Source organism: Tateyamaria sp. GN1-10, from assembly GCF_055693845.1.
Genome location: NZ_JBVFUR010000004.1, coordinates 712,501 through 827,843, shown reverse-complemented (window position 1 = coordinate 827,843; position 115,343 = coordinate 712,501). Strand labels below are relative to the sequence as shown.

Genomic DNA, 115,343 nt, shown 5'->3' with positions numbered 1-115,343 from the left:
TGCGGCGCCCATTAGCGAGACGGTGACGGCGGCGGTTTGGGTGAAAGCGGTGGCGGTTGCGTTGAATTCGAGCCCATCCAACACGTTGCCAAAGCCCACATCGGTGACAATGAGTGTATTCGCTTCTGTGCTGTGGAGCGTTGTCGAGATCGTGTTGGGTTGTGCGCCATCAAAGCGGATGGAGAAGGCGGCCGCGTCGGGCCAGCCGTCGGGACTCGTGACCGCGATGGCATAGAGGTGGGTGGCGTGGTCGTAGGTGACCGCGATGTCAACCGTCGGTTCGGTGTGTGAGAGAGTGCAGATGGGGGTTGGTGTGAACTCCCATGCGAGGGCTGGTGTGGTGAGAAAGATAAGAGGAAAAATAATACGCATGGCATGATGGTAGCGCAGTTTTGGGCCTGGTACACATCTGGACACGTCGGTCAGGCACAATCGAAAATGCTTGTGCTTTGGCTCCGAAGCTGTCAGGGCGGGCGCGCATAGCTATTCTACTCGATGTTCTGTTTTTCCTCACGGCACGCAGTCTCTCGATCATGACGACTACGCCGGACCGCTGCATCCTGTGAGCGGTATCAATTGAAGGAAGATATCACATGGCCACTGGCACAGTGAAATGGTTCAACACCACCAAAGGTTTCGGTTTCATCGCTCCTGATGGCGGCGACAAGGACGTGTTCGTCCACATCTCGTCCGTCGAGCGTTCCGGTCTGACCGGTCTGGCAGACAACCAGAAGGTCACTTTTGACCTGGAATCCGGCCGCGACGGCCGCGAGAGCGCAGTGAACATCGCTCTGGTGTAAGGGGATGGTGGGGTAAAGCCCCACCCTACCCGTTTGAGATTTGGCGCGGCGTCCGAAAGGTGGCCGCGTTTTTTTGTGCGGTGCCAATTTCTGCTATGATGGATGTGTAGGAGGAGACAGATGCTCAAAATTGATCCCGCCGCCAATTGCCAGACCGTCATCACCACGTTCGAATGCTCCCCCGGCACCTGCGCCGACCTGCTGGACAAGCTGCAAGGGGCATACGCTGACTTCATCTCGCACCAGCCGGGGTTCATTGGCGCCGGTTTGCATGTGAACGACGCGCAGACGCGGATCGCCAATTACTCGCAATGGCAGCGGCGCGAGGATTTTCAGGCGATGCTGCGGACGGAGGAGATGCGGGAACGGAACCGGGAGATTGCGGGGCTGTGCACGCGGTTCGAGCCGGTGATGTATGAGGTGGCGGGGGTGTTTTGATTGGTGTGGTTTGGTAAAAACCCAACCAAAGGACAACTGAAAGAAAGCATTGTCTTCAATGACCAGCTCAAGCAATGTTCCCGTTCAACAGGTGGTTTCTGTGTAGTGCTACTTGGTTGCGGTCGCTAAAGTACCAAAGCCGGTACGCGAACAAAAACCTGAGTGAGCGCATCAGCTGTTTGGCGTTGGGTTGATGATAGCAAAATGGCTATTCATCAAATTGAAACATCAAAATAATCTTTCAGCCCATCGAGGACTCTCTTAACTAGCTGACTATTTGTCTTCTTGAGGGTTTGTTGCAGTCTGCTGCGCAGCTCTTCCTTCGTTTTTTGGTTCATATCAGAAAACCTGACTTCATTTATTCCTAAACGTAGGTGTGATGCATCTTCCCAAAGGATGACAACACTAGGATAATCAGTGGTCAGTTTCTTAAGTTCGCGAACCTGGGATGGTCTGATTTCTGACATGGGAATAGTAATTTGCGTGCCAAGATTTTCTGGATCAAAACTAACTTTTCGATCTCTATGAATTTCCTCCTTCAGGTCCTCGCCACCGACTGACAGAGCTTCTTTGAGCCTTTGTGCCGCAGATATTTTTGACATCTCTGTGGCTTCATCAAGCCTAGACTGTGCTTCAATTTCTCTCGCCGATTGTGATATTTGATAAATCCTGCGTTCTTGTGCAACATCATGCTGTAAATTTGAGTGCAGTCGGGCAGGAAATTGGACCAAGAAAGCACCGAAAAAGCGTATCCAAGGAAGGGTTAGTGCTGCAAAAACACCAAGCAACATTGGATACCAAAGCGCAGATGACAGGCTCGTGTTAGCTTCAATAAACAGTATTTTCTCGGGAATTGTCCGCTCAGCAAAAAGCAAATAAAGTACGGGCTTCCAATTGATTACAATCCATGAAATCAAAATAGACCCAATTATTGGTGTTTTTGCTCTTTGGGCCCACGCTTCAAAAAAATCCTTCAGTGTATCAAGCATATCCAATCCACTACAAAACCGAATCAGAACTAGCCGAACTATCGTAACCCGTCTACCGCTTCCGCCGCTTCACATTCCCACCGCGTTGACCAGCCCGCCCCGCCGTTGACCGACCGCTTGCCTTCTGCGCGTCGTCCACGGCCTTCTCCACCGCGTATTGCCGCGCCAAGGGGTCATCCGCAACAACAAGATCGACGGTTTCCAGCCGTTTCACCTCGTCCCGCAGCCGTGCGGCTTCTTCGAACTCCAGGTTCTCTGCCGCTTTGCGCATGTCGGCGCGCAACCCGTCGAGCACGGCTTGCAGGTTGCCGCCTGCCATCTGGTTGTCGATCTTGGCGGTCACGCGGTTCATGTCCGTGTCGCCTTTGTAGAGGCCCGCCAGCACGTCCTCGACGTTTTTCTTCACCGTCTCGGGCGTGATGCCGTGTTCTTTGTTATAGGCTTCCTGCTTGGCGCGGCGGCGGTTGGTTTCGGCCAGTGCGCGCTCCATCGAACCCGTAACCTTATCGGCGTACATGATCACGCGGCCGTCGGCGTTCCTTGCCGCCCGGCCGATGGTTTGGACCAGCGACGTCTCGGACCGCAGGAACCCTTCCTTGTCGGCATCCAAAATCGCGACCAGCCCGCATTCGGGGATATCGAGCCCCTCGCGCAGCAGGTTGATCCCGATCAGCACGTCGAAGGCACCAAGCCGCAGGTCGCGCAGAATTTCGATCCGTTCGAGCGTGTCGATGTCGGAGTGCATGTAGCGGACGCGGATGCCCTGTTCGTGCATGTATTCCGTGAGGTCTTCGGCCATGCGCTTGGTCAGCGTGGTGCAGAGGGTGCGCATGCCTTGCTTGGCGACCTTTTGCACCTCGTCCAGCAGATCGTCGACCTGCATCTCAACCGGGCGAATTTCGACGGGCGGGTCCAGAAGGCCGGTGGGGCGGATGACCTGTTCGGTGAAGACGCCGCCGGTTTGTTCGATTTCCCAAGCAGCGGGGGTGGCCGAGACGAAGACGGATTGGGGGCGCATGGCGTCCCATTCCTCGAACTTGAGGGGGCGGTTGTCCATGCAGGACGGCAGGCGGAAGCCGTGTTCGGCCAGCGTGAACTTGCGCCTGTAGTCGCCTTTGTACATGCCCCCGATCTGGGGGACCGAGACGTGGGATTCATCCGCGAAGACAATGGCGTTGTCGGGGATGAATTCAAAGAGCGTGGGGGGCGGTTCGCCCGGCGCGCGGCCCGTGAGGTAGCGGGAGTAGTTTTCGATGCCGTTGCAGACGCCCGTTGCTTCCAGCATCTCAAGGTCGAAGTTGGTGCGTTGTTCGAGCCGCTGCGCTTCGAGCAGCTTGCCCTCGCCCACCAGTTGATCGAGCCGGACCTTGAGTTCTTTTTTGATGCCGATGATGGCTTGGTTCATCGTTGGTTTGGGCGTGACATAGTGCGAGTTGGCGTAGACCCGGATGTGATCGAGCGTGTCGCATTTTTCGCCAGTGAGCGGGTCGAATTCGGTGATCGATTCCAGTTCTTCGCCGAAGAAGGACAGTTTCCACGCCCGGTCTTCGAGGTGGGCCGGGAAGATTTCGAGGCTGTCGCCCCGCACCCGGAAGCTGCCGCGTTGGAAGGCGTGGTCGTTTCGTTTGTATTGTTGCGCCACCAGATCCGCGATGACCTGTCGCTGGTCGTATTCCTTGCCCACCTTGAGGTCCTGCGTCATCGCCCCGTAGGTCTCAACGCTGCCGATGCCGTAGATGCACGAGACGGACGCCACGATAATCACGTCGTCGCGTTCCAGCAGCGCCCGCGTGGCCGAGTGGCGCATGCGGTCGATCTGTTCGTTGATCTGGGATTCTTTCTCGATATAGGTGTCAGAGCGCGCGACATAGGCTTCGGGCTGGTAGTAGTCGTAGTAGCTGACGAAATATTCGACGGCGTTGTCGGGGAAGAACCCTTTGAACTCGCCATAGAGCTGGGCCGCGAGGGTCTTGTTCGGCGCTAGAATAATGGCCGGGCGCTGCGTTTCCTCGATCACCTTGGCCATGGTGTAGGTTTTACCGGTGCCCGTTGCGCCCAAGAGCACTTGATCGCGGTCGCCGCCCATGACGCCTGCGCTCAATTCCTTGATCGCCGTAGGCTGGTCGCCTGCGGGCTGGAATTCTGTGTTCATCACCAGTTGCTTGCCGCCTTCGAGTTTCAGACGGGTGCGGACATCCTCGGCCGGGTTGGCGAGATAGGTGACGGGTTCGGAGGAATCGGTGTGTGCGTAGGCCATGCACGTTTATCTGTTGTGCACGTGTCCTGATGCAAGGGGCACTGCTGCCAGTTCGTGACAGGAGTGGACACTCGGACCACAATAGTCGGTAGCGGTCAAATTCCGATCGGGGCGTGCAACGCCATCGGAGCGTCCATCCCTTTCAACACTTCGGTGCCGACATGGCGTGTGGCTACCCCGGCGATGCGGGCCACCGGGGCAGAGATCAGCACCGGTTCGTCCAAGCGTCCGCAAAACGCCTCGACCCGGCTGGCGATATTCACCGACTGGCCCAATACAGTAAAATCGATCCGCTCGCGCGCACCCACATTGCCATAAAGCAACGCTCCATAATGGATGCCTGTGCCAAAGGGCACTGGCAAATCGGCAAGTTTGGCGATGCCAAGGGCCGCATGGGCGGCACTGATCGCCTGACGGCAAGCCTTCACCTGCCCCGCGTCAGTACCATCCGAGGGAAAGAGCGCCAGCACACCGTCACCCAGAAATTTCAGAATTTCGCCTTCGTTATTGTCGATGGCATCCGACATGACTTCGAAATAGCGGTTCGCCACGTCGAGGGCGTGCTCGGCTGATTGGGTCGTATTCAGCGCGGTCCACCCGCGAATGTCTGAAAACAGAATGGCCGCTTCATTCTGTTCGATATCACCCCGTGTGATCTGGCCGTCCAGTACGCGCTGCCCCGTCCGGGGGCCGAGGTAGCTTTGGGCAATGGCGGTCGCGAGATGGAAATTGCCGTGCGCCTCGGCAATCGGGGCAATGGCCGTCGCAAGCGTATCAATCAGAACGATATCATCCTCGGTAAACCCCTCCGGGTCTTCGGACACCAGCATCAAGATGCCCCCGGCCCCCTCAACGAAATCAAGCGGAACACCATAATAGTCTGTCCCCCCGCGACGCTGCAATTCGTGCAACACGACGTGATCCTCTGGCCCGAGTGGTTCCCGAAGGCTGCGCCGGAACGGTTTCCGGGTCTGACCGATATATTCCATCGGACTGCCCACATATGATGATCGTGTTTCCAGCCCTTGCGGCGCTGTGAACTGGACGATGGGACCACCACCATGTTCCCAAAGAAAACTGAGCGCAGCAGTCAAAGGATGTGTTGTCCGCATCCCAAGCCGCACGCGCATCAACGCCATCCCTTCATCCCGCAACCGCAGGCCAAGACCGTCAACAAGGACCTGAAGACCTTTCATGCGACCATGGGTCAGGATCCAGTTGAGATGCGGTTCAGCGTTCCAAGCCATTGTGCAAAGGTGGAGCAGTCAATGGATAACGCAAGGTCTGGCGTCATTCGTCACAATTGCCAGCACTGTCACAATTGTGACGGTTCAATCGGTGTCGGCGGTAAGCCAAGTCGGATTCAAATTTGCAGGCTGTCCGCCTTCAACTTCGCCTCCCGACGCTGCAAAATGCCCGTCTGAACTTTGAGCGATCTGTTATCGACCGTCGTATTCGCGAGCGTTTTTTACTTGCGTCCCAGTCGCTTTTCGACGGCAGCGCGGGCAATGTCCGCAGCGGTCTGGGCCGCGCCGCCATTCTATGCAAATGTCACCTCGGACCTGCGTGGTGAGGCGAAATCACACCTTGCCCTGTGGCGTTCGATTGACGATATGTGTGCTGTCGATTGCCGGAGAACCAAAATGCGCGCACGCATCTACCAGCCAGCCAAGACGGCTATGTCGTCTGGTACAGCCAAGACCAAGCACTGGGTGCTGGAATTTGCACCGGCGTCTGCCCGGTCAGTGGATCCGCTGATGGGCTGGACGTCGTCTTCGGACACACAGGCGCAGGTGAGTATGTCATTTGACACGAAAGAGGCTGCACTGGACTACGCCAAGGAACATGGCATCGACGCTCAGGTCCAGGAGCCCAACAAGCGCAAGGCAAATATCCGTCCCGGCGGATATGGTGAAAACTTTGCGACCAACCGGCGCGGGACTTGGACGCACTAGCGTTTGCTCAATAGCATCACGCTCGAACGATCCGAGGCGTGGACTAGAGCAGATACGCCCAAACAAACACCACGGGCAGCGCGCATGTAAACGCGATCATGAACAGCTTTGCCGCGTGACTGACCTTGCCAAACCAGCCGTCGCCAAGCGCACCTTCGCCATAGTTCATCGCGGCCGACATCACGATGTATCCTTGGCGCTCCCGCTCCATCTTGGCCCGATTGATTGACGTCAGTGCCGCATTATATCGGGCGTCCTGACGTGCTTGTTCATCAAGGTTCGGTTGCAGGTTTTCCATATGTGTCATGTGATGCGCGCTCCGTTTGTTGGGTGACGAGATGGAGCACACACTGATCAAGTCCACATTGTGCGACAAAAAAGGCCAACCCGTAGGCTGGCCGTTTTTGTTGCGCGTGAAACCCCGTGTCACTGCAGGATGAATGTCACCTTCAGGTTCACCCGGTATTCAGCGATCTTGCCGTCCTGTACGATGGCTTTCTGGTCCTGAACCCACGCGCCCTCGACATTTTTCAGCGTCTCGCAGGCGCGTTTCACACCCTGCTCTACCGCGTCGTCAAAGCTGGTGTTGGAACTGGCGATGATTTCGGTCACTCGTGCGACTGACATTGTCTTCTCCCTTTTCCTGTGCTGACCCGTTCAGGCTAGCGCACAGGCAGAGCACCGGGATTGACATATCGCATGACGGATCACCGTCAGCGAAACCGGGCCACCCGAGATGGGGTGGCCCGGATACTGTTCTTAGGACCCGCCAAGTGCCTTGTCGGTGATCTGATGCGTCCACGCACCCTCGGGTGCTGCGGAAATCACAGGGTCCGACCCGCCCGACAGAAGCGACTGCACGGTGCGCTCGTAATCTGCTGGCAAAAGCGCACCATTCGAGCCTGCAGTCAGCTTGGCCACTTCACCCATCATACGCTTTTGATGCTTTTCGGTCTGGGCCCCGGTCTCATCATATTCCAACACGATCTCGGCGGCCTCGTCCGGGTTCTCTTCTGCGTATTTCCAGCCTTTCATCGAGGCACGGACGAAACGGACCATCTTGTCTTCAAAAGCGGGGTCAGTGAGGTTCTCCTCAAGCACATAGAGCCCGTCTTCGAGCGTTGCGACGCCATTATCTTCGTATTTGAACACGGTCAGATCGTCGGGCGACAGTCCTGCGTCGATCACCTGCCAATACTCGTTGTAGGTCATGGTGGAGACGCAGGCCGCCTGCCCGTTCAGGATCGGGTCAACGTTAAAGCCCTGTTTCAGCACCTCGACGCCTGCATCCGACCCATCAGTTGGAATCTCAAGTTGGCTCATCCAGGACAGGAACGGGAATTCGTTGCCAAAGAACCAGACACCCAGCGTCTTGCCCGGGAAGTCTTCGGTTGTTTCGACGCCCGCATCCTTGCGGCAGGTCAGCATCATGCCCGATGACTTGAACGGTTGCGCGATGTTGACCATCGGCAGGCCCTTTTCCCGGGCCGCCAGGGCCGCGGGCATCCATTCGACCGTCACATCGGCGCCGCCACCGGCCAGCACCTGCGTGGGCGCGATGTCGGGACCGCCCGGTTTGATGGTGACGTTCAGGTCTTCCTCACCATAGAACCCTTTTTCCAGCGCCACGTAGTAGCCAGCGAACTGGGCTTGGGTGACCCACTTCAGTTGCAGCGTGACGTCATCTGCCGCCATGGCTGCACCGGCGACGAGCGATAGTGCCGCGGCTCCGAATGTTGCTTTGATCTTCATGATACCCTCCAAGGTGATTGAATTTTTTATCCGCGTTGTGACGGGTGCCAAAAGGTCACCCGCTTTTCGATCCAGGCCACGATGCCATAGAATGCCGTCCCCGCCAAAGCGGCCACCGCGATCTCAGCCCAGACAAGGTCGATGCTCAAGCTTCCCACGCCGGTCGAGATGCGGAAACCCATACCGCGTGTAGGGGAGCCGAAATATTCGGCAACTATGGCCCCGATCAGGGCCAGCGTGGTGGCGATTTTCAGACCGTTGAAAACGAACGGCATGGCCGCGGGCAGGCGCAGACGGAACAGCGTTTGCCAGTATCCGGCTGCATATGTCCGCATCAGATCGCGTTGCATGGCCGAGGCTTCGTTCAATCCTTGTACGGTGTTCACAAGGATCGGAAAGAAGACCATGACCACCACAACCGCTGCCTTCGACTGCCAGTCGAAACCAAACCAGTTCACCATGATCGGCGCGATGCCAACAATTGGCAAAGCCGCAACGAAGTTGCCGATAGGCAGCAGGCCCCGCGTCAGAAAAGCAGACCGGTCGATCAGGACTGCCGCGACAAAGGCCGCGATTGCACCGATGGCAAAGCCGCGCAGCGCGCCCTTGACCACGGTTTGCCCAAAATCGATCCACAGAATGTCGGTGGAGGCGGCAAAGGTCTGCGCCACGGTCGAGGGCGCGGGCAGGATCACGGGCGAGATGCCGAAGCCACGCACCAGCGCCTCCCATATGACCAATAGCGTCAAACCAAAAATCACCGGGATGGCTATCCGAACCGCCCGGTTGTCGCCACGATGAGCCAACCAGTTGTTCAACGCCCAGCCGCCTAGCCAGACCAGCAGCGCAAGGATCAGCCAACTCATGTGGCCATCCCCATGCGCTTCAGCGTGACACGCTGTATCGCGTCAAGCAGAGTGACCAAAGCGCCCGCCAGAACAGCCGCCGCAAACAGCGCCGACCAGATAGCCAGAGGCGTGCCGAACTGGTCCCCGATCAGGATGCGTGCGCCAAGACCGCTGATCGCCCCCGTCGGCAACTCGCCCACGATGGTACCAACCAGCGCCGCAGCGATACCGACCTTGAGAGAGGTGAACAAATACGGCACCGAAGCCGGTAGGCGCAGGCGTAGAAAACTCTGTAGGCCACTAGCATTGTAAGTGCGCAGCAGGTCCAGTTGAGACATTTCCGGTGCGCGCAACCCCTTTACCATGCCGACCAGCACCGGGAAGAAACACAGGTAGGCCGAGATGATGGCCTTGGGCACGCCACGCCCCTCAATCCCCACCTGGCTCGACAACACGATGATCATTGGTGCCAGTGCCACGATGGGGATGGTTTGACTGATGATGGCCCAAGGCATCAGACTCAGCTGTGCCGTGCGGGAATAGACAATGGCCACCGCCCCCAAGATGCCCAGAAGCGTCCCAAGGGCAAAACCCCAAAGCGTTGACTGCAAGGTAATCCAGCCATGATAAATCAGCCCACGTTTGGACCATGGTCGGCCTTTGGCAATCATGGCACCCGTAGTCTTCCACAACTCCTGTCCCACCTGCGCAGGCGTTGGAAGGCGTGGACGGTCAAGCACATAGCCCAGCCCGACATGTTCGGAATTGTTCAGCATCAGCTGCCAGACCGACACCTCGCGCCGCGGTACGGACCCCTCAGGCACAACCAACTCGCCTGCCCGCTCGGCCTGATCCAAGGCCACGCGCACATTCATGGGCGCCACGGCCAGATACCAGATGCCTACGATCACGGCCAAAACGGTCAGGACAGGCAGCACGGACCGCATCACACCATCCCCTGCTTCATCTTGCCGGATAAACTTCCCCCGGAGGGTCGTTTTGCCAAGGGTCCCAGATCAGTCATAGGCGTGCCCTGCCCGCAGCCCATCCCGCACACGGTGCGCAATCTCAAGAAACTCCGGCGTTTCGCGGATATCCAAGGGGCGCTCCTTTGGCAGCGTACTCTCGATCACATCCGTGATCCGTCCCGGGCGCGGCGACATCACGACGATCTTGGTCGACAGATACACAGCCTCGGGAATCGAGTGGGTGACAAAAGCGATGGTCTTCTCTGTCCGCGCCCACAGCTGCAACAGCTGCTCATTCAAGTGATCCCGCACAATCTCATCGAGCGCACCAAAGGGTTCGTCCATCAGTAGAATATCCGCATCAAAGGCCAAGGCCCGCGCAATAGACGCCCGTTGCTGCATGCCGCCCGACAGTTGCCACGGGAACTTCTTCTCGAAACCGGAAAGCTCGACCAACTCCAAAGTCCGAGCAACCCGCTCGGCCTGTTCCACCTTCGAGTAGCCCATGATCTCCAGCGGCAGCGAGATATTCCGCGCAATGGTTCGCCACGGATACAGCCCCGCCGCCTGAAAAACGTAACCATAGGCGCGCGCCTTGCGTGCTTCCTCGGGCGTGGTACCATTGACGGTGATGGAGCCACCGGTGGGCTGTTCAAGGTCAGCCATGCAACGCAGGAATGTGGTCTTGCCGCAACCCGACGGGCCGATGAAGGACACGAAATCACCCTTGGCGATATCCAGCGATACGCCCTTGAGCGCATGCACAGGGCCGTCATTGGTTTGAAACGTCAAATCCAGCGATTTGGATTGAATTACGTATTGTGTTGTCACTGTAGGGCCAGTCTTGCCGAAGTCTTGAAGTCAGAAGCGGATCGTTGGGTCAGCGCGACAATATCCTCTGCCGCCCGGTCTGCGTGATATGCAACGATTTGGTACCCGAGGCGATATCCAGCCCAAACCGGGTATTGCCCTGCGCCAAAAAACCAGTCCGCATGATTATAGGCTTGGTTCCATCCGTCGATTACATCTGACGATAGCCCTGCTACCTCATCCAGCGGTTGCTCCCAAGGCTCCGGAGGCGAGGCATACACCTCGCGAACAAAGACACCCGCCAGACCTTCGCTTATCAAAGCAGCGCCCAGTGTCGTACCATATCCCGGGCCACGCCAGCGCAGAACGTGATTGATCTCGTGCGCCAAGGTACGCTCTAGGGGTTCGCCAAGATTGCCTTCGAAGGCTTCGGCTTCTGGATCAAAGGACAGATAGACCAACCAACCATTGGGCGCATATCCCACATGGCCTCGTTCCCGAATGACCCTTGGGCTGTCGTTCACAACAATATCCAGCTGATCGACACGAGCATGCATTGACACCCGCTGATGCGTACGTGCGATGGCCTCTTCGATCGAGCCACGCCAAGGCTGCAACCGTCCGCGTGCATCTGCAACGTGGGTGGTCCAGGATGATGTCATCAAATCCCCGCCGGAATATTCAGTGGATCGCGCTCGATCATCTTGGGTGCGGTCAGCGCCTTCCACTTCGACAGCGCCACTGAAGCGCTCGGGAACGCAGGGCGCGGCACGAATTTACCCCGCCCCGGCGCGGGCTGCGAGTTTTGCCCCCAGGCCCAGATCACCTCACCCCGGCTGAGGGTGTAACGCGCTTGCGCCTTCACCTCGAACCCTTCGAACACATTATAGTCCAGCACCGAATGGTGGTTTGCGGGGCTGATCGTCTTGGTGATCTTGGGATCCCAGACGACAATATCTGCGTCAGCACCTTCTACAATCGCTCCCTTCTTGGGATAGATATTCAGGATTTTCGCCACGTTGGTGGACGTCGTCGCAACAAATTCATTGGGTGTCAGGCGCCCTGTTTCCACCCCTTCGGTCCAGAGAACGGCCAGCCGCTCCTCCAACCCGTTCGAGCCATTGGGGATGATGCGAAAGTCATCGCGCCCGGCCCGTTTCTGTTCCGTATTGAAGGCCGCGTGGTCGGTGGCGACCACCTGCAAGGACCCCGCCTGCAAACCGGCCCATAGAGAGTCCTGATGATCCTTCGACCGGAAGGGCGGCGACATCACTCGCCGCGCGGCGTGGTCCCAATCCTTGTTGAAATACTCGCTCTCATCCAGCGTCAGGAACTGGATCAACGGCTCACCATAGACCCGCATCCCCTTCTGCCGCGCGCGCCGGATCGCCTCATGCGCCTGCTCACAGGACACATGCACAATATAAAGCGGCACACCTGCTGCATCAGCAATAGTGATGGCCCGGTTTGCGGCCTCACCCTCGAATTCGGGCGGGCGGGAATAGGCGTGGCCCTCGGGCCCGGTAATTCCCTGATCGAAATACTTCTGCTGCATCTCGGCCACCAAATCGCCGTTCTCGGCATGAACCATGGGCAGCGCACCCAGTTCGGCGCAGCGCTTAAAGGACGCGAACATCTCGTCATCCTCGATCATCAAGGCGCCTTTGTAGGCCATAAAGTGCTTGAAGGAATTGACGCCCATGTCCACGGCATCCTTCATCTCGTTGAAGATGCTCTCGTCCCAGCCGGTGATGGCCATGTGATAGCCAACATCAGAACAGATCTGCGGCGCGGACTTGCGATGCCACTCGTTGATCGCGTTCTTGATGGACCCGTCGGCGCCAGGCAGGCAAAAATCGACGATCATCGTGGTGCCACCCACGGCGGCGGCCCACGTGCCAGACTCAAAGGTCTCGGCTGCGGTGGTGCCCATAAACGGCATTTCCAGATGGGTGTGCGGGTCTATCCCGCCGGGGATGACATAGGCACCTTCAGCGTCGATATACTCGTCACCCACCAAATCCTCGCCAATCTGCTTGATGGTCTCACCTTCTACCAGCACATCGGCCTTCCAGGTCCGGTCCGCCGTACAGACCATCCCGCCCTTGATCACCTTGGTCATGTCATCTCTCCTCTGTCAGCCGTTTCTTCTGACTGAAAATACCACGGGGTCTGGGGCAGCGCCCCAGTCAAACAGAAGCAAAACACCCCAACGCCGGCCCATGCACCCCAATGTCCAAAGGCCCGAAATCACTCTCCACACACAGCGAAAAGTACCCGGCTCGGGGCAAGTATACCACGCGATAGGCGCCATCGCTGCGCGTCACGGTCCAGCAGCGCTGCGTGATGCCTCCGCTGAAATTCACCGTCGTCTCAAAGGGCTGCACCAAAGCGTCTTCAAAGGCTTGCACAAGCATTCGCTGCGCCTCCGTCCCGCGCGGCGCATCCAGCGATTCCGCGGCCACCAGATCGGCGATGCGGTCGGCAAGGCTGAGGTCCGGGTCTATCACCCGACGATCTCCGCTGTTTCAACAACGGCATGCATCAGAACGTCGGCACCGGCTGAGGCCCACTCCCTGGATATCTCTTCCGCTTCATTGTGGCTGAGGCCATCCACGCAAGGGCACATGACCATGGCAGTGGGCGCAACCTGGTTGATCCAGCACGCATCATGCCCGGCCCCTGAAATGATATTCTGATGACTATAGCCCAACCGTTCCGCCGCTGACCGCACTGCGGTCACACAACCATCGTCAAAGGCCACGGGATCGAAGCCGCCGACCTTCTCAAAACTGATGGTCAATCCCATCTCGTCAACGATCTTCTGACCCTCGACACGCAGTCGTGCCTCCATGTCCTCGATCACACTCAACTCCGGCGACCGGAAGTCGACGGTAAAGACCACCTTGCCCGGGATTACGTTCCGCGAATTCGGATAGACATCGATGTGACCTGCAGCCCCGACTGCATGGGGAGCATGAGACCACGCGATCTCATCCACCTTTTCCAACACCCGCGCCATGCCGAGGCCTGCATTCTTGCGCATTGGCATCGGCGTAGAGCCGGTATGGCTGTCTTTCCCTTCAATCGTCACTTGGGTCCACGAAAGGCCCTGCCCGTGGGTGACGACACCAATATCCTTGCCTTCGACCTCAAGGATCGGCCCCTGTTCGATGTGCAGTTCAAAGAAGGCATGCATCTTGCGGGCACCTACTTCCTCGTCGCCACGCCAGCCGATACGCTTCAATTCGTCGCCAAACTTCTTGCCCTCCGCATCCTCGCGGTCATAGGCCCAGTCTTGCGTATGAATGCCGGCGAACACGCCAGACGACAGCATCGCGGGGGCGTAGCGCGTGCCTTCCTCGTTGGTGAAGTTGGTCACGACGATCGGGTGCTTCGTTTTCACATCCAGATCGTTGAGCGTCCGAATAATCTCCAACCCGCCCAACACACCAAGCACCCCGTCATATTTGCCGCCTGTGGGCTGTGTGTCGAGGTGGCTGCCCACATAAACCGGCAGCGCATCGGGGTCTGCGCCCTCACGCCGCGCAAACATGTTGCCCATCTGGTCCAAGCCCATGGTACAGCCCGCCGCCTCGCACCACTCTTGGAACAAAGCGCGCCCTTCGGCATCTTCATCTGTCAGGGTCTGGCGGTTGTTGCCACCCGCCACGCCGGGACCAATCTTGGCCATCTCCATCAGGCTATCCCAAAGCCGGTCTCCGTTGATCCGAAGATTTTCGCCCGGTGCCGCCATGTGATGTCCCCTTTTGCCGATGGTCATCCACTTTTTGACCAATTGGTAAAGCTACGATTGCCAGCCAACGCTTTTCTGTCAAGAACTGCTTTGAACAGAATTGCCCAAGCGACATGCATCTGCCTAGACTTGCAGCAGACCTAGACACTAGGATCACCCATGCCCGACGGTACGTCGAAAAACCCAGCCGCATTCAGATGCGCAACCGCAGCCTGATCCTTGATGCTGCACTGGATGTCTTTTCGGCGCATGGCTATCGCGGCGCAACACTCGACCAGATTGCCGACGCGGCGGGTTTGTCCAAGCCTAACATCCTCTACTACTTCTCTGGCAAAGAAGAGATTCATGTCACTCTTCTAAATCAATTGATGGAGACATGGCTCGATCCGCTCGTCGAAATGGATGCCTCAGGTGATCCAATGACTGAACTGCTGGGTTATGTGCAACGCAAGCTGGATATGTCCCGCGATCTACCCCGCGAAAGCCGCCTGTTCGCAGGTGAAATTCTACAGGGCGCCCCCCGCATGCTTCCTCATTTACGGGCCGATCTAAAACCGCTGTTTAACGAGAAATGCGCCATTATCCAGACCTGGATGGATGAGGGCAAACTTGCAGAGGTCGATCCGCGCCACCTTGTATTTTCGATATGGGCCACAACACAGCACTATGCCGATTTCGACAGCCAGGTGCGCGTGCTGCTAGATGGCGAACCACATGGCAGCGCGGCGCGCTTTCTGGATCAGATGTATCGCAGCTTGCTCGCACCCTGAAAACTCTGCGCGTTCCCAATGCGAGCAAGCTTAGTATCCGGTGTCCTACTCCGCTGCCGTGGCCGATGGATTGTTCGGATGTGTGGTCCAGTTGGCATAGTCCGGCTCAACCACCTTACCTGTACGAGGGTCAGTAAGACCCGGCTCCATAGCTTCCATCGTGATGCAGTTCTCTACCGGGCAGACGTTAACGCACAGGTTGCAGGCTACGCATTCATCATCAATCACTTCGAACACGCGGTCTTCGGACATCGATATTGCCTGGTGGGACGTGTCCTCGCACGCTGCGTAACAACGGCCGCAAGAGATGCAGAGATCCTGGTTGATCTTCGCCTTGCTCACGTAGTTCAGGTTCAGATACTGCCAGTCCGTCACGTTCGGAACAGCACGGCCCACCAGTTCATCCACAGATGCGAAACCCTTTTCGTCCATGTAGTCAGACAGGCCCGAAATCATCTCTTGCACGATCTTGAAACCGTAAGTCATGGCCGCCGTGCAGACCTGAACATTGCCAGCGCCAAGGGCAAGAAACTCCGCCGCGTCCTTCCAGGTGGTCACCCCTCCAATGCCGCTGATAGGCACATCACGCAGCGAAGGATCACGCGCGATCTCGGCCACCATATTCAAGGCGATAGGTTTCACCGCGGGCCCACAATACCCGCCATGCGCACCTTTGCCATCAATCGTGGGCTCGGGCGAATACAGGTCCAGATCTACAGATGTGATCGAGTTGATCGTGTTGATCAGGGACACGGCGTCGGCGCCGCCCGATTTCGCGGCAGAAGCTGGCTTGCGAACATCGGTAATGTTTGGGGTCAGCTTGACGATAACGGGCATGCGTGTGTGTTTCTTCACCCATCGCGTCACCATCTCGATGTATTCAGGCACTTGGCCGACAGCGCTGCCCATACCACGTTCGGACATCCCGTGCGGGCAGCCGAAATTCAGCTCGACGCCGTCGGCACCTGTGTCTTCGACCAATGGCAAGATACGGGCCCACGGGTCTTCCTCACACGGAACCATCAGCGACACGACCATCGCCCGATCAGGGTAGTCACGTTTGACCGCCTTGATCTCTTGCAGGTTTACCTCAAGAGGTCGGTCCGTGATCAACTCGATATTGTTCAGGCCCAGAAGCCGTCGATCGGCACCGTAGATCGCGCCGTAGCGCGGGCCATTGACGTTGACAACGGGTGGCCCTGCCTCGCCCAGCGTCTTCCAGACAACGCCGCCCCACCCGGCTTCGAAAGCGCGGCGCACGTTGTATTCCTTGTCCGTGGGCGGCGCCGAGGCCAGCCAGAACGGGTTGGGTGACTTGATCCCGATGAAATTGCTTTGAAGGTTTGCCATCTGTCTCTCCTCCGCTCAGCCTATCAGGCTGGCATGAATGTCCATCGCCGCATCGCGCCCTTCAGCCACGGCGGTCACAGTCAGGTCATCGCCACCCGAGGCACAATCACCTCCGGCCCAAACGCCAGCAACCGACGTACGACCAGCGCCTGTCACTGCAATCTTGCCCTTTTCAAGATCAGGCAGTCCATCGCCAACAAGCTTTTGACCAATGGCACGCAGTACCTGATCCGCCGGAATACGGATGGTTTCACCGGTGCCGGTCATGTCGTCGGTCACGTATTCGAATTCGATCTCTTGCACCGCACCGTTGCCGTACAGCGCCTTGGGCACAACGTTCGTCATGATCCGAACGCCCTTGGACGCTGCAAGGTCCTGCTCAAAGACACTCGCATTCATCCGATCCCGTCCACGTCGATAGGCCAGCGTCACATTCAAAGCACCCAACAGTTTGGACTGCACGGCCGCATCCACGGCCGTCATACCACCGCCGATCACCACAACATCGCGACCAACCGGCAGCGTGCCCAGATCAGATGACTGCCGCAGATTGGCGATGAAATCGACGGCGTCCGACACACCTGCCTTATCGCCCCCCTCCACATCCAATGCGTTCACGCCACTCAGACCCATCCCAAGAAAGACGGCGTCAAACTCTGATTTCAACTGATCAAGTGTCACATCCACACCCAACGCTTTGCCGTGATCAAGCGTGATGCCCCCAATCTGGAGCAACCAATCCACTTCGGCCTGCGCAAACCCTTCGGGCGTCTTGTAGGCGGCGATCCCGTATTCGTTCAGCCCGCCGGCCTTGGCCCGAGCATCATAGACGGTCACGTCATGACCCAGCATGGCCAACCTGTGGGCACAGGACAGACCCGCAGGTCCCGCCCCCACCACGGCCACCGTCTTGCCGGTGACCGCAGCACGGGAGAATGGATGAATACCCTGCTCTTGCAAATGATCCGTAGCGTAACGCTGAAGCTCACCGATCTTGACAGGCTTGCCTTCGGCAAACTCGCGCACACAGGCTTCCTCGCACAGCGTTTCGGTTGGGCACACACGGGCGCACATCCCGCCCATGATGTTCTGGCTCAGGATCGTCTTGGCGGCTGCATCCGGCGTTCCGGTCGCGATCTGGCGGATGAACAGCGGAATATCGATGTCAGTCGGGCATGCCGTGATGCAAGGCGCATCATGGCAGAAGTAACAGCGATCCGCCGCCACAAGGGCTTCATGCGGGTCAAGGGCTGGATGCAGGTCCGAAAAATTCTCGGAATATGCGGCATCATCCAAACGGCCCGCCGCCACACCCGGTGAGAAAGGAGATTGCGTCATGTCCGCTCCATCGCAACGTTTGTTCGCTTAAAACGGTCTCACAGGTTCAAAATTTTATCAACTGGTAAAAAAGTGAGCGCTACCCACAATGCATACGTTTGCACAAAGAAGCGGCACTTTGCCGGGATCCGAAAAGCCTTGGGGAAGGTCTTGCAATGCCGCCAAACGGTGCCATATGTCGCCTTGCTACATCATCTATCGACCCACTGCTCCTTTCGGCTCAGTCACTCGATCTATTGACAACGCCAAGGCTGCCGCATGTTGCGGGCAGCACAACACAGGAGTACCGACGATGGCCAACGGCACCGTCAAGTGGTTCAACACAACCAAAGGCTACGGCTTTATTGCACCCGAAGATGGCGGCAAAGACATCTTTGTTCATATCTCGGCAGTCGAGCGTTCGGGCCTCACTGGTCTGGCAGACAACCAGAAGGTCACATTCGACCTAGAATCCGGTCGTGATGGCCGCGAAAGCGCGGTAAACATCGCTCTGGCCTGATCGGTCTGAGGATACACCAGTTTCGGGCGGTGCATCTCACGATGCGCCGCTTTTTTGTTCGTATTCGGAGGGCGTTAGGCACGGACAAGTCCCGGAAAAAGATACCAGGCCCGTCAACCTACTTCTTCTGACAAGAAATACGGCGGGGAATCGCGGCAGCGACGGGGCAGAGCCCCCAAAAATCGTGTCGCGCAGCGGCAATTGGATCACGGCCCGCTCCAATCCACACCGACCGCCTCTTCGATATGCAAGCGCCCATCGGGCCACGGCTGCATCAACGCTTTTGCGGCGTCCAGATCATCACTCATCCACGTGTGAACATCTTCAAGCTCCAGCAACACGCCCATCCGGTGGTGGATCGGTGCCACGTCGCCATTCGGCTCACAGGTCACGGCGGCCACCTGCGGCACTTGCAAACCACCCGGCGCCGTCCAAACATCTGTGATCGCGGCGAAGTACAGGAAACCGCCCTCCTTGGGTGCAATCCGCCACGCGGTCTTGCGCCGCTTCTCACCTGTCCACTCATACCAGCCATTAACCGGGATCACGGCGCGACCAACACCATCAAAGGCTGACTTGTCGAACACCGTTTCGGACCGGGCATTGATGATCTGCTCCATCACCGGACGGCCCCGTGCATTCACCCGCCCCACAGGCACAATGCCCCACCGCATGCGTTTCAAAGCGCCGTCAAATACAACGATCTCCTGACTGGGCGAGACGTTGTGACGGGCCGGTTCATCGTCAACTGTCCCCGCGGGAACACCGAGGGCCGTCGCCAAATCCGACACGGGGTCCGTGAAAAAGAACCGCCCGGGCATCCCTATTCAACCCGCGCAATCAAAGCCTGCACGCTTGGTGCCAAACCCTCGACAATCCGCGCGACACCTTCCGCATTGGGGTGAATGCCATCCGGTTGCATGAAGTTTTGGACATCCGCCGGAGCCGTGTCAGGTCCACCGAGTCCCGCGAAAAAGCTTTCGGCGTACAGAGTGTCGAATGACTGCGCGATGTCCGGGTACATCGCATCAAACACCTGTTTGTAGTCTGGGCCATAGTTTCCCGGGGCCTCCATACCCACAACCAACACCTCGACCCCCGCGTCGTTTGCAGCCTGCACGATACCTTCAAGATTGGCGCGGCTCACTTCCGGATCGATCCCGCGCAACAGGTCGTTGCCACCAAGTGTCACGATCATCGCGTCCACCTCGGGTGTCAGTGTCCAGGCCATCCGGCTCAAGCCACCTTGGGTCGTATCGCCGGATACACCTGCATTGATGATGTCCACATCATGGCCCGCATCCTCCAGCCACGCCTCAAGCTGCGGCACGAACCCCTGTTCGACAGGAAGGCCGTAGCCCTGGGTCAGGCTGTCGCCCAACGCCGCTATGGTCACCGGCTCAGCCCATGCCGCTCCAGCCCATAGACTGAAGACAATTGCACCTGTCACCTTGCCCATGTTGATCCGATCTCCATATGACCCCGTAGACGATATAAAGGCCGCCGAGCATGCCCGATCCAGCCCTTTCACTTAAAAATGCAGCACTCAGCCTCGATGGCAATGCCGGGCGGGTGGATATCCTGCACGGCATCACACTGGACATCGCAAAAGGCGAGACCGTCGGACTGGTGGGTCCATCAGGGTCGGGCAAGTCCTCCTTGCTCATGGTGATGGGTGGATTGGAGCGGGCGACAGGCGGCACAATCACCGCGCTCGGCCAAGACTTGACCAACATGAACGAAGACGCGCTCGCCCGCTTTCGCCGCGGCCATATGGGGGTGGTGTTTCAAAGCTTTCACCTGATCCCTACCATGACCGCCCTCGAAAACGTGGCGACACCCCTTGAGCTTGCGGGGGCGCGTGATGCGTTCGACAGGGCCGAAGCCGAGCTTGATGCAGTCGGCCTCGGGCACCGCGGCGGTCACTACCCAAGCCAGATGTCGGGGGAGAGCAGCAGCGGGTGGCGCTGGCCCGCGCCCTCGTAACACGGCCCGAGATTCTGCTTGCGGATGAACCCACCGGAAACCTCGATGGCGCCAATGGGCAGGCAATCATGGATCTCCTCTTTGCCCTGCGCGACCGGCACGGAGCGACACTGGTGCTTGTCACCCACGCGCCCGACCTTGCTGCCCGCTGCGACCGCGTGATCCGACTGGCAGATGGCCGGATCGAAGGGCCGGTGAAGGCTGCCGCTGAATGAGCATCGCAACATCTGCCCGCTTTGCCCGCCGCGAATTGCGCGGGGGCCTGCGCGGTTTTCGCATTTTTCTGGCGTGTCTTGCCCTTGGTGTTGCTGCCATCGCGGCGGTTGGCTCGGTCCGCTCGGCCATTGAGGCCGGTCTGGAGCGGGAAGGTGCAGCACTGCTGGGTGGCGATGCCGAACTGGATTTCACCTATCGCTTTGCCACTGACGCTGAACGCGCATGGATGGAAGAGGTCGCTGACACCGTATCGGAGATTGCTGATTTCCGGTCCATGGCCGTGGTTGATCGAAATGGGGAAACGGAGCGCGGGCTGACGCAGATCAAGGCGGTCGATGGCGCCTATCCCCTTGTCGGCGCAGTGGAGTTGACCCCCCACATGCAACTGCGGGACGCGCTTGCGGGCGTAGATGGCCTACCGGGTGCGGTGATGGAAAATGCCCTGATCGACCGACTGGGCTTGGTCATCGGCGATACATTCCGTCTTGGCACACAGGATTTCGTGCTGATGGCGACGCTCGCGCGCGAACCCGACAGCGCAGCAGGTGGTTTTGGCCTTGGGCCACGCACCATCGTGCTGCGCAGCGCGCTTGAGAATGCCCAACTCCTCGCTCCGGGCACGTTGTTCAATTCCAAGTACCGGCTGGACCTGCCCGACGGCACGGGCCTTGCCACGTTGGAAGCACAGGCACGTAATCAGTTCGAAGCCACTGGCATGCGGTGGACAGACGCACGCAACGGCGCGCCCGGTGTGGCCGAGTTCGTTGACCGCTTGGGCGCGTTCCTTGTTCTGGTCGGCCTCTCCGGTCTCGCCGTGGGTGGGGTCGGTGTATCGGCGGCTGTGCGTGCCTACCTCGCTGGTAAAACCTCTGTCATTGCGACCTTGCGGACGCTGGGGGCCGAGCGTCGGGTCATCTTTCAAACCTACTTCTTGCAAATTGGCGTGCTGTCCCTGTTGGGCATCATCATTGGCCTTGCTCTGGGCGCCATCGTCCCGGTCGCTCTGGCGCCGATCATTGAGGCCCGCCTTCCCATCCCGGCCAGTTTCACGATCTATCCAACCCCACTTTTCGAAGCAGCGATCTACGGGCTGTTGACCGCCTTTGTGTTCACCCTGTGGCCGCTGGCCCGGGCCGAGGATGTGCGGGCCGCCACCCTGTTCAGGGATGCACTGGACAAGGCGCGGCTGCTTCCCCGTCCAAACTATCTGCTCTGGATCGGCCTTGGACTTGGCGCGCTGATTGGCATCGCCGGTGTGTTTTCCGGGACATGGAGGCTGACATTGTGGACGGCAGGCGGGATCGCATTTGCGCTTTGCCTGCTCGCCCTTGCTGCGACACTGATCCGCTGGTTGTCGCGAAAGATGGCACCACGGGCCAAGGGGCGCCCGGCTCTGCGGTGGGCGCTCGGGGCTATCTCGGGCACGCGCGAAGGGGCGGCATCAGTGGTCTTGTCCCTTGGCCTAGGCCTGTCGGTCCTTGCAGCCGTGGGGCAGATCGATGGCAACTTGCGCAACGCGATCACGGGCAACCTGCCTGACGTGGCGCCCAGCTATTTCTTCGTCGACATCCAGCGCGACCAGATGCAGGGCTACACTGAGCGGCTGGAAAATGACCCAGCCGTCAGCCGTATCGAAAGTGCCCCGATGCTGCGCGGGATCATCACGCAAATCAACGGTCAGCGCGCTGCAGACGTCGCAGGCGATCACTGGGTTCTGTCGGGCGATCGGGGCATCACCTATTCCGAAACACCTTCGAAAAACACGCGGATCACGGATGGTGAATGGTGGCCCGAAGGGTATTCGGGCACACCACAGATCAGCTTTGCCGCGGAAGAGGCGGAAGAAATGGGGCTGTCCATCGGTGACAGTATGACCATCAACATTCTGGGCCGCGACATCGCCGGCACCGTCACGTCGTTCCGCGAGGTCGACTTTTCCACCGCAGGCATTGGCTTTATCCTGTCGATGAACCCATCCGCCTTGCAGGGCGCACCGCACACTTTCATCTCGACCGTCTATGCCGAGGATCAGGCGGAAACCCAGATTCTACGCGACATTGCAAACGCCTATCCGAACGTGACAGCCATCCGGGTAAGGGACGCCATCGACCGGGTGAGCGAGGTGCTCTCGGGCCTCGCTGCGGCAACGTCCTATGGCGCGGCGGCAACGCTTCTGACCGGCTTTCTGGTCCTGATCGGTGCGGCGGCGGCAGGCACGCAGGCCCGCACCTATGAAGCGGCAGTTCTCAAGACACTAGGCGCGACACGCCAACGCATCCTGCTCAGCTTTGCCACCCGGGCAGCGCTCTTGGGCCTTGGTGCTGGCGCGGTCGCCTTTGCTGCCGGGATCGCGGGTGGTTGGGCTGTCAGCACCTACGTGATGGAAACCGATTTCACGGTGATTTGGCCGTCCGCCTTTGCCATCGTGATCGGTGGAGTTTCGGCCACGCTGATTGCAGGTCTTGCCTTTGCCTGGGGTCCCCTCGCGGCGCGACCAGCGCAGGTATTGCGGGGCCGGGAATAAGTCGCGTTGCGGCGCTGCGACCAAGCGTGGCACACCCGCGTCAAATATTGGAATCGAGGATGTTGTCATGACCGATCAGTTGCCCATGCCCGTGACCGCCCCCCTGTCGCAGGCCCAGAAAACACAGATCATCAACCTGATCCGACGGGCCGCCCGGGCCGAGATCCTGCCGCGCTTCCGCCGCCTGGATGCTGGTGAGATCGAGACCAAACGGGACGAAACTGATCTTGTGACCCAGGCCGACATCGCCGCCGAAGCCATGATCACTAGGGGTCTGCAAATGGCGTTCCCTCACGCGTTGGTGATCGGCGAGGAGGCGGTGTCGCGCAAACCCGATCTGCTTGACGGTGTCGGCGAGGCCGAGCTGTGCTTTATCATCGACCCAGTGGACGGCACCTGGAACTTTGCCAAGAACATGCCGCTCTTCGGCACGATGGTGGCCGTTTGCCGATTTGGCCAACCCGTATTCGGTTTGATCTATGACCCCGTGGGAGACGATCTTATCATGGCCGACAACACCTCCCCCGCTGTCTGGCAAACACAAACCGGGCGCTTGCGCGGCATCGAGACGGCGCAGCCCAAACCGCTGGACCAACTTGCAGGCTATGCTCATATCCGCCTGATGCCGCCAGCAGATCGGGCGCTGATGTGGACCAAGGTGGGCGCACTCGCCTTTATCGGCAGCTTGCGCTGTTCAGCCCACGAATATCGCCTTCTTGCAACAGGGGCGGTGGATTTTGTCCTATCCGGCCACCTCAACAGCTGGGACCATGCCGCAGGCGCTTTGATCTGCCAGCAAGCAGACGGCAAAGCGGCCATGCTTGACGGATCGGACTATAACGCGACCGTCAAGACGGGGTATCTGCTTGCCGCCTCGTCACCGGAAGTGTGGGGCGTTGTGGCAGCACATTTTGCCGACTTGATGTCTGACACATGACACCCTGGTTTTTTGGCTATGGCAGCCTCGTCAACCGTGCCACCCATAACTACCCACAAGCGCAGCACGCGACACTCAAGGGCTGGCGCCGTGTCTGGGTGCGGACGGCGCTGCGTGACGTTGTTTTTCTGTCCGCGCGTCCGGCAGAAGGCCACAGCATCAAAGGGTTGATCGCTTCTGTTCCCGGCGCAGATTGGGCGGCGCTGGATCTGCGTGAAACCGGTTATGACCGGGTCGACGCGACCCATGCCGTGCAGCATCAGGCCGGAGCGAGCGACATCGCCGTATACCAGGTGCCGACCGATGCCCAACACGAGGGCGGAGATCATCACATCCTGCTGAGCTACCTGGACGTCGTGGTGCAAGGCTTCCGCCGCGAATTCGGAGAGGCAGGCGCAGAGCATTTCTTTGCCACCACCGATGGCTGGAACACGCCTGTGTATGACGACAGGGCCGCACCGCTCTATCCGCGCGCGCAACAGCTTACAAAAGCGGAACGCGCTCTGACAGACAGGCTACTTACGCAGGTTCAATAGGGACAGAAGCCGCCCCTCGCGCTCAAAGCTGTCGCGTGTCACCGCACCACCATCCGCCGCGATCACGCGCAGGGCCAAGACCCATGCGATGCTGCCAAAGACCACGCCTGCCAGCGCCTGCCCGATCAACACGCCTGGGGCACCGAACAAGTGCGCGCCAAGCCATACCAGTGGAATCATGGCAACAGTATTGCGGCCCCAATTCATCCATGTCGAATAGAACGGGTGCCCGAGATTGTTGAACGCGGCATTGGCCACGAACAGCACGCCATTGAAAAAGAACAGCAGCGCGAGCGGTCCGCAAAACAGGAACACCAGATCTCGGGTTACGCCGGTCGCATCGAAAAGATCGGAAATCGGACCCCGCAAAACGAATAGGGCTCCAGCGATCACGAAAATCACAAGCCCGGCAAAAATCAGCGCGGCATTGAAACCAGACCGGACCCGGTCATGCCGCCCGGCGCCAAAGTTCTGACCAAGGATGGGGCCAACCGCCCCCGACAAGGCAAAAATCACGGCAAAGGACAGCGGCATCAGACGCCCCACGATGGCCATGCCCGCCACGGCCTCCAACCCGTACTGTGCCATTGAACGCGTCACGATGGCCTGACCGACTGGCGTTGCAAACTGTGTCAGGATCGCCGGGAAACCAATGGTGACCAACGGACGCAGATCGCTGACCATCCCGCGCAGATCAGGGCGCGGCAGACCATCATGATAGCGCAAGATGGGCAGCAATGCCGCTGTTCCGATGGCAACGCGCGCCGCGACCGATGCAAGTGCCGCTCCGGTTAGGTCCAGCCCCAGCCCAAAAATCAGGATCGGATCCAGAACGGCGTTCACGCCGCCGCCCCAAATGGTTGCCATCATGGCCCGCCGCGCATCTCCATAGGCCCGCAGAATGCCACTGCCCATCATACCCACCACAAGAAACGGCAGGGACGGAACAATGATCTGAAGATACCCTTGCGCAAGGAGGGCAGTTTCACCTTCTGCGCCGATCCAAGCCACGAAAGTTGGAATGTTCCACCAGACAAATGCCGAAAACAGCACGCCAAAGCCGATACCATAAGCCAGCCCATGCGCGCTGCGGGTCCGCGCTCGGGCTTCGTCTCCCGCCCCAAGATCGCGTGCGACAAGCGCACCGACAGCAATGGCCATGCCAATTGAAAACGATGTGGTAAAGAACAGGATCGACCCGGCATAGCCAACCGCCGCCGCCAACTCGGCCTTGCCCAGCATCGAGATGAAAACCATATCGATGAAATCGACCAGAAAGACCGCCATCAACCCGATGGTCGAGGTCAGCGACATCACCGTCACATGGCGCAGAAGCGACCCGGACAGGAATTTTGCCTGCGCCTCAGCCACTTGCCGCTTGCTTCATCTTGCCAAGTAAACTTCCCCCGGAGGGCCGCTGTCCAAAAGCGCCCTCCGCCGGGATCATGCGCGGGCCTTCACAACCTGCAAAAGTGGCATGAGCGATCCCATGTCGGGCCCGTGCCGCTGCCCGGTCAAGGCCAGACGCAACGGCATGAACAGGCCACGCCCCTTGCGGCCAGTCGCAGCTTTGACCGCACCGGTCCATGCGCCCCATGTGTCACCGTCAAAGGGGCCTTCGGGCAGCAAGGTCATCGCCTCGGCCACGAAATCCTTGTCTTCATCTTCGATCACGGGATCCGCCCCATCACGGCATAATGCCCACCACGTGGCAATATCTGCGCGCGTCGCAATGTTCTCCCGGATCACGGACCAAAACGCCTCTTGCTGATCGGCAGGTACACCCGCAGCATCCAGATCGCCCTGTACCGCCTCGACCGAAAGGCTCTGCAAGTAGCGGCTGGTCAGCGGGTCAATATCGGCAACGTCGAACTTCGTCGGCGCAGTACCAAACCGACTGACATCAAACCCGTCGATCAGGCTTTCCATATTCGTGCGCAACTCAACCGGATCAGATGACCCCAGGCGGGCCAAAAGGCTCAGCACGGCCATCGGTTCGACGCCATTGGCACGCAAATCGCGCAGAGCCAACGTGCCCAAACGCTTCGACAGCGCCTCGCCCTGCGGTCCGGTCAAAAGTGAATGATGCGCAAAGCGTGGTGCCGTGCCGCCCAGCGCCTCGATGATCTGGATCTGCGTCGCCGTATTCGTCACGTGGTCCGAGCCGCGCACCACGTCCGTCACGCCCATCTCGGTGTCGTCCACGACCGAAGCGATGGTGTACAACACCTGCCCGTCACCACGGATCAGAACCGGGTCAGAGACACTCGCCGCATCAATGCTGACATCACCAATGATCCCATCGGTCCACTCGATGCGTTCGTGATCCAGCTTGAACCGCCAAACGCCTTGACCGCGCTCGGCCCGCAGAGCGGCCTTTTCATCGTCACTCAGGGACAGCGCTGCCCGGTCGTAAACCGGCGGCTTGCCCATGTTGAGCTGTTTCTTGCGTTTCAGATCCAGTTCGGTCGGCGTCTCGAACGCCTCATAGAACCGCCCGATCTCGCGCAGCTTGTCAGCGGCGGCGGCATAGCGGTCCAGTCGCTCCGATTGCCGCTCAATCCGGTCCCAATGCAGGCCCAGCCACTCCATGTCCTGTTTGATGCCATCGACATATTCTTCTTTCGACCGCTCCGGGTCGGTGTCGTCGATACGCAAGATGAACGTTCCACCCGCCTTGCGGGCAATCAGGTAGTTCATCAATGCCGTCCGCAGGTTGCCGATATGCAGGTAACCGGTGGGGGACGGGGCAAAACGGGTGGTGGTCATGGCGATCTCCGGACTCTTGTGGCTTGCCTTGTCACAGGGGCCGTGCGTTGTCCAGTTCCGCCCATGGCCGCACCGGCCAGCGGGTCGCAAGATCGCGCAGCCCGGCGGCAATCAACTCAGCCAAAACGTCCAGGTCGACGCGTTCCAATCGCGTGATGTACAAACAGGACTTGCCTTTGGTGTGCGGGCCGAGCCGTTCGAGGATGTGCCCGAAATCCGTGTAACCCGGCATGATGTAAATGCTGAGCTTGGCCTTGCGTGGTGCAAATCCCGTGGCCATCCACGTCCCTGACCGACCGGACGCATACGTGTAATCATAGGCACCGTAGCCAACGATCCCGCCGGTCCAGACTTGCGGCTCAAAGCCGGTGACACGACGAAACAGATCGTCCAATTGCTGGGCCTCAGCCCGTCGGGCCTCGGTAGGGATCTCAGCCACCCACCCGGGGAAATCGACATTCAGGACCTTTGTCTTTGCCTCAGCCATGGCACCTCTCGCAAAAATGAACAGGCCACTCTGCGTTGTGACGCGTGACAATGCAGGACACGCGCTATGTTAAGGATGTCTGACAGGAAGGATAACAGCCATGTCCCAATCCCCCAAACTCAACCGCCGTACTGCCCTGATGGGCGCAGCAGCTCTGCCCCTTGCAGCAGCCACAGCCACGCAATCGCGTGCTGCAGCCCCCATGCTGGGCGTGGCACAAGCCCCGTTTCGCCGCGTGAAAGTCGGTAGTTTCGAAGTGACCACATTGCTCGCCGGCACCCGTTCAGTCGAAGGGCCGCACCAGATCTTTGGTCTGAACGTTGATGAGGAAACATTCAACGGCGTCTCGGCCGAAGCCGGACTGTCTACGGCCGCAGCGCAATTCTTCTTCACGCCGACCCTGGTCAACAACGGGTCCGAACTGGTCTTGTTCGACACCGGCCTTTCCGGCGCAGGCACCGTCGCCGCGATCGAGGCGGCAGGTTACACCGCCGACCAGATCGACAAGGTGGTCATCACACACATGCACGGTGACCATATCGGCGGCCTTTCGACAGACGGCACACCGACCTTCGCCAATGCAGCCTACATGACGGGCGCGGTCGAATTCGGCGCGTGGTCCGGCACCGGAAACGAAAATTTCGATGGCAAGGTCGCACCGCTCGCTGAGCAGATGACCATGCTGGATGACGGTGGCTCGGCTGCGTCCGGCATCACGGCGATGGCCGCCTTTGGGCACACGCCAGGGCACATGGTCTATATGGTCGAAGATGGAGGCACACAGCTGGTCATCGGTGCAGACTTTGCCAACCACTATGTCTGGTCGCTGGCGCATCCGGACTGGGAAGTCCGGTTCGACATGGACAAAGAGGCAGCAGCAGCTACACGCAAGCAGCTTTTGGACATGATGGCGACGGACCGAACGGCGTTCATCGGCTATCACATGCCATGGCCCGGCATCGGCTATGTGGTCAGCAATGGCGAAGGTGGTTACCGGTATGAGGCACACAGCTACCAGCTGATGCTTTGATCCGCGGGGCGGAGGACACCTCCGCCTTACAGATTTTGCCAGTTAGAGGCGGACCAGCAGGTCCGCCTTACACTTTTCCGGCAACACTCAGGCGATCCCAGGCATAGCTCAGAAAACTCCGCCGAAAGGAATGACCGCCAGGAAAAGTGCAGAACTCCAGCACATTTCCATCGACATTGGACTGACGCTCACATGTCAGATCGTTCAGGGCGTCCCCAGTCTCTATCACGCCGAAATCGCCATCGGCACGGTACATGCCAAGAACCTCGGCCACGTCACCCTGCTTTGTTTCCGCGATCTCACGCCCGGACAAGGGGACAGTCCGATCTTCGGTGCCGTGGATGTGGATCACGCTCGCCGGTGCAGCGCAGCTTTCAGGTGGACCTTGCCAGAACGTGCCTGACACCGGTGCAAAACCCGCAAACAGATCAGGGCGGTTGCAGGCCAGCTCCCACGTCACCATGCCCCCCGCAGAGAACCCGGACATCATGATGCGCTGCGGATCGACGGCAAAACGCGCTGTCGCGTCTGCCACCACCTCCTCGAAATAAGCCATCTCAGCCGCGCCCGTGCTGTCCATGGCGCTGGGAACACCCGGGATGTCCCAATCCGGTCCCGCCGACTTCACCGCGATCAGGGCGAGCCCCATGTCAGAAACCATGCGGCGCATGTTCATGTTGCGCATGACACCCTGCGCCGACCCACGATAGCCGTGAGCAAAGATGATGGCGCCCACGGGGGTCGCGCCATCATGATCCTCGGGCATTGCTATGCGATAATATCGGTCGCCCAAGAGGCAATCTGTATCGGGACCACAGGCCAATGCAGAGGGTGCGCCCAGCAACGCCAGAAACAAGACCGAAAGACGGTAGAACACTGCAAATACTCCAATCGGTGACTATCGTTGCCACAATGGCAAGCCGAACCGATTGCACAATTCACATGCGCGTGTTGGCAAGTTCAGGCTGCATAGAAAAAGCTGGGCGGTTGGGCCGTTGAATCACTTGGTTGCAGGCCAAGCCACTGCCGTATCAGCGGCGCATCACGCTTCCGTAGAGCGTGGCGGGCCATGACCTGCGCCCGACGCGTGGGAAAGCGACCGCCAAAGTCATTCTCAAACTGCTTATACGCTGATTTGGACATCACACCGCGCATATCCTCGCCTAGAAGCAGGCTTTCACTGTGCAGACCGTCTGAACAGATCACCTCGTGCGCCTCGAACAGCAGATGGTGATAGGTAACAAGCTTGAGGCTGTCCCGACGCACGCGCTGTCCATCCACAAGGTGACCAGCGGCGACAAAGACCTCTGGCACACCGAAATGCGCCTCACATCGCGGATCACTGATCAGCACGCGGTGCTGCGGCGACACGACGACCGGCGACCGCGCGTCCAAGACACCTTTGTCCAGCGTAACCGGCGCGGCGCGGCCCAGCCCGGGCACCGTCGACCTGGCCACCCACAGAACGGGTTCCACATTGCCATCCTTGGTCGGCACCAGATCGCCAGGCACGATCTGTTCCACGGGCTTCGGGCCGCTTACCGTGTCAATCAGTGTCCCGCTGACAAAGCACGCAAATCCATAGTCTCCATCGACACGATCATAGGTGTAGAAACCGGGTGATTGCCCCCCACTGAAATTATCGAAGTACCACTCTTCAAGATCAAAATTCGGCGACCAAACCACCTGCACGGTTTCACCTTGCGGGTTTGTACCCTCAAAAACGACCGCACCCTCGTTTTCATAAAGCGTATCACTTCGGATCACGGTCGCATCTTCAAGCGTAGTGCCCCCATTTCCACCAAAGGAAATGGAATAGGTTTCGCCTACTTCGAACAGACGCGGTTCGTCGTCATCCGCGTGGGATGTGATGATCAAGTTCTTTGTGGACGTCGGCGGATAGTCGAACGTGCTTGTGTCGCCACCAGCGTTCACGTTGCTGCCGGTTGAAGCGGCAAACTCATTGTCTTCGGCATAGAATGTAAACGACATCGCGCGCGATCCTTTCGCGCGCACCAAAACCCATTTGGTGCTTCGGTTGCGTTAAATCAGTCGGCCTTTCAAAGCGAATTCTGCCAACAATTCGCGCAAAATCAGCTGGGATCGCGCCAGCGGTTCACGATGGGATAGCGACGATCAAGCCAGAACGCCCGCTTTGTCAGGCGCGCACCGGGCGCGGATTGGAAGCGTTTGTATTCGCTGAGGTAAATCAACCGCTCCACCTTGCGTGCAACATCCGCCTCGAAACCAGCAGCCACGCAATCCGCAATCGATCCGTCCTGATCCACCAGAATATCCAACAACCGATCCAGATCCGGGTAGTCCGGCAGGCTGTCGCTGTCCTTCTGATCCTCACGCAGCTCGGCACTCGGTGGTTTGGTGATGATGCGATCCGGGATCACCTCGCCCACAGCGCCCATCATCCAGTCCCGGTGGTTGGCATTGCGCCAGCGGCACGTCTCGAACACGCGGGTCTTGTACAGGTCCTTGATCGGGTTGTAGCCGCCCGCCATGTCGCCATAGATCGTGGCATAGCCCACGGCCACTTCGGACTTGTTGCCGGTGGTCAACAGCATCTCGCCAAACTTGTTGGACAGGGCCATCAGCAACAGGCCCCGAATGCGGCTCTGAACGTTTTCCTCGGTCAGCCCTTCCTCCAGCCCCTCAAACAAGGGGGCAAGGGTCGACGTCACCGCGGCACGGGTCTCCGCGATCGGTACATAATCATAGTGGCACCCCAACGCCTTGGCGCAGGCCTCCGCATCCTCCAGGCTATGAGGCGACGTGTATTCCGAAGGCAGCATCACGCACCGCACATTCTCCGGCCCCAACGCATCGGCGGCAATGGTGGCCACCAGCGCAGAATCCACACCACCTGACATACCCAACAACACCTTCTTGAACCCGGTCTTGCCGCAATAATCCCTAAGGGAGGTGACCATGACCCGGTAATCCTGCTCCCACTCATCCGGGTGGGTGGCAATTTCACCGGTCTGAACACGCCAGCCTTCCGGACCGCGCTCAAGGTCAACATGCGCAACCATCTCGTCATAAACAGGCAGTTGCACCGCCAGCGCTCCACCAGGGTTCAGCGCGAAACTGCCACCATCGAACACCTGATCATCCTGACCACCCACCATGTTAAGGTAGATCAGCGGCAAACCCGTCTCGACCACGCGCGATACCATGTGATTCAGTCGTGTTTCATATTTGCCGCGATAGTAAGGCGACCCGTTGGGCACCAGCAGAAACTCGGCGCCTGTCTCCTGCAAGGTTTCAGCCACTTCGGGGTGCCAGGCATCCTCGCAGATCGGGCTGCCGACACGTGTGTTTCCGACGGAATAGGGACCACCCAAAGGTCCAGCATCAAAGACGCGCACTTCATCAAAGACCGTCTCATTCGGCAGGTTGTGCTTGAGCAAACGGCTGACGATCTTGCCCCCGCGACAGATGAGATAGGCGTTGTATAACTCCGTCCCTTCGGTCCACGGACAGCCAATGGCCAAGGCCGGTCCATCAGCACAGTCTGTCGCCAAGGCCTCGACCGCCGCCATCGCCGCCGTGTGAAAGACAGGCTTCATCACAAGGTCCTGCGCATTGTAGCCCGCTATGAACATCTCCGGCAAAGCGACCAGATCGGCACCTGCGTCGCGGCCCGCCTCCCATGTGGCACGTGCCTTGGCCGCATTGCCGGGAATGTCCCCGACAATCGGGTTCAACTGTCCCAGTGTGATACGGAATGTGTCGGCCATCTTGGCGCTCCTTCAACGTCTTGGCTGATGTAGCAGAAAGCAGGACAGAGGGAACCCATGCGCGACATCGCGGCCAAGCGGCCAAGAAAATTCGCAGAATTTTCTCTCTGCACGCGAAGCACGGGCGCAGAGCCTTAAGCCCATTGCCCCTTGCGCGCCCCTGTCTTACCCTCACGGCGCTTGCCTCTCACGGGGCAAGCCAACGAATCTGAGAGGTGAGCCATGTCCACGCCCGTACGCGGTCTGATCTTCTGCCTATGCCTTTTGCCCGGCGCGGTGCTGGCCCAATCAGGCACAGTGCTGACCAAGCAATACGACGATGGCGGCGTGTACGAGGGCACATTCCGCGGCGGCCTCCAGCATGGTCAAGGCACCTACCGGCTGCCCAACGGCTACGAGTATTCCGGTGAATGGGTGGACGGAGAGATCAAGGGCGAAGGCACCGCACGGTTCCCCAACGGCTCGATCTACGAAGGCACATTTGCCAAAGGCAAGCCCGAAGGGTTTGGCAAGATCACCTTTGCCGATGGCGGCACCTATGAAGGTGAATGGCAAACCGGCGCGATTGTTGGTGACGGTGTGGCCCTCTACGCCAACGGCGTCCGCTATGAAGGCACCTTCCGCAACGCCAAGCACCACGGCAAAGGCGTCATGCAATCACCCGGTGGCTATGAATACAAGGGCGATTGGATCGACGGGATCAAGCAGGGGATGGGGGTCATCACCTACCCCGATGGGTCCGTCTATGATGGCCAGATCGAAGCTGGCAAACGTCAGGGCGAGGGCAAGCTGACCACGCCCGACGGTCTGGTTTATGTCGGTCTTTGGGCCGATGGGCAGATTGACGGTGTCGGCACGCTGACCCAGCCCAACGGAGATGTCTACGAAGGCGACCTTGTGTCGGGCAAACGCGCCGGCAAGGGGCGCGTGACCTATGCCAATGGCGATGTCTACGATGGTCAATTCAACGATGACCGCCGCCATGGTCAGGGCACATTCATCGGCAATGACGGCTACACCTATATCGGCCAATGGGCCGAGGGGCAGATTGAGGGAACTGGGCGCGTCACTTATCCGGATGGCTCTGTCTACGAAGGCCAGTTTGCCGACGATCTGCCGCAGGGCAAGGGTAAGATCAGCTATACGGACGGCTCGGTGTTCGAAGGGGACTGGATTGCCGGTGTGATCGAAGGTCAGGGCAAGATTACCTATGCCAATGGCATCACGTATGAAGGCGGGTTCAAGAACGCGCGCAACCACGGCACCGGCGTGATGACCTATGCCGACGGCTACCGCTATGAAGGCGAATGGGTGGACGGCAAGCGGCAGGGCACAGGCACGGCCACGTATCCTGATGGCACTGTATATACCGGCCAGTTTCAGGATGGTCAGCGCCACGGCACCGGCAAGATCGTGATGGCCTCGGGCTTCTCCTACGAAGGCGAATGGCAACAGGGTGAAATCAACGGTCAGGGCGTTGCGACCTATGCCAGCGGCGATGTGTACGAAGGGACGTTCAAGAACGGCAAACGTCAGGGCACCGGCACCATGCGGTACGCCACAGGCGAAGAAGCCACTGGCGAATGGGAAAGTGGTGCGCTGAATGAGGACAGCTAAGGCTGGCTGTATCGCCCTTTGCCTGCTTGGCACCCCCGTGTCGGCAGAGTGGACTTTCGTTGAGACATGGACTGACCCGATCAACGGGTTCGACACCAAGGCGGCTGTGACCGCCGCTGACGATGGCACCACCTTGCATCTTTATCGGAACCCCGCCGGACGGGTTTATGCCCTTTTCACCTTGCCCGATGGCAAAGGTGACATCGCCGATGAAGGACAGGTGGCGACACTCACACCCGAAGGGTTCGACACCAAGGTGATCGAAGCCCGCACGGAACAGGGCCGGGTGGTTGAATTTGCGGCCAGCACGGGACGCGCCTTGCGCAATCGCCTTTGGCATGGCGAGGGGACGGCGCCTGCGTTCGGTACGCTGCACGACATGATCGAAGCGCCCAGCATCAGTGCAACATTCACGCTGAAGGACGGCGGTGAACATGCCGCAACATGGTCCATGGCCGCCTCCGGTACGCCCATTGCCCAAGCCATAGGCATCACCATCGAAGGCGCCTCAGCGGGCGATGAGTGGGAAGACGCAGCTGCCCAGGCGCTGCTGGCGGCCATGACCACATGTCAGTTCCCGAAACTGGATGTGACCTGCGTGCAAAAAGTCACGGCCTGTTCGGACAAGATCAGTCAGGACCGCGACATCGACGGCTTCGACACCTGCGTCGCGGACAAGGACTAGCGCGCGGCCACTAAACCTCGACCTGATGAGACGCTGATCGCGCCTGCACCAACCGTTCAATCCGCGCTTGCTCATCATCAGCCCCGGACACACCCGGCGCGCGCAGCACAAACAGACCCAGCCGATCAGGCCCCTTGGGATCACCCGTACCGGTCTGCAGATCAAGCTTCTCCAGATAGTCGGCAACCGTCTTCATCTCGCCATCGGGCGTGTCCAGAAAGGCATCCGCCAAGGCACGGGCAACCTGAGGGGCCGCCGAAGACGTCCCGCTTTGCGCGATATACGTGCCACTGCGCGTACCCGCGCCAACGATACCGGGCTGCGTGAACGACCGCTCGGAGGCAGCCGAAAGCTGCACCTGCGCACCTGCAGGGACTGTATCTCCGTCTTTGGATCGCAGCGAACCCGCACAGCTATAGCGCGCAGCGCGGAGCGTGGTTTCGTCATATCCGCCAATACGCAGCACATGCGTCCCGGTTGCCATGCCACTCATAGTGCCAAACCGGCGCACCAGCGCGCCTGGGCTGTCCGTTTCCGCCAGTCGCCCATCGTCGGTATAAAGCGCGTTCTTGGGATCAATGAAATAGCTCTGACGTGCACCAGACCGAGCGCCGCCAAAGTCTTCATCCCGCTGGATCCAGAACTGAAGCCCACCAGCGAGGGATTGCCCGTCAGGGCCTTCCGTATACCCCGGCAATGGTCCCGCCATTGTCTTGGTCACGCGGACCGTCCAACGACCTGCGGGCGCTGGCACCTGATCCACCAAAACGTCTGTAGGCGCCAAGGCAACCACATGCCGCCATCGCCCATCGCGATAGTGCTGGGTTGAAAGCTGCCCAACAGGCTGCTCCCCTTTGGTGATTGGGGAATGTGCAACCTTGTCTGCACTGGGAAACCCATAGTGCCCCGCATCCATCAGCCCGTGCGCTGGCGGCACAAGCTCCACCTTCAGATCATCCGGGGTCAGACCGTCCGGGAACCAGATTTCAAGAAAACTCGACGTGCGGTCATCTGGTGGCAGGAACCAGTCCAATGTCACCACGCCATCAGCCCCTGCAAAGTGTTGTTCGGTCATCACCGCATGGATGCTTTGCATGAACATGTTGCCCGAGGGCAAAACAACAGCCGTCGGGTGATGCGCACGGCGGGCGGCAATCATCTCGTCAAAGGCGGCTTCGATCACGCCGTTGCCATCATGCGGGCCTGACGAATGACCATAGCTGAGGTTCACGATCAAAGGCACTCGCGCGCCCGGTTTCGCGTAAGCCGCTGCAAGACGCTCGGCACGATCAAAGATGTAGTGCATGGCCGAAAGCACGAACATGTCCTTGCCAAAGCCCGACGTCTCCGCGCTCGCCATCGCGGGCAGGTCCACCGCTATGATATGGACACGGTCCTGCTTGGCCTCACCGTTACCAGGTGTCTGACCCGCAAGACTGTCAAGAACATGGGCCCCATGCGAAAACGCCTGATCCAGCGGATTGCGGACATTCGGGTCGCCCCCGCCTGCCAGACCTGCGGCATGATAGATCGCCCCCTCATCACCCTCATACTGTTGATAGAGCGCATCAATCGCCGCCTTGTCATATTCCCGACCAAACAACATCGGATGTCCGGCCTGCGTTGCAGATTGGGACCAGCAATAATCGATGCGGGTGCCCCGCCCTGCCGCATCGGTGAAGTTGCGATGAGCAAACGGAATTCCGTCATCGATGATCGCAACAATAACAATGCTTTCGGGATCGGTCGCCGGGTCCGGCTCAGCACTGTCCGCCCAGTCGCAGAACACAGTTTGCTCGCGCACAGGGTAGTTCACATGACTGACAATCCGCGGTCCGGGTGACAGGCTGGTGAGGGTCGAAATGGCCGTTTGCCCCACACACGCATTGAACCCCTGCAAGCGCCCAGCAGGAGTGCCGCCGCGTGCTGCGTCGTCTTCAAAAAACAGGGCTGGCGCAAAGCGTGATTTGAAGCCTCGTGCGGTCCACAGGACAGGGGTCAGAACCTCGCCCTTGTCCGTGCTCCAACGACCGGGAATGTCGCACATCTCAACCGGCTCAGACGCTTCAAAGACACACGTCAGCGCATCCGATGCGCGGTCCAGGCCCGGGTGTTTGTACCCCTTGCCCGTCCCATACACCCACGCCTCGTATGGACCATCCGCGCACTCCACATGCGCTGCCGCGGGGGTCATGCCGACGCGCGCAGGTGGTTGATGTCGTCCAGCGCGCGGCTCCACAGCCACGCGAACTTGCTGTCCGCCGATGGCGGCGCAACAGTCGCGCGCTCCACGCTGACACCTGCAATCGGCGTGGTCGACGCAGGGTCGAACAAAGCCTTCGCATCGCGCAGGATAAAATCCGCGCCCTGCGCTGCCGGGTCATTTGGATCAAAAGAAAACTTCAGCAGCTCTGCGTCAGCGTTCTGGCCCAGGGCGGCGACAATGCTGCCAACATTGATACCAATCGTGAAACCCGCCGCACTGTCGATAGGATAATGCACACCCGCAACGGTTCGGTTCACGGCAATACGGTGCCCTGTGGCATGGATCATGTCCCGGCGCTCAGCCACATGGCTGATACCCGGGTCTGCCGCCTCGAGCAAAGCCACCAGCACGGTTGAAATGGCCGCGGCTTGGGTCGCATGACCACTTGGCAGGCTGCCATGGGACGGTGTCGGGATCAGCGGAACCAGGCGACTGTCCAACTCATCCGGCCGGCGGCAGGCAAGGGCATGCTTGGCCGGCATCGAACACAGGCCCGCCAGATGCTGAACGAACTGCAGCAATTCGGTCAGATGCTTCGAACGGGCGGCTGGCAAGGCGATGATGGGCGCAAAAAACTCGGTGACGCCACCGGTCTGGGCGACGATCTCTGCACCGCGGTCGCCCCGCTGATCCAGATAGTAGCGGACCAGATTGACCTGCGTGGCCAACGTTTCGGCAGAGGCTGGCACAAAACTGGCAAAGTCTGTCCCCGCCCAAGACAACGACAAACGGCCTGCATCCGGCTCTGGGGTATAGACCGATCTAAATCCTTCCAGGAACTCCATGGTCAGCAACATCGACCGCACATCCTGCCCGTAGCGGCCCATGTGATCGGTTGCGTTCGGCGTCAATGTCCCGCCACCAAACACAGGGAAATCATCAGTCCCGGCAAGGTGAACAACGGCCATGGTACTGGCTTGTACTGCCCCGCCCGCCGCATAGACGCCTGTTTGCCCGGCATGGCCTGCGTGCCCAGCGTGTCCAGCATGGCCTGCGTGACCCGCATGTCCGGCGTGCCCAGCGTGTCCGGCGTGCCCAGCGTGTCCGGCATGCCCTGCATGACCGGCGTGCCCAGCATGACCTGCGTGACCTGCGTGACCTGCGTGGAATGGTCCAAATAACGACATTTCCCTCTCCCTTTTTGTTCCAAATGACTTTGTAAAAACTAAAAACCTGCCGCTTTCAGCGCCGTAACCATGCGATTGCCAACGTCAAAACCCGCAGCCGGATGCGATCTGCGATATTCGTCCAGATCAAAATACGGAAGCTGGCGGCGCAAACGTTCGCCAGTCTGCATAACCTGCTCGTGCTGACCCAAATGATGGTGAGCACACAGCTTCGTTCGCAGCGTCGATACGTGGCGCGCGTTCATCTCAAGCGACAAGTCTGCCAGTTCGACAGCGCGCTGATAGTCACCCGCCGATACATGGGCAAAAGCCGCAAAAGAATGAAAAAGATACCCCAACGGGTCTATGGGCGACAGGCGATGCGCCTTCTCGACATACTCGACGGCCTTTTCAGAGCTGTCCCGGAAGGCATGCATGACACCACTGAACAACCATGACATCGAGTCATTTGGATTGACTTCAAGCGCCTTAGCGAACCGTTTTTCAGCCACGCCCTGACTGTTATTCAACGCCGAGTGAACAACACCATCGACGGCAAGACACAGCGAGTTGTCGGGATCAATGTCCAGCGCACGCTGGGTAAGCTCGGACGCCTGCAACGCGTCGGATTTCGGGTCCGAACTCCACCCATTCCAGATGGACATGATGTACCAGTCGCCCAGCCATGCCAACGGCTCGGGGGCATAAGGCGCGCGTGCCACTGATTCTTCAATCAGTTGGCGTGCACGGGCGAAATTGGCCAGCTTCAATTCGTGCATCATACCGACGCCAGCCAAAAGCAGGCGGTGATCTTCAAGATCAACGATGTGCCGACCCCGCGCATACCGCACTGTATCGGACGCAATCATGCGGCCGACCGCGGTGGTCAGTTCGGCAATCGCATCGCTTTCTGACGACAGGAACTCTGTCACCGGCGCCCCAAACGATCGGGTCCACAGAATGCGCCCGGTTGATGTGTCAATGAAGTCTGCATTCAACGTCACATGCATGTCCTGGGCGCGCAGTGACCCGGTCAGGCAGTAATGCGCCCCAAGCGTGTCATGCACTGTCTGCATGTCGATCTGTTGCTGGCTCAGCTGACGCGCTGACATATGCGAAATCACCGACATCAAGCTGGATTTTGAAAGCGACCGGCAAACCTCTTCGGCCACGAAATCACCCATGGCATTCAGGCTGGGGTCACCAGACACAAGCCGAAAGGGGACCACGGCAACCGTTGGCAGTATAGACGGTGGCGGTGGCTGATGCGACGTGCTGAACAAGCCATAGATCTGGCTGGGGTTCTGGCGGATGTTATGAAGCCACTCCTCGAACCCTTGTTCGCGAATGTCCAACCCCTCAAGAAAGGTCGCGCCGCCCGGTCGACCCAGAAAGCGCACGTGCTGAAGGTTCAGGGCCAGCTCCGAATGGGTCGTGGTCAGGAACCGGTCGAAATCCTCGCCCAAATGAGATTTGATGTCCGACACGGCGCGCCGCAAACTCTGTCGGCCGCTGTCAAAGGTTGACCTGCCCCACAGGGTGTCTTGCAGGAAACTGCGCGTGCGCCGTCCGAACGGGGCCGTCGCAAGCAAAGCGAACAATGCCTTGTGTTTGGTTCCAGTAATCTCATAGCCATCGGCGCCCGCTTTGCGGACGACGCATGGCCCGAACAGATTGATCTCCAGCACTTTTCTGCCCACGGATATGCCCCCAGCACCACGCACCAACCCTAGCGGAACTCTGGGAAACGAAAAAGCGACTTCACGCTTTATTCACGCGCCGCGCAGCCCAGAACCTGACATATTTGTGTCAGAACACCGGGCCGCTCCGGCGGCTTTCAACGTATGGGAGAAACGCGATGACGATCAAACCCGACTTCGCACCGGAGGCGAGTGCCCCGCATGAACCGCTGACGGCACGTGATGTCATCGACTTCCACCTGCGCTGGGACGAATTTCGCCCCGTGGCCAAGTCGATCCATGGACTTCTCGACCTGTCTCAGGATCAAGCCGAAACGCTCTACTGGCTTATTGAGCTGTCAGATCGCGTACACAAGGACGACCTATAAAGCGTTGCGTAGCCACATTCTGCGACGCAATTCAGGCGACTGCAGTGGCTGCGCGACAAACCAGTTTCATTAAGGCAATTCTACGCGGCCAAGCCTGAATGGCGTCCCAGAAGCGGCCGTTGCAATTCGTTTTAACACAGTTTCGGACCACCGGTTTCCCAAGTGGCCCGAAATGGCCGGAACCCACCTGCGTATTTTATGGGGGGAAACGTACAGTATCCGGCCATCTTTCCACCCTTGAACACCTGAGCAGAACGCGACTGCGTTCAAACGATCTCACCTGCTGACATCCGATCCAGAAATTCGTCCGCCTCGCGCAGCACCGTTTCGCGCCGCATCGCGTCCATACGGTCCCATGTCCGGTACATGTTGCCCATCCGTGCATTGTTCGAAAAACGATCCCGGTGCCGGTCCAGAAAATGCCAATAAAGCAGGTTGAACGGACACGCTCCGTCGCCCGTCTTGACGCTCACCTTGTAATGGCACCCTTTGCAATAATCGGACATCCGATTGATGTAGGCCCCCGACGATACGTACGGCTTGGACGCGATCACACCGCCATCGGCAAACAGTGACATGCCAACCACATTCGGCGCCTCAACCCATTCGAACGCATCGGCATAAACCGCCAGATACCATTCCGACACCTCCGCCGGATCCAACCCCGCCAACAGCGCAAAGTTCCCCGTCACCATCAGCCGCTGGATATGGTGGGCATAGGCCTCGGCCCCCGTCTGCTCCACCGCCTTCGACACGCAGCGCATTCTCGTCTCAGCGCCCCAATAGAAGTCCGGCAACTTGCGCTGATGGTTCAGCCCATTGCGACGCGGATAATCCGGCCCCTCCAGAAAATAGATGCCGCGCACATATTCCCGCCACCCAATGATCTGGCGAATGAACCCCTCGGCCGCGTTTATGGGCGCATGCCCATCCTTCCACGCCTGCTCCACCGCCTGACAGACCTCCAACGGGTCCAGTAACCCGATGTTAATGTAAGGCGACACCAGCGCGTGATAGAGGAACCGATTGTCCGCCAGCATCGCATCCTGAAAGTCCCCAAACCGGGGCAAGGCATAGGTCACAAAATGCGCAAGCGCCCGCCGCGCCTGTTCCTGATCGGTGGCAAACCAGAACGGGCGCACATCGCCGAAATGATTGCCAAACCGGCTCTCGACCAGGTCCAGCACTTCCTCGACCATGTCATCCGGCGCGAACTGCATCGGCCCGCTGAACGCCACCTCATCCGGCGCAGGCTTGCGGTTGTCGTGATCGTAATTCCACTTGTCCCCCGCAGGCTTGTCACCTTCCATAAGCAAGCCCGTCTTGCGCCGCATCTCGCGATAGAAATACTCCATCCGCAGCGCCTTGCGCCCCTCGGCCCAATCCTCGAAATCCTTGTGCGAGGCAATGAACCGATCATCTTCCAGCAGCGTGACCTTCAGCGGACAGCCCTCAAGCGCCGCAATCAACCGATACTCCCCGGGCCGCGTCGCAATAACCTCGGACGCGCCATGCTGCTCGGCCCGGCGCAACAGCTCGCCCGGGATCGACTGGCTATTTTCGGTATCATCCAGCTCGGAATAGGCGACAGTCCACCCCTCCTCCCGCAATCGCGTCGCGAACTTGCGCATGGCGGCAAGGATCAAGACGATCTTCTTGGGATGGTGGGGCACATAAGACCCCTCCTCCGCCACCTCGGCCATCACCACAACGTCCGACGATTTGTCGGCAGCCTTCAACGCAGCCACGCCATCAGTCAGTTGATCGCCCAATACCAAAATCAACCGGCTCACCACGGCACCTCCGCCCCCGAATAGTCGAAAAACTTGCCTGTCTGCGCAGGCCCCAACCCATCCATGACAGTGATCAGTTCATCCGCCGCCCGCGCCGGGGAACAGACGGATGACGCCCCAGATATTTCTCGGTAAAGGCTGTCGCCACCGTACCAGGATGCAACGCCACGACCGCGGCCTGCTTATGCGTCCGCGCCAATTCAATCGATGCCGTCCGCACAATCTGGTTCACCGCCGCCTTTGCGCTGCGATAGCTGATCCAGCCGCCAATCCTGTTGTCGCCAATCGAACCGAACTCGCGCCGACAAAACGGCAAGTACACCCGGGCCATTCCGATTCAGCAGCGTATGCGCATGTGCCAAAACCAATGCCGGGCCAACCGCATTCAACGCAAACTGATCCAACATCGCCTGCGGATCGAGACCCTTAACCGATTTCTCCGGCGCCGCTCCGTCAATCTCCAAGGCCCCGGTCGCCACAACAACGCGCGTGTACGGCCCGCGTCTGGACAAATGCCGCTCAACCGCCCCCGCATCCGTCACATCAAACCCGTCCACCGATCGCGACAACCGGTCCACCTCGGCCCCCCGCGCCTCGAACCCGGCCGCCAAAGCTGACCCAATGCCGCCGGACGCACCCAATATCAAAACCTTATCCATGGAGGCACGAGCTAGCAGCCAAACCCGATCCATCAACTTCATCTTGCCAAATAAACTTTCCCCGAAGGGTCGATCCGCAACAGGCCCAACATCCGGAAATCCCCACTTCCCATTCACCAAAAGCGCGGTATAACTACGCCCATGTCACACGCCACGCATATCCCGACTGCACGCCGTCCCGGCGCGTCGCTGCGTGGCCTCCTGCTCCTAATCCGCCTCTGAGCGTGCCCAACGGCGCGACCGCTCAGAGGATGCCTCTCGCGCCAAGGCTTTAGGACAGAAAAAGAGAATTCAAATGACCCAAGACAAGACATCTCAGGATCGCGTTGTCATCTTTGACACAACCCTGCGCGACGGCGAACAATCCCCCGGCGCCACCATGACCCATGCCGAAAAGCTGGAAATCGCCAGCCTTCTGGACGAAATGGGCGTCGACATCATCGAAGCAGGCTTTCCAATCGCGTCCGAAGGCGACTTCAACGCGGTGAGCGAGATCGCAAAAAACGCGCAAAACGCGGTCATCTGTGGCCTTGCACGCGCGCAACTGGGTGATATCGACCGCTGTTGGGAGGCGGTGAAACACGCCAAACAACCGCGCATCCACACCTTCATCGGCACCTCGCCCCTGCACCGCGCCATTCCGAACCTGACCAAGGACGAAATGGCCGAGCGGATCGAACAGACCGTGACCCATGCCCGCAACCTCTGCGACAACGTGCAATGGTCGCCCATGGACGCCACGCGGACCGAACTCGATTACCTCTACCGCGTGGTCGAAATCGCAATCAAAGCAGGCGCCACCACGATCAACATCCCCGACACGGTGGGCTACACCGCCCCCCGCGAAAGCGCGGACTTGATCCGCAAACTGATCGAAAACGTGCCCGGCGCGGACGAGATAGTGTTCGCTACACACTGCCACAACGATCTGGGCATGGCGACGGCGAACAGCCTCGCTGCAGTCGAAGCAGGTGCGCGGCAGATCGAATGCACGATCAACGGTCTGGGTGAACGCGCAGGCAACACCGCGCTCGAAGAAGTGGTCATGGCGCTGAAGGTCCGCAACGACATCATGCCCTTCCAGACCGGCATCGACTCGACCAAGATCATGAACATCTCGCGCCGCGTCGCGGCTGTGTCCGGATTCCCCGTCCAATTCAACAAGGCCATCGTCGGCAAGAACGCCTTTGCCCACGAATCCGGCATCCACCAGGACGGCATGCTCAAGAACGCCGAAACCTTCGAGATCATGCGCCCCGAAGACGTGGGCCTGTCCGAAACAAACCTCGTCATGGGCAAGCATTCAGGCCGCGCCGCTCTGCGCGACAAGCTCGAACAGCTGGGTTTTGAAGTGGGCGACAACCAACTCAAGGACGTCTTCGTCCGTTTCAAGGCGCTGGCCGACCGCAAGAAAGAAATCTTCGACGACGACCTGATCGCGCTTATGCGTACCTCCTCCGACCCCGAAGACGAACGGCTGAAGATCGAAAAGCTGGCCGTCCGCTGTGGGACCGAAGGGCCGCAAGTGGCCGATCTGGTCATGGAGATCGACGGTGAACGGCACATGACCACCCAAACAGGCGACGGCCCGGTCGATGCGACGTTCAACGCGGTCAAGGCGCTCTTCCCGCACGAGGCAAAGCTGCAGCTTTACCAGGTCCACGCCGTGACCGAAGGCACGGACGCGCAAGCCACGGTGTCCGTCCGCATGGAAGAAGCCGGTCGCATCGTGACCGGCCAGTCCGCCGACACCGACACGGTCGTGGCCAGCGCTAAGGCCTATGTCCACGCACTCAACCGGCTGCTGGTCCGGCGCGAAAAGGGCGGCAAAGACAAGGCAGAGATCAGCTACAAAGATGTGAGCTGAACAGAGGCGGGCGACACGCCCGCCTTACTTCTTCCTCAGTGCCAAACCCGTAAGGCGGACGTGTCGTCCGCCTTGCTTTGCTCTATATTGTCGGCATGCAATACCACCTCAACGGCTTCCGCCCCGGCGATCCCAATCACCACCCAGCCGCCGACACCACCAAAGCCGACACCGACGTCCTGATCGTCGGCACCGGACCTGCGGGCCTCACCCTCGCCGCCTACCTCGCGCAATTTCCCCACATCCGCACCCGCATCGTTGAACAGCGCGACGGTCCGCTAATCATGGGGCAAGCCGACGGCATCGCCTGCCGCACGATGGAGATGTTCGAGGCGTTCGGCTTTGCGCACCTGGTCAACCGCGAAGCCTACCACGTCAACGAAACCACCTTCTGGAACCCCGACGCGAGCGGAAACATCACTCGCACAGGCCGCATCGACGATGTCGAAGAGGGCCTCTCCGAACAGCCCCACGTGATCCTCAGCCAGGCGCGGGTGCACGACTTCTACCTCGACCTGATGCGCAATGCCCCGACCCGCCTCGAACCCGAATACGGCACCCAAGTCACGGGTCTGACCATCCCTGACGAAGGCCCTGTTGCGGTCGAAACGAACCACGGCACGATCAATGCCCGCTATGTCATCGGCTGTGACGGCGCCCGCAGTGCCGTGCGCCGGGCACTCAACATACCGCTCAAGGGCGAAGCCGAAAACGCCGCCTGGGGCGTCATGGACATCCTCGCCACCACCGACTTCCCAGACATCCGACTCAAGACGGCCATCCAATCCAAGGATCAAGGCAGCCTCCTGATCATCCCGCGGGAAGGCGGGTACATGGTCCGCTTCTACATCGAACTGGCGAAACTCAACCCCAACGAACGGGTGGCAGACCGGGACCTGACACCAGATGACCTGATCGCGGCGGCAAAACGCATCCTCGCGCCCTACACGCTCGACGTAAAAGACATCGTCTGGTGGTCCGTATATGAAATCGGACAGCGCGTGACCGACCAGTTCGCCGACACGGGGCCCGATGACAACACACCGCCAAGAGTGTTCATCGCGGGCGACGCCTGCCACACACACAGCCCCAAGGCAGGGCAAGGCATGAACGTGTCGATGCAGGACGCATTCAACCTCGGTTGGAAACTGCAATCGGTGCTGGAAGGGCGGGCCTCACCTGACCTCCTGCACACATACTCCGCCGAACGGCAGGCCGTCGCTCAGGACCTGATCGACTTCGACCGCGACTTTGCCCGCGCCTTTGCCGCACGGGGGCAAGACCCGCAGACCTTCCAAAACCACTTCCAGAAACACGCGCGCTACACCGCCGGGGTCGAAACGCGCTACGCCCCGGGCCACCTCACGGGCCCAAACGATCACCAGGCACTGGCCACAGGATTCACGATTGGAAAAAGGTTTCACTCGGCACCAGTCATCCGCTGGGCCGACGCCAAACCCATACAGCTTGGCCACACCGTCATGGCTGACGGACGCTGGCGGCTGTTTCACTTTGCAGGCGACACCGACCATACGGATGCGCTGACAAAGATCATCGCCAGCCATACGCCAGAAAACCACGACCCTGACAGCATCATCGATATGCGCACCATCGTCCAAACCGGACACAGAGAAACCCATACGGACATTGCACGCTTCCCGACCAAGGGCGCGCTGAACCTGCGCGACATGGAAAAGCTGTTTTGCCCCGATCCCGATGCCGACATCTTCGATATGCGCGGGATCGACCGCAAGACCGGGGCGCTCGTCCTCGTGCGCCCCGATCAGTACGTGTCACATGTCCTGCCACCGGGGCAGCAGGACGCACTCGTTAATTGGCTCACTCAAATCTTCGGCGACAAGACTTAGCCGCTCGTTCCATCCGCATCGAACATCAGGCGCAGGGTCACGGGCACGGCCCGAACAATGTTGGGCAAGCTCGCAAGCTCCATCAATTTGTCCACGGCAGGATCAATTTCTGCATCGGCAGTGGACAGGAACATCATGCTGTCGGTCGTGACCATCACCTTGTCCTCGGTCAGGCGCATCACGAACATGTCGCCATACATCGGCACCTCGACACCCAACAGATCAAGGGTGCCCTCAACCTCCATCACGGCACTGTCGCCCACGGCCACGGCCTCCATCGCGGCCATGTCGATCTGGGCCGAAACCGCGGCGCGCGGCGCGTTCTTGAACACATGCTCGACCATGCGCTCGTTGCGGATGTCGATATTCGTTTCGACCGACGACAAATCGATGCCAAGTGTCACGCTGCCATCTTCGGCCACGCCACCATCGATGGATGAAAAGCTGTGCACCTCGCCCGTGTCGTTGAACTTGATCGACCCAAACGCCAGCTGCGATGCGCTGCCATCCAGCGTCCAGCTGTCGGCCTGTGCAGCCGTTGTGGCCAGCGCCAGTCCAAGGCCAAGTGCTGCGGTACGAAGTGAAAACATGTGTTCCTCCCGAAGTGATTACGATCCGGACAAACATGTCCGGTTCAAATGACAACACGGCACACCACAACTTTATTCACGCCCCCCGGGAAAAAATGTGGCGACATCAAAACAGCTTGGCAGGACCTTGCCGATTGCTCCTTGTTTTCGGCCCTTTCGTCCTAATGCCCACGCCCTTATAAAGCGGTCGGTCCGCGCCTCGTCCTGAGTCGCGGACCCAACATCATTGGGGCCACGCAAAGGCAGGGTGCACGGGCATGTCAGTATTCGGAAATCTGGGTGGGCTCTTTTCGTCCGACATGGCGATTGACCTCGGTACCGCCAACACGCTGGTCTATGTCAAAGGGCGCGGCGTGATCCTGTCGGAACCGTCGGTCGTGGCCTACCACGTCAAGGACGGGGTCAAGAAGGTGCTCGCCGTCGGTGAAGACGCCAAGCTGATGCTGGGCCGGACGCCGGGGTCCATCGAGGCCATCCGCCCCATGCGCGAAGGGGTCATCGCCGACTTCGACACCGCCGAAGAGATGATCAAGCACTTCATTCGCAAGGTGCACAAACGCTCGACCTTCTCGAAACCGAAAATCATCGTCTGCGTTCCACACGGTGCAACGCCCGTTGAAAAACGCGCTATTCGACAGTCCGTGCTGTCCGCCGGTGCACGTCGCGCGGGCCTGATTGCCGAACCCATCGCAGCGGCCATCGGTGCGGGCATGCCTATCACCGACCCAACCGGCAACATGGTTGTGGACATCGGCGGCGGTACGACCGAGGTGGCCGTTCTGTCGCTGGGCGACATCGTTTATGCCCGTTCGGTCCGCGTCGGTGGCGACCGCATGGACGAGGCGATCATTTCCTACCTGCGCCGCCAGCAGAACCTTCTGGTGGGTGAAACCACCGCCGAGCGGATCAAGACCAGCATCGGCACCGCCCGCATGCCCGACGATGGGCGCGGCACCTCCATGCAGATCCGGGGCCGTGACCTTCTGAATGGTGTGCCCAAGGAAATCGAAGTGACCCAGGCCCAGATTGCCGAGGCTCTGGCCGAACCAGTTCAGCAGATCTGCGAAGCCGTCATGACCGCGCTGGAAACCACGCCGCCCGACCTTGCGGCCGACATCGTTGACCGGGGCGTGATGCTGACCGGCGGCGGCGCGCTTCTGGGCGATCTCGACCTTGCGCTGCGCGAACAGACGGGCCTTGCAGTGTCCATCGCTGACGAAAGCTTGAACTGCGTGGCGCTTGGTACCGGCAAGGCGCTGGAATACGAAAAACAACTCCGCCACGCCATCGACTACGACAGCTAAGCGGCGTTAAGATTCTGGCAACCATCTAACGTTCTGTTTTAATGATCAAAAAGATTTGTCCCGGCATGGGACACCAGGTCTCTTGCCCTGTCGGGGCAAATATCGGACCATCCATGAAACGGACCAGATCTTGAGGTGACACCGCCTTGGCCAAGGACCGCGCACAGGTAGATTACGGCGGCCCGCTGCGGCGGCTGGTTCTGGCTGTGCTGGTGCTGGTTTTGGCCGGCACATTTTTGGTCTGGCGCATCGACAGCCCCCGCGTCGAACGGTTCCGGGCACAAGTGACGGACCGGGTTGTCCCCAACATGGACTGGGCGATGGCACCCGTCACGGGCACGATCAACCTGTTCCGCGATTTCCAAAGCTACCGCCGCATCGCCGAGCAGAACACCGAACTGCGCCGCGAATTGCGCCAGATGCAGGCCTGGAAAGAGGCGGCCCTCCAGCTCGAACAGGAAAACGCGCGGCTTCTAGACCTCAACAACGTCCGGCTCGACCCTCGCCTGACCTACATCACCGGTGTCGTTCTGGCCGACAGTGGCTCACCGTTCCGCCAGTCCGTGCTGCTGAACGTGGGCGCGCGCGATGGTATTGTCGAAGGCTGGGCAACCATGGATGGCATTGGTCTTGTGGGTCGCATCTCAGGCGTTGCGCAGAACACGAGCCGCGTGATTATGGTCACCGACGCCTCCAGCCGCGTACCCGCGATCATCCAACCCTCCGGGCAGAACGCCATCGTTGCCGGCGACAACTCGGCAGCGCCCCCGATCGACTTTCTGGAAAATCCCGACCTTGTGCGCCCCGGCGACCGTGTGATCAGCAGTGGCGACGGCGGCGTGTTCCCGGCGGGGCTCCTGATCGGACAGGTCGCGGCCGATCCGGGTGGACGGCTCAGGGTCAGGTTGGCCGCAGATTACGAGCGCCTGGAATTCCTGCGCGTGCTGCGCCATTACGGCAACGAACCTGTCAATGACGACAGCAATGTACTCGCCCCCGGCGGTGCAGCGCTGCTGGAAGCCGAGGTGGCGGAATGAACGAAAGTGCAGCGTCTCATCTCTGGGCCATGCGGATCTGGTTCATCTTGCTCGTCACAACAATCCTGTTTTTCCACTTGCTGCCCCTGCAAACGGCAACAGGCGGGCTGATCTGGCCTGACTTTCTGCTGACCTTTGCAATTGCATGGTCCGTCCGGCGCCCTGAATACGTGCCAGCCGCGCTGCTTGCGGGGACATTTCTGATGGCCGACTTGCTGCTGCAACGCCCGCCCGGGCTCTGGGCCCTTCTGGCCCTCATCGCCTGCGAGCAGATGAAGACACAATCCCGAAGCCTGCGGGATGCAAGCCTCGCCACCGAATTGGTGTCAGCCGTGCTGTGGATCGTGGGCATCGGCATCGCCTACCGGCTGGCACTGGCGGTCTTTCTGGTCGAAGTGCCACAACTCGCCCCGGCACTTATACAGATCGTGGTCACAGCCATCGCATACCCGGTTGTCGTGGTCGTTACACATGTTCTGATGGGCGTGCGCAAACCAACACCCGGCGACATTGACGGCAAAGGGGTACGCTCATGAAACGCCCCCGTATCGATACCGAGGCAAACCACCGTCTGGTCACACGCCGCGCCGCCATTCTCGGTGGGGTGCAGCTGGCATTTGTCGGCGCACTTGGTGCCCGGATGCAGTTCCTGCAAGTCGATCAGGCCGACCAGTTCCGCCTGCTGGCCGAAGAAAACCGGATCAACATCCGGCTTATCCCCCCGTCGCGCGGCGAAATCTTTGACCGCAACGGCGTGCCCTTGGCTCGCAATGTCCCAAGCTACCGTATCGTCATCGTGCGCGAAGATGCGGGTGAGGTCGAAGAGGTGGTGCAAAGCCTGGGCAAGCTCGTCTCGCTTGACCCGGACGAAGTAGAGCGCGCCATGGCCGAGATGAACCGCTCGGCCCCCTTCCTGCCAATCACCTTTGCCGATGAGGTCAGCTGGGAAGACCTGAGCCGCGTCAGCGTCAACGCCCCGGCCCTGCCCGGTGTGACGCCAGAGGTGGGCCTGAGCCGCGTGTACCCGCTGGGATCGGACTATGCCCACGTGCTGGGCTATGTCGGCCCGGTCAGCGATTACGATCTGGAGCGGATCGAGGACCCGGACCAGTTGCTGCGCATCCCCCGGTTCCAGATCGGCAAGGTCGGCGTCGAAGCCAAGATCGAAGAGAACCTGCGCGGCAAAGCCGGTGCACGCCGGGTCGAAGTCAACGCTGCAGGCCGCGTCATGCGCGAACTGGACCGGAGGGAGGGAATCCCAGGTTCGGACATGCAGCTGACCATTGACGCCAAGCTGCAAAGCTATGTGCAGGCACGTCTGAGCACTGAAAGCGCCAGCGCCATCGTGATGGATGTGCAGTCCGGCGACCTGCTGGCCATCGCCTCGGCCCCCACTTTTGACCCGAACCTGTTTGTGCGCGGCATTTCCAGCCGGGATTACAAGTCACTGACGGAAAACAAGTACCGCCCCCTCGCCTCGAAATCCGTGCAGGGCACCTACCCGCCCGGTTCGACCTTCAAGATGATCACGGCCATGGCCGCGCTTGAGGAAGGGTTGATCGGTCCAGACGAAACCGTCTACTGCCCCGGCCATCTGGAAGTGGCCGGTCGCCGTTTTCACTGTTGGAAACGGGCAGGGCACGGCTGGGTCGATCTGCAAAACTCGCTCAAGCAATCCTGCGATGTCTACTATTATGACTTGGCGCTGAAGGTCGGGATCGAAAAGATCAGCGCCATGGCCAACCGCTTTGGGCTGGGCGAACGCCACGACGTACCCATGTCCGCCGTGGCGAAGGGGCTGACGCCTACCAAGGATTGGAAGAGCCGGGTGCACGGTCAGGATTGGGTCATCGGCGACACGGTCAACGCGTCCATCGGGCAAGGTTTCATGCTGGCCTCGCCGCTGCAGCTTGCCGTGATGACGGCGCGCCTTGCGTCTGGCAACTCTGTGACCCCCCGCCTGATCAAAACGGTGGATGGGATCGAACAACCATCGGGTGCCGGGACCAATATGGGGATGAACGAAAACAACCTGCGCAAGATGCGCCGGGCCATGTTCGCCACTGTGAATGACCGGCGCGGTACGGCCTATGGCAGTCGGATCATCGAAGACGCCATGCGCATGGCAGGCAAGACCGGGACCAGCCAGGTGCGCAACATCACCGCCGCCGAACGGCGCGCGGGCGTGGTCCGCAACGAAGACCTGCCATGGGAACGGCGCGACCACGCGCTGTTCGTGAATTTCGCGCCCTATGACAATCCCAAGTATGCCGTAGCCGTCGTGGTGGAACATGGCGGCGGCGGGTCCAAGGCCGCAGCCCCAATTGCCCGGGATGTGACGTTGCAGGCACTCTATGGAGGTGAACCTCCACTTGAGGCTTACCCGACCAAGGACCGTGGCCGGATCGAGACCCAGCAACAGGTGCTGCGTGGTATGCAGCCTGTCGCCAATATCGCGGGAAGCGATCAGGCATGAGTTATCTTGAATATACGGTCAAACATGTCCCCGCGGGGCCGCGCAAGATCCTGTTCCTGAACTGGCCCCTCGCCCTGCTTCTGGCTGCTGTGGCCGGGGTTGGGTTCCTGATGCTCTACTCCGTCGCAGGTGGGTCATTCAGCCCGTGGGCTGAGCCACAGATGAAACGCTTTGTCATGGGTTTCGTGCTGATGCTGGTCGTGGCGATGGTGCCCATATGGTTCTGGCGCAACATGGCTGGTGTCGCGTTTGCGGGAACGTTGCTGTTGCTTTTGGGCGTTGAATTGTTCGGGTCTGTCGGCAAGGGCGCGCAGCGATGGATTGATCTGGGTTTCATGCGGCTGCAGCCCTCGGAACTGGCCAAGGTCACGCTGGTGATGATCCTAGCCGCCTATTACGACTGGTTGCCCAGCCACAAGAAATCGCGCCCGTTCTGGGTGCTCATCCCCGTTGTGCTGATCCTGCTGCCTGTGGCCATGGTGCTGCGTCAACCTGATCTAGGCACGTCGATCCTGCTGCTGGCAGCGGGGGGCGGGATGATGTTTGTCGCGGGAGTCCACTGGGCTTATTTCGCAGCCGTGATCGGTGCGGGCGTGGGCCTGATTACAGCCGTCTTCCAGTTCCGTGGCACCGAATGGCAGTTGCTGAAGGACTATCAATACCGCCGCATCGATACATTCCTTGATCCGGCTTCGGACCCGTTGGGGGCGGGCTACCACATCACACAATCCAAGATCGCGCTAGGATCAGGCGGCTGGACGGGCCGGGGGTTCATGCAAGGCACGCAGTCGCGGCTTAATTTCCTGCCGGAAAAGCACACAGACTTCATCTTTACCACGCTGGCCGAAGAGTTCGGGTTCATCGGGGCGTTTTCGCTGCTGGTACTTTATGCCCTGATCATCCTGTTCTGCGTGGCCTCGGCACTCGCAAACAAGGACCGGTTTTCGTCGCTACTGACGCTTGGTATTGCGCTGAACTTCTTCTTGTTCTTTGCGGTCAACATGTCGATGGTCATGGGCCTGGCCCCGGTTGTGGGCGTGCCGCTGCCGCTGGTCAGCTATGGCGGATCGGCGATGCTGGTTCTGATGCTGGCCTTTGGTCTGGCGCAAAGTGCGCATGTGCATCGTCCACGGCACGGGCACTGATCGTGCATCATCTTGATCCGTATCGCGCACGTACCGTGTTGCCGTTGGACCAGGAACACTCCGCAGGATGGCAGTTGAAGCGATACGCCATTCTGGCCGATGACCGCGCGTTCTCGAACGAGGTTGCTGCCGCAGCGACCGCCACCGCATTCGATCGCCTGCCACAAGCTGGCACCTTGGTCGATGCGGATGGCAACCATGGCGTCGGCTTTCAGCTGATCCATTTTGCCGAAACCGCAGTCGTGTCCCCTGTGTTCTATTGGCAATGGGGCAGCGTTCTGGCGCATATTGATCAGCTGCGCGCTCCTTGGGATACACCCACCCAATTTGACACGGGCAAGACGGAGGTCTTTGGCTGCGTTTGGGAGATGGACATCGTGACCTTTGAAGTGGGCGCATGGACGGCCACGATACTGTCTGATCACGGCGCGCCGGAGGACAGGCTGGAAACCTACATGAAGAAGATGGCCACCTAAGCCGATCCATCGCATATCCGTGTGAACAACATCACAAGACGCAGTTTTGCATTTGTCGTCCGTAACGCTACACCGATCTCCAGATGACTTAGATGCGGAGATGCCCATGGCCCTGTTTCACCTTGCCTTCAACGTGACTGATCTGGACGCGACCCGCGCGTTCTACGGCGACCTGCTGGGCTGTGCCGAGGGGCGCAGCACCGACACATGGGTGGATTTCGATTTCTTCGGTCACCAGCTCAGTTGCCATCTGGGCAAGCCGTTCGATAGCGCCCCAACCGGCAAGGTGGGGAACCACGATGTGCCCATGCCGCATTTCGGGGCCGTCCTGCCCATGTCCGACTGGCGTGCGCTGGCGGACAAGTTGCAAACCGAGGGCATGGATTTCATCCTGTCCCCGCAGATACGGTTCGAAGGGCAGCCGGGCGAGCAGAGTACGATGTTCTTCACCGATCCCTCGGGCAATCCGATCGAAATCAAGGGCATGGCCGATATGGATGAGGCCTTTGCCACATGAGTGTGAGTGTCCTGTTTGCCGCCACCGAAGACCGTTGGACGGAATACGAAGCACCCTTGCGCAAGGAGATCGCCGCCGTAGGTGTAGATGCCCACATCGCAACCGACATCCCCGCCGATAAGGTCGACTACATCGTCTATGCCCCCAATTCCGAGGTAAAGGATTTCACTCCGTTCACCCGTGCCAAGGCGGTGCTGAACCTCTGGGCAGGGGTCGAGGCCATCGTGGGCAATCCGACCCTGCACTTGCCGCTGGCGCGCATGGTTGATCCAGCGCTGACACAAGGCATGGTCGAGTGGGTGACTGGCCACATACTGCGCCTGCATCTGGGCATGGACGCGCACATCAATGCTGCCCCAGGCACATGGGAACCAAAGGCCCCGCCCCTGTCTTTTGACACGCGGGTGACAGTGCTGGGACTGGGTGAGTTGGGGGCTGCCTGTGCCATGGCGCTGGCAGGACTGGGCTTTGCCGTGACCGGTTGGAGCCGATCCCAAAAGGACATTCCGGGCATCACGTGCCTCTCCAGCGCGGACGGATTGGATCAGGCACTCAGCATAGCAGACTACTGCGTTCTGCTCCTGCCCAAGACCCCGGCGACTGAGAACACGCTGAACGCCCGCACGCTGGCATTGATGCCGGAAGGTGCGCGTATCCTGAATCCGGGACGCGGGCCGTTGATCGATGACGAAGCGTTGATGGCGGCATTGGACACTGGCCATATCGACCACGCCACGCTGGACGTGTTTCGGGTTGAGCCCTTGCCGGCAGATCACCGGTACTGGACCCACCCGCGCGTCACGGTGACACCGCATGTCGCATCAGAGACTCGCGCGGCCTATTCCAGCAAGACCGTTGCCGAGAACATCCGCCGGGGCGAGGCAGGGGAGCCGTTCTTGTACCTTGTGGACAGGTCAGCAGGCTACTGAACCGTCTCTGCGGTTGGCCAAACCGGATTGCACATACTACCCCGTCAAAGTAGCCTCCGATCCGGTTCTTCGCGCAGTGCCGGTAACGCGCTGCTCATTCCAAATTTAACCCGCTTTCATTTGATTGCGGAATTCTTTTCACCCCGCTCCTTCATCCTCGTTGGGAGAGATACCAACGCATAGAAGGGCGAAAACCATGTTTGATAGTTTCAACTTTCCGAACCACCCAAATGCAGACGACGCACCACCGATCCCCCTTGGGCAATCGGACTATCGGGACCGCGTTATCCCAAATGTCTGGGCAATTCACGGCCGCGGCGAAAAAGAAAGCGCATTGGATTGTGAAACGGCCGTCGCACTGGCCTGTTTTGTCGGTCCTGTCTTTGAAGCGGCCGAAGACTGGTCGGACCTGGTCCACGCGTTGGAAACGCGCGGGTTCCACCTTGTATTCGAGGCGGGTGAGTTGACATTGGTTCAAGAGGAAACCGGGGTCAGCCTGTGTACTTGTGCGTCTCTTGGTTACGGGTTTTCCGTTCTGAAGGCGCGCTTGGGGAAGCCCAAAATCCATCCCGGCTCACAACGGCTTGTATATTGTCGCTTGAGAGCTGCTTGAAGGTAGCCTATCTCCCGGCCGGCACGCGCCTTAGAACCACATATCCTTCACGCTTCGACCGTCACCTGAAAGCGCGCTGAAGCTGTCGCGCCCGTCAAAGCGACGGATTGGAAGCTCACTGATTGCTCCAATGTCCGACATTCGAACATTCACAGCAGTTCGGTTGCGCCCATTTTCATCCGCGATGCACGCGACATAGTGGGTCACACACCCGCACTCGGGACAGAAATGGAACCGGATATCGCCACTGTCGGAACGCTGGTAAGCTCTTGTATTTTCTTCGGTTTTGATGTCTTGGCCGACATAGCCATAGGCCCACAAGGCGCCGTAACGCCGGCAGATCGTACAATTGCACGCCGTGACCGAGGTTGGCCTTGTCTCAAGGGTCCAGCGCACCTGACCGCAATGGCAGCTTCCTGTCAGCATGTATAATTCCCCGTTCTTGGAGCCGCTCGCGATCCTCGTAGTGTTGGCGTGCGGACCGTGACACCGACCTCAGGCTCTCCGTATCAGCCCACGGGATGTCGCCAACTTCATGGCATAAACCAAAACGCCGCCTCCGCACAGATATTGGGGTGCCTAGTAGCGCAGCAGGCGCTTTACGCAGCTAGCCCCCGCCCCTTGAGCAGCGCATCAACACCGGGCAAACGACCGCGGAAGGCCTTGTACAGTTCCGCCGCATCCACACTGCCACCTGTGCTGAGGATATGCTCCTCGAGGGCAGCCGCTTTTTCAGGATCAAACGGGCCGTCCGCCTCTTCGAAGGCGGCAAAGGCATCGGCATCCATCACCTCGGACCACATGTAACTGTAATATCCAGACGAATAACCATCGCCTGCAAACACATGCGCAAAGTGTGGCGTGGCGTGGCGCATCCCAATCGCGTGGGGCATTTCGAGACGTTCCAGCACCTCGGCCTGTTTCTGCATCGGATCGGCAGGGGCATCGCCATCATGGAATTCAAGGTCGACAAGGGCCGAGGCGACGTATTCCACCGTCTGAAACCCCATGTCATAGGTCGCTGCCGCCAACACATTGTCGAGCAGGGTCTGCGGCATCGCCTCCCCCGTCTCAGCATGGGTGGCAAACTCTTGCAGAACCTGCGGCACGTCCAGCCAGTGTTCATAAAGCTGGCTGGGCAGCTCGACAAAATCACGAGCCACAGAGGTGCCACTGATCGACTCGTAGGTCACGTTTGACAGCATCTGGTGCAGTGCGTGACCAAACTCGTGGAACAGCGTGCGCGCGTCGTCATAGGACAAGAGCGCCGGATCCCCCTTGGCGAAATTGCACACGTTGATGACGATGGGGGTTTGCGGTTTGGGATACTTGGCCTGCGACCGCATCGCCGAACACCACGCCCCCGACCGTTTCGAACCGCGTGCAAAATAGTCACCGATGAACACGGCCACATGCTCACCTTCCCGCGTGACTTCCCAAGCGCGGCAATCGGCGTGATAGAGCGGAATGTCGAGCGGTTTGAATGCGAGGCCGAACAGGCGGCTTGCGCAATCAAAGGACGCGTCGATCATCCGGTCGAGTTGGAAATACGGTTTGACCTCAGCCTCATCCAGATCGTGCAGTTCCTTGCGCCGCTTTTCGGCATAGAAACGCCAGTCCCAGGGTTCCAGCGGGCCGTCGATGCCGTCGGCCTTGAGCATCTGTTCCAAGACCCATGCATCTGCGTTGGCCTGAGATCTGGCGGGTTCCCAGACGGCCATGAGCAGGTCGCGTACGGCCTGTGGCGTCTTGGCCATCTCGGTTTCCAGCTTGAAGTTGGCAAAGGTGTCATAGCCCAGCAGCTTCGCCCGTTCTTCCCGCAGCTTCAGGGTTTCGGCGGCAATGGCACGGTTGTCCGTTTCGCCGCCATTGGCCCCGCGTGCTGCCCAGGCGCGATACGCCTTTTCCCGCAGATCGCGGCGGGTCGAGAATTGCAGGAAAGGTACGATGATCGAGCGGGACAGGGTGACAACCGGGCCACCGGCCTCTTTCTCTTCCCCGGCCGCGTGCGCCGCATCGACAACAAAGGCAGGCAGTCCGGCCATGTCACCGTCGCCCAGCGCCATGTACCAATCGCGCTCATCAGCCAGCAGGTTCTGGGTAAAGGCAGTGCCAAGCTCAGCGAGCCGCCCCTTGACTTCCTTCATCCGGATATCGTCCGCCCCGTCAAGTGCCGCGCCCGACCGGACATAGTTGCGGTGGGTCAGCATCAGCACGCGGGCTTGTTCATCCGTCAGGTCCAGATCGTCGCGGGCGTCCCACACGGCTGCGATGCGGGCAAACAGCGCCTTGTTGCTGGAAATCTCGGCAAAATGCGCGGCCAGTTTGGGGGAAAAGTCCCGTTGCAGCGCCTCGCGCTGCGGGTTGCTGTCGGCTCCTGCCACGGTAAAGAACGTGCCCAGCACCTTTTCCAGGCCTTCGCCCGCCGCCTCTAATGCCTCGATCACGTTGGCGAATGTGGGTGCGTCATCACTGCCAGCAATCGCATCGATCTCGGCCTTGTGGGCGTCAAAGGCGATGTCGAGCGCTGGGGCAAAATCATCATCTGAAATGGCGTCAAAGGGGGCGATCTGGAACGGTGTGTCCCAATCTTGCAGCAGCACGTTGGTCATGGGCGGGTCTCCTTTGAATACTGATGTAGGGCGGGGTTCACCCCGCCACCACCCCGGCGCAGGTTTCACAGTCCTTGCGGCGGGCCAGCGCGATCTTGCGGCTCTCGCCATAAAGCGCGTCGTAAATCACCATTTCACCGCGCAGGGGGGTGCCTGCACCGGTGATCAGCTTGACAGCTTCCACCGCCATCATGGATCCAACCACGCCCGGCAGCGGTCCGATCACCCCGGCCTCGGCGCAATTGGGCGCCAGTTCGGGCGCGGGCGCTTCGGGGAAGATGCAGCGGTAACAGGGGGCGTTGCGTGCGGGATCAAACACGCTCACCTGCCCTTCCCATTGCGTCAGCGCACCCGAGATGAGGGGAACGCCTGCCCGCACGGCGGCAGCGTTGACACGGTAGCGCGTGTCGAAATTGTCGGTGCCGTCGATCACCAGATCATATTCTGCCACCAGGTCGTCCACCAAATCATCGGTCAGGCGGCGATGATAAGGGCGCACGGTGATAAACGGGTTCTGGGCCTCCATCGCCGCTTGCGCAGAAAAGACCTTGGGCATCCCGATCCGGTCATCGGTGTGGATCGTCTGGCGCTGCAGGTTGGTGTTTTCCACCGTGTCATCGTCGATCACACCGATGGTCCCAACCCCGGCAGCGGCGAGGTATTGCAGCACCGGCGCACCAAGCCCCCCTGCCCCAACCACAAGCACCTTCGCGTCCTTAAGCCTCTTCTGACCAAGGCCGCCCACCTCGCGCAGTACGATGTGGCGGGCGTAGCGGTTAAGCTCGGTATCGCTGAACGGTCCCTCCTGAGCTTCGGCTGGCGTAGCCTCGGCCTCCGCCACCTCTGCACGGTTGCGCAGCTTGCGCAAAACAGCCCGGTAGCCAACCGCGATCACGGCGAAGCCGCCCACGATCAGCCACAGCGCGGGGCTTTCCCCGGTTGCCATACGCAGCGGATGACCAGTAGGCAAAGCGACCTGAATGGCCAGCACCACCACGTAGAGCAGCCCGATCATCAACCATCGCGCCTTGCGCGGCGTGTTCATCATGGCACCGATGCCCCACAACACCCCGGCAAGCAGGACAACCAGAAGCATCAGCCGCGCCCCGTGGAACCGAAGCCGCCAGCGCCACGCGCGGTGTCATCAAGCGTATCCACCACGTCGAACGCAGCCTGTACGACGGGGGCCAGCACCATCTGCGCGATCCGCATGCCATGGGTCACGTCGAACGGCTGGTCCGAGGTATTGAGAAGGATCACACCCACCTGCCCCCGGTAGTCGCTGTCGATAGTGCCAGGGCTGTTGACCAGCGCGATGCCGTGTTTCAACGCAAGACCAGAGCGCGGGCGCACCTGCACCTCGAACCCATGTGGAATGGCCATAGCGAGGCCCGTGGGGATCAATGCCCGTTCGCCGGATGCAAGTGTCACGGTCTGACCATCCGGGAAATTGGCCCGCATATCTGCTCCCGCCGCGCCACCAGTCTCGTAAGCGGGCAAGGCAATGTCCGGGTCCGATCCGGCGACACGCATGATCTTCAATGCAACTCTGCTCATTTTCACCTTGTCAAATAAACTCAAGTCCGGCCGCTGCCAGTGGGTGCGACGCTTACGTTAACGCGTCCGCGATCCGCTGGGCGAGACGCATCGCCACCTCGGCCTTGGGCATACGCGGCCACGGATCGGCGCCATCCTCGGTGATCAGGATCACCGCATTCTCTGACCCGCCCATGATGCCCGTTTCAGGCGACACATCATTGGCAACGATCCAGTCGCACCCTTTGCGCGCGCGTTTGGCGGTGGCGTGGGCCTCCACATCATCCGTCTCGGCGGCAAAACCGACAACCAGGCCGGGTCGTCCTGCGGTCATCTGGGACACGCCTGCCAGAATGTCTGGGTTCTCGGCAAATTCCAGCACCGGCAACCCGTCCTTCGATTTCTTCAGCTTGCGGTCGCTGGCCGTCGCCATGCGCCAATCCGCCACGGCGGCGGCAAAAACAGCCGCATCGGCAGGCAAGGCAGCATCGACCGCCACCTTCATCTCTTGCGCCGTTTGAACGGGCACTAGGCGCGCACCGGCTGGGGCGGCGACATCCGCCGGACCGGTGACAAAGGTCACCTCGGCTCCCAAGGACAGAAGTGCCCCCGCGACCGCAGCACCTTGTGCGCCGGAGGACCGGTTTGCGATGTAGCGCACCGGATCAATGGGTTCGTGGGTCGGGCCGGAGGTCACCAGCACATGTTTGCCCGTAAGCGACTTGGGGCCGAAATGGGCTTCGACCGCCGCAACGATTTCGAGCGGCTCCGACATACGACCGGGCCCGTATTCGCCACAGGCCATGTCGCCGTCATTGGGGCCGACCACGGCAACGCCATCATCCCCGATTTGCGCCAAGTTGCGTTGTGTCGCCGGGTGATCCCACATGCGGATATTCATCGCTGGCGCGATCATCACCGGTGTATCGGTAGCGAGCAGAAGCGTGGACGCCAGATCATCAGCACGACCCTGCGCCATCTTCGCCATGATGTCGGCAGTCGCCGGGGCCACGAGAATCAAATCAGCAGAGCGGGAGAGCTGGATGTGCCCCATCTCAGCCTCGTCTGTCAGATCAAACAAGTCGCGATAGACCTTTTCCCCTGCCAGCGCCGACACCGACAGGGGCGTTACAAACTGTTCGGCGGCGCGGGTCAGAACGGGCGTCACTGCCGCACCGCGTTCCCGAAGGCGCCGGATCAGGTCGAGCCCTTTATAGGCTGCAATCCCGCCCGTCAGGATCAGCAGAATTCGTTTGTCTTGCAGCATGATAGCGTGTCCGGCTGGCTGTTATCGATGTGACCATAGGCGGACACTGCACCAAGAACCAGCCCTACGGCAATCAGGGGGCCAGCCCCCTCGCGCATCCGCGCTCACCCCCGGGATTTTTTTGAAACAGGGAAGAAGGGACGTCGGCTATTGCTTGAACACCGCGCACGGATCGCCACGGTCTGGGGAGGCTGCCCCGTTCAACGTCCAGGAAAACACGCCGTCGGGTGGCTCCTGCCGTTCGCCTTGCCCGATACTGATGACATCAAGCGTTGGGCGTGCGCGCGTCAGGTAAGCGGGCACCCCCCAATCCATCCTGGCATGGCCGTTGCCAGTGATCAGGACCACCGGGCTGCCATGGGTGTCCAGCGCCTCGATGACAGACCGCGCAAAGGCGGCGTCGCGCAGGCGCTGCGCCTCGACCATCCCCCCCATCATCTCCTGCGGCATCGCTTCGCAGTGAGCATCAAACTGGTTGAGTTCGCGGATGGCCTGTTCCTCTTCCGCCAGCGGCTGCGTCAGGCCGTAGGACTCCGCCTCCGCGCCAAACACCTCTGCCGCGCCGGAACTGAAGGCCGCGCGCATGTCCTCGCGCGACAGGGCCGCACCGACGATCACCGGGCTTGCCGCCAGAACATCCGCGTAGTCCGCGATATTGGACCATTGAACGCTGCCGGTTGCGTCGCGCATTGCGTCAGGATCGCGGGGCACCTCTGCCAGTGCCTGCGCCTCCTCCGGCGTCAGCATTTCGAAGACAACCGCTTTGGGCTGGATGATCCGCACCGCACTTGCCTGTTCGGCATGGTGCTGCGGGTTGTCGTGGACTTCGCCCATGATCAGCACGTCACCGGAGAAATCAGACCAATCCGTTGCCGCCAATAGAAATGCCGCCGTCGAAAAGGTCGCAACGGCGGCAAGAATGATGCGTGTTATAGAGGCCCTCATACGAGGAAATGATGGACCTCGCGGCTTTGGTTTTCCAGTGCCTTGCGCATCTTTGTGAACGCCGCCGCCTCAAGCTGGCGCACGCGCTCTTTCGACAAGCTTAGTTCGTTGCCAAGGCTCTCCAGCGTCCGGGGGTCTTCGCGCAGCTTGCGTTCGCGCACGATAAAGCGTTCGCGTTCGTTCAGACCATTCAGCGCAGTCAGCAACCATTCCCGCAGCTGTTGGGTGTCGTGCGAATGCTCGACCGTTTCCGCGGCCTGCGCGCTGTCATCCTCAAGCGCATCGATCCATTCCCGCCCTTCGTCATCGACGGATTGGGTGGCATTCAGCGAATAGTCGGAACCCGACAGGCGCCCTTCCATCATTTCGACGTCATGCAGGGGCACGCCAATCTCGGTCGAGATCATCTGACGCAACTGGTGCTTGTCCAAAGTCTCGCCCGCGGCAGCGCTTTCACGTTCCAGCCGGGCCTGCACACGGCGCATGTTAAAGAAGAGGGACTTTTGCGAGGATGTCGAACCCGTCCGCACCATGGACCAATTGCGCATCACGTAATCCTGAATCGATGCCTTAATCCACCAGACGGCATATGTCGAAAATCGCACGCCGCGGTCCGGGTCGAACTTGTCCGCCGCCTTCATCAGGCCAAGGCCCGCTTCCTGGATCAAATCGTTCATCGGCGCGCCGTAGCGTTTGAATTTCGACGCCATCGAGATGGCCAGCCGCATGTAGGCCGTGATCAGACGGTGAAGTGCCGCCTCGTCCCGCTCGTCTCGCCAGGCATATGCAAGCCGCAATTCTGTCTCTGCATCCAGCAACTCGGCTTTCATCGCCGTGCGCGATAGAGACATGTCCCGAACATTATCCAATGCCATGTAGTCATCCCCCTGGATGGTTATGCTTGTTTTGCGCACTTGATATAGATACGGGTCGAACCCGCGATTGGTTCACTCGTGAGACGAAAAAATGTTGCCCAACACGACACTCGTTCTAGGAGGCGCGGCTTCAGGAAAGTCGCAATGGGCGGAATCTCTGATCCTTAACAGTGGGTTAACGCCGATCTACTTGGCGACATCGCGCATCTGGGATGAAGAGATGCAGGCCAAGGTCGATCTGCACAAAGCGCGGCGCGGGGCGGAATGGACGACAATCAACGCGGCCGACGGCGTCGAGGATGGGTTGCGTGGCGCAACCCCGGATCAGTCCATGTTGTTGGATTGCGCCACCATGTGGCTGACCAACCTAATGATGGACGAGGCGGATATTGGCGCGGCCCAGACTTCCCTGCTGGCTACACTTGCCGATTGCCCTGCGCCGGTCGTTGTCGTGTCGAACGAGGTGGGTCAGGGGATTGTCCCCGAGAACGCGCTGGCCCGCCGATTTCGCGAAGCACAAGGGCGTCTGAACATCGCCTTGGCTGCGCAGGCAGACACCGTATGGCACGTGCTGGCGGGCCTGCCGCAACTCCGCAAGGGAGACGCGCCATGACCACTTGGCACTGGGTGCGGCACGGCCCGACTCATCAGAAAACATTCACGGGCTGGCGGGATGTGGATGCCGATCTGGGCGACACGGGCGCCATTGCCCGACTGGCAGCGCACCTACCGGACGATGCACTTGTCATCTCGTCCGACCTGACCCGATCGATCAACACCGCAACAGCCCTCCAAGGCACGCGCATGCGCCTGCCCCACGACCCGGCCCTGCGCGAATTTCACTTCGGCACGTGGGACGGTGTGCATTTTTCAACCGTGGCCGACTGGCACCCGGATTTAAGCCGCGCCTATTGGGAAACACCCGGAGATCACGCGCCCCCCGGTGGCGAAAGCTGGAACGCGTCCGCCGCCCGCGTGGCCATGGCAGTCCGTCGCATCGAAGCAACACATCCCGGCCGCCATATCATCGCCGTAGCGCATTTTGGTGTGATCCTGACCCAGGTGCAGGCTGTGTTGGGCATCACAGCGCATGATGTGCTGGGCCACAAGATCGACCCACTGTCCGTGACCAGCCTCAACCGCGCAACGGGGCAGGCGGAAATCATCAATCACACCCCGTGATGCGAGACCCCACAAATCACCGTTGGGCAAAGGCACGCCCCTCCGCCTAGCCTGCGCGCATGACTTATGACCTCTATATCGGCGACCGCACTTTTTCGAGCTGGTCACTGCGCGGTTGGCTCATGCTAGAGAAATTCGGCCTGCCCTACCGCACCCACATGATTGGACTGTACTCGGGCACCATGGCGGATGACCTGGCACCGCTGGCCCCTGCCCGGCTGGTGCCCACACTGAAACTGCCGGACGGAACGGTGGTGGGCGAAAGCATCGCCATGGCAGAGACATTGGCAGAACAGAACCCGGACGCCGGCCTTTGGCCTAAGGACCCCGCCGCGCGCGCCACCGCCCGGTGGCTCTGTGCCGAGATGGCGTCGGGCTTCTCCGCCCTGCGCGGCGCCTGCGCCATGCAACTGCAACATGTGAACACCGGGTTCGAGGTGTCGGACGCGGTCCGCACCGATCTGGACCGCATCGAAACCCTCTGGACCCATGCCGCCCGCTTTAAAACAGACGGTCCGTGGCTGTTTGGTACCTATTCGCTGGCTGACGTTTTCTATGCCCCGGTGTGCGCCCGGATCGTGGGCTACGACCTGCCTGTATCCGACATGGCGCGCACTTACTGCATGACCACCCTCGCTGATCCGGCATTCAAAGCGTGGCGAGCAGAGGGGCTGAAGACGGTTTATGACCCGTTCCCCTACGATATGGGTTTGCCTACGACGGATTGGCCTAGCGCATGAACCGTTGGCGGGCTTCGCGGGCGATGTTGTAACGCAGCTCCAACCGCGCAAGCTCCGCCATCGCGTCCTTGCGTGCCACCGGATCTGTCAGGCGCGCCAGTTGCGCACGCTGCTCTGCCAGGGCCTGTTTGATCTCTATCTCTTCGGGGACAACACCGGCCTGTGCCATCATCCGGAACCCGACAGCATCGCCAGTGTCCACAAACGTGTCTTCGGGGCGGTCAGGCAGGGGTTTGCCTTCGCCCTCTAGCCGATCCAACTGACCCTCAAGGCGGGCCCTCTGGATCTGCCGTTCAATCAGTTCGCGCAAGCCTCGCGTCATGCCCTATTGTACCAGACGCAACATGATCCCACCAGCAACCAAACTTTAACCAATCGTAAACCAAGCCCCCGTAATCGTTAACCAAGAGTGAGGGAGATGGTTATGGTCGCACGGGCCTATACGGTTGCATTTCAGGGGGTCGACGCGCGCGAGGTCGAGGTGCAATGCGCCATGACACCGGGTCTGCCTGCCTTTTCCATCGTAGGACTGCCGGACAAGGCCGTGTCCGAAGCGCGCGACCGGGTCCGCGCGGCCCTGACAGCCATGTCCATCGCGCTGCCGTCGAAACGGATCACGATCAACATGTCGCCCGCCGACCTGCCCAAGGAAGGGTCGCATTTCGACCTACCGATTGCGCTGGCGCTGCTCGCCGCCCTTGGCATCCTGCCCGAGGATACGGTGGAAGGCACCGTTGCGCTTGGAGAGCTGTCCCTGGACGGAACGTTAGTCCCCGTTCTGGGCGCGCTGCCCGCTGCCATGGCCGCTGCCGAACAGGACCGCGGGTTGCTGTGCCCTGCGGGGTCGGGGGCCGAAGCCGCATGGGTTGACGCAACCAAGGTCATTGCCGCCACATCCCTTGGCGACGTGGTCCGGCACTACACGGGTCAGGTCACGCTGGAACCGGCAAAGGCTGGCCGGATCGCCAGCGGCACCGGCCTGCCCGACCTGCGCGATGTCAAAGGACAAGAACGCGCCAAGCGGGCGATGGAGGTGGCTGCCGCCGGGCGACACCATTTCCTGATGGTCGGCACGCCCGGGTCTGGCAAATCCATGCTGGCCGCACGCCTACCGGGCATCTTGCCACCGCTGTCGGCGATGGAAGCGCTCGAAACCTCGATGATCCACTCGCTGGCCGGATTGCTGGACGCAGGCGGCATTTCCATGGACCGCCCGTTTCGGGAACCGCATCACACCGCCTCAATGGCCGCGATCATCGGCGGCGGGCGCGGGGCCAAACCGGGCGAGGTGTCGCTGGCCCATAATGGCGTGTTGTTCATGGACGAATTCCCTGAATTCCCGCGCACCGTCCTCGAAACCCTGCGCCAACCGATTGAGACGGGCGAGGTCATGGTCGCCCGCGCCAACAACCACATCAAATATCCCTGCCGGTTCATGCTGGTGGCCGCCGCGAACCCCTGCAAATGCGGCTACCTGTCGGACGCATCCCGCGCCTGTGGCCGCGCACCTGCCTGCGGGGAGGACTATATGGGGCGCATTTCCGGCCCACTCATGGACAGATCTCGATCTGCGGGTCGATGTGCCTCCAGTCACCTACACGGATCTCGACCTGCCCGCGTCGGGCGACAGCTCTGCCACGGTTGCAGCACGCGTGGCTGCCGCGCGGCAGCTGCAAAGCGCACGCTTGTCCGATACGGGGATGCGCAGCAATGCGGACCTGAGTGGCGCCGCGCTGGACGAATACGCCGCCCCGGACGCCGAAGGACGCGCCCTGCTGACCAAGGTGGCGGACCGGTTCGGACTGTCAGCGCGCGGGTACCACCGCGTGCTGCGGGTGGCGCGTACAATTGCCGACCTCGACGAATCGCCAGACGTTCGTAAACCGCACGTGGCCGAAGCGGTCAGCTACCGGGTTCCGGCGCTCGCCCCGGCCTGAACCCTGATCCACGCGGCCAAGGCATTCAAGGTGCGCCGCGCTTCGGGCAGCGTGTTGTGGAAGAGGGGCCAAACGTGCGGCAAGTCGTGTTCCTCAACATAAGTCACATCGACACCCTGCCCCCGCATCCGCTCAACGATCCGACAGCTGTCATCCAGCAGGATTTCAGTATCGCCTGCCGTGATCCAAACCGGCGGCGCATCGGTAAAGTCAGCAAACAACGGGCTGGCTAGCGGATTGGTGGCATCTGCTCCGTTCAGGTACATCTGCAACATTTCACTTGCCCGTTCGGCTGGCAAAACAACATCTGTCTTCGCGTTGTCGCGAATGCTCGCTCCGGAAAAGGTCAGGTCCGTCAGCGGAGAGAATGCGAAAACCGCATCAGGGGTCGACTCGCCCTCAATCAGCAAATGCGCAAGCAATGACAGGGCCAAGCCTCCACCGGCACTGTCACCTCCAACGATCACGGGACCACCCTGCGCGCGGCACTCACGATAGGCAGCAATCGCATGATCAAGCGCGGCAGGAAACGGATGCTCCGGGGCCAATGGGTAACGCGGCAAAACCGCCCGCGCTGCCGCCCGCTTGGCAAGGGCGGCGGCCATGGCACCATGTGTTTGTGGCGATCCGAACACAAACCCACCACCATGGAAGTACAAGATCGTCGTTTGCGGCTCGGCCCCTCGTCGCGGTGTCGCCCAAAGGGCATCTTCCCTCGCCAACGCCCCACGCCTCAGGCGCATGGACATAGGTCGATGAAAAAGCAGGCGCGCCTTGGTCTCAAGGCTGCGGCGCAAGGCATCCGGTCCGGACGCGTTCTGCATGTGCGGCTTTTCGGTCAGGCGCAGATAGGTGTTGAGAAGCGGCCGAAGCAAGCTCATCCGGTTTTTGCCTCAATGGCCTGCCAGATCTTCTCGGCAATATTCACGCCATCAAACCGTTCCAGTTCCTGGATGCCCGTGGGCGAGGTCACGTTGATCTCGGTCAGGTAGTCGCCGATCACATCAATACCGACAAAGATCTGCCCCTTTTCTTTCAGCAAGGGACCGATGGCCGCGCAAATCTCAAGATCGCGATCCGTCAGGCCGATCTTTTCAGGCCGTCCGCCCACGTGCATGTTCGACCGGGTCTCGCCCGCAGCAGGCACACGGTTAATGGCGCCCACGGCCTCGCCATCGACCAGGATCACGCGCTTGTCGCCATTCGATACATCGGGCAGGAATTTTTGCACAATCAGCGGCTCGCGACTGAACCCGGTGAACAACTCGTGCAACGAGGTGAGGTTACGGTCATTGGCATCCAGCCGGAACACGCCCGCACCACCATTGCCGTAGAGCGGCTTCAGGATCACATCGCCATGCTTGGCCTTGAACGCCTTGATCGTGTCCAGATCGCGGGCAATCGTCGTCGGCGGGGTGAGATCTGGAAAATCAAGAACCAATAGCTTTTCGGGATAGTTCCGGACCCAGAACGGATCATTCACCACCAGAGCCTGCCCTTTCAGACGATCCAGCAAATGGGTCGATGTGATGTAGTGCATGTCGAAGGGCGGATCCTGCCGCAGCCAAATGACATCGAAATCGGCCAGGTCTACTTCCCGCTCAAGGCCAAACTGCGCATGTTCTCCCTGCACCCGCTGGACAGTGAAGTCATGGCCGCGGGCAGTTATACGTCCTTCCTGATAGGCAAGGTGATCAGGGGAGTAGAAAAACAAGGTATGGCCACGGGCCTGCGCCTCTTCTGCCAGGCGAAAACTGCTGTCCGCATTGATGTCCACGGCCCCGATCGGGTCCATCTGAAAGGCAATCTTCATGGCGCAACTCCGCAATAGTCTGCGCCTTTAGATGGCGCAGCAAAGGCGATCACGCAATGGCAAGCTGTTGTGCATAGTCGCAGAACGCCCTGCGCACGGCGTCAGACATACCCCGCAAACGCGTTTTCAAGAAATTCGACAGTGCCCGTCTGATCGACCAATGCAACATCAAACCGTACATCCGTAAGAGACCCATCAGAGAGGGTCGCGAGATATTCGTCTGCCGTGGCACAAAGGCGTTTGACCTGCGCCGGGGTCAAATGCACAGCGGCGGAGGCAAAGAATTTACTTGTTTTCACTTCGACCATGACGATCCCGATGGCCGTCGAGAAGATCAGATCGATTTCACCGCGCCGTCCGCGCCAGCGTTCGGCGACCAACCTGTATCCAGCCGCGATGTAGGCACGCGCAACGATCTGCTCGGCTGCCATGCCCGCATGAAACGACATGTGCCCGCGCGCCACCCGTGTATCGACCGGCTGTCCTTTATCAAAACATCGCTCGTGCCGCGCCATGCGTCACCTTTCACATCATTGGCTGTCGCGCGCCAATTCCAATGCGCGCTGATAGACACGCCTGCGTGGCACACCCAGTGTTTCCGCCACGAAAGCCGCCGCATCCTTCACAGACATATCATTCAGCGCCGAGCTTAGCGCACCATCAATGTCTTTTTCCTTAACAGCCACCGTCTCAGCACGACCAATCAGCACGACAATCTCGCCCTTTGGCGTTGCGCTCTGGAATGTCTGCGCCAGCTCTTCCAACGTGCCGTTTTGCACCTCTTCGAACTTTTTTGTCAGTTCCCGACAGACACTGGCTTGCCGGTCCGCCCCCAGAACCTCGACCGCGTCTGCAAGCAGCGCCGCCACACGTTTGGGCGATTCGTACAGCACAAGTGTTGCCTGTATGTCGGACAAACCTTGCAGCGCCTTCTGCCGTGCAGAACGGGATGCGGGCAGGAACCCGCCAAAATGGAAGGCATCGGTCGGCAATCCACCGATCACCAGCGCGGTCAGCACGGCCGACGGCCCAGGGGCGCATGTCACTGCCACACCTGCGGCCCGCGCTGCGCGCCCAAGTTCGAAACCAGGGTCAGCAATCAGGGGCATTCCAGCCTCGGATGCGTACGCCACACTTTCGCCACCGGCGGCACGCGCAACCAGCCGCGTCACCTGCGTATCCTTTGAATGCTCATGCAATGCCTCGATCCGGCGCCCGTCCAGAGGCACGCCGTGGATATCCATCAACTTGCGCAAGGACCGCGTGTCCTCGGCCACGAGCACATCCGCAGAGGCAAGCACATCAAGCGCCCGTAAAGTGATATCCCGGGCCGTCCCAATCGGCACGCCCACGAACCACAGGCCCGCGGACAAGGGCACCTTGACATGATTCAACGCTGGACCCGCCTTTCCTGACGTTTATTATCTGCCCCCAATGACCGGGCAGGCCAATGTCATGCCCCGCACCTAGGGAGTGACAGTATATGTTTGCGTTTTTCAAGACTCTGCGCAAGGCGGCGCGGCGGGTGATCGTGCCCTTGGCCGCCCTTGCACTGGCCGCCTGCGATCCGGCCGCTCTGGGTGGCCTTGGCGGATCGACCGGCGGGCCACGGATTGACACGTCGCAGCCGGTTCCGGTGGCGTTGCTCGTGCCGCGTGGATCGGGTCAGGCCAGTGACGAGCTGCTGGCAAACAATCTGGAAAACGCGGCGCGCCTTGCGATGCGTGACCTGCAAGGTGTGCAGATCGACCTGCGAGTCTATGGCACCGCGGGCAATGCAGGCACCGCCGCCAGCCAGGCTGCACAAGCCGTGAATGACGGCGCACAGATCATAATCGGCCCACTCTATGCAGATGCGGCGAACGCTGCGGGTGTGGCTGTCGCACCGCAAAACGTGAATGTTCTGGCCTTTTCCAACAACACCTCGATCGCGGGCGGCAATGTCTTCGTGCTCGGATCAACCTTTGAAAACATTGCAAACCGGCTCGCTACCTATGCCGCCCGTCAGGGCAAAGACCGGGTCGTTGTAGTTCATGCACAAGACGTCGCTGGCCAGATCGGTCGCAATGCCATCCAACAAGCGATTTCACGCAGCGGAGCAACACTTGTAGGCACAGTGGACTACCCGCTGTCCCAGCAAGGACTGGTTGCGGCGGTGCCAAGGGTCAAATCCGCCGTCGACAACTCGGCTGCAAACGCCGTGTTCATGACGGCAACACCGGCGGCGGGTCTGCCCCTCTTGTCGCAACTATTGCCAGAGGCGGGCATCAATCCGACCGCGACGCAGTATGTTGGTATCACGCGCTGGGACCTGCCCCCGCAAACACTGGAGTTACCAGGCGTACAGGGTGGCTGGTTCGCGCTACCCGATCCAGCACGATCTTCGGCCTTTCAAGCACAATACCAAGCTGCATATGGAAACGCACCTCATCCGGTCGCCGGGCTCGCCTTTGACGGGATCGCAGCCATTGGTGCCCTTGCGGCACAAGGTAACTCCGGTGCCCTAACCGGTGCGGCACTGACCCAAGGGTCGGGCTTCCAGGGCGCGTCGGGCATCTTCCGTTTGCGCCCGGACGGCACCAACGAACGGGGACTTGCAATTGCAACCGTCCGCGACAACAAGGTTGTTGTGATTGACGCAGCCCCGCGCGGGTTCGGCGGCGCAGGCTTCTGATCCGGCCCAACGGCCACCACGGAGAGCGTAGTGAGCGATACCGCCTTTCAGGCCCCCACGACGCCTGACCAACACCTGATCTGCGCCGCCACCGAAATTTTCGATGGCGGCGCTTTCGATACGCTTCTGGGCACCAAACCCGAGCGTGCCGCGATTGTCGCGCACCTGAAGGACGCGCAAAAGGCAGGGCGGGCAGCAATCTCGGCAGCCTTCCGTGCGAGATCCGTTTTCATCACGCCCCACCACGCAGGCCTATACGTTCCTGACCGACTGCCTGGTCCATGCAGCCCTGCGCACGGCACAGACGCTGATGCATCCGAACCCAACCCCCACCAATGGCGAACGGCTGGCGCTGCTGGCCGTAGGCGGCTATGGGCGCGGCGAAATGGCCCCGTTCTCGGATGTGGATCTGTTGTTTCTGACGCCCTACAAAATCACCCCCTGGGCCGAAAGCGTGATCGAAACCACGCTCTACATCCTGTGGGACCTCAAGCTGAAAGTGGGCCATTCCAGCCGCACGGTGCGGGACTGCCTGCGGCTCGGAACCGAGGATTTCACGATCCGCACCGCCATGCTGGAACACCGCTTTCTCTTTGGTGACGCCGCGCTGGCCAAGGAGCTGGACACCAAGCTGCGGACCGATCTGTTCGACGGAACCGAACGCGACTTTATCGAAGCCAAGCTGGCCGAACGGGACGCGCGACATGTGCGGCAAGGACAACGCTATGTGGTCGAACCCAATGTGAAAGAGGGCAAGGGCGGGTTGCGCGACCTGCAATCGCTGTTCTGGATCGGCAAGTACATCCACAAGGTGCAGGACGCGGCAGACCTTGTGCCGTTGGGCCTGTTCACGGATGACGAGTTCGACGCATTTGTCGCGGCTGAGGATTTCTTGTGGGCCACGCGCTGCCACATGCACCTGATCTCGGGCCGGGCCACCGAACAGCTGACCTTTGATCTGCAGGTCGCCGTGGCCGAGGACATGGGCTATGACGACAAAGACGGTCGGCGGGCCGTGGAATGGTTCATGCAGGATTATTTCCTGCACGCAACCGAGGTGGGCGACCTGACGCGCATCTTCCTGACCAAGCTTGAGGCCACGCATATCAAGGCCGAACCGCTGCTGGAGCGATTGTTCAAACGCAAGCCACGCGTCAAGCACGGTTACGAGGTGATCCACAACCGGATCGCCATCGCCGATGATGCCGTGTTTCTGGATGACAAGCTGAACCTTCTCCGCATCTTCGAAGAAGCACTGCGCACAGGCATGCTGATCCACCCCGATGCGATGCGGATCATCAAGTCGAACCTGCACCTGATCGATGATGACATGCGTACGACGCCAGAGGCTCAGCGCATTTTCCTTGATTTGCTGCTGAAACACGGCAACCCGGAACGCGCCCTGCGGCGGATGAACGAATTGGGCGTACTGGCCGCCTTTATCCCCGAATTTGAACCCATCGTCGCGATGATGCAGTTCAACATGTACCACTCCTACACAGTGGATGAACATATCATCCAGTGCATCGCGCAACTGGCCATGATCGAGCGCGATGAGCTGGAAGAGGACCTGCCCGTTGCCTCCTCGATCCTCAAGGAAGGTGTGAACCGCAAGGTGCTCTATGTCGCGCTCCTGCTGCACGACATCGGCAAGGGACGGCCCGAAGATCACTCGATCCTCGGCGCGCAGATGGTCCGCAAGATCGCACCACGGCTGGGCCTGAAACAGGACGATGTGGACACGGTCGAATGGCTGGTGCGCTATCACCTGCTGATGTCCGATATGGCCCAGAAGCGCGACATCGCCGACCCGCGCACCGTGCGCGACTTTGCCAAGGCGGTGCAGACAGTCAAACGGCTGGACCTGCTGTGCGTGCTGACCGTTTGCGACATCCGTGGTGTCGGGCCCACCACATGGAACAACTGGAAAGCCGTGCTGATCCGCGCGCTCTATCGGCAAACCCGCCGCGCGCTTGAGGACGGCATGGAGGCGTTGACCCGCGAAGGCCGAGGAGCGGAGGCGAAAAAGGCATTGCGGGCCGAACTCGCCGACTGGCCGCGCAAGGACCTGCAAACCGAAACCGCCCGGCACTACGATCCCTATTGGCAGGGCCTGCACGTTACGGCCCACGTCGTCTTTGCCAGGCTCTTGCGCGACATCGACGAGAACGAGATCGCCATGGACCTGCATCCCGACGACGACCGCGACGCCACGCGCGCATGCTTCGTCATGCCCGATCATCCCGGCATCTTTGCCCGGCTGACCGGGGCGCTCGCGCTTGTGGGGGCCAACGTCGTGGATGCGCGCAGCTACACCACCTCCGACGGCTACGTGACCGATGCGTTCTGGATACAGGACGCTGACGGCAACCCCTACGAGGCCAGCCGCCTGCCCCGCCTGCGCAAGATGATCGAGCGCACGCTCGCGGGCGAGGTGATCACCCGCGAAGCGATCAAGGATCGCGACAAGGTCAAGAAACGCGAAAAGGCGTTCAGGGTACCCACGCACATCACCTTCGACAACGAAGGGTCCGACATCTACACCATCATCGAGGTCGACACGCGCGATCGTCCCGGTCTGCTGCACGACCTCACACGCACGCTTGCGGCATCGAATGTCTACATCGCCAACGCGGTCATCGCGACCTATGGCGAACAGGTGGTGGACACCTTCTATGTGAAGGACATGTTCGGCCTGAAATACTACTCCGAGGCCAAGCAAAAGACGCTTGAAAAGAAACTGCGCGCGGCAATCGTCGAAGGGGTCGAGCGGGCAGCGCAATAGGCGTCAGCCACCCGCATGAACGTCCGGCAGATCATCAGGTGATGACGTCGGGGCCATCGCGTCCGGTGCGCGCCTTGATCCCGGCCAGCGCGTCTGCGGCTGCGATGATGCCTGCCAAGGCCTCTTGCGGGTCCTGATCCAGCGCATCCGGCGCAGTTTCCAACTGCTCAAGATACACACGCAACGTGGCTCCATCAGTTCCTGTGCCCGACAAGCGGAACACCACACGCCCGCCCCCTTCGAAATAGATGCGGATGCCTTGACCAGAGGACGTGGAGCCATCCACCGGATCGTCATAGGAAAACTCGTCCGCGCCCGAGACCGTCAGCCCACCAGCACTCTGCCCAGCCAAATCACCCAAACGGGCGCGCAGATTGGCAATCAGATCATTCGCCGCCGCGCTGTCCACCGCCTCGTAATCATGGCGCGAATAGTAGTTGCGCCCATAGCTCGCCCAATGTGCCGCCATCAGATCAGATACGGACTTACCCGTGGCGGCCAGAATGTTCAGCCACAACAGAACGGCCCATAGACCGTCCTTCTCGCGCACATGGTTTGATCCGGTGCCCGCGCTTTCTTCACCACACAATGTCACCTTGTCCGCATCCAGCAGGTTGCCAAAGAACTTCCAACCGGTGGGTGTCTCGAAATGCGCCGTGCCCTTGGCCTCGGCAACGCGATCTGCAGCGGCAGAGGTCGGCATGGACCGCGCCACCCCAGCCAGACCACCCGAATAGCCGGGTGCCAGATCGGCCTTGTCTGCCAGCAGCGCCAAACTATCCGACGGGCTGACATAGCACCGCCGCCCTACAATCATGTTGCGGTCGCCATCGCCATCCGACGCCGCCCCAAAGTCAGGCGCGTCACCCGCATACATCACATCCATCAGCGCCTTGGCCCAGACCGGGTTCGGGTCAGGGTGCCCGCCACCAAAATCCGGGCTAGGGACGCCATTCATCACCGTGCCCGCAGGCGCCCCCAGACGGTTCTCAAGGATCTCATGCGCATAGGGCCCGGTGACAGCGTGCATGGCGTCAAAGCACATGCGGAACCCACCGCGAAACAGGGCCGCGATGGCATCGAAGTCAAACAGGCTCCCCATCAACTCGGCATAGTCGGCAACCGGGTCGACAATCTCGATCCGCATATCACCCAACTGGCTGTCGCCCAGCGCGTTCAGGTCCACCGCACCGCCTTCAAGAATGTGATAGGCGTCAATCTCCGTCGTCCGGGCAAAGATCTTCTCGGTCACCCCTTCGGTCGCAGGGCCACCGTTCGGACCGTTGTACTTTAGGCCAAAATCCGCATCCGGCCCGCCGGGATTGTGACTGGCTGACAGGATCAGCCCACCATCAGCGCCACGCTTGCGGATCAGGTGCGAGGCCGCGGGCGTGGACAACAACCCGCCCTGCCCGACGATGCACTTGGCAGCGCCGTTGGCCGCCGCCATCCTCAGGATGGTCCCGATGGCAACGTCGTTGAAATACCGCCCGTCACCGCCGACAACCAAAGTCTTGCCCGCAATGCCCCCAACACCATCGAAAATGGCCTGCGTGTAATTCTCAAGATAACCCGGTTGCATGAACACGGCCGTCTTCTTGCGCAGGCCGCTGGTGCCGGGTTTCTGCCCCTCGATCGGTGCGGTCTGAACTGTCTGATTGCTCATGCTTTAATCTTTCTTTCCTGAAATTCGGACGCGCCAACGGGGCTGCCGCCAATAGGGCAGAGTTCAAGCGCAACGACACTGTTGGGCGCAATGGACACCGCGCCCGCACGTACAGCCCCGCCCGCGTGACCCGATGTGTCGATAACGCGCTGCCAGCGGTGTCCGGGCAGGGCTTCGGGCAGCGTCGCGCGGGTTTTGCCCCCCGCATTGAACAGGATGTAAATGGCCCCAAGGCGCGGCTCATAGGCGGGCGTGCCGCGCGCCATGCGCATCTCGACCCCAAGGAATTTCAACTCGGGCCACTGCCAATCCTCTTCCGCCATCGCGGTGCCGTCGGCCTTACGCCAGAATACGTCCGGCTTGCCATCGACGGCCCGCTTGCCCGCATGCAGGAACCGCTTCTGGCGCAGGATGGGGCTAGATTTACGAAACGCGATGATCTGGCGACAGAAGGCCAGGAAATCCGGATCGGCCTCATCCCAGTTGACCCACCCAATCTCGTTGTCCTGACAATAGGCGTTGTTGTTGCCGCCTTGGCTATTGCCCAGCTCGTCGCCCGCCAAAATCATCGGCGTGCCCTGGCTCAGCATCAGGGTGGCCAGCATGTTGCGCCGCCGTTGGGCGCGCAGGGCCATGATTGCCGGGTCATCCGTCGGCCCCTCGACCCCGCAATTGTCCGAACAATTGTGATCATGCCCGTCGCGGTTGCCTTCACCATTCGCGGCGTTGTGTTTTTCATTGTAGCTGACCGTGTCCATCAGCGTGAAACCGTCATGGGCGGTCACAAAGTTGATCGACGACGTGGCAGGCCGCCCGTCATGGTCAAAGCGCAGGGCCGACCCGGTCACATGCCCCGCCAGCTTGCGGATGATGCAGGCATCCCCGCGCCAGAACTTCCGAACATTGTCCCGGTACTTATCGTTCCACTCGGTAAAGGGCGATGGAAAGGCCCCCAGTTGGTAGCCGCCGGATCCCACATCCCAAGGCTCCGCAATCATCTTGACCTTGTTCAGCACCGGGTCTTGCCGGATCGCACGGCAAAACGGCCCGTCCCGGTCAAAGCCGCCCGAGGTGCGCGCAAGGGTCGAGGCAAGGTCAAAGCGGAACCCGTCCACATGCATCACCTCGACCCAATAGCGCAAACTGTCCATCACCATGCGCAGGACAAAGGGATGATCCAGATCCAGCGTATTGCCGCAACCCGTATCATTCACATAGTAGCGCGGATCATCGGTTAGACGGTAATAGCTCGCGTTGTCAAAACCCCGGAAAGACAGAGTAGGTCCGCGCTGATCCCCTTCGGCAGTGTGGTTGTAAACCACGTCGAGGATCACCTCGATCCCGGCAGCGTGGAAGCGCGCCACCATCTGCTGGAACTCGGAAATGTCGTGGTTGCTCAGATACTTCGGCTCGGGCGCAAAGAACCCGTAGGTCATGTAGCCCCAGTAGTTGCTCAGCCCCTTGTCCACAAGGAACCGGTCATCAACAGCGGCCTGCGCGGGCATCAACTCAATCGCCGTCACCCCCAGATCAGTCAGATGGTCCAGCATCTGGTCCGACGCCATGCCAAGGAACCGGCCCGCATGGTTTATGTCCTTGCGCTGCGCGGTCAGCCCTTTGACATGCGCCTCGTAGATCACCGTATCGGACCACGGTGTATCAAGGCGCAGGCGTTCGCTCCGCCCCCATGTAAACGCCGGATCGACCACAACAGACCGTGGCATGTATTCCGCGCTGTCACGGGTGTCGAAACTCAGGTCCTTGTCAGCATGCCCGATCTCGTAGCCGTAAAGCGCATCATGCCACTGCACCTGCCCCGCCAACCGCTTGGCATAGGGGTCCATCAAAAGCTTGTAGGGGTTGAAGCGGTGACCTTCCTCGGGTGCATAAGGCCCATGGACGCGGTAGCCATATTGCTGACCGGGGCGCAGCCCGGCGATGTAGCCGTGCCAGATATGCCCCTCACGCTCGGCCAGATCGACAAGGTACACTTCGCGCCCCTGATCGTCACACAGGCACAACACCACGCGGGTCGCGTGCTGGGAAAACACGGCAAAGTTCACGCCTTCACCGTCGAACGTGGCCCCCAGAGGGTGCGGGCGGCCCGCGCTCAGTTGGAATGGTGTCATTCAGCAGCCTTCATCAGGTCGTCATACAGCGCGGCATAGGCCGCAACCGACGGCGCCCACCCCACGGGCTGCGCCATCGCGTTTCGCTGCATCTTTGACCACAGCTTGGGCTCGGCGAAAAGGTCGCAAAGCTGCATCAACGCGTTTGAGAGGGCGTCCGCCGTCACCGGATGAAACTGCAGCCCGGTCGCGACCTCTTTGGCCATGGTCGCAGGCGTGGCCGGGATCACCGTATCCGCCAACCCGCCGGTCAGCGCCACAACGGGCAAGGTGCCGTATTGCAGGCCATAAAGCTGGGTCAGCCCACAAGGCTCGAACCGCGACGGCACAAGAATCGCATCGCCGCCCGCCATCATCCTGTGCGACAACGCCTCGTTATATCCAATCCGCGCCGCAACATGCGGGTGGTCATACCCGGCAAACGCCTTCTCCAACGCCGGATCGCCAGAGCCCAACAGCGCCAACTGCCCGCCCCGGTCAAGCAGCGCAGGCAAGGCGTCCAGCAGCAGGTCCAGCCCCTTCTGCTCGGTCAGACGCGACACCACCACGCATAGCGGGCCATCCGCGTCTGGCAATCCGAACTCGTCGCGCAAAGCCGTCTTGTTCGCAGCCTTCCCGCGCGGGGTCTTATACTGATGAATGTGCGTATCGACCCCAGGCGACCAGACCTCCAGATCAATGCCATTCAATACCCCTGACAGGTCGGCCTTGCGGGTCTGCAACACGCCGTCCAGCCCCATGCCAAACTCGGACGTCATCAACTCACGGGCATAGGTGGGCGACACGGTGGTCAGCCGATCGGCCCAGACCAGTCCCGCCTTCAACGCCGAAATCTGCCCCCAGTATTCGACCCCCTCGCGGGTCAGATCGGCCTTGGCAATGCCCAGCGCCTTGGCGCGTGCCATCGGCACCAGCCCCTGAAAGGCAATGTTGTGGATGGTCAGGACGCTCGGCACTGAAACTCCGTCACGCTTGAGGTAGTAAGGCACCAACCCCGCCTGCCAATCATGGCAATGCACCAGATCAGGTCGCCAATCGCCCAAGGACCCACCGGCAATATCCGCCGCAACCCGGCACAACGCAGCAAAACGCTCGGGGTTGTCAGGCCAGTCCACGCCATCGTCGTTCAGGTAAATCCCGGCACCCCGGTCAAACAGATGCGGCGCATCCAGCACAAACAGGCTTAGCCCCGCCGCCTCTCCCGACAAAAGCCGCCCCGCCCCACCAAAAAGATCACTGATGTCGGCAACGCATTGGGCACCCTTCAACGCCTTCATCACAGCCGGATACCCCGGCAACAACGTCCGCATCTCGACATCCAAAGGCGCCAATGCACCGGGCAAAGCCCCCGCCACGTCAGCCAGCCCGCCGGTCTTGACCAGCGGGGCACATTCAGACGCAACAGACAGAACCTTGATCATTGCGCGGCCTTCCATGCCTCCACCATATCCTTGGTGATCAGCGTAGTGCCCTTTTCCGACACGCGGAAGAACTTGGCATCCTCCACGGGGTCCTCCCCCACAACCAGCCCGGTGGGAATCTCAACCCCCGATCAATCACGCATTTCCGCAACCGGGCTGACCGGTTGATGACCACATTGGGCAAAACAACCGAATGATCCAGAACGGCATAGGAATTGGTGTGCACTTGCGTGAACAGCAGCGAATTGCGCACCTCGGTTCCCGAGATGATGCACCCGCCCGACACCATCGACGAGATCGCCACCCCGCGCCGGTCCTTCTCATCATGGATGAACTTCGCGGGCGGCACGCTTTCGGAATAGGTCCAGATGGGCCAGTTCTGATCCCACAAATCCAGCTCGGGCGTGAAATCGGTCAGGTCGATATTCGCCTCCCAGAACGCATCAAGCGTGCCCACATCCCGCCAGTAACTCGGCGCGCCCTCGCCCCGGACACAAGAATCGTCAAAGCGATGCGCGACGGCCTTGCCGCCCTTCACAATCTCGGGGATCAGGTCATTGCCGAAATCATGGCTCGAATTCGGATCGGCGGCATCGGCAATCAGCAACTCGCGCAGATACTTCCAATTGAAGACGTAAATCCCCATCGACGCCAACGCCTTGGTCGGGTCCTCAGGCGTGCTGGGCGGATCGGCGGGCTTTTCCAGAAAGGACGTGATCTGGCTGTGCGCATCCACCGCCATCACACCAAAGGCGGACGCATCCGCGCGCGGAACGGTCAGGCAGCCGACTGTCACATCCGCGCCCTGCTCCACATGCTGACGCAGCATGATCTCGTAATCCATCTTGTAGATGTGGTCACCTGCAAGGACAACGATGTATTCGATGCCATAACTATCAACGATATCAATGTTCTGAGTGACCGCGTCGGCGGTGCCACGATACCACATCTCCTCGGACACACGCTGTGAGGCAGGCAGAATATCCAGAAACTCGTTCCGCTCCGCCCGGAAAAAGTTCCAGCCGCGCTGGCAATGGCGGATCAACGAATGCGCCTTGTACTGCGTGGCCACGGCCATGCGGCGGATGCCGGAGTTGACCGCATTCGACAGGGCGAAATCGACGATCCGCGTCTTGCCACCGAAGTACACCGCAGGTTTCACCCGCCGGTCGGTCAATTCCTTCAACCGCGATCCGCGCCCGCCCGCCAGCACGAATGCCATGGACCTCTGGGACAGCCGTGTCATGTCCGCCATATCGTTTCCTCCCCTAATGTTTGTGTCGGAACACCACCGTCGCCAAAGGCGGCACGGTAACATCCACGAAATCCGGCAGCCCGTCCCAGTCGCCACTCTGGCTTTGGACCGCACCACCATTGCCCCGATCGCCGCCGCCATAGGCCGCCGCATCAGTGTTCAGAACCTCCTCCCAAAGGCCCGGAACCGGCACGCCAATGCGCCATTGACGCACGACCGGAGTGAAATTGCACACAACGACAACAGGCGCGTCACCGTCCTCGCCCCGCCGCACAAAAGCGGTCAGCGACTGATCAGGATCATTGGCGATCCATCCAAAACCCGACGGATCACAATCGCGCCGATGCAGCGCAGGCGCGTCGCGGTAAAGGTGGTTCAGATCGCGCACCAACGCCTGCAACCCGCGCTGCTGATCCCCATGCAGCGCATCCCAATCCAGAGCCGCATCGTGGTTCCATTCGGCCCACTGGCCAAACTCGCAGCCCATGAACAACAGCTTCTTGCCGGGATGGCCCCACATGAACCCGTAATAGGCGCGCAGGTTGGCAAACTTCTCCCACTCGTTCCCCGGCATCTTGCCAATCATCGACCCCTTGCCGTGCACCACCTCGTCATGGCTGATCGGCAGGACAAAGTTTTCCGAGAAGGAATAGTCAATCGGTGCCGTCATCAGGTGATGATCGTATTTGCGATGCACCGGGTCCTTTTCGATGTAACGCAGGGTGTCGTTCATCCACCCCATGTTCCACTTGTAACCAAAGCCCAAACCACCCGCGTCCACAGGCGTGGACACACCGGGAAAGGCCGTGCTTTCCTCGGCCACCGTCATGATCCCGTCCACTTCGCCATAGCAGAGGGTGTTCATCTCCTTGAGGAAATCGATGGCCTCGTAATTCTCGCGCCCGCCATCCTTGTTCGGCACCCACTCCCCATCGGCGCGCGAATAATCACGGTAGAGCATCGACGCGACGGCATCCACGCGCAGCCCGTCAATATGGTATTCCTTAAACCAATACAGCGCATTGGCGGTGAGGTGGTTCTTCACCTCGCGCCGCCCGTAATTGTAGATCAGCGTGTTCCAGTCCTGATGAAACCCCTCGCGCGGGTCGGCATGTTCGTACAGATGCGTGCCATCAAACTGTGCCAACCCATGGGCATCCGACGGGAAGTGGCCCGGCACCCAATCAAGGATCACGCCCAGCCCTGCCTTATGCGCGGCTTCCACCAGATCGCGGAACTCATGCGGCGGACCAAAGCGGATCGTCGGGGCATACAGACCCAGCGGCTGATACCCCCACGACCCGTCAAAGGGAAACTCGCTGATCGGCAGAAACTCCAGATGGGTGAAGCCCATCCAGACGGCGTAATCGACAAGCTCCGTTGCCAGCTCGCGGTAGCTCAGCCGCCGCCCGTCCGTCGTGTGACGCCAAGACCCCAGATGCACCTCGTAAACCGAGATCGGCTTGTCCCGCTGTTGGGCGACACCGCGCTCCTCCATCCAGCTATCATCATCCCAGCCATAGCCCGAAATATCCCGCACGACCGAGGAGGTCTCGGGCGGATGCTGCGCGCCAAAGCCCACCGGGTCAGCCTTGAGAAAGGGCGCACCGTCCTGTGGCGCGATCTCGTATTTATAGAGATCACCGTCACCCAGACCGGGCAGGAAAATCTCCCACACGCCGGTCTCGCCCACACGCCGCATCGGATGTCGGCGCCCGTCCCAGATGTTGAAATCCCCCACGACCGATACGCGCGCCGCATTGGGTGCCCAGACAGCAAAATGCGTGCCTGCCACGCCATTCACGTCGGTCACATGCGCCCCGAGCGCCTGCCACAGCTGGCGGTGCGTGCCCTCACCCATCAGGTGCTGATCCATCTCCGTCAGGACAGGGCCAAAGCGATAGGGGTCCTCGAACGCCCATTCCGCCCCGTCCGCAAACGTGGCCGTCAAGCGATGCGCGGACTTGGAATTCGGCACCTGTGCCGCAAAAAGCGGCCCTTCAACGCGCTCCAGCGGAACCTTCTTGCGCCCCACCGTCGCTGTAACCCTCGTTGCGTCCGGCACCAGGGCAACACACCACGCCACTGATCCGGTCGTGTGCACACCCAGAACATCAAAGGGGCGGTCATGGCGCGCGTTAAGCAGCGCATCGACATCCCCTTGGGTCATATGGGGCGGCAAACTGGTCGTGTCCGCCCCACCCATCAAGCGATGCGCCCGATCAGAAACCCGCTTCCACCCAGTGTCACGCGCGCGCCATCGACCTCAGCGGACTGATCCAAAAGGGACGTCACCACATGGGGCACATCCACACTCACAGGATCAGGCGACAGGTTATACAGGCACATCATGTTCTCCCCCCGCATGAACCCTAGCACGGGTTCCGGCAGATCAAGAAACACCGTCTTGCCTGCCCGCAAATCGTCCGACCGACGGCGCAGCGCCAACATCTCGCGATAAAACGCCAGCACGCTATTCTCCCCCTGCGTCGACACGGCACGCGCAGCTTGCGGCTCCTTGACCGGCAGCCATGTGCGGTTGGCTTGGCTAAAGCCCGCATTGGGCGCGTCAGCCTCCCACACCATGGGCGTTCGGCAACCATCGCGCCCCGTCTTCTCGGGCCAGAAATTGATGCCCTCGGGGTCGGTCAACTCCTCAAAGCTAAGGACAGTATCGACCTGCCCCAACTCCTCGCCCTGATAGATGCAAATGGACCCTTCGAAACTCAGCAACAGAGCAGCCGCCTGCTTGGCCAAGGCATCCTGATCCACCCCATGCTCCAGCCAACGGCCCACATGGCGCGGCACGTCATGGTTTGAAAACGCCCAGCAGGGCCAGCCTTCGGGTGCATCCCGAAAGAACGCCTCAATCCGCTCGCGAAAATGCTTGGGGCTGAAATCCGGCCCCAGCATTTCAAAGCTGTAGGCCATGTGCAGGCGCTGACCGGACGTGTACTGCCCCATGATGTCGATGGAATGATGGCTGTCGCCCACCTCACCCACCATGGTGCGATCATGGTATTCATCCAGAAGCGCGCGCAGCCGCTCCAAGAACTCGATGTTCTCGGGCCGGTTCTTGGAAAACAGCGTATACTGCATCTCAAACGGCCGCACGGCCTCCTGCGCCCAGTCCGATGGGTTCGCCGCGTTGTCGCGCAGCAGATGGTCGTGGAAATAGAAGTTCACGGTATCGAGCCGGAAGCCGTCGACCCCCCGATCCAGCCAGAAGCGCACGCAGTCCAGCAGGTAATCCTGCACCTCCCGGTTATGGAAATTCCAATCCGGCTGCTCTTTCAGGAAGTTGTGCATGTAGTACTGCCGACGACGTGCATCCCAGGTCCAGGCAGGACCACCAAAGATCGACAGCCAGTTGTTGGGCGGCGTGCCATCGCGGTTCGGATCGGCCCAGATGAACCAATCTGCCTTGGGGTTGTCGCGGCTCTGACGGCTCTCGGTGAACAGGGCATGCTGATCCGACGCGTGGCTCAGCACCTGATCAATGATGACCTTCAAACCAAGGCCATGCGCCTTTGCCACCATCTCGTCGAACTGCGCCAAGGTGCCAAAAGTCGGATCGATGTCGAGGTAGTCCGACACGTCATACCCCATGTCGGCCATAGGCGACGGAAACACCGGGCTGAGCCAGATGGCATCGACACCCAGAGACGCCACATGGTCCAAGCGGTCCATGATGCCCTTGATATCCCCAATCCCATCCCCGTCCGCGTCCATGAAGGACCGGGGATAAATCTGATAGGTCACCGACCCGCGCCACCAGTCCCGTCCGTCTGCCATTGGTTCTGCCTTCGATTAGAGATGTGCATCACCATTCAAAGCGCTTTGACAGGCAACAGCAAGGCGAAAAACGATTGTTTCAAGTCGGGCGGAATGGGTGTCTGATCAGTGTGATCACATGATTGCTTAGCGGACCTTTGCCCCCGTTCGCCACTCTTGAAGACGTCTAGGGTATATACTTGCAAAAGATGCGCTGAGGACTGGAGGTAAGCTGGTGCGGAGATTTCGCGTAATTGAAGATTGGGAGGCAACATACGAAGACCCAATTGTGCTAAAGGCCGACGAAGAGTTTTGGCTTTCAGGCAAGACCGACGATTGGGATGGACATGTTTGGCTTTGGGCAAAAAACCAATCTGATAAAGAAGGTTGGATACCAGACGGCCTGGTAAGGAAAGTTGCCGGGAAAACTTACGCCAACGCCGACTTTTCGGCGATCGAACTAACGTGTCGCAAGGGCGAGGTCCTAGACTCCATTCATGAACGGAATGGATGGGTACTGTGTAGAGCGGCGAGCGGCTTAAATGGTTGGGTGCCGGTCCGGAACCTTCAAGAACTATAGGCGCCGCACAGGGTATGAGGGTTACGCTTTGGGCTCAAAAAGCCTTTTCCGGCAACATCTGAAAACCACACGCCCCAAGCCCGACCATTGCGCCCGCGCGCACCACAAGCTACCCAATTCCAAATGAAACCGATCCGCCTCATCAGCGGCTTTCTGACCGTTGGGGTCTGGACGCTGCTTTCCCGCATCTTGGGCTTCGTGCGCGAGATCATGATCTTGTCGCTGATCGGTCCCGGCCCGCTGATGGATGCCTTCGTCGCCGCCTTCCGCCTGCCCAACATGTTCCGCCGTTTCTTTGCCGAAGGGGCGTTCAACGCGGCCTTTGTTCCGATGTTCTCCTCCAAGCTCGAAGGGGACGAGGACGCGGCGCGCTTTGGTCGAGACGCTTTGAACGGGCTGGCGCTGGTCACGTTGATCCTGACAGCGCTCGCCATGATCTTCATGCCCGCGCTCGTTTGGGCCACCGCAGGCGGGTTCGGGGAAGAACGGTTCGACCTTGCCACAGGCTTTGGCCGCATCGTCTTTCCCTACATCTTTTTCATGTCGCTCTCGGCGCTGTTTTCCGGCGTGCTGAACGCCACGGGTCGCTTCGCGGTCGCCGCAGCCGCGCCCGTCCTGCTGAACATCATGGTGATCGGCGCCATGACGCTGGCGTGGGCGACGGGCGGTACGGCGATCACCTGGCTGGTCTGGACCATCCCCCTTGCCGGCATCGCGCAACTGGCGCTGACATGGGGTGCGGCTGCACAGGCAGGCTTCGCCCTGCGCCTCGGACGTCCCCGCTGGACACCGGACATGAGCCTGATGGTGCGCACCGCGATACCCGCAGCGCTGGCCACCGGTGTGATGCAGGTGAACCTTGTCGTCGGCCAGCTTGTCGCCTCGACCTATGACAACGCGGTCAGTTGGTTGTTCGCCGCCGACCGGCTCTATCAACTGCCGCTTGGGGTCGTGGGCATTGCCGTCGGCATCGTGTTGCTGCCGGACCTGTCCCGCAGGCTCAAGGCAGATGACAATGATGGCGCACGCACCGCCTATTCCCGCGCAACCGAATTTTCCATGGCGCTGACCCTGCCCAGCGCAATGGCGCTGGTGGTGATCCCCCTACCGCTTGTATCGGTCCTGTTTCAACGCGGGGCTACAGGCACGGACGACGCCGCCGCCATTGCCGTGGCCGTCGCCATCTATGGTGCGGGCCTTCCCGCCTTCGTACTGCAAAAGGTGTTGCAGCCCCAATACTTCGCCCGGGGCGACACCAAGCGACCCTTCCACTTCGCACTTGTGGCAATGGTCATCAATGCCGCCATCGCCGTGGGCCTATCCCCCACGATCGGTTGGATCGCACCTGCTGTTGCCACAACGGTGGCAGGATGGGCCATGCTGGGCCTGCTCTACATCGGTCTACGCGGCATGGGGGACGTTGTGCGGGTCGATACTCGCTATCGCCAGCGCCTGCCGCGCATCATCATTGCATCGCTGGTGATGGGGATCGTTCTGGGGGTCTTTGCCAGCCTTCTGAAGCCCGCGCTTGGCACGGACGGGGTGCGCTACATCGCTCTGTTGGGGCTGATCACAATGGGGGCAGGCAGCTATTTCGGCGTGGCCCACGCCATCGGTGCGCTGAAGCTGTCGGACATTCGCGGGGCCGTACGGCGCAGCTAGCGGCGGCGCAGGGTTGTCAGCACGCGCGCCCAACCGCCGGGCATTACAAAAGCAGTTAGGGCAAAGCCCGCGCAAAACCCCGACAGCTCCGCCACCCAGGCATAACCGACCTGAAAGAACATGCCGAACAGCAGCTGCAAGCCCATCAACACCCCGATCAGGGTAAAGGCACGCGCCTGCGGCCCACCGGTCGCGGCCAGCTTCTGCCACAGCAGAAAGGTGAAAACACCGATCAGACCGTAAACCGAAGGGTAGGCTCCGATCAGCCACGCCTGATCCGTAAGCAGGCCAAAGACAAGCGCACCAAAGACACCACACAGGACAAACAGCAGGATAACCGCCCAGCCGCCCATCACCTCGCCCACCATCTTGCCCATGGCCAGCAGGATGACTCCGGCAAACAGGGTCGAGGTAAAGGTGCCATGCACAAAGGGATAGGTCAGGAACCGCAGCAAATGCTCGGGCAACAGGATGCCATTGCTCAGCATGTAATCGAACGCCTCACCTGAAAAGCTGTAATCATTCAAGGCTTGCAACCGCCACCCGACCGCCCCTGGTCCACCGATCAGGTTCGCTTCACCCAGCGAAAACGCCAGCTCGGGCAAGGCCACCGCCAGAAAAAGCAACCAAACGGCCGGAGGCAATGGGTTGACGGGGCTTGGATCATGATGCTCGGACATAGGGGCCTGCCTGCTTGAACTTTGTTTTAGCCATGGGTAAGCCAACGACGCAAATTTGCCCAGAGGTAAGCCAATGTCAGACAGCCAATTCACACCCCGCGTGTTCTCGGGCATGCAGCCTTCAGGCGGCCTGACGCTGGGCAACTACCTCGGCGCGCTCAAACGCTATGTCGAGATGCAGAACGAAGGCACCTACGAGACGGTCTACTGCATGGTTGACCTGCACGCGATCACGGTTTGGCAGGACCCCGCCGAACTGGCGGCCAAGACCCGCGAACTGGCCGCCGCATACATCGCGGCAGGCGTGGACCCCGAACGGTCCATCCTCATCAACCAGTCCCAGGTGCCTGAACACGCCCAGCTTGGCTGGGTCTTCAACTGTGTGGCCCGCATGGGCTGGATGCAGCGCATGACGCAGTTCAAGGACAAGGCAGGCAAGAACGCCCAGAACGCGTCGCTTGGTCTCTTCGGCTACCCGGCCCTAATGGCGGCAGACATCCTGATCTACCACGCCACCCATGTGCCCGTGGGCGACGACCAAAAGCAGCACCTTGAATTGACGCGCGACATCGCCGCCAAGTTCAACCACGACTACGGCGTCGATTTCTTCCCCCTGACCGAACCGGTGATCAAAGGGGCGGCCACACGTGTAATGAGCCTGCGGGACGGGTCCAAGAAGATGTCGAAATCCGATCCCTCGGACGCCTCCCGCATCAACATGACGGACGACGCTGACACGATTGCCAAAAAAATCCGCAAGGCCAAGACAGACCCCGAGGCTCTGCCCTCCGAGGTCAAAGGGCTCGAAGACCGCCCCGAGGCACGCAACCTCGTGAACATCTACGCCGCTCTGGCCGACATGAGCGTCGAGCAGGTGCTGACCGATCACGGCGGCGCCCAATTCGGCACATTCAAACCGGCGCTGGCAGAACTCGCGGTCGAAAAACTCAGCCCCATCGCATCCGAGATGACGCGGCTGATGGGTGACGTCACCGAGATCGACAGGTTGCTGGCCCGCGGTGCAGAACAAGCGCGCGAGATCACGCAACCGATCCTAAAGAAAACCTACGAGATCGTGGGGATGGTCGGGAGCTGACAGAACCGCATCAACGGTGCGAAATGCCCGCAGTGCGGGACAAAGCGAACTTTCGCTGCGACTGCGCCAAAGTCGGGTTTGGAGGTTTCTGCCGTGTCAAAAACGGTCGTTTTCGCCTCGGCTGCAAAGCCCCGGCGAAACTTGGGGTAACGGCACAGTGGCGATCAGAGGGAGTGAGCAAGTCGACGTATCTCGGCAATCCTGGATAGGTCCTCTTCATGGTCTTTACTATTCAGAACCTCTTCTGCACGGTTACAAGATGACAACGCTAGTCTGAGAAATCTCTCTTTATTCGTGCAGTAGTCCGATTGGGCGACTTCTAAATAGGTTGCAGCAAGCTCTCATAGCACTTGCGAATAGGCTTTCGGCACATCGTCTACCTTTAAGTAGCCTAAAATTCGTTTTTGGATGTCTACCGCTAGAAACGCACCTATCAGTATGTGATACCAGCAAACAACCTGCTGCACTCGAACTGTGCGCGAGGCATTGCAGGATATGCGGCGAGATATCTGTGCCTCTCGGTAGTGGTAGTATTCTTTTTGGCGGCCTCTTGCGCTGAATTTGTGGCTGTCATTTGGCCCAGTAACAGTAACACTTAGTCTGGCACTGTGCCCTTTTCGAAATAGGGCATGTCAATTCTGCTGAAGATGACATGCCAGCTATGTATGTGATGCCCTCCTTTGCAAACTTAACGCGTCGCGTCCGTAAAACATAAAACCTTGTCGGGAAGAGCGGTCTGCCCACCCGTCCCGACAACGTTGATGTCTTACACGAGGGCCAACACGTCTGTTTCAACGGGTGGATTGTTCACATCATAGTCGGTCACGACAAGGCCTGCGTAGTGGTCTTCGACCACGCCTGTATTAATACCTTCGAAATAGACGTAGTTGTCTGTTCCTTCTTCTGCATTGGTGATCTCAATGGAATAGAGTGTGGTTTCTAAGAGACTTACATCCGCAGTGATCATGTGAAACCCATAGTTCACCAAAGTTCCCGGTTCATATGCACCTGCGGGAACCGTATAGGTGTCGCGGACCTCATTTGCGACGGTGAAGCTGTTGCCCGAGGTGACGGATCCACCCTCACCAAATTCCGTTGTCAAGGACGCGCGAGCACCAATCCCTAGGAACTCATTCGATACTTCAAGAGTACTCGAAATCGTACTGTTCCAATTGTATTCCTCCGAGGTCTGATGCGTCTCTTCCGTTCGCAGCACCCACGTGGTGGAAGCCTCACCCTGACCTACAAGGACAGTCTTCGATTCCGAGGTAGGGATCAGCCTGTTCGGGGTCACGTCAAGGATTCTCATGTCGTCAGTAGACGGAGCGCCATAGGCTCCTGCTATCTCGTATTGGTCCAGTATGCCGTCGAAGTTCAAATCATGCTTGCCTTGGACAGCTGTAAGGTCGAATTCTTTTGCATTAGGCGTGACCAAGGTATAGTCTATGAGAGTCTGATCGAGACCATCCTTCCATCTTTGGGTCTTTACTTCGCCAGCGCCGATAAGGTCGTTGGGCGAGACAAGAGCGCTCGCAAATGGATTGGCTGTTTCAGACGGTACAAGTCTTCTAGGACTATCTTCGATTGCGGGTTGTGGGGTGCCCACCACCCCTGCGGCGATCAGGAGGTCGATGATATAGTCCGGAAGCTCCTCTGCTGCCTGTGCCGTGCCAAACTCTGTTTGCACCGTATCTTCTTCGGACTCACCGCCGAATGCTGCCAGCTGTGTTAAATAAGTTTGCCCAGTCAATCTTGTTACGGTTTCTGCGCCAAAATCACCTTGGGAGGCGTTGTCGAAGGCTTGATAGAAGGCGGTTTCGGCAATCTCCTCGGTCAGAGTGGCTTGCAACGTGTCTCCACGCAGATCCGCATCGATGAAGATCCGACCATCTTCAGTGGCCGCACCGTTCAGCTTCTGACCATCGGTTGTACGGAAGTCTTCAACCAGCGTGATGTCCAAATCATTGCCAAACATCTCGATTGCTTCAGTGCCCGTGGTGACATCCACTGCACTTGCGATGTCGAGCATGGAGGCGAATTCAGAAAGGATCCCAGTCTGTTTCTCCGTGAGTTCTGATGCCAGGATGTCGCGGGCCTGGAGCGATTGCTCAAGGGCTATTTGCCCAGTCATAGAGGTTAAGGCGGGAAACAAGACCGGGGCGGTGCTGAACAAGAATGTGTCTTTGTCCGCGCGTGTTTCGTCGAGTGGCATCTGGTTTTCCTTTTTCTGGCAAGGTATGGTTTCGGTCTTCCACTTCTTCGCGACAGGATTGATTACCCAGTGAACAAGATCGCTGACTATCGCTCCGCCGCGCATCAATTCGCATTTGGGCTTCACTTTCTGATCAAAAAGCGTCGTGTGCTATTTGGTCCCAGAGAAGCGGTCGTGCAGCTGCGCAGTTCGACGTCAGTTGAATCACCCCGGATACGTGCTTCGCTGTTTTCATCAAAGGTGCCCACGGATGTCGTTCCGAAAGCTTCGCAGTGATCAGGGTACTAGCAAAGGGTGATGTCGTATCGATCACACGGCAGCGCCTTGGATCGCCTCGGCGAATTTGAGCCGAAACTCTTCGTCTTGTGATGACATGGTTCCGTATAGAGTCACCGTCCTGCTCCCTTTCAAGAGTGATACGAGATCATTGAGGCTTTGTCGCTCAGTGAGACATGAGGTATCATTTTTTAGAGCTTCTATCGCTGTGAGGACTTCAATTCGGCAACCTCTTGCGAGCGTTGCTTCATTTTGGCGGCTGATTGTTGCTAACCTATGGTTGCAATCCTGCAAGTTACTGTTTTCTTTGTAGCGGGCCCCAGCGAGAATCCACCGACGTGGCTTGGAAGCCATCGGAGCACACAGGTAGTGCGACCGAAACCCTCCGGATCCCATTTGGTATCGAACCATTTCGTAATCAATTCGTGCTGCGACTCATGGCCTAGACTGAGCATTCGCACGTCGCGCCGCGTTCAACAATGTGGCCTCTCTGCTGCCGAGTGCGAATGCCGAGAAGGCGTATCAACCTAGCGTCTGACAGTGGATGTTCATTCACCTTGTAAGGCTGTCCTTTTAGCGCTGTGCTGACGCCTGAGCGTGGAAGGTGAAGCGGACACCCATTCGAGGTGCGGCATCGGTCAATATGGGCTCGGAGCTGTCATCTGACGATGTATTCAATTGAAAGCTGCGATCTCAAACCCATTGCTACCCCTCAAACATTCCCCGACATAAACGTCATCACCGCCCGCGCCAGCTCCGGCCCCACATCCTCCTGCAGGAAGTGCCCGGCGCCATCAAAGATGACATGCGCCTGCCCCTTGGCCCCCGGCATCTTGTGCTGAAACACCTTCTCAACCCCGGCCATCACCTTGTCTTGCGCGCCAAAGGCGGTCAGGACGGGCAATTCCAAAGTCTCAAGCACAGCCCACGCCGCCCGGTTCGGCCCCGCCGCTGGGTCATCCGGCCCGTCCGGGACCAGCATCGGAAAAACACGTGCGCCTGCCTTGTAGCTCTCATCGGGAAAGGGCGCATTGTAGGCCGCGACCTCTTCCGGCGTCAGCTTCGTTTCGGTCCCGCCATAGACAATCCGGCCCGCATCGAACGGATCAACCGTCTGGGAGAATTCACGCCACGCCTTGAAGGCATCACTCATCGGATGATCCCCCGTGGGCAGCGCCGTATTCGCCACCACCAGTCGCGCGAACCGCTCCGGCATGGCGGCCAACAGGCGCAAACCAATCAACCCGCCCCAGTCCTGGCAGACCAGCGTAATGCGCGTCGCATCAACCTGCCGCAGCCAGTCGCTCATCCACTCCACATGCCGTTGATAGGTATAATCGGATTGCTGTACGGGCTTGTCCGACCGGCCAAAGCCCACCAAATCCGGCGCCAACACCCGATGACCTGCAGCGGTAAAAACCGGGATCATGTGACGATAGAGGTAACTCCAGGTCGGCTCCCCGTGCATGACCAGCACAACCTCACCCTCGGACGGCCCTTCGTCCAGGTAATGGACACGCAATGACCCGCCATCGGTATCGTCGATATCGACATAATGCGGGGCAAAGTCGAAATCCGGCAACCCGTCAAACCGGGCATCGTCGGTCCTCAAAACATCCATGGCATCCTCCGCTGGCAGATTGTCAGCCTATGGGCGTCCAAGCGTATCTGTCCACCGCCCCGCACCAACGCTGTGCGGAACTGCGCCTAGGCACTGAACCTGACGGTCCCTAGCTTTCGGATCACAAGGAGACACATCATGACCGCCAAAGTCCCGGCTGACACACGCGTCGGCCATATCCACCTCAAGGTCACCGACCTTGAACGATCCATCACGTTCTACCGCGATGTCCTCGGCTTCACCCTGACCCAACGCTACGGCGATCAGGCGGCGTTCCTGTCGGCGGGCGGCTACCATCACCATATCGGTCTGAACACCTGGCACTCGCGCGGCGCGGGTCCAGCGCCGGAACAGGCGGCGGGCCTCTATCACGTGGCCTTTCTCTTCCCCGACCGTGCGTCGCTTGGGGCGGCCTTGGGCCGCGTGCTCAATTACGGCACAGCACTGGACGGGGCCGCTGATCACGGCGTGTCCGAAGCCGTCTACATCCGTGACCCCGATGATAACGGGATCGAGCTGTACCGCGACCGGCCAGAGGCGGAATGGCCCCGAACATCCGATGGCGCACTTGCTATGGTCAACACCCCGTTGGATGTGGACGCACTGCTGGCCGAAGGTGCGGCATAATCGCCCCTGTTAACTGTTTCTAAGCGTGGTTTTCTGTCTGCGAGCCCGAATATCGCAGTTTGCCCCCCAAATGACGCAGTTTTTCGGAAACGGGTAAAAGGACCCCGGAAATGGCCACATCAAATGTCTTAGTTTCTCAGGGAAAACACGCGGTTTTGACACAAGGCGCCCGCCAAGGATGCCGCCAATCCTATGCAGAAGTCGTGGTTAACAGACCGCACGCTGGCATGGACAATCCCGGACCGCTTCGCCACCTTCGACCGCAAAGGGAGGGACGCAGATGAGCACTGGATTCTACTGGGACGAACGCACCATGTGGCACGGCGGCGGCAACTATGCCTTCACCGTTCCCTTGGGCGGATTGGTGCAGCCACTCGCCGCCGGTGGCCTGCCGGAGAGCCCTGAAACCAAGCGGAGGATGAAGAACCTGATGGATGTCACGGGTCTGACAAATGACCTGCATGTCACCACGGCTGACGCCGCGACGCATGACCAGTTGCTGCGCGTACACCCCGAAAGCTACCTAAGTGAATTCAAAACCTTATCCGATGCAAAAGGGGGTGAGATTGGCCACCACGCGCCCTTCGCCACCGGCGGATACGAGATCGGCGCACTGGCCGCAGGCCTCACCACCGCAGCGGTCGAAGCCGTGCTGAAAGGCCGCCATGAAAACGCCTACGCCCTTGCCCGTCCGCCAGGCCATCATTGCGAGGCGGCGACCCCCATGGGCTTCTGCCTGATGGCCAACATCGCCATCGCGATCGAGGCTGCCAAGGCCACACGCCCCGACCTGCGTGTCGCCGTTCTGGACTGGGATGTGCACCACGGCAATGGCACGGAATCCATTTTCTATAACCGGCCCGACGTGCTCACGATCTCCTTCCATCAGGAGGGGAATTATCCTTTAGAAACAGGATACTTAGCAGATCGCGGCACCGGCGACGGAGAAGGTGCGAACATCAACCTCCCCCTGCCCGCAGGGACCGGCCACACCGCCTACCTTCACGCCATTGACCGTGTGGCCGCTCCCGCCATCGAAGCCTTCAACCCCGACCTGATCATCGTGGCCTGCGGCTTTGACGCCGCCGCCGTGGACCCCCTCGCCCGCATGCTCGCCACTGCCGAAACCTTCCGCGAAATGACGTTGAAGATCAAAGCCTTGGCGGAACGTATCTGCGACGGCAAACTGGTCCTCAGCCACGAGGGCGGATACTCGGAAATCTACGTTCCCTTCTGCGGCCACGCCACGCTCGAGGCCCTGTCTGGCAGCAAGATCACCGCCCCCGATCCCATGGCCCGCGCCTTGAACAACCGTCAGCCGGGACCGCGCTTCGATGCCTTCCTGCGCGCCGAAATCGACCATATGGCCCAACAACTTGGCCTCTAACCCCTTGACGTCGCAGCCAATCGCCACGACATGACCCTCAACATGTAAAAAGGCGTAACATATGCCCGCAAGAAACCAAGCGGCCCTCGACTTCCTTTTGACCCGCCGGTCCCGCCCCGCCAAGACACTGCGGGAACCGGTGCCGGATCGGGCAACGCTCGAACAGCTTCTGACGGCGGCTGCCCGCACCCCGGATCATGGCAAACTGGAACCGTGGCGCTTCATCGTGCTGGGCAAAGCGGCCATGCCCCGATTGGCCGAGGCGGCCGAAAAACGCGGCATTGCACTTGGGCTCGACCCCGATCAAATCACCAAGGTCGGTCACAATTCGATCAAGGGCATCTCGCCGTCGCCGTCGTGGAAATCACACGCCCGGTCGAAAAAATCCCTGCACTCGAAATGACTTACTCAGCGGGCGCGGTTTGTCTGTCGCTGCTCAACGCAGCCCTCGCCGCAGGTTGGGGTGCCAACTGGCTCAGCGGTTGGCCGAGCCATGATCGGGGGTTCATGACCGACGCGCTCCATCTGTCAGATAACGAACGGATCGCCGGGTTCATCCACATCGGCACCGAAACCTCCGCGCCGCCGGAACGCCCCCGCCCGGACGTACCAGCCATCACCACATGGGTCGACGCATGATCCTGACCGCATTCTTCGCAGCCCTTGGCCAGATCAGCGACCCGCGCTTTCGCCGCGTGCTGCTGCTGGGCATTGCCCTGACAATCGCCCTTCTGGTCGCGGCCACATCTGGCTTTGTCTGGTTCATCGGTTGGCTCACGGCGGATGGTGTGTCCCTGCCGTGGATCGGAACCATCACGTGGCTCGGCGACATCATCACCTGGAGCTCATTCTTCCTGTTCCTGGTGCTATCGATCTTCCTGATGATGCCAGTGGCATCGGCCATAACTTCCATGTTTCTCGACGAAGTCGCGCAGGCGGTCGAAGATCGGCATTACCCCAACCTGCCACCGGCACAAAACGTCCCGTTTGGGGATGCAGTCGTGGACACGGTGAACTTCCTGGGTGTGCTGATTGGCGCCAACATACTTGCGCTGATCCTCTACGTGATGTTCACGCCCGCTGCGCCCTTCATCTTTTGGGGCCTGAACGGGTTCCTGCTGGGCCGAGAGTACTTCACCCTCGCTGCCATGCGCCGCGTGGGTCGCGCCCGCGCCAAGGAACTGCGGCGCACACATAACGGAACGATCTGGCTCGCAGGCACGCTCATGGCGATCCCACTGTCCGTGCCGCTGGTGAACCTGCTGATCCCGATCATCGGAGCCGCAACATTCACCCACATCTTTCACAAGGTCACAGCGGCTCAATCGCCCGGTCAAAGAAGTTCATATCATCCAGAGTGATCCATCCCGAGAGGATGATCCCGGCGATAATGATCCACAGGAACAGTGCCACCCACGTCACGATCCACGCCTTGCGGCGGGTGTGGTGATGTTCGGGCGCGCCTGCATGCGTGCCCGGCTCAACTTCGCCCAGATCACCTTGGGTCTGCACCTTCACGGGCAGGGCGATCAGGAAGCACAGCCACCAGATGACCGCATAGAGGACAAGGGCGGATGTGATGCCCATCAGACCTGCTCAAGCTCGGTCAGGGTGCCGTTCATGTCTTTTGGATGCAGGAACAGCACCGGCTTGCCATGGGCGCCGATCTTGGGCTCGCCATCGCCCAGCACACGCAGGCCGCTGGCCTTCAGATGATCGCGGGCCGCGATGATGTCTTCCACTTCGTAGCAAACATGATGGATACCGCCCGCCGGGTTCTTGTCCAGGAAACCTTGGATCGGGCTGTTGTCACCCAAGGGATAAAGCAATTCGATCTTGGTGTTCGGCAGCTCAATGAAAACAACGGTCACGCCGTGATCGGGTTCGTCCTGCGGTTCACCGACATTCGCGCCCAGCGCGCTGCGATATTGCGCGGCGGCGGCCTCGAGGTCGGGGACGGCAATGGCAACGTGGTTGAGGCGACCGATCATGTTCTAAGGCTCCTTTGGCTGGCAACTGCGCTCTTATCGCCAACGTGCACGCTGCACGCAAGGCGACGTTAACGCGCTGTTAGGCATGGCGACGTAACGATGAGTCGCAAGAGCTTTTTGGAGGATCTGATGGACACGACGGACCCGTTCAAACCAAGTTACCCGGCCCCAACCGCCTTGCGTCCGCTCCTGGGCCTGACCGTTCTCGTGATCGAGGATAGCCGCTATGCCTGCGAAGCGATGCGATTGCTTTGTCTGCGCAGCGGCGCACGCATCAGGCGCGCCGATACGATGCGCGCGGCCCGACGGCATTTGCAGGTATATCGCCCCTCCGTCGCGATCATCGATTTGGGACTGCCAGACGGGAACGGTGCCGATCTCATCCAAGACCTTGCAACCGCCGGGCAACGACCAGATGTGATCCTTGGCATTTCAGGCGATGTCGACAGCGCGCACCGCGCGCTGGAGGCTGGGGCGGATGGTTTCATGGAAAAGCCGGTGGTCTCGCTCGCCAACTTCCAAGAGGCGATTCTGACGCATTTGCCGGAAGATAGGCAGCCACTTGGGCCACGAACGCTCCCCGAAGGAGATGTTGAACCAGACCCGATCGCATATCGCGACGACATGGTACATGTCGCCGATGTACTGGAAGACGTTCATGACGCACGCACGCTTGACTACATTGTGCAGTTTCTTGGGGGCGTCGCGCGCAGCGCACATGATGCGGAACTGCTGCAGGCCACGAACGCACTGGCCGCCAAGCGCGCGCGGGGCGATGCCGCCGCATCGGAAACGGCAGCCATCGCAGGTTTGGTTCAAGACAGGTTGTCAGAAAAGATCGCGATCTGACGGGCGGTCTACCCGCCCGTTAACATCGGATCATCGGCCACACGTACAAGCCGGGTCAAATCGGACAGGCGTTCGATCTGCATACCCTCGGCATCGAAGTTGGTATCTGACAACCATGCGCCAAACGCTTCCTTGAGGGCGGGCCACTCGGCATCGATGGCGGCAAACCAGGCGGTGTCCCGATTGCGTCCTTTCACGACAGTCGCTTGGCGAAAGATGCCTTCGTAGCTCAGTCCAAGCCGTTGCGCAGCAGCGCGCGAACCGCGGTTCAGTGCATCACATTTCCATTCGAAGCGACGGTAACCTTCTTCAAAAGCCCAGGTCATCATCAGGTACAGCGCCTCGGTCGCGGCGCGTGTCTTTTGCAAGGCCGGGCTGAAATTTATGTGCCCCACCTCGATGCTGCCTGCCTCGGGTGCAATGCGCAGAAAGCTGGCGACACCTTCATATTGGCCGGTCGCGAGATTGAAGACTGCATAAAACTGCAGGGCCGGATTCTGCTCTGCATCGCGCACCCAACGATGATACTGCGCAGACGACGAAAACGGGCCGTAAGGCAAATAGTCCCAGACATGGTCATGGCCGACATATGCACGGTGCAGCAAAGCCGCGTGCTGCTCGGCCCGCAACGGCTCGAGCCTGGCATGGACGCCGGTCAAGATGGTTGACGCATCCGGTACGCGCGGCGGTGTCCAATCCGGGACAGGGGCCGCATTCACTTTGTAAATCGCAGTCATGGCCGGACGTTAGGCAAGTAACCGCCCAAGTCCAAGTGGCATTACGCATGGATCAGAGGATCAGGCCCGGATCGTTACCCATGTCCAAGCCGGGGAAAACAGCACTCTCCAACACATTCCGATCCAGCCCCGTCAAACTCTGCATCACCCAAGCCGCATGCGCGCGGACATCGCCCGTCGGCATCAGATCACGATCCTGGTACAGATCACCATCACCCAAGCCAGGCCATTGACCAAAAACACGCCCACCCTTGATCGCGCCACCGGCAAGGATCATCAGCCCGCCCGTACCGTGGTCTGTACCAAGCGTTCCGTTCTGGCGCGCTGTACGACCAAACTCGGTCATCGCAACAACCGCTGTCTTGCGCCACGTGTTTCCCCGCATCTTGCCCCGCAGGGTCAGCAGTGTTTCCGCCAGACGGGTCAACGCGGTGTTCATGAAGCGCGGTTGCCCACCATGGGTGTCCCACCCGTTCAATGAAAAGGCCGCGATCCTCGCTTCGTCCGACAGACGCGCAGCCGCGAACTCGGCAATTTGCACGTGGCTGCCCTTGCGTCGCTTCTGTATGTCGTCGGTCACTTCCGACAATATCTGGGCTTCAGCCAAAGCGGCATGCAAGGCTGGATCCGACTCCGTTACAATCTCAAGCAATCGCGCGGCTTGCGGGCTCAGGCTCAGGTCCGCATCCGGCGACCAATTTGCCACTTCTGCCGGTCCCTGAAGCAACAGCATATCGCTGCGCCCCACGGCGTAGGCGGTCTGTGACGTCACGCCGGGGACCGCCTGCAGCATACGGTTCAACCAGCCATCCCGGACACCGGCCATGGTTGTCGTCCCGGCCTCCAACAGGTCCTGACCATCGAAATGGCTGCGCTTGTCACGGTAGGGCGTCGAAACAGCATGCACGAAAGAAAGCTGCCCCGCTTCCCACATCGGGATTAGCGGCCCAAGGCTTGGATGCATTGCAAAGTAGCCATCAAGATCATAGGCACCGCCCTCGGGTCCAAGGGCTAAAGTCCCACGGAGTTTGTTAAAGGCGGGATCACCATAGGGCTGCACAACATCCAGCCCGTCCATGCCACCCCGAAGGATGATAACGACCAAACGCGTATCCCAGGGTGCTGCCGCAAAGCTCACCGGTGTCAGCAGCGGACTGGCGGCCAGGGAACATCCAATCACCCCAGTGCGGGCCAAAAAGTCACGGCGAGATAAGGACGACGACATCGTAATCTCCTATTTGCGCTGGAACGCTGGGGACATGAGGACAAGGCCCACAGCCTCGGGACGGCTTTCGGCAGATGCCGCGGCAAATCGGACCGCATCATCCGCGAAACGCCCCAACGCGGTTTCAGCGAATTCACGTGGATCAGGCAGCGGATCTTTGATACGAACAGGCGTGGCCATGGCCCACGATACCCGGGCAGCGACGCCTTGCGGCGTAATCCATTTGGGATCCTCTTCCGCCCAACCGTCCGGTCCAATCGGGCGTTCCCATGTCTGACCCATGCGCGTCAGGGGTTGGCTGAAAAACCGCCCGATCCACTTTTCCTCACGCTCCGCAAAGGATTCCTTGGGGATTGCCAGAGCGCGCAATGCCGATGACACAAAATCAATGGGCAGTTTGAAGTTTGACAACGTAGGCTGCCATACCGCTGGATGACCCAGCAGCGCCTCATAGACCGGCGTCAGCGCGCCGTCGCTTTCGACATATGCCGCCTCCAACGCGTCGATCAATTCGGGATCGGGAGTGTCTGATACGAAATGAACCGCCAGCTTCCAGGCCAAGTGTCGTGCGGTGGCCGGATGCGCAGCAAGGTCAGACAAAGCGCCGCGCACCCATTTCACATTTGGCTGCTCGCCATACGCCACGCCAAGTACGTTTTCGGCACCGGGTTCCGCAAAATCTTTTCGAAACTTGAAACCGTTGCGCGCATCAAAGGTCAAACCGGTAAACAGCTCGGCCAGTTGCGTCACGTCTTCCTGAGTATACGATCCGTCGACCCCCAGCGTGTGCAGCTCCAGAACCTCGCGCGCAAGATTTTCGTTCAAACCGGCCGGTTTCTTAGGCCCCCGCTTGATTGCGCGTGCACTTGTGGGACCCATGGCACGGGTCTGATCCAAATAGTCCAGCATCAGCGGGTGCATGACGGCAGACTGCAGCAAGTCTTCAAATCGCCCGGCAACAAACGGACGAATGGCATCTTCAATATAAGGTGACGTCCCTCGTCGAATGACGCCACGCTTGCCGCGCGCCGTAAAGTGATCCGCCCAAAACGCAACGATCCGTTCCCGGAAAGCTGTTTGCGTATGTGCGCGCCGCAACATCGTTTGGCCCAGCCAGCCAAACATGGCTATCCGCGCTTCCTTGTTCAGCACGTTTCGTTGCTTGCGGGCAGCGGCGGCAAGCTCAGTCCCACGATTTCTGCGCCGAATTTCGTTTTGATCCTGCGCCGCAACCATGCGTGACCTGAACTTGGCAAAGCTTTCAATGGGAAACGCGCTTTGCATCACGTCAGGACCTGACAGACCCTCCAGCATTTGCCCAATGCTTTCCGGCGGCCCGTGCACAGGTGACAGTCCGAATCCAAACCGGATTTCGGCAAGTTGAGGGTCAAAATCACGCACGTCTACGCACCATGGGACTTTCTGAACACGGTCCCAAGATAGCATCGGTTGCCCACATTTTCACGGGGCAACCGGATGTCATTGCGCAATTGCTTGCCTAGTCCTGCGGAATAACGCGCAGACCCAGTTCCATCAGCTGATCACTGGTGGGATCGGATGGTGCCTGCATCATCAGATCTTCGGCCCGCTGGTTCATCGGGAACAAGATCACTTCGCGGATGTTCTGCTCGCCCGCCAGCAGCATCACGATCCGGTCAATGCCCGCAGCACATCCACCGTGAGGCGGCGCACCGTATTGGAACGCGTTGACCATACCGCCGAAGCGTTTGCGCACCTCGGCCTCGTCATAGCCTGCGATCTCGAACGCCTTGAACATGATCTCGGGCCGGTGGTTCCGGATGGCACCCGACACCAGCTCATAGCCGTTGCACGCCAGGTCATACTGGTAGCCCAGCACCTTGAGCGGGTCGCCCTGCAGCGCGTCCATCCCGCCCTGCGGCATGGAGAAGGGGTTGTGTTCAAAGTCGACCTTGCCGGTTTCCTCATCCGCCTCGTAGATCGGGAAATCCACGATCCATGCAAAGGCAAAGCGATCCTCGTCGATCAGTTTCAACTCTTCACCGATCACATTGCGCGCACGGCCAGCGATGGCTTCGAACGCCTTCGGTTTTCCACCAAGGAAGAAGGCCGCGTCGCCCACACCCAAACCAAGTTGCTGACGGATTGCTTCGGTACGTTCGGGACCGATGTTCTTGGCCAACGGACCAGCCGCTTCCATGCCCTCGCCTTGATCACGCCAGAAAATATAGCCCATCCCGGGCAGACCCTCTTTTTGCGCATAAGCGTTCATCCGGTCACAGAATTTACGGCTGCCACCTGTGGGCGCTGGAATGGCGCGGATTTCAGTGCCTTCTTGCTCCAACAGCTTCGCGAAAATCGCAAAGCCGGAATCGCGGAAGTGGTCGGAGACCACTTGCATTTTAATAGGGTTGCGCAGGTCGGGCTTGTCGGACCCATACCACAGGGCCGCATCGCGATAGCTGATCTGCTCCCATGTCTCGGGCGCGTCAACCTTCTTGCCGCCGCCGAACTCTTCGAACACGCCAGCCAGCACAGGGGCGATGGTGTCGAACACATCCTGCTGCTCGACAAAGGACATCTCAAGGTCAAGCTGGTAGAAGTCGGTGGGCGAGCGGTCGGCGCGCGGGTCCTCGTCGCGGAAACAGGGCGCGATCTGGAAATACTTGTCAAAGCCCGACACCATCAGCAGCTGCTTGAACTGCTGCGGGGCCTGCGGCAGAGCATAGAACTTGCCCGGATGCAGGCGCGACGGCACTAGGAAGTCACGCGCCCCTTCGGGCGAGGACGCGGTGATGATCGGCGTCTGGTACTCGCGGAATTCCTTGTCCCACATGCGCTTGCGGATCGACGCCACGACGTCGGACCGCAGCTTCATGTTCTCCTGCATCTTCTCGCGGCGCAGGTCGAGGTAGCGATAGGTCAGGCGGGTCTCTTCCGGGTATTCCTGATCGCCAAACACCATCAACGGCAGCTCTGCCGAATGCCCCAGCACTTCGATATCGCGGACATAGACCTCAATCTCGCCCGTAGGCAGCTTGGGATTGATCAGGCTGCCGTCCCGCGCTTTCACGTTGCCGTCGATACGGATGCACCATTCGCTGCGCACCTTCTCGACCTCGGCAAAGACTGGGCTATCGGGGTCGCACAGCACCTGCGTCACGCCATAGTGGTCGCGCAGGTCGATGAACAACACGCCGCCATGGTCGCGCACCCGGTGGACCCAGCCCGACAGACGCACAGTATCACCCACATTGGCCGAGGTCAGAGCGGCGCAGGAGTGAGAGCGGTAGGCATGCATGGCGGAATCCCTTCGGGGCTGCGGTTTTTGATCGGCGCAGATACACCGGGCAGGGGGTGGAAAGTCAAGGCGACAACGCCGTTTGCCCCATGCTATCACCAAGGAAAAGGGAGGGTTCGATGGACGATAAATGGGCCAGGGGCATGGGCGTGCGCCGGACCGTGCTGGGCGATGCCCACGTGGACCGGGCCGAGGCAGTTAAAACGCCCTTTGACGCGCCGTTTCAGGAACTGATCACCGAAGGGGCCTGGGGCACCGTCTGGGCAAGCGACGCGATCAGCCTGCGGGAACGGTCCATGCTGACCCTCGCGCTGCTGGCGGCAACGGGCAACTTCGATGAAATCCCAATGCACATCCGGGCCACGGTACGCACCGGGGCCAGTAAACAGGATGTGACCGAAGCGTTCCAGCATGTCGCCATCTATGCAGGCGTGCCACGCGCCAACCGAGCCCTGAAGATCGCCAAGGAAACCTTTGCCGAAATGGAAGCCGAGACATGAGTGACGGCCCCCTCTTCCACCGGGATCGCAACTGGCACCCGAAACCGCTGTCACCCGACTACAAGACAAGCGTAGTCCGCTCGCCGCAAAAGGCGCTCTTGTCGATGAACACGACACTGAGCGAGGAAACCGGCCCCGTTTTTGGCCAAGATATGCTGGGTGAGCTCGACAACGACCTGATCCTGAACTTTGCCAAACCGGGGGAGATGGCGCTGGGACAGCGCATCATCGTACAGGGCCGTGTGCTGGACGAAAACGGGCGGGGCGTTCCGGGCGCGCTTCTGGAGTTCTGGCAAGCCAACGCGGGGGGACGTTATCGCCACGCGAAAGAAGGTTACCTCGCCCCGCTCGACCCGAACTTTGGCGGCTGCGGGCGCACGATCACAGATGCCGACGGCCAATACAGCTTCCGCACAATCAAACCCGGCGCTTACCCATGGCCCAACGGCGTGAACGATTGGCGCCCGGCCCACATCCACTTCTCTGTCTTCGGGTGCAGCTTTGGTCAGCGCCTGATCACCCAGATGTATTTCGAAGGCGACCCGCTGATCCCGCTCTGCCCCATCGTCCGCACGATCAGCGACCCCGAGGCCGTCGCCCAACTCATCGCGCCGATCGACATGAACAACACGGTGCCGATGGACGCACGAGCCTACACGTTCGACATCGTGCTGCGCGGGCGGCGTTCAACCATGTTCGAAAACCGGATGGAGGGGAACTGATGCAAAAGCTGACCCACCTCAAGGAAAGCCCGTCGCAGACAGCGGGGCCTTATGTTCATATCGGATGCATGCCGAATTTCTGCGGTATCACAGGCGTTTATGATCACGACCTTGGATCAACCATGGTCAACGACCAGACCAAGGGCGAGCGGATCACCGTCACGGGCACCGTGTTCGACGGCACGGGCACACCGCTCAAGGACGCACTGGTCGAGATTTGGCAGGCCGATACCGACGGCATTTACAAAACCGGTGATCCACGCGGCGCGGGTGATCCGAACTTCACCGGCTGGGGGCGTGCCGCGGGCGACTACGACACGGGCATCTGGACATTCGAAACGATCAAACCCGGCGCGGTTCCCTTCCCTGATGGGCGGATGATGGCGCCGCATATCGCCTTCTGGATCGTGGCGCGGGGTATCAACATCGCGCTGCAAACGCGCATGTATTTCCCGAACGATCCGATGGTGGCAAACGACCCGTGGCTGACGCGCATCGAACATCAGAACCGCGTGCAAACCCTGATCGCCAAGGAAGCGTCACCAGCAACTTTTCAATTCGACATCCACCTGCAGGGACCGGACGAAACCATCTTTTTCGATGTCTGAAACGAAAAACGCGGGCCAACATGGGCCCGCGCTTCATTGGTTTATAATGCCTTACAGCAGGTCGAACCGGTCGTTGTTCATGACCTTGGTCCATGCGGCGACAAAGTCGTTCACGAACTTGCCGGCATTGTCGTCCTGCGCATACACCTCGGCATAGGACCGCAGGATCGAGTTTGAGCCAAAGACCAGATCAGCACTGGTGGCCGTGTACTTGATCGCACCGGTTGCGTGGTCGCGCAGCTCATAGCTGCCGTCGCCCGCCGGGTGCCAACTGTAACCCATGTCGGTCAGGTTGACGAAGAAGTCCTGCGTCAACTGGCCAACCCGGTCGGTGAAGACACCATGCGAAGTGCCGCCATGGTTGGTGCCCAACACACGCATACCACCCAACAGGGCCGTCATTTCCTGCGCATTCAGACCCATCAGCTGCGCGCGATCCAGCGTCAGTTCTTCGGCGCTGATCGCAAGGTCAGCCTTGGCAAAGTTCCGGAAACCATCCGCATGGGGTTCGAGCACATCAAAGCTTTCGGCATCGGTCTGTGCGTCCGTTGAATCACCGCGACCCGGCGTGAACGGCACGGTCACATCGAAACCAGCCGCCTTTGCGGCCGCTTCCACAGCAACATTGCCCGCCAGCACGATGACGTCCGCAACCGATGCGCCTGTTTCCGCTGCAATCGGCTCCAATGCGGCCAAAACGGTGTCCAGACGCTCAGGCTCATTGCCTTCCCACGTGCGTTGCGGTGCCAGACGGATGCGCGCACCATTCGCCCCGCCTCGTTTGTCCGACCCACGGAAGGTACGGGCGCTGTCCCAAGCCGTCGCAATCAGGTCACCGTGGCTAACACCGCTTGCCGCAATCTTGGCCTTCACAGCATCCACATCGTACCCAGTGTTGCCTGCAGGGATCGGGTCTTGCCAGATCAGATCCTCGGCAGGCACATCGGGACCGATGTAGTTGGCGCGCGGCCCCATATCGCGGTGGGTCAGCTTGAACCACGCGCGGGCAAAGGTGTCGCGGAAATACGCCTCATCTGCCATGAACCGTTCCGAGATTTCGCGATAGATCGGATCGACCTTCATCGCCATATCCGCGTCGGTCATCATCGGCATCACCCGCTTCGACGGATCGGACGCATCAACAGGCATGTCCTCTTCCTTGATGTCGACGGGCTGCCACTGGTTCGCACCGGCAGGCGACTTCGTCAGCTCCCAGTCATAGCCAAACAGAAGCTCGAAATAGCCCATGTCGAACTTGGTCGGTTCCGTTGTCCACGCACCTTCAATGCCCGATGTGACAAGCGAGCTGGCCTTGTCCGTCTGGTTGGGGTTCGTCCACCCCATGCCCTGCGCTTCGATACCGGCGCCTTCAGGTTCGGCACCCAATGCACCTGCATCGCCATTGCCGTGCGCCTTGCCGACGGTGTGACCACCCGCTGTCAGCGCCGCCGTTTCCTCGTCGTTCATGGCCATGCGGGCAAAGGTTTCGCGAACATGCAGTGCCGTACGGGCCGGGTCAGGATTGCCGTTCACACCTTCCGGGTTGACGTAAATCAGGCCCATGTGCACGGCGGCCAGCGGGTTCGCCATGGTCGACGGATCGTCCAGATCCTCGTACCGGTTTTCACTTGGGGCAAGCCACTCGGCCTCTTCCCCCCAGTTGATATCGATGCCGGGCGCCCATGTATCGGCACGACCAAAGCCAAAACCAAAGGTCTTCAAGCCCATGGATTCATAGGCAATATTCCCTGCAAGCAGCATCAAGTCAGCCCAGGACAGGGCATTGCCGTATTTCTTCTTGATGGGCCACAGCAGGCGCCGGGCTTTATCCAGGCTCGCGTTATCAGGCCAGGAATTCAACGGGGCAAACCGCTGATCACCGGCAGAACCGCCACCGCGCCCATCCTGCATCCGGTACGTACCGGCGGCGTGCCACGCCATGCGGATCATCAAGCCACCGTAATGTCCCCAGTCCGCGGGCCACCAGGGTTGGCTGTCGGTCATCAACGCATGCAAGTCCGCCTTGACCGCATCATAATCGAGCCCTTTGACGGCGTCCCGATAATCGAAATCCGGGTCCATTGGATTGGTCCGGGCGCCGTGCTGGTGAAGCACCTCAACCTTGAGGGCATTCGGCCACCAATCCTTGTTGGTGCGCCCACCAAAGGTGCTGTGCAGGCTCGCGCCGTGCATCACCGGGCATTTGCCGATGTCGTTGCCGTCCATGTCAGTCTCCATTCATTGCTGCGTTGCGTGTCGTTGCTAAGGTCTGATCTAGGGAAAGTTAAGAATCATTCTAGACTTGTCTTCAGAATGATTTCCGCCCCCCGCTGATACATCCCAATGCGCACGATTCGCCCACGATCAGGTGAACCATCGCACTTACAAAGACGAACCTAGAAGCAACTGACGATTTGTAGAAGTTGCATTTTCCAATGATCTCCATAACTAAAACCTATGAATATCACTTTGCGGCAACTCCGATACTTCAAGGCACTGGCCGAGGATCTGCACTTTGGTCGTGCGGCCGACCGCTGCGCCATCTCTCAACCCGCCCTCTCCGTCCAAATTCGCGAGTTGGAAGAAAATCTGGGCGTCGAATTGTTTGAACGGCAACCCCGCGCCCTGCGCCTGACACAGCGGGGTGAGGAGTTCGCCGAACGCGCCAATCCGATTCTGCAAGCCGTGGACGAGCTGGGCGACTGGGCCCAAACCGCCCGCGGTCGTGGGTTGAGCCTGTTGCGCCTTGGGGTCATTCCCACGATCGCCCCCTACCTGCTGCCAAATTTCATAAGTGCGTTGACGGAAGCCCACCCCAAGGTCGACTTGCACGTGCGCGAAACCGTTACTCCGCGCCTGGTGGACGAATTGCTGGATGGCCAACTTGACGCGGCCATTGTGGCCCTGCCGCTTGACGAATCCGCGCTTGTCGAAACGCCACTTTTTACCGAAGAAATGGTGTTGATCCGCCCGAACACCGATCAGAACGCGACACCAGTTCAACTGGACACACTGGCATCAATGCGCCTCCTGCTTCTGGAGGAAGGGCACTGTTTTCGCGATCAGGCCATATCGTTCTGCAACATCAATCCAAACCGCCCCGGCGGCGGGTTGGACGGCAGTTCGCTAGGCACATTGGTGCAGATGGTGGGCGCGGGCATCGGCGTCACACTGATCCCGGAAATGGCAATCGACGTGGAAACACGATCAGCACCTGTTTGCATCAATCGCTTTGACGCGCCGGCCCCACAACGCTCCATCGGTCTCGCGTGGCGCGCGTCAAATCCGATGGGCGAAATGCTGAATGAACTTGCGGACATTGTGCAGAAGGCCGCCGGGCGCGGCGAAGACCAACAACCCGCTGCATAGCAGACAAGCGAAAGGCCCAAACGGGAAACGCCGCCCCAAAGGGCGGCGTTTTGGTTGCGGGAGTAGGATTTGAACCTACGACCTTCAGGTTATGAGCCTGACGAGCTACCGGGCTGCTCCATCCCGCGCCAGTTGGTTCGGGTCATGTACGCCGAGTCGCGGGGGACCGCAAGACCGTCCCCCACATTTGCTGTCAGAAAACCATCATAAAATCGCGCAGCTACTCCCAGAACTCCGCCTGCCATTCCAGATTTGGCAGTTCTTCGACAACTTCAAAGGCAATCGTATCGCGATAGACGCGGTCATGGCGATCAGTAACGGTAATTTCTACGGTATGGGTACCCACAGGCAAATCGGTCGGCATATCCAGGCGCCATAGGTGGCTGCTGTTGTCCGTCAGCATCCAGCCCTGAAACGGATTGGCTTTCCCGCTCCAGGACGTGCCCTGCCAAGTGGTGAAACCAGCCGTTTCATCCCCACCATCAACAGACCGCGCCGCGATCGACCCTTGCGTCGATTGCATGGCCAGCGCGAACGGGTCGGCATACTCGACCCCTTCCAGTTTCTCTTCACCCGTGCCGGATTGGGTCCGCTCGACCTGCATCGCCTCACCGCCATTCAGAGCGGCAAAGACGACGGAAGATGCCGAGCCATTCCACACATTGACGGTCAACCATGTGCCCTCGGCCAGATCGTCCGTGGTCAACATCAACATGTCACCCAGATCACGACGCACAACCGGCGGTGTCTGATCAAATTCCCGATCATACAGCGCGCGATATGTCAGCAAACGGTCTGCCCACTCCCGAAACCGGGGCGTGTTGAACGACGCGTGAAACTGGTCTTCTGCATGGGTATGGAAAGTGCGGTAGGTGTCGACAAATTCCGGCCCATTGAACGCAAGCTCATAGAAACCACGCGGGCTACCCAGCCGCTGCGTGCTGTGCGGAACCCCTTGGGCGTTCAGATCACCCGCCCACCAACTGCCAGACAAACCGCCCGCGATGATCTGATGAAACGGTGCCGGCCCCACATTCGTGTTCTCTTCCCATCCGTGAAAGTGCTCGCCTTTTTCAATGTTTTCAGTGGTATGGGTGTGGCCAGCCAAGCCCACAACCGGGCGGTCCCCCAGCACGGCAACCAGTTCGTCCAGGTTGTCCGTTTGGTGCTTCGCCGCCGTATTGTCGGTAAATGTCTGGAACGGGATATGCGCAGTAAGGACGATCAGTTTGTCCTCGGGCACATTCGCCAGATCATTGGCCAGCCATTCCAACTGCCGCCCCGTGATCACACCGTTGTAGGTGTGGTTCTCGTCGGTGGCACAAAACGGATGCGGATCGACGCCGTTGCAGGGGTAACGCACGTTATCAAGTCCGACAAAATGCACATCGCCAATGTCGAATGAATAATACTCAGGGCCCCATTCCCGTCGAAACGTATCGAAACTGTCTTTGTCATCCTCCGCATCGAAATCGATGTCGTGATTGCCGCCGACGAAGTATTGTGGCGTTTGCCCGACGGCGATGATCGACTTGAAACGGGGATATAGGGACAGGTCATCGCCCATCACGTCCCCGGCAAAGATCAGGCATTCGGTGTCACTCAGGTCGCTGGTTGCCAGCATTTGGCCCGCAGTATCACGGACATAACCAATCTCGCGATTGGTGTAAGCCTGCGCATCGCCAAAGACGAGACAGTTGAAGTCGGGCCCGACCGCATCCTCAATCAATGGGAAATTGATTGCTTCTGGCAGGGGGCCCGTGGGGGCGATCCCGCCAAAGCGTAGATCCGGCGACCCTTCAACCTTGTGAATATAGGCAAATTGCGGAACCATGTCGGCGCTCACAGGGGTGCTGTATCCCGCGGGCTTGGTCACCATCAGGTTCATATCGTCATAGGCCGGCAGCGCATATGTCCCATCGTCCCCGGTCAAGACCACTTCGCGCCCGTTGGACACTGGCACACCGGACAACCCGGTCTCGCCCGGGTCCAGCTTCGAATTTCGGTTGGCGTCCAGAAACACAGTGCCGCGCGCCATATCCGCCCCGTCACCACTGCCGCGGATCGTTTCAACTGCCCCGATGTAAGCCGGGTCTTTGGCCAATGCCGAACAGGCTAAAAGCGACAGTGCGGTTGTCAGAAAATACTTTTGCATAGCGGACCTCTCAGTGATCAGAGGTGTCCAGCATGGTCAGAGTCTGTGTCGGGGCAACAACCGCAGCGTGAATTTTTGACGACAAATGCCTGCTCGGCGTCAATCCGCCGTGTCTTGCCAGATCGCCCTCACCCACTGCGATGGCAAAACATAGCGACGAAGGCTCTGAAACTTGCGGGCTTGGCACGCCGCGCGGGCAATGTGCTGCAACGGTGGAAGATAGGGCAGGCTATCCGAGAACTGGCCAATGGCCGCATCCGCAGGGTTGGGCACGCCAGCAAAGATAACCACACGCGCGTCACGGGGCAGCCTGGGTTCAATAAAGTAATTCAATGGAAACAGAGGGATACACTCGATCCGAAAATGGCGTACCCAGCGCTTTGGCCAAAACTTTACGCCATTCGGCGCTGTTTTTGTTACGAAAACCTGTTCCCATTTGTAGGTGTCCGCAACGGCTTGTGGGTCTTCGGCAAACGCGCGTTGCAAATCGGCAAGCGCGCCAACCGGCATCCGATAGATCGATGTCTGGCCCAGCTTGTGAAACGGTTTCGCGACATTTCGCGCCAACACCACATCCTCAGGCGCCCCGAATGAAAAGAAGTCGTCGAGCGACCCGGTGATCACCACATCCAGATCCAGAAACAGAACCGGGCCTTCCAAATCCGGCAGGGTTTCGGCCCAAAGTCGTGACTTGGGCCATTTTCCACGCGTGTTTTTGGGCATTTCGCCAGGCATGGGGGGCAAATCATGGCAAATCACTTCATCCCGAACGCCCTCGCGTATGTCGGTGTAACAAACGAATTTGAAGGGCGGCGTGATATTGCGCGCGACCATATGGTATAGGCGGTTGATGTAGGGCGCGCCATAGCGGGTGCCCCAATTGATGCACATGATCTGTTTGGTCATTCTGCGTCCTACCAAGCCGCGCGTTGGCACGCAATCAGGTGTATCTGGTGACCTCTGATGAAGTCGATGTACGGCGCCCTTAGAAGCAGCCTCATTCCGCAACGTTAGGGCCAACGGGCAGGGGTCGTATACGAGAATTGACTTTGTATGGTCCGCCAACACGAACATCACCGCACAAAAAAACCGCCCCGGAAGGGCGGTTGATTTATGAAACATCGTCAGAGAGATACAATTAAAGGGCTTTTTAGGTTTGGCAGTGACCTACTCTCCCACGCCTTAAGACGCAGTACCATCGGCGCTACAGCACTTAACGGCCGGGTTCGGGATGGGACCGGGTGTTTTGCTTGCGCTATGACCACCAAACCGAAAAAGCCCTCTAAGTCCAAGTCATGTACGACTGATTGTGTGTGTATGCTCTTGATGTATCGTTCGAAGTCTTGCTTCTACTGGATCAAATCAAGCCTATCGGACAATTAGTACCAGTCAACTGAACGCATTACTGCGCTTACATCTCTGGCCTATCGACGTGGTGGTCTACCACGGTCCTCAGGGATACCTTGTTTTGAGGGGGGCTTCCCGCTTAGATGCCTTCAGCGGTTATCCTGTCCGAACATAGCTACCCAGCACTGCCGTTGGCACGACAACTGGTCCACCAGTGGTCTCGTTCACCCCGGTCCTCTCGTACTAGGGGCAACTCCTCTCAAGTATCCTACACCCACGGAAGATAGGGACCGAACTGTCTCACGACGTTCTAAACCCAGCTCACGTACCTCTTTAAACGGCGAACAGCCGTACCCTTGGGACCTGCTCCAGCCCCAGGATGAGATGAGCCGACATCGAGGTGCCAAACACTGCCGTCGATATGGACTCTTGGGCAGTATCAGCCTGTTATCCCCGGCGTACCTTTTATCCGTTGAGCGATGGCCCTTCCACTCGGGACCACCGGATCACTATGGCCGTCTTTCGACTCTGCTCGACTTGTCAGTCTCGCAGTCAGGCTGGCTTCTGCCATTGCACTCAACGAGCGATTTCCGACCGCTCTGAGCCAACCTTCGCGCGCCTCCGTTACGCTTTAGGAGGCGACCGCCCCAGTCAAACTACCCGCCACACAGGGTCCCGGATCCGGATAACGGACCGCGGTTAGACATCAAGCAAAGCAAGGGTGGTATCTCAAGGGAGGCTCCACAAAGACTAGCGTCTCTGCTTCAAAGCCCACCACCTATCCTGCACATGCTTGGCCTGATGCCAGTGTGAAGCTGTAGTAAAGGTGCACGGGGTCTTTCCGTCTAACCGCGGGAAACCTGCATCTTGACAGGTAATTCAATTTCGCTGAGTCTATGTTGGAGACAGCGGGGAAGTCGTTACGCCATTCGTGCAGGTCGGAACTTACCCGACAAGGAATTTCGCTACCTTAGGACCGTTATAGTTACGGCCGCCGTTTACCTGGGCTTCAATTCAAGGCTCTCACCTCTCCTTTTAACCTTCAGGCACCGGGCAGGCGTCAGACCCTATACGTCGTCTTGCGACTTCGCAGAGCCCTGTGTTTTTAATAAACAGTCGCCACCCCCTGGTTTGTGCCCCCAGCCCCTAGTTGCCTAGGAACCGGGCCTCCTTCTCGCGAACTTACGGAGGTATTTTGCCGAGTTCCTTCAACATAGTTCTCTCAAGCGCCTTGGTATTCTCTACCAGTCCACCTGTGTCGGTTTAGGGTACGATCTTATAGGAGGGCTATTTCCAGGAACCTCTTAGCAGCCCATTCAATCCGATAAGGATGAACTACCTTCGAGATCCGTCACCACTCCATGGCCCAGGAATATTAACCTGGTTCCCATCGACTACGCCTTTCGGCCTCGCCTTAGGGGTCGGCTTACCCTGCTCAGATTAGCTTTAAGCAGGAACCCTTGGACTTTCGGCGAGAGTGTCTCTCACACTCTTTGTCGCTACTCATGTCATCATTCTCACTAGTGATCTCTCCACCGGATCGCTCACGCGCCGGCTTCACTGAAAGCTTCTCTCCTCCAATGCGGGCGAACCCGCTAAGGAGGAATGAAACTATGTCACACTACGCTCTGCTACCATGCCTTACGGCATCCTAAGCTTCGGCTCATGGCTTGAGCCCCGTTACATCTTCGCCGCAGGACAACTTATTTAGACCAGTGAGCTGTTACGCTATCTTTAAAGGATGGCTGCTTCTAAGCCAACCTCCTGGTTGTTTTGGTCGTCCCACTTGCTTTCCCACTTAGCCATGAATTGGGGGCCTTAGCTGTAGGTCAGGGTTGTTTCCCTCTCCACGACGGACGTTAGCATTCGCCGTGTGTCTGCCATCTAGTACTCCCGGGTATTCGGAGTTTGGTTAGGATCAGTAAGCCTGTGGGGCCCCATTACCCATCCAGTGCTCTACCCCCCGGGGTATTCGGATGACGCTCTACCTAAATAGATTTCGCAGAGAACCAGCTATCTCCGAGTTTGATTGGCCTTTCACCCCTAGGCACAATTCATCCCGATCTTTTTCAACAGATGTGGGTTCGGCCCTCCAGTAAGTGTTACCTTACCTTCAGCCTGATCATGCCTAGATCACTCGGTTTCGGGTCTGATCCACCTAACTCGACGCCCTATTAAGACTCGCTTTCGCTGCGCCTACACCTAACGGCTTAAGCTTGCTAGATAGACCAAGTCGATGACCCATTATACAAAAGGTACGCTGTCAGGCCGCAAGGGCCCTCCAACTGATTGTAGGCGTTCGGTTTCAGGAGCTGTTTCACTCCCCTCGTCGGGGTGCTTTTCACCTTTCCCTCACGGTACTGGTTCACTATCGGTCAGTAAGGAGTACTTAGCCTTCGAAGGTGGTCCTCCGATCTTCAGACAGAATTTCACGTGTTCCGCCCTACTTAATACGTCCAATCATGCTTCCAATACGGGGCTGTCACCCACTATGGCCGACCTTTCCAGGTCGTTCTTGTCACAATCATGGCTCGGCTGGTCCCCGTTCGCTCGCCGCTACTAGGGGAGTATCAATTGATTTCCTTTCCTCCGGGTACTTAGATGTTTCAGTTCCCCGGGTTTGCTCTTTTAAACCTATGTATTCAGTCTAAAAGTACCTGTTTCAGCGACATATAAGCTGGCTTGCGCCAATTATATGAAACTGTCAGGTGGGTTGCCCCATTCAGAGATCCATGGATCAAAGCTTATTCTCAGCTCCTCATGGCTTATCGCAGAGTATCACGTCTTTCATCGCCTCTTACTGCCAAGGCATTCACCAAACGCCCTTCTCGCGCTTGATTTGATCCAGAAAAAGTAAGACTTGCGTCAAACACGGATGCACAGCTGGTAACTTAATGCATCCATTCTTCTGGTATCAAAAGCATACTTTCCCGCCAGCATGTTTTGTAACCATGCTGACAATTGAACAGTCACGTGTGTCTACCATCCGTGCGGGAGGCAGACTGTGCTGTTCGGGTTAGTGTACTTGACTTGGACAACTCTGTTTGTTTCAGCAGGGATATACGTAACGCAGCGAGGAAGCACCGGGTTACATACCTTCCACCGAAGTGGAACCAAACTGAGATCATCGCCACACTCGGCGCGATCAAACAGTGTTGATTGTCACTTTGAGATTGCTCTCAAAGTAACTTGTATCTCTCTATACGATGTCAATTCGTCCGGATCGGACGAGTAAAAGCGCCGTAGCGCTCTTACTGATCTGATCCATCAACTGTCTTGAACCATTCCGGAAGCGTTGTCCGCGCGATATGGTGTATGCCGGGTGACCGGATAACGCCATCATTGTCGCTGAACTTCATATCCGAGGTTATGATGTCATATGCGTTGCTGACTGCCTTGCTCCAGGGTTGAACCTTCAGGCTTTCAGCTGTCTCAAAGAACTTTTTGGCGTGAGTGCCTGCTCGTTGCCAAGCAAGTCCAGGCATACCCGGCAAGTCAGTGCGACCTAGTGCAGTGCGCGTCTCGTTAACCTCACTAAGCTCCTGCATCGAGGAAAACTTGAGGTGAACCAGATAAACTCCCTTTGGAAACGCATATGAATGCGTTGGCTTTCCATCGGTTGCTATAGCAACGCCATGCCTCACAAGAGGAATGGGTTCTTTCACCGCCCATGCTTTGCTGTAGTGACCGGAGATCACTGCCGCATCCCGCTGATCAAACACCGAAGTGTCTCGATCAATCTCGCTGTCGTCGGGCGCCTCAAACAGGTTGAGACCCATCGAAAACACCGCGTCATCATGCTGGCTTTCAAGCAGTTGCCCGATATTGCCGTGCATTTGCGGATCTACGCAGATCAGTTCATCAGCATCCGTCCTGATCACCCAGTCATAAAACCGAAGCAATCCTGACTGAAACTTGTTCAACATCCAATTCCGACGTCGATCGAACTTTTCCAGATTGTCCCTTGGGACTGTCCAGATATTCGCGCCAGCGGCGATTTCGTTGACCTTCGGATCATGGCCGT

98 protein-coding genes, 1 tRNA gene, 2 rRNA genes and 6 pseudogenes (2 of these 107 only partly in view) are annotated in these 115,343 nt (G+C 59.6%); 42 read left to right on the top strand and 65 right to left on the bottom strand.

Annotated elements, in window-relative coordinates; all coding sequences use genetic code 11:
- Positions 1-372: the 5' portion of a hypothetical protein gene (locus ACZ1HN_RS05850; protein ID WP_472726812.1), read on the bottom strand. It extends 48 nt beyond the left edge of the window; the window shows 372 of its 420 coding nt (coding positions 1-372); the start codon lies at positions 370-372; its stop codon lies beyond the left edge, outside the window.
- Positions 373-593: 221 nt separating this feature from the next.
- Here ACZ1HN_RS05850 and ACZ1HN_RS05845 point away from each other — a divergent pair, with 221 nt between their 5' ends.
- A complete protein-coding gene (locus tag ACZ1HN_RS05845; protein ID WP_299208486.1) occupies positions 594-800 on the top strand; it encodes a cold-shock protein in 207 nt (68 codons plus the stop codon).
- A 120-nt stretch (positions 801-920) separates the two neighbouring features.
- Complete coding sequence (locus ACZ1HN_RS05840) at positions 921-1,238, top strand: antibiotic biosynthesis monooxygenase family protein (protein WP_299745823.1); 318 nt, start codon at positions 921-923, stop codon at positions 1,236-1,238.
- Between the two features lie 215 nt (positions 1,239-1,453).
- Here the strand turns inward: ACZ1HN_RS05840 and ACZ1HN_RS05835 are convergent, their stop codons facing one another.
- From ACZ1HN_RS05835 to ACZ1HN_RS05825, 3 genes are all read right to left on the bottom strand, one after another.
- Positions 1,454-2,227, bottom strand: a complete 774-nt coding sequence (locus ACZ1HN_RS05835) for a hypothetical protein (protein WP_472726811.1) — start codon at positions 2,225-2,227, stop codon at positions 1,454-1,456.
- A 52-nt stretch (positions 2,228-2,279) separates the two neighbouring features.
- The gene (gene uvrB, locus ACZ1HN_RS05830; RefSeq protein WP_299208480.1) at positions 2,280-4,484 is read right to left on the bottom strand and encodes an excinuclease ABC subunit UvrB; all 2,205 of its coding nucleotides are present in this window, start codon (positions 4,482-4,484) and stop codon (positions 2,280-2,282) included.
- 95 nt (positions 4,485-4,579) lie between these two features.
- Positions 4,580-5,731: an adenylate/guanylate cyclase domain-containing protein gene (locus ACZ1HN_RS05825; protein WP_472726810.1), complete on the bottom strand. Its 1,152-nt coding sequence runs from the start codon at positions 5,729-5,731 to the stop codon at positions 4,580-4,582.
- A 396-nt stretch (positions 5,732-6,127) separates the two neighbouring features.
- Between ACZ1HN_RS05825 and ACZ1HN_RS05820 the strand changes: the two genes are divergently transcribed.
- Positions 6,128-6,439, top strand: coding sequence for an ETC complex I subunit (locus tag ACZ1HN_RS05820; RefSeq protein WP_299602808.1), 312 nt, complete (start codon positions 6,128-6,130; stop codon positions 6,437-6,439).
- A gap of 43 nt (positions 6,440-6,482) precedes the next feature.
- Here ACZ1HN_RS05820 and ACZ1HN_RS05815 read toward each other — a convergent pair whose 3' ends face one another.
- The 10 genes from ACZ1HN_RS05815 to ACZ1HN_RS05770 form a co-directional block, all read right to left on the bottom strand.
- Positions 6,483-6,746, bottom strand: a complete 264-nt coding sequence (locus tag ACZ1HN_RS05815) for a hypothetical protein (RefSeq protein WP_472726809.1) — start codon at positions 6,744-6,746, stop codon at positions 6,483-6,485.
- A 119-nt stretch (positions 6,747-6,865) separates the two neighbouring features.
- Positions 6,866-7,066: a dodecin family protein gene (locus ACZ1HN_RS05810; protein WP_299208470.1), complete on the bottom strand. Its 201-nt coding sequence runs from the start codon at positions 7,064-7,066 to the stop codon at positions 6,866-6,868.
- 132 nt (positions 7,067-7,198) lie between these two features.
- Entirely contained in the window at positions 7,199-8,191 is a 993-nt protein-coding gene (locus ACZ1HN_RS05805) for an ABC transporter substrate-binding protein (RefSeq protein ID WP_299704381.1), read from the bottom strand.
- 26 nt (positions 8,192-8,217) lie between these two features.
- Entirely contained in the window at positions 8,218-9,057 is an 840-nt protein-coding gene (locus ACZ1HN_RS05800; protein ID WP_299601997.1) for an ABC transporter permease, read from the bottom strand.
- Positions 9,054-9,986 carry an ABC transporter permease gene (locus ACZ1HN_RS05795; RefSeq protein WP_472726808.1) on the bottom strand — a complete coding sequence of 311 codons (933 nt, stop codon included), beginning with the start codon at positions 9,984-9,986 and terminating at the stop codon, positions 9,054-9,056. The genes ACZ1HN_RS05800 and ACZ1HN_RS05795 overlap by 4 nt, the downstream gene beginning before the upstream one ends.
- Before the next feature lie 69 nt (positions 9,987-10,055).
- Positions 10,056-10,838: an ABC transporter ATP-binding protein gene (locus tag ACZ1HN_RS05790; RefSeq protein ID WP_472726807.1), complete on the bottom strand. Its 783-nt coding sequence runs from the start codon at positions 10,836-10,838 to the stop codon at positions 10,056-10,058.
- Complete coding sequence (locus ACZ1HN_RS05785) at positions 10,835-11,479, bottom strand: DUF2268 domain-containing putative Zn-dependent protease (RefSeq protein WP_472726806.1); 645 nt, start codon at positions 11,477-11,479, stop codon at positions 10,835-10,837. Before ACZ1HN_RS05785 ends, ACZ1HN_RS05790 begins: the two co-directional genes overlap by 4 nt.
- Entirely contained in the window at positions 11,479-12,939 is a 1,461-nt protein-coding gene (gene hydA / locus ACZ1HN_RS05780) for a dihydropyrimidinase (RefSeq protein WP_472726805.1), read from the bottom strand. The genes ACZ1HN_RS05785 and hydA overlap by 1 nt, the downstream gene beginning before the upstream one ends.
- Positions 12,940-13,006: 67 nt before the next feature.
- Complete coding sequence (locus ACZ1HN_RS05775; protein WP_299745856.1) at positions 13,007-13,327, bottom strand: hypothetical protein; 321 nt, start codon at positions 13,325-13,327, stop codon at positions 13,007-13,009.
- Positions 13,324-14,574: a Zn-dependent hydrolase gene (locus tag ACZ1HN_RS05770; RefSeq protein WP_472729282.1), complete on the bottom strand. Its 1,251-nt coding sequence runs from the start codon at positions 14,572-14,574 to the stop codon at positions 13,324-13,326. The genes ACZ1HN_RS05775 and ACZ1HN_RS05770 overlap by 4 nt, the downstream gene beginning before the upstream one ends.
- Positions 14,575-14,771: 197 nt before the next feature.
- Between ACZ1HN_RS05770 and ACZ1HN_RS05765 the strand changes: the two genes are divergently transcribed.
- Entirely contained in the window at positions 14,772-15,344 is a 573-nt protein-coding gene (locus ACZ1HN_RS05765; protein ID WP_472729281.1) for a TetR family transcriptional regulator C-terminal domain-containing protein, read from the top strand.
- Positions 15,345-15,389: 45 nt separating this feature from the next.
- Here the strand turns inward: ACZ1HN_RS05765 and preA are convergent, their stop codons facing one another.
- Both preA and ACZ1HN_RS05755 read right to left on the bottom strand, forming a co-directional pair.
- Complete coding sequence (gene preA, locus ACZ1HN_RS05760) at positions 15,390-16,694, bottom strand: NAD-dependent dihydropyrimidine dehydrogenase subunit PreA (RefSeq protein WP_472726804.1); 1,305 nt, start codon at positions 16,692-16,694, stop codon at positions 15,390-15,392.
- Between the two features lie 15 nt (positions 16,695-16,709).
- The gene (locus ACZ1HN_RS05755; protein WP_472726803.1) at positions 16,710-18,032 is read right to left on the bottom strand and encodes an NAD(P)-dependent oxidoreductase; all 1,323 of its coding nucleotides are present in this window, start codon (positions 18,030-18,032) and stop codon (positions 16,710-16,712) included.
- A gap of 292 nt (positions 18,033-18,324) precedes the next feature.
- Between ACZ1HN_RS05755 and ACZ1HN_RS05750 the strand changes: the two genes are divergently transcribed.
- Complete coding sequence (locus tag ACZ1HN_RS05750; RefSeq protein WP_189367848.1) at positions 18,325-18,531, top strand: cold-shock protein; 207 nt, start codon at positions 18,325-18,327, stop codon at positions 18,529-18,531.
- Between the two features lie 206 nt (positions 18,532-18,737).
- Here the strand turns inward: ACZ1HN_RS05750 and ACZ1HN_RS05745 are convergent, their stop codons facing one another.
- Together ACZ1HN_RS05745 and ACZ1HN_RS05740 are read right to left on the bottom strand one after the other, a co-directional pair.
- The gene (locus tag ACZ1HN_RS05745) at positions 18,738-19,352 is read right to left on the bottom strand and encodes an SOS response-associated peptidase (protein WP_472726802.1); all 615 of its coding nucleotides are present in this window, start codon (positions 19,350-19,352) and stop codon (positions 18,738-18,740) included.
- 2 nt (positions 19,353-19,354) lie between these two features.
- On the bottom strand, positions 19,355-19,990 hold the full coding sequence (locus tag ACZ1HN_RS05740) for an arylesterase (RefSeq protein ID WP_299771626.1): 636 nt from the start codon (positions 19,988-19,990) through the stop codon (positions 19,355-19,357).
- Between the two features lie 50 nt (positions 19,991-20,040).
- On the opposite strand from ACZ1HN_RS05740, the pseudogene ACZ1HN_RS05735 reads away from it, so the two are divergent.
- The 4 genes and pseudogenes from ACZ1HN_RS05735 to ACZ1HN_RS05720 all read left to right on the top strand — a co-directional run bounded on the left by ACZ1HN_RS05735 (position 20,041) and on the right by ACZ1HN_RS05720 (position 24,730).
- Positions 20,041-20,732: pseudogene (locus ACZ1HN_RS05735) on the top strand (ABC transporter ATP-binding protein).
- Complete coding sequence (locus tag ACZ1HN_RS05730; protein WP_472726801.1) at positions 20,729-23,257, top strand: ABC transporter permease; 2,529 nt, start codon at positions 20,729-20,731, stop codon at positions 23,255-23,257. Before ACZ1HN_RS05735 ends, ACZ1HN_RS05730 begins: the two are co-directional and overlap by 4 nt.
- 67 nt (positions 23,258-23,324) lie before the next feature.
- Entirely contained in the window at positions 23,325-24,194 is an 870-nt protein-coding gene (locus ACZ1HN_RS05725; protein WP_472726800.1) for an inositol monophosphatase family protein, read from the top strand.
- Positions 24,191-24,730: a gamma-glutamylcyclotransferase family protein gene (locus ACZ1HN_RS05720; RefSeq protein WP_472726799.1), complete on the top strand. Its 540-nt coding sequence runs from the start codon at positions 24,191-24,193 to the stop codon at positions 24,728-24,730. Before ACZ1HN_RS05725 ends, ACZ1HN_RS05720 begins: the two co-directional genes overlap by 4 nt.
- Here the strand turns inward: ACZ1HN_RS05720 and ACZ1HN_RS05715 are convergent.
- The 3 genes from ACZ1HN_RS05715 to ACZ1HN_RS05705 all read right to left on the bottom strand — a co-directional run bounded on the left by ACZ1HN_RS05715 (position 24,710) and on the right by ACZ1HN_RS05705 (position 27,986).
- Positions 24,710-26,101, bottom strand: a complete 1,392-nt coding sequence (locus ACZ1HN_RS05715) for an MATE family efflux transporter (protein ID WP_472726798.1) — start codon at positions 26,099-26,101, stop codon at positions 24,710-24,712. The genes ACZ1HN_RS05720 and ACZ1HN_RS05715 overlap by 21 nt on opposite strands.
- Positions 26,102-26,173: 72 nt before the next feature.
- Positions 26,174-27,499, bottom strand: coding sequence for a glutamate--tRNA ligase (gltX, locus tag ACZ1HN_RS05710; protein ID WP_472726797.1), 1,326 nt, complete (start codon positions 27,497-27,499; stop codon positions 26,174-26,176).
- Between the two features lie 31 nt (positions 27,500-27,530).
- Complete coding sequence (locus ACZ1HN_RS05705) at positions 27,531-27,986, bottom strand: DUF1801 domain-containing protein (RefSeq protein WP_472726796.1); 456 nt, start codon at positions 27,984-27,986, stop codon at positions 27,531-27,533.
- A gap of 100 nt (positions 27,987-28,086) precedes the next feature.
- On the opposite strand from ACZ1HN_RS05705, the gene ACZ1HN_RS05700 reads away from it, so the two are divergent.
- Positions 28,087-29,016 carry an MBL fold metallo-hydrolase gene (locus tag ACZ1HN_RS05700; RefSeq protein ID WP_472726795.1) on the top strand — a complete coding sequence of 310 codons (930 nt, stop codon included), beginning with the start codon at positions 28,087-28,089 and terminating at the stop codon, positions 29,014-29,016.
- Positions 29,017-29,083: 67 nt separating this feature from the next.
- Here ACZ1HN_RS05700 and ACZ1HN_RS05695 read toward each other — a convergent pair whose 3' ends face one another.
- From ACZ1HN_RS05695 to ACZ1HN_RS05685, 3 genes are all read right to left on the bottom strand, one after another.
- The gene (locus ACZ1HN_RS05695; RefSeq protein WP_472726794.1) at positions 29,084-29,893 is read right to left on the bottom strand and encodes a CE1 family esterase; all 810 of its coding nucleotides are present in this window, start codon (positions 29,891-29,893) and stop codon (positions 29,084-29,086) included.
- Positions 29,894-29,976: 83 nt separating this feature from the next.
- Positions 29,977-31,008 (bottom strand): Hint domain-containing protein, encoded by a 1,032-nt coding sequence (locus tag ACZ1HN_RS05690; protein WP_472726793.1) that lies wholly within the window; start codon positions 31,006-31,008, stop codon positions 29,977-29,979.
- Between the two features lie 101 nt (positions 31,009-31,109).
- The gene (locus ACZ1HN_RS05685; protein WP_472726792.1) at positions 31,110-32,768 is read right to left on the bottom strand and encodes an NAD+ synthase; all 1,659 of its coding nucleotides are present in this window, start codon (positions 32,766-32,768) and stop codon (positions 31,110-31,112) included.
- Between the two features lie 222 nt (positions 32,769-32,990).
- Here ACZ1HN_RS05685 and ACZ1HN_RS05680 point away from each other — a divergent pair, with 222 nt between their 5' ends.
- Together ACZ1HN_RS05680 and ACZ1HN_RS05675 are read left to right on the top strand one after the other, a co-directional pair.
- Entirely contained in the window at positions 32,991-34,385 is a 1,395-nt protein-coding gene (locus ACZ1HN_RS05680) for an MORN repeat-containing protein (RefSeq protein WP_472726791.1), read from the top strand.
- Positions 34,372-35,070 (top strand): hypothetical protein, encoded by a 699-nt coding sequence (locus ACZ1HN_RS05675; RefSeq protein ID WP_472726790.1) that lies wholly within the window; start codon positions 34,372-34,374, stop codon positions 35,068-35,070. Before ACZ1HN_RS05680 ends, ACZ1HN_RS05675 begins: the two co-directional genes overlap by 14 nt.
- Positions 35,071-35,080: 10 nt before the next feature.
- Here ACZ1HN_RS05675 and ACZ1HN_RS05670 read toward each other — a convergent pair whose 3' ends face one another.
- From ACZ1HN_RS05670 to ACZ1HN_RS05655, 4 genes are read right to left on the bottom strand one after another with little or no spacing between them, the layout of a single operon-like run.
- Positions 35,081-37,264, bottom strand: a complete 2,184-nt coding sequence (locus tag ACZ1HN_RS05670; RefSeq protein WP_472726789.1) for a S8/S53 family peptidase — start codon at positions 37,262-37,264, stop codon at positions 35,081-35,083.
- Positions 37,261-38,244 (bottom strand): phosphatase PAP2 family protein, encoded by a 984-nt coding sequence (locus ACZ1HN_RS05665; RefSeq protein ID WP_472726788.1) that lies wholly within the window; start codon positions 38,242-38,244, stop codon positions 37,261-37,263. Before ACZ1HN_RS05665 ends, ACZ1HN_RS05670 begins: the two co-directional genes overlap by 4 nt.
- Positions 38,184-38,453: a hypothetical protein gene (locus ACZ1HN_RS05660; protein WP_472726787.1), complete on the bottom strand. Its 270-nt coding sequence runs from the start codon at positions 38,451-38,453 to the stop codon at positions 38,184-38,186. The genes ACZ1HN_RS05665 and ACZ1HN_RS05660 overlap by 61 nt, the downstream gene beginning before the upstream one ends.
- 48 nt (positions 38,454-38,501) lie before the next feature.
- The gene (locus ACZ1HN_RS05655) at positions 38,502-40,142 is read right to left on the bottom strand and encodes a hypothetical protein (RefSeq protein WP_299208421.1); all 1,641 of its coding nucleotides are present in this window, start codon (positions 40,140-40,142) and stop codon (positions 38,502-38,504) included.
- A 158-nt stretch (positions 40,143-40,300) separates the two neighbouring features.
- On the opposite strand from ACZ1HN_RS05655, the gene ACZ1HN_RS05650 reads away from it, so the two are divergent.
- Positions 40,301-40,510 (top strand): hypothetical protein, encoded by a 210-nt coding sequence (locus ACZ1HN_RS05650; protein ID WP_472726786.1) that lies wholly within the window; start codon positions 40,301-40,303, stop codon positions 40,508-40,510.
- A gap of 266 nt (positions 40,511-40,776) precedes the next feature.
- On the opposite strand, the gene ACZ1HN_RS05645 is transcribed toward ACZ1HN_RS05650, so the two are convergent.
- Both ACZ1HN_RS05645 and ACZ1HN_RS05640 read right to left on the bottom strand, forming a co-directional pair.
- Positions 40,777-42,303 (bottom strand): cryptochrome/photolyase family protein, encoded by a 1,527-nt coding sequence (locus ACZ1HN_RS05645; RefSeq protein WP_472726785.1) that lies wholly within the window; start codon positions 42,301-42,303, stop codon positions 40,777-40,779.
- Positions 42,300-42,962: pseudogene (locus tag ACZ1HN_RS05640) on the bottom strand (SDR family NAD(P)-dependent oxidoreductase). The gene ACZ1HN_RS05645 and the pseudogene ACZ1HN_RS05640 overlap by 4 nt, the downstream one beginning before the upstream one ends.
- A gap of 295 nt (positions 42,963-43,257) precedes the next feature.
- Between ACZ1HN_RS05640 and ACZ1HN_RS05635 the strand changes: the two are divergent.
- Both ACZ1HN_RS05635 and ACZ1HN_RS05630 read left to right on the top strand, forming a co-directional pair.
- On the top strand, positions 43,258-44,829 hold the full coding sequence (locus tag ACZ1HN_RS05635; protein ID WP_299601920.1) for a 2-isopropylmalate synthase: 1,572 nt from the start codon (positions 43,258-43,260) through the stop codon (positions 44,827-44,829).
- A gap of 95 nt (positions 44,830-44,924) precedes the next feature.
- A complete protein-coding gene (locus tag ACZ1HN_RS05630) occupies positions 44,925-46,697 on the top strand; it encodes an FAD-dependent monooxygenase (protein WP_472726784.1) in 1,773 nt (590 codons plus the stop codon).
- Here the strand turns inward: ACZ1HN_RS05630 and ACZ1HN_RS05625 are convergent.
- Positions 46,694-47,287, bottom strand: coding sequence for a YceI family protein (locus tag ACZ1HN_RS05625; protein ID WP_299704471.1), 594 nt, complete (start codon positions 47,285-47,287; stop codon positions 46,694-46,696). The two genes, ACZ1HN_RS05630 and ACZ1HN_RS05625, sit on opposite strands and share 4 nt — an antisense overlap.
- A gap of 257 nt (positions 47,288-47,544) precedes the next feature.
- Between ACZ1HN_RS05625 and ACZ1HN_RS05620 the strand changes: the two genes are divergently transcribed.
- From ACZ1HN_RS05620 to ACZ1HN_RS05580, 9 genes are all read left to right on the top strand, one after another.
- Positions 47,545-48,591, top strand: a complete 1,047-nt coding sequence (locus ACZ1HN_RS05620) for a rod shape-determining protein (RefSeq protein WP_076629964.1) — start codon at positions 47,545-47,547, stop codon at positions 48,589-48,591.
- 146 nt (positions 48,592-48,737) lie between these two features.
- Positions 48,738-49,628: a rod shape-determining protein MreC gene (mreC, locus tag ACZ1HN_RS05615; protein ID WP_299208409.1), complete on the top strand. Its 891-nt coding sequence runs from the start codon at positions 48,738-48,740 to the stop codon at positions 49,626-49,628.
- A complete protein-coding gene (locus ACZ1HN_RS05610; RefSeq protein ID WP_472726783.1) occupies positions 49,625-50,164 on the top strand; it encodes a rod shape-determining protein MreD in 540 nt (179 codons plus the stop codon). Before mreC ends, ACZ1HN_RS05610 begins: the two co-directional genes overlap by 4 nt.
- Positions 50,161-52,104, top strand: coding sequence for a penicillin-binding protein 2 (gene mrdA, locus ACZ1HN_RS05605; protein WP_472726782.1), 1,944 nt, complete (start codon positions 50,161-50,163; stop codon positions 52,102-52,104). The genes ACZ1HN_RS05610 and mrdA overlap by 4 nt, the downstream gene beginning before the upstream one ends.
- Positions 52,101-53,249, top strand: a complete 1,149-nt coding sequence (gene rodA / locus ACZ1HN_RS05600) for a rod shape-determining protein RodA (RefSeq protein WP_299601902.1) — start codon at positions 52,101-52,103, stop codon at positions 53,247-53,249. The genes mrdA and rodA overlap by 4 nt, the downstream gene beginning before the upstream one ends.
- 2 nt (positions 53,250-53,251) lie before the next feature.
- Complete coding sequence (locus ACZ1HN_RS05595) at positions 53,252-53,725, top strand: hypothetical protein (protein ID WP_472726781.1); 474 nt, start codon at positions 53,252-53,254, stop codon at positions 53,723-53,725.
- Positions 53,726-53,831: 106 nt separating this feature from the next.
- Positions 53,832-54,242 (top strand): VOC family protein, encoded by a 411-nt coding sequence (locus ACZ1HN_RS05590; protein ID WP_299704487.1) that lies wholly within the window; start codon positions 53,832-53,834, stop codon positions 54,240-54,242.
- On the top strand, positions 54,239-55,171 hold the full coding sequence (locus tag ACZ1HN_RS05585) for a 2-hydroxyacid dehydrogenase (protein ID WP_472726780.1): 933 nt from the start codon (positions 54,239-54,241) through the stop codon (positions 55,169-55,171). The genes ACZ1HN_RS05590 and ACZ1HN_RS05585 overlap by 4 nt, the downstream gene beginning before the upstream one ends.
- Before the next feature lie 196 nt (positions 55,172-55,367).
- Entirely contained in the window at positions 55,368-55,784 is a 417-nt protein-coding gene (locus tag ACZ1HN_RS05580; protein WP_472726779.1) for a hypothetical protein, read from the top strand.
- Between the two features lie 30 nt (positions 55,785-55,814).
- On the opposite strand, the gene ACZ1HN_RS05575 is transcribed toward ACZ1HN_RS05580, so the two are convergent.
- The 7 genes from ACZ1HN_RS05575 to ACZ1HN_RS05545 all read right to left on the bottom strand — a co-directional run bounded on the left by ACZ1HN_RS05575 (position 55,815) and on the right by ACZ1HN_RS05545 (position 63,019).
- The gene (locus ACZ1HN_RS05575) at positions 55,815-56,210 is read right to left on the bottom strand and encodes a GFA family protein (RefSeq protein WP_472726778.1); all 396 of its coding nucleotides are present in this window, start codon (positions 56,208-56,210) and stop codon (positions 55,815-55,817) included.
- 173 nt (positions 56,211-56,383) lie between these two features.
- Positions 56,384-58,396, bottom strand: coding sequence for a M3 family metallopeptidase (locus tag ACZ1HN_RS05570; protein WP_472726777.1), 2,013 nt, complete (start codon positions 58,394-58,396; stop codon positions 56,384-56,386).
- A gap of 37 nt (positions 58,397-58,433) precedes the next feature.
- Complete coding sequence (locus tag ACZ1HN_RS05565) at positions 58,434-59,492, bottom strand: HesA/MoeB/ThiF family protein (RefSeq protein ID WP_472726776.1); 1,059 nt, start codon at positions 59,490-59,492, stop codon at positions 58,434-58,436.
- Entirely contained in the window at positions 59,492-59,953 is a 462-nt protein-coding gene (gene dut, locus ACZ1HN_RS05560) for a dUTP diphosphatase (RefSeq protein WP_299771681.1), read from the bottom strand. The genes ACZ1HN_RS05565 and dut overlap by 1 nt, the downstream gene beginning before the upstream one ends.
- Before the next feature lie 52 nt (positions 59,954-60,005).
- Positions 60,006-61,199 (bottom strand): bifunctional phosphopantothenoylcysteine decarboxylase/phosphopantothenate--cysteine ligase CoaBC, encoded by a 1,194-nt coding sequence (gene coaBC, locus ACZ1HN_RS05555; RefSeq protein ID WP_472726775.1) that lies wholly within the window; start codon positions 61,197-61,199, stop codon positions 60,006-60,008.
- 147 nt (positions 61,200-61,346) lie between these two features.
- A complete protein-coding gene (locus ACZ1HN_RS05550) occupies positions 61,347-62,144 on the bottom strand; it encodes a ChaN family lipoprotein (RefSeq protein WP_472726774.1) in 798 nt (265 codons plus the stop codon).
- Complete coding sequence (locus ACZ1HN_RS05545) at positions 62,141-63,019, bottom strand: RNA polymerase factor sigma-32 (RefSeq protein ID WP_299208382.1); 879 nt, start codon at positions 63,017-63,019, stop codon at positions 62,141-62,143. The genes ACZ1HN_RS05550 and ACZ1HN_RS05545 overlap by 4 nt, the downstream gene beginning before the upstream one ends.
- Before the next feature lie 91 nt (positions 63,020-63,110).
- On the opposite strand from ACZ1HN_RS05545, the gene cobU reads away from it, so the two are divergent.
- The 3 genes from cobU to ACZ1HN_RS05530 are packed head-to-tail and all read left to right on the top strand — an operon-like array spanning position 63,111 to position 64,941.
- Positions 63,111-63,632: a bifunctional adenosylcobinamide kinase/adenosylcobinamide-phosphate guanylyltransferase gene (gene cobU, locus ACZ1HN_RS05540; protein WP_472726773.1), complete on the top strand. Its 522-nt coding sequence runs from the start codon at positions 63,111-63,113 to the stop codon at positions 63,630-63,632.
- Entirely contained in the window at positions 63,629-64,201 is a 573-nt protein-coding gene (locus tag ACZ1HN_RS05535) for a histidine phosphatase family protein (protein ID WP_472726772.1), read from the top strand. Before cobU ends, ACZ1HN_RS05535 begins: the two co-directional genes overlap by 4 nt.
- 59 nt (positions 64,202-64,260) lie before the next feature.
- Positions 64,261-64,941 carry a glutathione S-transferase gene (locus ACZ1HN_RS05530; protein WP_472726771.1) on the top strand — a complete coding sequence of 227 codons (681 nt, stop codon included), beginning with the start codon at positions 64,261-64,263 and terminating at the stop codon, positions 64,939-64,941.
- On the opposite strand, the gene ACZ1HN_RS05525 is transcribed toward ACZ1HN_RS05530, so the two are convergent.
- Entirely contained in the window at positions 64,931-65,263 is a 333-nt protein-coding gene (locus tag ACZ1HN_RS05525) for a DnaJ family domain-containing protein (protein WP_299771693.1), read from the bottom strand. The genes ACZ1HN_RS05530 and ACZ1HN_RS05525 overlap by 11 nt on opposite strands.
- Before the next feature lie 102 nt (positions 65,264-65,365).
- On the opposite strand from ACZ1HN_RS05525, the pseudogene ACZ1HN_RS05520 reads away from it, so the two are divergent.
- Positions 65,366-66,878 (top strand): annotated as a pseudogene (locus tag ACZ1HN_RS05520) (YifB family Mg chelatase-like AAA ATPase).
- Here ACZ1HN_RS05520 and ACZ1HN_RS05515 read toward each other — a convergent pair.
- The 4 genes from ACZ1HN_RS05515 to rsmI form a co-directional block, all read right to left on the bottom strand.
- A complete protein-coding gene (locus tag ACZ1HN_RS05515) occupies positions 66,848-67,759 on the bottom strand; it encodes an alpha/beta hydrolase (RefSeq protein WP_472726770.1) in 912 nt (303 codons plus the stop codon). The pseudogene ACZ1HN_RS05520 and the gene ACZ1HN_RS05515 overlap by 31 nt on opposite strands.
- A complete protein-coding gene (gene gshB / locus ACZ1HN_RS05510) occupies positions 67,756-68,691 on the bottom strand; it encodes a glutathione synthase (RefSeq protein ID WP_472726769.1) in 936 nt (311 codons plus the stop codon). The genes ACZ1HN_RS05515 and gshB overlap by 4 nt, the downstream gene beginning before the upstream one ends.
- A gap of 101 nt (positions 68,692-68,792) precedes the next feature.
- Positions 68,793-69,206 carry a YraN family protein gene (locus ACZ1HN_RS05505; protein ID WP_472726768.1) on the bottom strand — a complete coding sequence of 138 codons (414 nt, stop codon included), beginning with the start codon at positions 69,204-69,206 and terminating at the stop codon, positions 68,793-68,795.
- Between the two features lie 15 nt (positions 69,207-69,221).
- Positions 69,222-70,085, bottom strand: a complete 864-nt coding sequence (rsmI, locus tag ACZ1HN_RS05500) for a 16S rRNA (cytidine(1402)-2'-O)-methyltransferase (RefSeq protein WP_299601853.1) — start codon at positions 70,083-70,085, stop codon at positions 69,222-69,224.
- Positions 70,086-70,174: 89 nt separating this feature from the next.
- Here rsmI and ACZ1HN_RS05495 point away from each other — a divergent pair, with 89 nt between their 5' ends.
- On the top strand, positions 70,175-71,365 hold the full coding sequence (locus ACZ1HN_RS05495; protein ID WP_472726767.1) for a penicillin-binding protein activator: 1,191 nt from the start codon (positions 70,175-70,177) through the stop codon (positions 71,363-71,365).
- A gap of 30 nt (positions 71,366-71,395) precedes the next feature.
- A pseudogene (locus ACZ1HN_RS05490) lies at positions 71,396-74,150 on the top strand ([protein-PII] uridylyltransferase).
- Positions 74,151-74,184: 34 nt separating this feature from the next.
- Here ACZ1HN_RS05490 and ACZ1HN_RS05485 read toward each other — a convergent pair.
- The 6 genes and pseudogenes from ACZ1HN_RS05485 to ACZ1HN_RS05460 form a co-directional block, all read right to left on the bottom strand.
- The gene (locus tag ACZ1HN_RS05485; RefSeq protein WP_472726766.1) at positions 74,185-75,816 is read right to left on the bottom strand and encodes an alpha-D-glucose phosphate-specific phosphoglucomutase; all 1,632 of its coding nucleotides are present in this window, start codon (positions 75,814-75,816) and stop codon (positions 74,185-74,187) included.
- A complete protein-coding gene (gene glgX / locus ACZ1HN_RS05480) occupies positions 75,813-77,945 on the bottom strand; it encodes a glycogen debranching protein GlgX (RefSeq protein ID WP_472726765.1) in 2,133 nt (710 codons plus the stop codon). Before glgX ends, ACZ1HN_RS05485 begins: the two co-directional genes overlap by 4 nt.
- Positions 77,942-79,366, bottom strand: coding sequence for a glycogen synthase GlgA (gene glgA, locus ACZ1HN_RS05475; RefSeq protein ID WP_472729280.1), 1,425 nt, complete (start codon positions 79,364-79,366; stop codon positions 77,942-77,944). The genes glgX and glgA overlap by 4 nt, the downstream gene beginning before the upstream one ends.
- Positions 79,363-80,612, bottom strand: a pseudogene (gene glgC / locus ACZ1HN_RS05470) (glucose-1-phosphate adenylyltransferase). Before glgC ends, glgA begins: the two are co-directional and overlap by 4 nt.
- A 22-nt stretch (positions 80,613-80,634) precedes the next feature.
- Positions 80,635-82,791 (bottom strand): 1,4-alpha-glucan branching protein GlgB, encoded by a 2,157-nt coding sequence (gene glgB / locus ACZ1HN_RS05465; protein ID WP_472726764.1) that lies wholly within the window; start codon positions 82,789-82,791, stop codon positions 80,635-80,637.
- A gap of 35 nt (positions 82,792-82,826) precedes the next feature.
- A complete protein-coding gene (locus ACZ1HN_RS05460) occupies positions 82,827-84,416 on the bottom strand; it encodes an alpha-amylase family glycosyl hydrolase (protein WP_472726763.1) in 1,590 nt (529 codons plus the stop codon).
- A 214-nt stretch (positions 84,417-84,630) separates the two neighbouring features.
- Between ACZ1HN_RS05460 and ACZ1HN_RS05455 the strand changes: the two genes are divergently transcribed.
- Together ACZ1HN_RS05455 and murJ are read left to right on the top strand one after the other, a co-directional pair.
- On the top strand, positions 84,631-84,975 hold the full coding sequence (locus tag ACZ1HN_RS05455) for an SH3 domain-containing protein (RefSeq protein ID WP_472726762.1): 345 nt from the start codon (positions 84,631-84,633) through the stop codon (positions 84,973-84,975).
- Positions 84,976-85,098: 123 nt separating this feature from the next.
- Positions 85,099-86,637 (top strand): murein biosynthesis integral membrane protein MurJ, encoded by a 1,539-nt coding sequence (murJ, locus tag ACZ1HN_RS05450; protein WP_472726761.1) that lies wholly within the window; start codon positions 85,099-85,101, stop codon positions 86,635-86,637.
- On the opposite strand, the gene ACZ1HN_RS05445 is transcribed toward murJ, so the two are convergent.
- Positions 86,634-87,317, bottom strand: a complete 684-nt coding sequence (locus ACZ1HN_RS05445) for a rhomboid family intramembrane serine protease (protein WP_299208355.1) — start codon at positions 87,315-87,317, stop codon at positions 86,634-86,636. The two genes, murJ and ACZ1HN_RS05445, sit on opposite strands and share 4 nt — an antisense overlap.
- 73 nt (positions 87,318-87,390) lie before the next feature.
- Here ACZ1HN_RS05445 and trpS point away from each other — a divergent pair, with 73 nt between their 5' ends.
- Entirely contained in the window at positions 87,391-88,413 is a 1,023-nt protein-coding gene (gene trpS, locus ACZ1HN_RS05440) for a tryptophan--tRNA ligase (protein WP_299746039.1), read from the top strand.
- 766 nt (positions 88,414-89,179) lie between these two features.
- Here the strand turns inward: trpS and ACZ1HN_RS05435 are convergent.
- The gene (locus ACZ1HN_RS05435; RefSeq protein ID WP_472726760.1) at positions 89,180-90,751 is read right to left on the bottom strand and encodes a hypothetical protein; all 1,572 of its coding nucleotides are present in this window, start codon (positions 90,749-90,751) and stop codon (positions 89,180-89,182) included.
- Positions 90,752-91,613: 862 nt separating this feature from the next.
- Complete coding sequence (locus ACZ1HN_RS05430; protein ID WP_472726759.1) at positions 91,614-92,522, bottom strand: haloalkane dehalogenase; 909 nt, start codon at positions 92,520-92,522, stop codon at positions 91,614-91,616.
- Between the two features lie 138 nt (positions 92,523-92,660).
- Here ACZ1HN_RS05430 and ACZ1HN_RS05425 point away from each other — a divergent pair, with 138 nt between their 5' ends.
- The 4 genes and pseudogenes from ACZ1HN_RS05425 to ACZ1HN_RS05410 all read left to right on the top strand — a co-directional run bounded on the left by ACZ1HN_RS05425 (position 92,661) and on the right by ACZ1HN_RS05410 (position 95,897).
- Positions 92,661-93,149, top strand: a complete 489-nt coding sequence (locus ACZ1HN_RS05425; protein WP_472726758.1) for a VOC family protein — start codon at positions 92,661-92,663, stop codon at positions 93,147-93,149.
- A 280-nt stretch (positions 93,150-93,429) separates the two neighbouring features.
- Entirely contained in the window at positions 93,430-94,536 is a 1,107-nt protein-coding gene (locus ACZ1HN_RS05420; RefSeq protein ID WP_472726757.1) for a class II histone deacetylase, read from the top strand.
- 61 nt (positions 94,537-94,597) lie between these two features.
- Positions 94,598-95,175 (top strand): annotated as a pseudogene (locus ACZ1HN_RS05415) (nitroreductase family protein).
- Positions 95,172-95,897, top strand: a complete 726-nt coding sequence (locus ACZ1HN_RS05410; protein WP_472726756.1) for an EI24 domain-containing protein — start codon at positions 95,172-95,174, stop codon at positions 95,895-95,897. The pseudogene ACZ1HN_RS05415 and the gene ACZ1HN_RS05410 overlap by 4 nt, the downstream one beginning before the upstream one ends.
- Here ACZ1HN_RS05410 and ACZ1HN_RS05405 read toward each other — a convergent pair.
- Together ACZ1HN_RS05405 and mce are read right to left on the bottom strand one after the other, a co-directional pair.
- On the bottom strand, positions 95,848-96,123 hold the full coding sequence (locus tag ACZ1HN_RS05405; protein ID WP_472726755.1) for a DUF1467 family protein: 276 nt from the start codon (positions 96,121-96,123) through the stop codon (positions 95,848-95,850). The genes ACZ1HN_RS05410 and ACZ1HN_RS05405 overlap by 50 nt on opposite strands.
- On the bottom strand, positions 96,123-96,527 hold the full coding sequence (mce, locus tag ACZ1HN_RS05400; protein WP_299704541.1) for a methylmalonyl-CoA epimerase: 405 nt from the start codon (positions 96,525-96,527) through the stop codon (positions 96,123-96,125). Before mce ends, ACZ1HN_RS05405 begins: the two co-directional genes overlap by 1 nt.
- Before the next feature lie 129 nt (positions 96,528-96,656).
- On the opposite strand from mce, the gene ACZ1HN_RS05395 reads away from it, so the two are divergent.
- Positions 96,657-97,376 (top strand): response regulator, encoded by a 720-nt coding sequence (locus ACZ1HN_RS05395; protein WP_299208345.1) that lies wholly within the window; start codon positions 96,657-96,659, stop codon positions 97,374-97,376.
- An 8-nt stretch (positions 97,377-97,384) separates the two neighbouring features.
- On the opposite strand, the gene ACZ1HN_RS05390 is transcribed toward ACZ1HN_RS05395, so the two are convergent.
- The 4 genes from ACZ1HN_RS05390 to aspS all read right to left on the bottom strand — a co-directional run bounded on the left by ACZ1HN_RS05390 (position 97,385) and on the right by aspS (position 102,618).
- On the bottom strand, positions 97,385-98,113 hold the full coding sequence (locus ACZ1HN_RS05390; RefSeq protein ID WP_472726754.1) for a GNAT family N-acetyltransferase: 729 nt from the start codon (positions 98,111-98,113) through the stop codon (positions 97,385-97,387).
- 52 nt (positions 98,114-98,165) lie between these two features.
- Positions 98,166-99,338, bottom strand: coding sequence for a DUF1501 domain-containing protein (locus tag ACZ1HN_RS05385; protein ID WP_472726753.1), 1,173 nt, complete (start codon positions 99,336-99,338; stop codon positions 98,166-98,168).
- Positions 99,339-99,347: 9 nt separating this feature from the next.
- Complete coding sequence (locus ACZ1HN_RS05380; protein WP_472726752.1) at positions 99,348-100,739, bottom strand: DUF1800 domain-containing protein; 1,392 nt, start codon at positions 100,737-100,739, stop codon at positions 99,348-99,350.
- Between the two features lie 97 nt (positions 100,740-100,836).
- On the bottom strand, positions 100,837-102,618 hold the full coding sequence (gene aspS, locus ACZ1HN_RS05375) for an aspartate--tRNA ligase (RefSeq protein WP_472726751.1): 1,782 nt from the start codon (positions 102,616-102,618) through the stop codon (positions 100,837-100,839).
- Between the two features lie 119 nt (positions 102,619-102,737).
- On the opposite strand from aspS, the gene pcaC reads away from it, so the two are divergent.
- Genes pcaC through pcaG form a run of 3 tightly spaced genes read left to right on the top strand, consistent with a single transcriptional unit; the run spans position 102,738 to position 104,448 of the window.
- A complete protein-coding gene (gene pcaC, locus ACZ1HN_RS05370; RefSeq protein WP_472726750.1) occupies positions 102,738-103,118 on the top strand; it encodes a 4-carboxymuconolactone decarboxylase in 381 nt (126 codons plus the stop codon).
- A complete protein-coding gene (gene pcaH / locus ACZ1HN_RS05365; protein WP_472726749.1) occupies positions 103,115-103,840 on the top strand; it encodes a protocatechuate 3,4-dioxygenase subunit beta in 726 nt (241 codons plus the stop codon). The genes pcaC and pcaH overlap by 4 nt, the downstream gene beginning before the upstream one ends.
- Positions 103,840-104,448 carry a protocatechuate 3,4-dioxygenase subunit alpha gene (gene pcaG, locus ACZ1HN_RS05360; RefSeq protein WP_472726748.1) on the top strand — a complete coding sequence of 203 codons (609 nt, stop codon included), beginning with the start codon at positions 103,840-103,842 and terminating at the stop codon, positions 104,446-104,448. Before pcaH ends, pcaG begins: the two co-directional genes overlap by 1 nt.
- A 51-nt stretch (positions 104,449-104,499) precedes the next feature.
- On the opposite strand, the gene katG is transcribed toward pcaG, so the two are convergent.
- Complete coding sequence (katG, locus tag ACZ1HN_RS05355; RefSeq protein WP_472726747.1) at positions 104,500-106,674, bottom strand: catalase/peroxidase HPI; 2,175 nt, start codon at positions 106,672-106,674, stop codon at positions 104,500-104,502.
- Positions 106,675-106,905: 231 nt separating this feature from the next.
- Here katG and ACZ1HN_RS05350 point away from each other — a divergent pair, with 231 nt between their 5' ends.
- The gene (locus tag ACZ1HN_RS05350) at positions 106,906-107,817 is read left to right on the top strand and encodes a hydrogen peroxide-inducible genes activator (protein ID WP_472726746.1); all 912 of its coding nucleotides are present in this window, start codon (positions 106,906-106,908) and stop codon (positions 107,815-107,817) included.
- Between the two features lie 51 nt (positions 107,818-107,868).
- Here the strand turns inward: ACZ1HN_RS05350 and ACZ1HN_RS05345 are convergent.
- The 6 genes from ACZ1HN_RS05345 to ACZ1HN_RS05320 all read right to left on the bottom strand — a co-directional run.
- Positions 107,869-107,945, bottom strand: a tRNA-Met gene (locus tag ACZ1HN_RS05345).
- A gap of 92 nt (positions 107,946-108,037) precedes the next feature.
- The gene (locus tag ACZ1HN_RS05340; protein ID WP_472726745.1) at positions 108,038-109,972 is read right to left on the bottom strand and encodes a calcineurin-like phosphoesterase C-terminal domain-containing protein; all 1,935 of its coding nucleotides are present in this window, start codon (positions 109,970-109,972) and stop codon (positions 108,038-108,040) included.
- A 99-nt stretch (positions 109,973-110,071) separates the two neighbouring features.
- Complete coding sequence (locus ACZ1HN_RS05335; protein ID WP_472726744.1) at positions 110,072-110,878, bottom strand: glycosyl transferase; 807 nt, start codon at positions 110,876-110,878, stop codon at positions 110,072-110,074.
- A 248-nt stretch (positions 110,879-111,126) separates the two neighbouring features.
- Positions 111,127-111,241: ribosomal RNA gene (gene rrf, locus ACZ1HN_RS05330) — 5S ribosomal RNA — on the bottom strand.
- A gap of 89 nt (positions 111,242-111,330) precedes the next feature.
- Positions 111,331-114,159: ribosomal RNA gene (locus ACZ1HN_RS05325) — 23S ribosomal RNA — on the bottom strand.
- Positions 114,160-114,570: 411 nt separating this feature from the next.
- A protein-coding gene (locus ACZ1HN_RS05320) for a glycosyltransferase family 2 protein (protein WP_472726743.1) crosses the window boundary here: on the bottom strand, positions 114,571-115,343 show its 3' portion. The gene runs 109 nt beyond the window's last position; only the last 773 of its 882 coding nucleotides appear in the window; the start codon falls outside the window, past its right edge; it ends in the stop codon at positions 114,571-114,573.

Coding starts and splice junctions, on each gene's coding strand:
- ACZ1HN_RS05845 (WP_299208486.1), top strand. CDS start 594: ATGGCCACTGGCACAGTGAAATGGTTCAACACCACCAAAGGTTTCGGT.
- ACZ1HN_RS05840 (WP_299745823.1), top strand. CDS start 921: ATGCTCAAAATTGATCCCGCCGCCAATTGCCAGACCGTCATCACCACG.
- ACZ1HN_RS05835 (WP_472726811.1), bottom strand. CDS start 2,227: ATGCTTGATACACTGAAGGATTTTTTTGAAGCGTGGGCCCAAAGAGCA.
- uvrB (WP_299208480.1), bottom strand. CDS start 4,484: ATGGCCTACGCACACACCGATTCCTCCGAACCCGTCACCTATCTCGCC.
- ACZ1HN_RS05825 (WP_472726810.1), bottom strand. CDS start 5,731: ATGGCTTGGAACGCTGAACCGCATCTCAACTGGATCCTGACCCATGGT.
- ACZ1HN_RS05820 (WP_299602808.1), top strand. CDS start 6,128: ATGCGCGCACGCATCTACCAGCCAGCCAAGACGGCTATGTCGTCTGGT.
- ACZ1HN_RS05815 (WP_472726809.1), bottom strand. CDS start 6,746: ATGACACATATGGAAAACCTGCAACCGAACCTTGATGAACAAGCACGT.
- ACZ1HN_RS05810 (WP_299208470.1), bottom strand. CDS start 7,066: ATGTCAGTCGCACGAGTGACCGAAATCATCGCCAGTTCCAACACCAGC.
- ACZ1HN_RS05805 (WP_299704381.1), bottom strand. CDS start 8,191: ATGAAGATCAAAGCAACATTCGGAGCCGCGGCACTATCGCTCGTCGCC.
- ACZ1HN_RS05800 (WP_299601997.1), bottom strand. CDS start 9,057: ATGAGTTGGCTGATCCTTGCGCTGCTGGTCTGGCTAGGCGGCTGGGCG.
- ACZ1HN_RS05795 (WP_472726808.1), bottom strand. CDS start 9,986: ATGCGGTCCGTGCTGCCTGTCCTGACCGTTTTGGCCGTGATCGTAGGC.
- ACZ1HN_RS05785 (WP_472726806.1), bottom strand. CDS start 11,479: ATGACATCATCCTGGACCACCCACGTTGCAGATGCACGCGGACGGTTG.
- hydA (WP_472726805.1), bottom strand. CDS start 12,939: ATGACCAAGGTGATCAAGGGCGGGATGGTCTGTACGGCGGACCGGACC.
- ACZ1HN_RS05770 (WP_472729282.1), bottom strand. CDS start 14,574: ATGGCGGCACCGGGCGAAAATCTTCGGATCAACGGAGACCGGCTTTGG.
- ACZ1HN_RS05765 (WP_472729281.1), top strand. CDS start 14,772: ATGCGCAACCGCAGCCTGATCCTTGATGCTGCACTGGATGTCTTTTCG.
- preA (WP_472726804.1), bottom strand. CDS start 16,694: ATGGCAAACCTTCAAAGCAATTTCATCGGGATCAAGTCACCCAACCCG.
- ACZ1HN_RS05755 (WP_472726803.1), bottom strand. CDS start 18,032: ATGACGCAATCTCCTTTCTCACCGGGTGTGGCGGCGGGCCGTTTGGAT.
- ACZ1HN_RS05750 (WP_189367848.1), top strand. CDS start 18,325: ATGGCCAACGGCACCGTCAAGTGGTTCAACACAACCAAAGGCTACGGC.
- ACZ1HN_RS05745 (WP_472726802.1), bottom strand. CDS start 19,352: ATGCCCGGGCGGTTCTTTTTCACGGACCCCGTGTCGGATTTGGCGACG.
- ACZ1HN_RS05740 (WP_299771626.1), bottom strand. CDS start 19,990: ATGGGCAAGGTGACAGGTGCAATTGTCTTCAGTCTATGGGCTGGAGCG.
- ACZ1HN_RS05730 (WP_472726801.1), top strand. CDS start 20,729: ATGAGCATCGCAACATCTGCCCGCTTTGCCCGCCGCGAATTGCGCGGG.
- ACZ1HN_RS05725 (WP_472726800.1), top strand. CDS start 23,325: ATGACCGATCAGTTGCCCATGCCCGTGACCGCCCCCCTGTCGCAGGCC.
- ACZ1HN_RS05720 (WP_472726799.1), top strand. CDS start 24,191: ATGACACCCTGGTTTTTTGGCTATGGCAGCCTCGTCAACCGTGCCACC.
- gltX (WP_472726797.1), bottom strand. CDS start 27,499: ATGACCACCACCCGTTTTGCCCCGTCCCCCACCGGTTACCTGCATATC.
- ACZ1HN_RS05705 (WP_472726796.1), bottom strand. CDS start 27,986: ATGGCTGAGGCAAAGACAAAGGTCCTGAATGTCGATTTCCCCGGGTGG.
- ACZ1HN_RS05700 (WP_472726795.1), top strand. CDS start 28,087: ATGTCCCAATCCCCCAAACTCAACCGCCGTACTGCCCTGATGGGCGCA.
- ACZ1HN_RS05690 (WP_472726793.1), bottom strand. CDS start 31,008: ATGTCGTTTACATTCTATGCCGAAGACAATGAGTTTGCCGCTTCAACC.
- ACZ1HN_RS05685 (WP_472726792.1), bottom strand. CDS start 32,768: ATGGCCGACACATTCCGTATCACACTGGGACAGTTGAACCCGATTGTC.
- ACZ1HN_RS05680 (WP_472726791.1), top strand. CDS start 32,991: ATGTCCACGCCCGTACGCGGTCTGATCTTCTGCCTATGCCTTTTGCCC.
- ACZ1HN_RS05675 (WP_472726790.1), top strand. CDS start 34,372: ATGAGGACAGCTAAGGCTGGCTGTATCGCCCTTTGCCTGCTTGGCACC.
- ACZ1HN_RS05670 (WP_472726789.1), bottom strand. CDS start 37,264: ATGACCCCCGCGGCAGCGCATGTGGAGTGCGCGGATGGTCCATACGAG.
- ACZ1HN_RS05665 (WP_472726788.1), bottom strand. CDS start 38,244: ATGGCCGTTGTTCACCTTGCCGGGACTGATGATTTCCCTGTGTTTGGT.
- ACZ1HN_RS05650 (WP_472726786.1), top strand. CDS start 40,301: ATGACGATCAAACCCGACTTCGCACCGGAGGCGAGTGCCCCGCATGAA.
- ACZ1HN_RS05635 (WP_299601920.1), top strand. CDS start 43,258: ATGACCCAAGACAAGACATCTCAGGATCGCGTTGTCATCTTTGACACA.
- ACZ1HN_RS05630 (WP_472726784.1), top strand. CDS start 44,925: ATGCAATACCACCTCAACGGCTTCCGCCCCGGCGATCCCAATCACCAC.
- ACZ1HN_RS05625 (WP_299704471.1), bottom strand. CDS start 47,287: ATGTTTTCACTTCGTACCGCAGCACTTGGCCTTGGACTGGCGCTGGCC.
- ACZ1HN_RS05620 (WP_076629964.1), top strand. CDS start 47,545: ATGTCAGTATTCGGAAATCTGGGTGGGCTCTTTTCGTCCGACATGGCG.
- ACZ1HN_RS05610 (WP_472726783.1), top strand. CDS start 49,625: ATGAACGAAAGTGCAGCGTCTCATCTCTGGGCCATGCGGATCTGGTTC.
- mrdA (WP_472726782.1), top strand. CDS start 50,161: ATGAAACGCCCCCGTATCGATACCGAGGCAAACCACCGTCTGGTCACA.
- rodA (WP_299601902.1), top strand. CDS start 52,101: ATGAGTTATCTTGAATATACGGTCAAACATGTCCCCGCGGGGCCGCGC.
- ACZ1HN_RS05590 (WP_299704487.1), top strand. CDS start 53,832: ATGGCCCTGTTTCACCTTGCCTTCAACGTGACTGATCTGGACGCGACC.
- ACZ1HN_RS05585 (WP_472726780.1), top strand. CDS start 54,239: ATGAGTGTGAGTGTCCTGTTTGCCGCCACCGAAGACCGTTGGACGGAA.
- ACZ1HN_RS05580 (WP_472726779.1), top strand. CDS start 55,368: ATGTTTGATAGTTTCAACTTTCCGAACCACCCAAATGCAGACGACGCA.
- ACZ1HN_RS05575 (WP_472726778.1), bottom strand. CDS start 56,210: ATGCTGACAGGAAGCTGCCATTGCGGTCAGGTGCGCTGGACCCTTGAG.
- ACZ1HN_RS05570 (WP_472726777.1), bottom strand. CDS start 58,396: ATGACCAACGTGCTGCTGCAAGATTGGGACACACCGTTCCAGATCGCC.
- ACZ1HN_RS05565 (WP_472726776.1), bottom strand. CDS start 59,492: ATGCTTCTGGTTGTCCTGCTTGCCGGGGTGTTGTGGGGCATCGGTGCC.
- dut (WP_299771681.1), bottom strand. CDS start 59,953: ATGAGCAGAGTTGCATTGAAGATCATGCGTGTCGCCGGATCGGACCCG.
- coaBC (WP_472726775.1), bottom strand. CDS start 61,199: ATGCTGCAAGACAAACGAATTCTGCTGATCCTGACGGGCGGGATTGCA.
- ACZ1HN_RS05550 (WP_472726774.1), bottom strand. CDS start 62,144: ATGAGGGCCTCTATAACACGCATCATTCTTGCCGCCGTTGCGACCTTT.
- ACZ1HN_RS05545 (WP_299208382.1), bottom strand. CDS start 63,019: ATGGCATTGGATAATGTTCGGGACATGTCTCTATCGCGCACGGCGATG.
- cobU (WP_472726773.1), top strand. CDS start 63,111: ATGTTGCCCAACACGACACTCGTTCTAGGAGGCGCGGCTTCAGGAAAG.
- ACZ1HN_RS05535 (WP_472726772.1), top strand. CDS start 63,629: ATGACCACTTGGCACTGGGTGCGGCACGGCCCGACTCATCAGAAAACA.
- ACZ1HN_RS05530 (WP_472726771.1), top strand. CDS start 64,261: ATGACTTATGACCTCTATATCGGCGACCGCACTTTTTCGAGCTGGTCA.
- ACZ1HN_RS05525 (WP_299771693.1), bottom strand. CDS start 65,263: ATGACGCGAGGCTTGCGCGAACTGATTGAACGGCAGATCCAGAGGGCC.
- ACZ1HN_RS05515 (WP_472726770.1), bottom strand. CDS start 67,759: ATGAGCTTGCTTCGGCCGCTTCTCAACACCTATCTGCGCCTGACCGAA.
- gshB (WP_472726769.1), bottom strand. CDS start 68,691: ATGAAGATTGCCTTTCAGATGGACCCGATCGGGGCCGTGGACATCAAT.
- ACZ1HN_RS05505 (WP_472726768.1), bottom strand. CDS start 69,206: ATGGCGCGGCACGAGCGATGTTTTGATAAAGGACAGCCGGTCGATACA.
- ACZ1HN_RS05495 (WP_472726767.1), top strand. CDS start 70,175: ATGTTTGCGTTTTTCAAGACTCTGCGCAAGGCGGCGCGGCGGGTGATC.
- ACZ1HN_RS05485 (WP_472726766.1), bottom strand. CDS start 75,816: ATGAGCAATCAGACAGTTCAGACCGCACCGATCGAGGGGCAGAAACCC.
- glgX (WP_472726765.1), bottom strand. CDS start 77,945: ATGACACCATTCCAACTGAGCGCGGGCCGCCCGCACCCTCTGGGGGCC.
- glgA (WP_472729280.1), bottom strand. CDS start 79,366: ATGATCAAGGTTCTGTCTGTTGCGTCTGAATGTGCCCCGCTGGTCAAG.
- glgB (WP_472726764.1), bottom strand. CDS start 82,791: ATGACCCAAGGGGATGTCGATGCGCTGCTTAACGCGCGCCATGACCGC.
- ACZ1HN_RS05460 (WP_472726763.1), bottom strand. CDS start 84,416: ATGGCAGACGGACGGGACTGGTGGCGCGGGTCGGTGACCTATCAGATT.
- murJ (WP_472726761.1), top strand. CDS start 85,099: ATGAAACCGATCCGCCTCATCAGCGGCTTTCTGACCGTTGGGGTCTGG.
- ACZ1HN_RS05445 (WP_299208355.1), bottom strand. CDS start 87,317: ATGTCCGAGCATCATGATCCAAGCCCCGTCAACCCATTGCCTCCGGCC.
- trpS (WP_299746039.1), top strand. CDS start 87,391: ATGTCAGACAGCCAATTCACACCCCGCGTGTTCTCGGGCATGCAGCCT.
- ACZ1HN_RS05430 (WP_472726759.1), bottom strand. CDS start 92,522: ATGGATGTTTTGAGGACCGACGATGCCCGGTTTGACGGGTTGCCGGAT.
- ACZ1HN_RS05425 (WP_472726758.1), top strand. CDS start 92,661: ATGACCGCCAAAGTCCCGGCTGACACACGCGTCGGCCATATCCACCTC.
- ACZ1HN_RS05420 (WP_472726757.1), top strand. CDS start 93,430: ATGAGCACTGGATTCTACTGGGACGAACGCACCATGTGGCACGGCGGC.
- ACZ1HN_RS05410 (WP_472726756.1), top strand. CDS start 95,172: ATGATCCTGACCGCATTCTTCGCAGCCCTTGGCCAGATCAGCGACCCG.
- ACZ1HN_RS05405 (WP_472726755.1), bottom strand. CDS start 96,123: ATGGGCATCACATCCGCCCTTGTCCTCTATGCGGTCATCTGGTGGCTG.
- mce (WP_299704541.1), bottom strand. CDS start 96,527: ATGATCGGTCGCCTCAACCACGTTGCCATTGCCGTCCCCGACCTCGAG.
- ACZ1HN_RS05395 (WP_299208345.1), top strand. CDS start 96,657: ATGGACACGACGGACCCGTTCAAACCAAGTTACCCGGCCCCAACCGCC.
- ACZ1HN_RS05390 (WP_472726754.1), bottom strand. CDS start 98,113: ATGACTGCGATTTACAAAGTGAATGCGGCCCCTGTCCCGGATTGGACA.
- ACZ1HN_RS05385 (WP_472726753.1), bottom strand. CDS start 99,338: ATGTCGTCGTCCTTATCTCGCCGTGACTTTTTGGCCCGCACTGGGGTG.
- aspS (WP_472726751.1), bottom strand. CDS start 102,618: ATGCATGCCTACCGCTCTCACTCCTGCGCCGCTCTGACCTCGGCCAAT.
- pcaC (WP_472726750.1), top strand. CDS start 102,738: ATGGACGATAAATGGGCCAGGGGCATGGGCGTGCGCCGGACCGTGCTG.
- pcaH (WP_472726749.1), top strand. CDS start 103,115: ATGAGTGACGGCCCCCTCTTCCACCGGGATCGCAACTGGCACCCGAAA.
- pcaG (WP_472726748.1), top strand. CDS start 103,840: ATGCAAAAGCTGACCCACCTCAAGGAAAGCCCGTCGCAGACAGCGGGG.
- katG (WP_472726747.1), bottom strand. CDS start 106,674: ATGGACGGCAACGACATCGGCAAATGCCCGGTGATGCACGGCGCGAGC.
- ACZ1HN_RS05350 (WP_472726746.1), top strand. CDS start 106,906: ATGAATATCACTTTGCGGCAACTCCGATACTTCAAGGCACTGGCCGAG.
- ACZ1HN_RS05340 (WP_472726745.1), bottom strand. CDS start 109,972: ATGCAAAAGTATTTTCTGACAACCGCACTGTCGCTTTTAGCCTGTTCG.
- ACZ1HN_RS05335 (WP_472726744.1), bottom strand. CDS start 110,878: ATGACCAAACAGATCATGTGCATCAATTGGGGCACCCGCTATGGCGCG.